Raw genomic sequence first — 115343 nt, 5'->3', positions numbered from 1 at the left:
GTTCTTCATAAAGCTCCATCTCCATGGCTGTGCGGGTTTCGATCCATCCTACCGCAAGTCCTTCCGCCGAAACTACTCTGTCCCGATACTTCTGCGGAAGGGTTTTCATAAATAGATCATGATCTGTTTTGACAATTCCATCGGCAATATTAAAGTCCTTTGAAAAGTTTAGCCCTATCCTTTGTGGATCCCTGTTCGTGATCACCTCTAGCAGTGCTTTCCACTGGTCCGGCTCTGCTTCAGGATCCCACACAGAGGAAATATTCTGTCCTACATTATACCTCGCGATTGCCATACGCTCAAGAGTATCCTTTTCCCGATCCCTGTGAAAAACCAGGATCGTTCTCCTGCGGGCATTGAGCCAGGTAGCCGGGAGCATAGTCTTCATGACAGGATCTTCATTGTACTCTCTGGAAATAAGGACCCACATATCTATGTTGGTCCGGTCCATTAGTTGGGGAAGCAGAGTTTCAAATCTTTCTTTAAGGATTGTGTCTACAAGAGCTGCCTGCTCTTTTTCTGAAAGCACCTGCGCTCCGGCACGTGGTATGAATAACAGGAACACCAGCAGGTATTTGTACATAGGAAAAACATTTGTTTCGAATATAAATAATTTCTTCCTGGAAATCTGCATGTTAACACAAGCACCTCCTGAAACACCAAGCTTCTATAGCTTCTTTCCCGCTAAGAACAAATGCCCCATACAAAAACTACTTCCTTAATTTTAAGCAATTTAGATAAATATTAGGATGAAATTAGTTATGGTTTTTTATTTTAAAACTGAAAAAAGTTAATACCTGAAGTTTTGAAATTATGAGACATGCCATTTGCTATGTAAGTAATGCCGACAATAGCTTAACCACCAAAGAAATTGAGGAGCTTCTTAGGTTTTGTGAAGACAATAACATCCGGAATGATATCCAGGGGGTTCTTTTATATTCTGAAGGGAACTTTTTCCAGGTGCTGGAAGGAGAAAAAGAAAAAGTGGTAGATCTATGGAAAAGAATTCAGAAAGATCAGCGGCACTACGGCATTATTGCAATCATAGATCGGGACATCCAGAAAGGTTCTTACGATAACTACACAGCAACCATAATCCCCGAGGGGCAAAAATACGAGCCGGAATTACCGCCGGAATATATAAAGCCACTACAGGGTATGAGCTCCGATATGCAGGCAGTAATAAAAAGGATGATGCGAAACTTTATTGCAACAAGAGTTTGAATTTGAGGAGGGCGATTATTCAGAAATTAGAATAAGAGTAATGAGGAGTGTGGCAATAGCTACGATGGTCAGGCTCATCGTCAAAATACTTTCCTTAGTGGCTAAGTACTCTCTTTTAAAGTCTTCGTCTTCTTTGGCTAATTCTTTATTGGACATATTCATTTACAAATGTAATTTACCGTTACTTCTCTTAAAATACCCTTTTAGTGGTATTTTACAGGAAAACGAATGGAGGGAAAAGAACTGTTTAATGAATGATATGTTATAAGAAATAAAAAGCCCTTCCTAAAAGGGGAAAAGCTCAATTGAATTAGCTGCACATCAAAGGCGTCGTCCCGTTCATTCTATCGCCACCATATTTCTCTCATTAGTTAATTCTCCCTAGGTATCAACAAAGTATCGCTTAAGATCAATACCACGATTTGTTGTCGGTTCCTTAGCCTCTGCTATTTCTTCAGAAATCTTAAAATATTTTTCGTTCCCAGTTAATGTGATGTTCAAAATTGCTGAGCTTTAACATTGCTTCTCATTTCCTGAATATCTTCTTCCATTCTTTCCAGAATAGCAACAAAATGAGGATTGCCTTCTAATGGGGTTAGGAAGGGAGATACATATTTTATCCAGTAATATTGCCTTCCTCCTATTTCATAATGTTTCTGAAGGCTGGCTATAGCCTTTTCAGGTTGCCCTAAATACATATAGTAATCAGCCATAAATTTTAGAACTTCAGCTCCCCCTTCTTTCGTAACTGCCTCCAAAGCTCCGCTTTTCTTCATCATATCCAAATTCCCATTTAGTTCAGATAAAAGCTGCTGACTTTTTTCCGATTTACCCAATTTTCCAGTTACATAAGACCCATAAAGTAAAAAGAGATTTCTCCAGACACCGGCATCTTTAACCTCCAAAAGTTTTTGGATATTTGCCCATGCCTCTTCATATTCTCCGGCTTTTGTTTGAAACATGAAGGAACAGGTTGGCGCGCCCGGAAAGATCATTTCTGGATCCATTACTTTTTCCATTTCCTCAATTGCTTCTAAAGCTTCATCATTTTTCTTCTCCAGTGTATTGATCAAAGCCAACCGGCAATTTTCACCTCCTATCATCATAGGGTTATCTGGATCTGCTCCGTACAACTCGTTTGCTCTTTTTTTAGCTGTTTCGAACATTCCAAGATAGGCATATGCCTTTACGAGGTTTTCATAAAGGGCTTTTCGTTCTGGATTTTCTTCCAGGATGATTTCGTAATTTATAATAGCCTTATCAAATTCACCTTTGGCCAGGTGGGTATTCGCTTCTTTTATCAGATTCTCCTTCTCTTCTGTGTTTTGAGCAATTTGGGCATTAGCTCCAAAGAATTGGAGGAAAAAAATCAAAGTCAGAAAAACTTTTAAAAAATGAAATTTCATGATTTAGTCGGTTTAGGTTATACATAATCACTTAAAAATGAAAACTTTAAGCTATATAAAAAAGATAGGATGCCCAAAAATGCACGGTAAACTGAAAAAAAGTTCGACGACTTGTAAATTTGTTAAAACTGAATCGGGAATTTGTGGAGTAGCTTATTAGAATTTTGAAGAAAAAGAGCTGGTCGACTTTCTAGCCAAAATGAAGCATAATGCGAAGGTTTTAAATTGCATAAGCCATCTGTCAAGAGAAAAGCTAAAACAAAAGATAGGTTACAGCCCCTTTGTGACAGTTTAAATCTTTTTGCCGGTTTTAAAAAGCTGTAGTTCAAAAGACTATCTTTAGTGAACAGCCAAAATAATGTCTAACCAGATCCAACGCAGTCTTTTTATCCTCCTGGCAGGAAGTTTATTAATTGTCGCAGGAAGGAGCAGCATTAGCATATACAATAACTCTTCTGAAGTAGCTCAGCTTAAGAAAGACTATAGTGAGCTGAACAATATAACGCACGGCATTCTCTCAGTCAATGTTTGGCGGGATCATCTCACAAATATGGTCCTTAATCGTATAGACGACTTTGAGTTTACAGAAGCACAGGAAGACACCCTGGTTCTTCAGGTATCAAATATTCTTAGTGCCGGCCTTGACAAAGGAGAAAGCCTGATAAACAAAAAACAGAGAACCTTAAAGGCGAAGCTCAGAAAGTTTGCAGTTAAGACTCTGGTACCGGAAGAGAAGATAAGGGCACTCGTCCCTGTTTTTGCCCAGACCATTGTCGATGAAATTCAACAGCCCGAAAACAAAGCAGCTTTAAAACACGTCATTAAAAGTAAGATCCAGGAGTACAGCGATATGACCCATGCAAATTCACTGGTTGCTGTTCAAAGATTAGAGGAGTTATTTCAGCAGTATGAGGTGGAAACTTTGAAGGATTTCAATGAAAGAACATCAGAAAAGATCATAATATTAGAAGAGCAGATCTATTTCCATACCTACATCCTGCTTATTGTAATTGGAGTATTTATTGTGCTCTGGCTCCTGCTTAGAAATCAGGCCTTCCTCCACACGCCTCTCTTCATCATTTCGGTCCTGGTTTCATTGGTGGTCCTGTTCGCAGGAATCACTGCTCCCATGATCGAGATTGATGCAAGATTTCAACAGGTGAATTTCCTGTTGGTAGGAGAAGAAATCACCTTTAACGATCAGGTAATTTTTTTTCAAAGTAAAAGCATACTGGAAGTGATCGGCATACTATTTAATGCAGGAAAGGTAGATTCATTTTTTGTTGGAGCCCTCATTCTGGTTTTCAGTGTAGTCTTTCCTGTTGCAAAACTTTTATCTACGCAGATCTATCTTACCGGGAATGAAAAGACCAGAAAAAATAAAATCCTTAAGTTCTTCGCATTCAAATCGGGAAAATGGAGTATGGCCGATGTCTACGTAATAGCAATTTTCATGGCCTATATCGGCTTCCAGGGCATATTAGACAACCAGCTTTCTCACCTCAACATGGAAACAGAATCCCTGGTGAGCATCTCTACCAATAGAACCTCTTTACAACCCGGATTTATCATTTTCATAGGTTTTGTTCTGTTCAGTTTGATGTTATCAACCATCCTCAAGAAAATAACCAAGCCTGAAAAGAAGATGAGGTAATAATAAAAAATGATTCACACAAGTTTAACTTATCTTTGTAGACAACTTCCTACCCTGAGAACTTTAAAACCCTTTTCCCGTTAGGTTTAAAAAAGGTTCTATATGTTCAAAAATTTTTCAATGTCGTCCCTGGCTATTCATATCTTTAGGATAGTGCTACTTATCGCTACGCTTGTATTAGCCGTTTGGCTACAGGTGAAGTTTCAAATTTTCTTTTAGAGCCCGAAATGAAAAGGGGGGACTTATAAAATTTGCAGGTGGTCCCTTTAAACGTCTTTTTTTATCTGAAAATAGAATTTAAGAGTGGCAGAGAGAGTGTCTAAGGGAACTGTCATAAAACAAAAAAGCCCTTCCCTTAAAGGGAAAAGCTTCTCATTGGTTTACTTCTAAACCCAGGTAAATCAACGATTTACCACAAACAACACAACTAACGTTTAAGCGAAAAAAAGCTCCCGATTTGAGGGACTTTTATTTTTATAATGGAATTCTAAGGCCCAGGGTGAGTTTTGAATACGAAATTTCATAATCTACAAAGTCGCCGTTAGAGGAGTAACTGCCACTAGCTAAACCGTAACCATAACCCGCAAAGAAATATTTCATCAATTTTGCATTTAGATGCCCTCCGTAAAAAGTAACATCATCTGTTATGCTATCAACATCGTCCCGGTAATACCCGCCGTCTGTATATTCGCCAGCACCTATACCAAATTCTCCTCCTATACTAAACTGAAAAGCGTAGCTCCCTCCTAGTTCCCCCCAGTTTAAAATTCCAATATCAAGCCCGGTGACATAGGTATAACTACTGCCTGTGTCATATATTATTCCTGCTCCCCCGGGTCCATACCCAATAGTAAATCCACTATTTGCATTTTCGCCCATTTGGATCCCCAGTTCATAAGTAGGTACATTTAATACCGTTGTCACTGCTCCCTCGGCAATTGATTCATCAGATCTCATATTATAGCTAAGCGTCATGCCGGTAATTAAACCTTCCGATAATCCCTGAGCAAGACCTTCCGCAGCAATAGAAGCGGCCTCTGCATAAGCTTCATTTCGAGCATTATTTATTCGTGTCTGTTCCTCAATCTGCCTGTCAACATCATCTTTCCAGCTGCTGCTTTCAGTATCATTAGACTCCGAACCCGAGCCTGGTGCTGTATTCGCACTGTTACTTCCAGATTCACTTTCTCCATTTGTATATGAATCTGCTTCTGTTGATGAGTAAGGGGCTGTGTTACCTGATTTCTCCTTATTACCGGAATTATTTGAAGCGGACTGCCGCACGGCTTTTTCAATCTTTCTGAAAATGTCAGAATTTACCTTATCCACCTGAATATTTTTTACAAATCCGTTACTTTCCCAGGATAAGCTTTTATCTTCTTTGATAAGGTTCTTATATCTGGTCTTACTATCTTCACTAAAACCCACAGAGGTATAGTCTGAAGTAGCAGAAGACAAATAGTTCATCTGAAAATTCCCGCAATGTGGCTGACTGGAATTGAGATAAATACAAGCAGACCCACTGAGATTTAAAGTAAATTTACCTACTTGAAGAGGAAAACTGAATCCGTAAATTTTCGACTGGCCTCGCTTTCCTTCAATGACCAGGCTTTTGGCATCAAGAACCACATAACTCGCTCCAAGTTCAACAGGTTTAGACTTGACAATTACATGCCCGTATATTCCCTCACTAGTTTCAAAAGATAACCGGTGGTCTATAACTTGCGAAAATACTGATTGCGAAAAAGTAAACGCTAAAAAAATTAGCAATGAAGTATGAAAGTAATTTAGAACCATTAAATTATATTTAAGATTAATAATATGCCACTTCTAAGGTTGAGATGGATGTGGAAACTCCAACATGAAAAGGGAAATGGGTACTTTTGTGGAACATTTCCAGAACGGCAAGTTAAAATTATCTTAAAATCGAAGCAATACCCACTTCTGGGTATTTTTAGATGTTTTCAGGAGGTTCAGCCTGAAAAAAATCAGGCTTGGAAAAATATTAACGGGAGGACCACAAAACAAAAAAGCCCTTCCCTTAAAGGGAAAAGCTTCTCATTGGTTTACTTCTAAACCCAGGTAAATCAATGATTTACCACAAACAACACAACTAACGTTTAAGCGAAAAAAAGCTCCCCAATTTGAGGAGCTTCTTTGCTTCCGAAACTTCGGATGCGGTCTGGACGAGACTCGAACGAATCGACCAATTCCTTTATATATAGGCCACTCCAGAGGCCTCATTTTTATACTCACCGAATTGCTCACCTTTAAGAAGAATTTAACTCTCCTTATTCACTTCAATACAGGATGAAATAGAATGGTGGCAATTAAGATTTAAATGAACTTTCCCATTTATAAAACAGTCGCTCGTAAATTGGGCTGGCAAATATAGGAGGAGTTTTCTATTTAAGCAAATTAAATGACAAAACGGATTTTTTCTTTAATTCCAGAAGGAGATATAATCTTTAAAGCCCTCAGCTTGAAACCATTCCGACAGCTCATTAAGTTTATCAATTCCATTTGATCGGACCTGCATTAGCAACTGAGAAATGGGGGCAAGAATATTTCTTTAAAAACTTTAGTCGAGTTGAACTCTTCATTCCGTAAATATTTCCGTCGTACTCCTGATAAAAAGGAATATGCCCATTTTTGGTCCAGCCTGTGAATAAATCAACAAAAACGCCAACAGCGTTTGATGCTACTACACCATTAGCCCACACCACTTGGGGCTTACTACCTGCATCTCCGTACTTCTGAGCTTCTTCAGCGAGTACATTTTCGGATAAAAAACCCATGCAGGTCATACAGAGACAACCCGGGAGGGATAGAATTACTTGGCCAAAAAGTCGAGGGGGATCTGGTTCCACGGTACGAACGTCTATTCCAACATCTATGTAGGGAATTAGATAACGCCGACACTCAGATTCCAAATCTCTTCTTCCAATAAAGCTGTCAACCGCTCCTAAAACTACGTCACATTGCTGCAAAGCCTCTACCTTATTTTGCCAAATATCTTCTATTATTTCAACTTGAGCATTAGGATGTAATCCAAGAATTACTCGACGTGCAATTACGGTTTTATCAATGCCTTCCAGGGAATCTTTTAAATTACCAGAAACGAGCCGGTTTAGATTGGTCTTTTCAATAGTGTCGTTATCGAAAAGAACAAAATTTGTTACTCCCAGATGTGAAAGCTGTTGGACGATGTGCGAACCCCCACCTCCAAGGCCTACAATGCACACCTTAACTTTACTCATGATTAATTGGAAGTCCTGACCCAAAAAAGATTGCCGACTATATCTTTCAGGGTCATATTCCGCATTAAAATAGAAAGAGTTATTAAATGTAGTCGGGAATCCTACTCTTGTAACCTTTTCCAGAATAATATTATCCTTTTCTTTCTTAGAAAACACCAGAACATCAGCTTTATCCTCGCTCAATAGAAGTACTCCGTGTGTACTTCGAGGATTAGCATTTATCATGGCTTCAGCAATTCTAGGTAATTCATCAAGATCTGTCTGGCTAAAAATTGGCGCACCCCTTCCAATATGTTCATGAACGTGAAAGATTGAACATTTTTTGCTCAAAGCTAACTGCATTGCCTTTCGAATGGCTTCACCGTTGATTCTCGCTCCTACTGTTTCATCTGCAATGTAATCTTTGTCTGCAACAGAAAAATATTCATTTATAATAATGAGTTCTTCATTCTTTCCTGTTTCTTTACTCTGCCCCGATACAAAGCCGACTCTCTCAAGAGCAAACTCATGAGGTCTTGACAGATCTTTTTGAATTTGATGACATAAAGACTCAGCGATTCTTATCGTTACCTTTTTCATCGTATGAGCTTTAGGGTTGAAAGATGATATCTAACCATTTGAATTAAATTCATTCCACCTTGAGACCTCCAAGAATAGGAATACCAATTTTTGTCACAAACCCTCAAAACACCATTCCAGTTCTTCTGAGGGATTCCTTCGATCTTTTTAGAATAGAAAAGTCTTGTATGGTAACCATCCCTTGGTACAGGGCAAAGTAAGGCATCAATGAGTTCTGGTAAGCATCCAGAAGGAAGCTCAATTTCCGGTAAAAACAAGAAATTCACACCCCCTTCTGGAATGACCATTGTTCCAGGATAGAACCTTTGTAGCTCTCTAAGTTGATCTTCAAAGATTTTCATATCACAATTAAGATGCTCCGCCACTACGCACATGACTGATGAATTCCTCACCCCCTTTTATGACCACCTTGCCATCGTCAGCTAGAGGCTTTAATTCTCCTTGTATGACTTGTTCGAGTTGGTCAGCTAATGGGATCTTCCCTTTTTGTTTAATTTCTGTAACCGTCCGGCTACCTCGGTGGATCTTAACAGGATCATCATTAATGGTGATTTGAACAAAATTTTGACCATTGTTTTCGAGTTGTTTTTTAACTTCTTCCATAATTAATTTGTTTTTGTTATACTAATAGAAAGAAGAACCGTGACAACTTTTACTCCTTCATCCAAATCACGCTAATGGTACTGTTAGTGTCCTTTAAATAATAACATTTTTCGTAGAGCTGATCGTTCGGGTCCATTGAGTGATCTGAAAACCAATCATCAGAAAAAATGGTTTCTTCCTGAATATACTTTTTTGTCAAGTAAAAAAACTCTCCAGCCACCGAAGTCTCAGGGACTTTAGAATTGTACTTAGGAGGGAATTTATATTTAAAATCTGGTGATCTGAAATACCATTTTATAATGCCATTTTTGGCAAAGACTATAAACATTGGATAAAGATCAAGATGAAAATATCTGAAAATTGTCGCCGAAAGACTAGTCCCGAAGGACTTGGAAAGATCTTCTATAAGACGTCCTGAGAGAGGTTTACGAAAACACTTGCTTCTAAATCTCCTTTCTGGCATCAAAAGACAGGACGCGAAAAAATCAGCTTCACGTTCTGCCAAATTCTCAGAAACCAGTCTATTGAAGGAAGGGTGAGAAGGCACTTTTCCTCGTTTCAAGGCATTTCTATGCTCATCGATGTAGTAGTGACCTAATTCATGAGCGAAAGTAAATCGTGATCTGGGATTTTCCTTTGTTCCGACTCTGTTGTTATTAATAAAGATGTGAAATCGTCCTGACCTATGTTGAATTAGTCCATCAAAAGAATTACGGTAGTGGCCATATGAAAAAGAAATTTTATTAGATAGAGCAATCTTTTCTGGATCTATTTGGACTTGAGCAAGAAAGGGTTCAACTACAACCTCGGCTAAATCAGACAGTTCTTCTTTTCGATGATCACTGAGTATCTTCACCATCATTTTTATCCTCGCTTCTTTGGCGATCCTTTTCCATCTGTTTCCAAACATCTTCTGGAATATCAGAACCTTCTCGAGCCGCCTGAGCCAAATTTTCTTCTATTGTACTGTCAAAAAAATCTTCAAAAACTCCCAAGGTTCTTATTTTCCCTCTGTTCAAAATATCTATTGGGTCTTCTAAGTGGTTAGGAATAACATCTTTTATTTTCAAAACAGATTCTTCAAATTTGTCAAAATCTTTCTCCGTTTCTGGAAATACATAGCCAGAATTCTTCAAGGCTTTGAAAAAAGCTCGTTCTATATTCTTTTCTTTTTCTTGATCGTTCATCATCATTTCTTTTTCACTTCGTAGTGGAGCTTTAGAAAATCAAAAACTTTCTTTTTTGATCGGCTAATAATTTGTCGAATGTTCTCTGGGGTGGTTTCATATCTGCCCGACAATTCTTTTAGTATATCAGGAGGAAGATTTTTCGCCTGACTTTTTTCTCCCTTGTCATAGTACAACCAATAAGTCATAAAAATGTGCTGATCTCTTTCCGATAATATTTTCAGAGATTGATTAACTATATTTTCATCATACGAAGGCTCTTCAGATAATATTTCTTCCTCTTCAGTAGCAAACGGTTCTCCAATTTCATTGGGATCAATAACCACCTGCTTATTTCTTAAAAGAGCTAAGAGCTCATTCTTTGCAATTCTTACAAGCCAACCGTGAATCCTCTTTTTTATTTTACCCTCATCCTTTTCTCCCTCCACAGAAAATGAATCACAATATTTATAGACATTTATGAGGGTATTTTGGAATATCGCATCTCTTAATTCCTCTGAGTTTGGAAGTTTGGAGGTTAATTTTATCGCCATTCCAAAAATAAACCTTTTGTACCGACGATGGAATTCTTCAAAAGCTTGATTGCTGGCTTTAGGATCATCCTTTATTGATATAATTATTAATAAATCCTCGTCAGATTCATCAACTAAAGGCCAGTTCTGGGATCCTTTAATGATGTCCATAAAACAAAAGATTCTTTATATTTAAAATAAAAGACCGTGACAAAATATTCATTAATGGGTTATTAGATGCGTAATCGAAAAAACTTAATATCATTAAATTAAAAGCAAATTCACCTCCTCTTTAACAACTCCTCCAGGTACTTCACCTTCTCCTTCTCCGCCTCTACCAGACGCTCATAGAGTTCCACCATTTTATCAATAGGATTGATAGTGCAGAAGTAATTATTGTTATTGGCACTGCTGTCTTTGAAGGTATTATTGATGATATTAAACACGGCCTCTTCACTGAAGTGTCTGATACCTTCTGGAGACACCTGTAAAGCCTTTGAAATTTTCAGAAGAACTTCTTCGTCAACTTCCGGACTCTTTTCGATTTGAGATACACTCTGCTGACTAATGCCCAGCTCTGCGGCAAGAGCTTCCTGCTTCATGCCTCGCAGTTCTCTTATCCGGCTAATTTTCCGGCCAATATGGTTAGATTTTGTTGCTGTCTCCATGCTTAAAGATAAAATTTCTTCTTTTAAATAAATCGCTGTTTTCCAAAGTTGGTAAAAAACAATCCTTCTTTGGTAAAGTACCAATGTTTCTGGTTCGGTACGGTACCAACTCAATATAGCTTGTAGGGAAGTTAAAGAGTCGGAATATTAACGCCAATTTAGGAAAATTATGGAACATGCTGTTGAAAAAATCTTGGGTGACAATCCTACTGCATTAAAGGAGCTTAAAAGGAGGATAAAAGAAGTAGAAGAGGTCGAACAAGTATATCTATTGGAGGATCCTATAGAGGGAAATATTGTCACCTTTTTAGTAAAGGAAGAGCACCTGGCAAATTTAATCGAACTGTCTTCCAAGATTGGAAGAACTCTGGAAAATCTACCCCACAAACGCTTTAGAATTTATTCATTTTCTTATGCCCAGGAAGAATTAAAAAAAGGAAGTCTGTATTTCATAAAGAATTGCAGCTTAGGAGATCTAATTTACAATAGTTCAACTTCTGAGATAACCCTACGGAGACAAAAAGAAGAAATTGAACTTCTTTTGAAAAAAGCAACTTCTTCCCTGGAAAGGGAAATAGACCGCATCAATTCTTTTACAGAAGGAATTAGCTTTTACAGGAAAAGAAAAGAATGGGCAGGAGCAGCTTTCCTGATTCATCAAAAAATTGAATGGTTGTACAGATGCCTGGAAACCTTTGCTATGGGGAAACCGCTAATCTGCCATAAAATTGCAAATCACATAGCTTATGCCTGCCCATTTATCTATGGTGCCGGTCCGATTTTCAACACAGCCAGGCGAGATGATCTTCAGTTACTAGAAGTTTTGGATAGAGCATACACAGAGAGCCGGTACCATTCAGCCTATGACGTCACGAAAAGGGAAATAAAATTACTTGCTGAAAGAGCAGAAATGATGGACAACCAGGTTAGGGAAATATTCAGTTTCCGCTTTGGAAGCTGTCAAAAGCTCCTGACAAAAGAAAAAGAAAATATACAGGTGCAAGCTTCTGAAGTTGATGTGCTCCCATCAAAAAATAAAGACGAGAAAAAGGTATTTATGCTCCTAAAAGAAGCTATTGCTGAAATAGTAACTCCACTCCAGATCATTTCTTTTGGGAAAAGGAAAGGTTACCAAGAGAGGAATAGTCTAGCCGGCACTTCTGAACTATTCTCATTCACTCATTATGATCTAATGATTGTTACTAAAGAGACCATGAGCACTTATCCCAGCAAGATATCCAACCTAATTTCTCAGAAGACAGACGGGAAATTGACCACTACAATAATCCTTACCTCTTCCAAAAAAGTAGAACAAGCTCTTCAAAAAGGAAATGATTTTGTACACCGAGTTCTGAATTCAGGTACAGTTATTTATTCGGATCCCGATTCTTCATTTGAGGTTTCAGCTCCCAGAAAAGTTACAACTAAAAGGTTAGACCAAATAAGAGGAGACTTCTTTATACGAAAACATAGAGCCAATTGTTTTCTTACGGCTGCAGACATCGTTTCCGGAGATGATGATGCAACCGAGATCAGTTTACAGTACAAGGCGCTTCAGCAAATTTGTCTCGGAACTATATACGTGATGTTGGGATTGCGGCCAGACAGTCTTAAGTTGGATTATCTGTTTGACTTGTGCAGCAACTTCTCTACTATACCTGATAATTGTTTTCCTCGTTGGAGTCCGCAAGACCAAGAGCTTTTTAAGAAACTGATTAATTCCCCAAACGAGGTAAGATTCAGAACGAGTGACAGGCGCAGTCCAGTGGATGTGGATATTCTCTACTCCAGGAGTGAAGATTTCCTGAAGGCAATGGAAACTATTGCAAAAAAAAGGATTGAAGAACTCGAGGCAGAACTAAGAAAAGAAAACTATGGAAACTGAGAAAAACGAACAACAAGCACTGGTGGAAAAACTAAAGGATAGGCTGGTAATGCTACAACCTCACGACACCTACAAAGGAAAATATAAGGTCGATCTGCTTTACGTAGAAGGTTATGGTGAATTACTTTTCACTATACGTTCTCTGCTGTACCTGTGCATTAATTCTTTAGAATATGGAGATTTTAAATCTTATTCTTCAGATCGGAATCCTAAAAATAATATTCAGGATGTGCTTGAACTAATATCTCGGATGATTCCTATTGAGGAGGGAGATCTTTTGGATGAGTTGATGAAATCCTCGGAGACTATAAAGTAGAATTTAATGCAGATTATTGTTATAAAAATCTTAAATTTATTTTGCGAATCAACAGGTGTTCATTATATTTGAATGTTCATTGTCACTGAACAAATAAAAAACATGAACACCACAGACTATGTATCGTAACCAAGATCATATCTACGAAGCCACCTCCAGGTTAGAAAAACTGATTGATCTTCCTATTGAAGTAGAAAGCAATAGAAACAATTATGACGCCCTACTAACTATTAGAAATATCCAATTTATTGTGGAATCCAAAACCACAGTTAGATCCTCTAATCAAGGAATAATCCTCTCCCAATTGGAGGAAATGAAGCATAACTTCAATAGACCTATCATTCTAATAGCAGAATATATTTCAAAAAAATCAACAGAAGATTTTAAGCAGCGCGGAATTAATTATATAGATGTTGCGGGAAATGCATTTATTAGACATGAAGATTTAGCCATATTTGTGGAAGGCCAAAAACCTCCAAAAAAGGATAAAACCAACCAATCACGTGCTTTTCAAGAAACTGGAATAAAGATCCTATTTCACCTTCTAAACAAACCACAACACCTTCAAGATTCATATAGAAGAATAGCAGAACAAGCTGAAGTCTCTATCGGCTCAGTAAGTAATGTAATGAATGAATTAGAGGAGTTAAACTACCTTTTAAAAACCAACCAAAAAAGAATTCTAAAAAACAAAAATGAATTATTAGAGCGTTGGGTCATAGAATACAATGCAGTGCTCAGGCCTCGAATATTCCGAAAAAAGATGCGCTTCATCGACCCAAATCAAACGAAAAACTGGAGAAATATAGATTTAAACTTTAGCCATGGAAGAATTCTTTGGGGAGGGGAGCCCGGAGGGGCTATTCTTACCGAAAATTTAAGACCTGAAAAATATACTCTGTTTACCGACCTAGAATTATCCGTAATAGCGAATAAGGTGCGCTTAATTCCGAGTGAAAACGGCACAGTGGAAATCCTACAAAAATTCTGGAAAAATGACTCGGATAACGAAGCAGTTGCTCCGGCACTACTTATATATGCAGATCTAATAAGTAGTGGTTTTGGAAGAAATATTGAAATAGCAAAAGAAATACGCCAGAATGAGCTACAGCATATCAAGTGATAAATTTACCCATCCATTATTAAAACCTATTCTACAAGAGCTCACTGAGTATTTTCAGGAATCAGGAATTTCTTTTTTTGTTATAGGTGCTACTGCACGGGATATCTTTATGGAATTACATAATGAAAGTTCCGGACGCTTGACTCATGATTTGGATATCGCAATCACTGTAAGTAACTGGGAACAGTGGTTAAAAGTGGAGCAAGAAATTTTAAAGTTAGAAAATTTCACCAAAGATAAAGCTCAAAAACAACGTTTTTTGTATAAAGATAGATTTCAAGTGGACATTGTACCATTTGGTGAAATTATGAAGCAAAACAGCAAAATATTTTGGCCTCCCGATGAGTCTTTCGCCATGTCGGTACTAGGATTTGACGCTGCGGAAGAAACTTCCCTTAGGGTTAGCGTAGATCAAGAATTAGAAATCAGAATCGCTTCTTTAAGCGGTATTTTTCTTCTAAAAATCATTGCCTGGAACGACCGTCACAATAAAAGTAACAAGGATGCAGATGACATAGGTTTCATTTTGGAAAATTATCTTGGAATTCACGAAGAACGAGCTGCTGTACAATATTATGATGAAATCTATACAGAAGATTTTACCAGAGCAAAAGGGGGCGCTACTTTATTAGGTAAAGATGTTTTGGAAATCTTACAAGCGCATCCCCCAGAATTAGAGGCTATTAAAAAGATTTTGACCGACAATATAAAGCAACAAGAAGATAGTAAACTTATTAATCAAATATTAGAAACTCATTCATCGCTTTCTTACCAGGAAGTCTTAGAAAGTTTAGAAAATATTACCAACCAATTAAATTAAAGGAACTACACAAATGTCAACAGAAGTACAAGATAAAGAAGAATTAGTTTTAGAGGATAATGAGCTTGTGTGTATCCTTAACGGTGAAGTCAAAAAAATAAAAGCTAAAGAAAGTAATTTACAATCTGTAATCTTAATGCTTAACGAAGAGTATGGCTTTGACCTTGCAGACATGGAACGAGATTTCACAATTGTATATACCGATCCCGATACCGGTAAATCCAAGAAACAGAAGGTAGAATTAGTAGTTTTTGAGAAAGAGAAACCTCATGATCAGGATTTCATTATTCGTATCTGTGTGGTTCAGGATGATAAGGTGAAGGAGACAGACAAAAAGAAAGGTGTCAAACCTACTTTGGAAAATGCCATGGGTGCGGTAGAGAGTTGCGAATTTGGCCTTTGGGCAAATGGTTCCGGTTATCATTACCTGCAAAAGGAAGATGATGCCATGGGCTTTGACTATGAGTTTGTGGATCTCTCGGATTTTCCTGGGGAAGGAGAAACACTGGATGACCTTGACAGGGCCGACCGCTCTTCCAGTAGAAAGCCAGCAAATGATTCTTTGATAAAAGTATTCAAGCGTTCGCATGACTATATATATGGCAATGAAGGCCGGAAAAAAGATGCCTTTTGGCAGTTGCTAAATCTCATCTTCTGTAAGCTCTACGATGAGAAGCGCAGATTTATGCCTTCTGAAGATAGCTTCCGCAGAAAGTTTTGGGTAGGTGTTAAAGAGCAAAATACTGAAGAAGGTCGAAAGGCAGTAGCCAAACGGATTAAAGGTTTGTTTGAAGAACTAAAGAGTGATGAAATATTCTCAGAGGTATTCGATGGAAATGAAGCCATTGGCCTTACTGATAAGGGAATCGCTTTTATTGCCGGAGAGCTTTCTAAATACTCATTTCTAGATGCCTCTGTGGATGTTAAGGGTATGGCTTACGAAACAATTGTAAGCAATACATTAAAACAAGAAGCAGGTCAATTCTTCACCCCAAGAAATATTATAAAAGCAATGGTGGAGATGCTGAACCCAACCGAGAATGATCGCGTTCTCGATCCTGCATGTGGTTCGGGAGGCTTTTTGGTTATGGTGCTTGACCATGTAAGGAAACAAATTGCCGCTGAGCTATATCCTGACTTAGAAGGTCCACTTTTGGCTGAGAAGTTCAATTCCATGGAAGTGAACGAACGAGTAAAGGAATACGCAGAACATAGCATTTTCGGTTTTGACTTTGATCCTGACCTAAAAAAAGCAGCCAGAATGAACATGGTAATGGCTGGTGATGGTCATGCTAATATTTTCCATGTCAATTCCCTTGCCTACCCCAATTGGGAGCACCCAACTGAAATAAAAAAAATAGAAAATGCCATTGACAAGAGCATGTCAGAGATGAAAGACATAGAAAGCCGCTATGGTAAGGACGCCCGTGAAAAATTCGACATCATATTTACTAACCCGCCCTTTGGGGCAAAAGTGAAAGTGGAGCCGGAAATAGCCACTCAGTATTTTCTATCCAAGTATAGTGACGCTCCTGAAGTTTTGTTTATTGAAGCGTGCTATAACTATTTGAAACCAGGAGGAAGAGTAGCTATAGTTCTCCCTGATAGTATTTTGGGTAATCCTAATAATCTTCCAGTAAGGCAATGGATTCTGGACAAGTACAAAATTCTTGCATCCTTGGATTTGGCAGTTGAAGCCTTTTTGCCTCAGGTAGGCGTACAAGCTTCCCTTCTCTTTTTACAGCGAAAAACTGAGCTTGAAAGGCAACTAGCTCACGATGGTGATGATGATTATAAAGTGTTTATGGCACTTGCTGAACGTCTTGGGAAAGATCGAAGAGGGAATCCAGTATATCAAAGAGATGTGGATGGAGCGGAAATTCTTTTTGACACAGAAACTCAATATGTAGTACGAAAAAAGGACGGGTCACTTGAGGTAAAAACCCGCAGAGAAAAAATCAAAAAATTGGATGATGACTTGCCGGCAATTGTTCAAGCATATCTAAAATCCAAAAATGGGAAAGCAGAATGAAAAACATAACCGTCAACAAAAGCTGGCTTTCTAATTCAGATCTTCGATTAGATGCTTCATTTCATCTTAGCGATGCAGTTAAGACAAAAATTATTTTTGACTCACATTGTCCTTACGACAAAGTGTATCTTAAATCAGAAGCCTTGCAATTATATAAGGGAAACATCCATAAAAGAGTTTATGTCCCCTCCCCTGAAGCTGGCTTAACCTTTTTATCCGCATCCGATTTGTTTAAGTCAGATACTAAAACTAGAACTTACGTATCAAAAAAATATTCTCCCTATTTAAAAGAACTTGAATTACATAAAAAATGGATTCTTGTAACTAGGTCTGGAACCCTGGGTAAGGTTGTATTTACAAATAAAGAACATGAAGGTAAAATTGGAACCGATGATCTTGTAAGAATAAAGCCTGCAAACCATAAACTACAAGAAGGTTTTTTATATGCATTATTAGCATCTAAATACGGCTTTGGGCTCTTAACCCAATCCGGCTACGGTGGAGTTGTTAAACACATTGAACCTCATCATATTGAAAACATAGAGATACCAGTTTTTCCTGATAAACTCCAAGTTGAAATTAATGATCTCATAACTGATTCGGCCAATCATAGAGTCGAAGCAGCAAAATCGCTAAGAAAATCTCATTCCTTCTTTCATGATCGATTAAAGGGATCGATAGAGAATGAAAAACACGATTTAATTGATTCAAAAAGGCTGCAAAGAGAATTCCGTTTTGGTGGAAATTTTTTCTTATCACAGGGTGAGAGTTTCGAAAAGGAGATACGGCAACAGGGTCATTTTTCTCTTTCTGAATTTGTGACAAATATATTTACCAGCGGAAGGGAAAAAAGAAATTATACTACTTCGGAACGTGGAATTCCATTTTTAAGTAATGGAGATTTAGCTAGCTTCAACCCTTTCAGTTCTTGCAATTACATAGTAAAAAAGAATATTAAAAGACATTCTCTTATCAAAGAGAATATGATTCTGGCAGGTCGAGTAGGCCAAGACACTGTAGGTCAGGTTTATCTACCATATCCTTCTTTAGTTAATACAGTTGCCTCTGATAACATCATTCGAATTGTAATTGAAGACAAAAAAAATCTTCCATTCATTTTTTCCTTTCTCTCTTCAAATGTTGGATATGAGATTATAAGAAAACGAAAAACAGGTGTAGGCCAACCCTTTATAACCGAGGATATGTTATTTACTATACCTATTCCAACTTTAGAAAAGAAAGAAATTGAATCCATCAACCACCATATTTCGGAATATAAATCTCATTTAGATTCAGCTCTAAAAGGTGAGCTAAAGGCAATCGAATTAGTAGAAAACGAAATTGAATCATGGCAAAAATCATAGTACCACCATATTTTGATTCGGTTGTCAATGCCGGAGAAAAGCGTTTGTTGGATTACTTGCAGGTGAACCTGCCGGACAGTTATTATCTCGTTCCCAATGTGGAACTCGCCTCCACCAACCCCCGAAACAACCGAACCCAATATTGGGAGTATGATTTATTGGTGGTTGCCCCGCATGGAATATACAATATTGAGAATAAGGATTGGAAAGGTCGGATTGAAGGGGATGATAACTATTGGTACGTCAATGATCGTCAACGTCAAAACCCTTTAAAGACTGGAAGGCAGAAAACAGCAGTTTTAGCCTCCAAACTCCGGGAACATGAACATGCCTGGGCTAGGGGATGGATTCAAAACATGGTTACCCTATCCTATCCTAATACGTATGCCCCTTTGCTATGGCAGGAATCTGCCAAGCTTACTTTTCAGCTCAATGAGCAATTGATCAATTACCTCAAAGACCCAGAGCAGATTGGAAAATCCGAAAATGACATTGTTGATATTTATAAGGATATAGTAAAATATCTTGACGGTAGCCAGAGCAAAAAAATCCCAGATGAAAAGCGTGAAGTAGAAGGCTATGAAATTATTGAAATCCTCCAGCAGGAACCTAACTTCATTGAATATTTAGTAAAACCAAAGGGAGTTACCTCCTCTATACGGAAAAGAGTTAAAGAGTATTCGTTACAGGTAGCAGGTCTTACACAACCTCAATTGCTCAAACGTGAGGAAGCTATTAAGAACCAGTATAAAGCCCTTCACAAGATCAAAGCGAAACCCTTCATTCTGAACGTAGAGTTCAAAATTGATGAAGAAAACCATCAATTCTATGAAATATCCGACTTCTTGGATGAGAATTCCCTGCGAGCAGAAGCCCGATCCAAAACCTTCACCTTTCAGGAAAAGCTGAGCATCATTCGTAATGTGATGGCCGCCTTAAAAGAGGCTCACAAAGAAAACATCTTCCACAGGGACATTAATCCTGATAACATATATATGAGCAGTGGTTATGCCTATTTGGGAAATTTCGGCAAGTCATACTTCACGGATCATAACCAGCAAGGTTATACGGTAATGGCCACAATCAACGAATCTAATGCTACGCCTTACCACCCATTGGAATTGACTGTGGGTGATGCTTCGCGTGCCTCAGACATTTATTCCTTGGGAGTACTCATTTACTGGCTGTTTACAGGAGAAGAACCTTTCAAGACTCCTTATGATCTTGATAAAATGGGCGGAAAACTGCCGAACGATAAACTACCCACAGCCCTCAATAAAGCATTGCCTAAATGGCTGGATGAGATTTGTCATAAAACCATCCTTACGGATGACTTAAAAAGGATTGATAGGATTGAACAACTGGAAAATTTCATAGAAGAAGCGCTCAAGGAAAATGACAGTGAAATTCTCTCTAAGCAATCTACAAAAACTCCGTCTGTTCAATCTGCCGACATCCACGAACTAAAGGTTGGAGACAAAATTGGAGATTTTGTAATTCATCAGATTCTTGGCAAAGGCGGGTACTCCAGAGTTTTTAAAGTAAAACATCAGCTTCAGGGGAAATACTATGCTTTAAAACTCTTCCATGAAAGTGTAAATGCCAATTCGGTAACTGATGAATACAATGCATTGGTCGGGTTAGAGCATTACAACATTGTAAAATTTGTTTGGAACGGAGAAACACCCAACGGACAATTTTATACTTTAATGGAATTTTTGGAAGGTGAAAACCTTAGTACGTATTCAAGAACAGATGCAAAGCTGCCAATATATCGAGTGTATCAGCTAGCCAAAGATATTCTCAGTGCATTGGTTTCGATGCAAAATCAGCCTAAACCGATCCTCCATCGCGATATCAAACCTCAAAACATCATCTGGGATAATGAGAAACGCTTTGTTCTCATTGACTTCAATGTAGCCTCTTTTGTAGATGAAAATCAGGACTTTGTTGGAACTAACCCTTATTTGGCTCCTGATCTCATTGCTGATGGTTATAAAGTAAATTGGAATAAATCAGCAGACACTTTTGCTTTGGGAATTACGATGTATGAACTGATCTGCAAACAATATCCATGGACACCTAAGAAAATGCCTGTCCTTAGCATTGACCCGATTAAACCCAAAGAATTTGAACCAAGAATTTCAGATGTATTTGCTGAGTTTTTAAGCCAGGCGATAAACCCCCGCTCCGAAAAACGATTTTCCAATGCTCAGGAAATGCTAGATGCCTTACTAGCCATTGGTGAGGATGAGATACTTTCTGAATCCAAATCTGAGGAAGCTTCGTTAACAAATCAGAATCAGCTATATCATTTAGAGCTTTTCATCAGCCAGCCAGGGATTCGTGTAAAGTTATTTGATAAAATGGCTACATTCCTTGAGCTTGAAACTACAGTTTTAAAGAGTTTCGAAAAATTCAAGAACAAGCTATACACATACAAAAAAAGTCTTTCGCTTTCAGAACGCATACATATAATGCTCAAAATGGATAGCGAGAAAATTATCGAAGCTCCATTTTGGGAGGGCGGAGCCAGGAATTTCAACGATGGTAATATCCAACGAGTTTATGATGGATTAATCAATGTTTTTGAAGAGCATAAAGAGAAGCTGAGTGCCTATAAATTTGAGATAGAGGGGCTGGATTTTGTTCAATATCTAAATTCCCTGTACAGCCAATCAAAAAATGGAAATTTCGGAACCCGCGCAAGTGAAAGCTTAAATGAATTTGACCAATTAACCTATACGCCATCAAAGCTCGATAGAAGACTGTTACCGGATATACTAGATGGCAAGTACAAATTGATCATAATAACAGGTAATGCTGGTGATGGGAAAACCGCCTTTATTAAACGGATAGAGCATGACAAATCGATAAAGAATTTAAGCAGGCACGATCATAAAAACGGGGCGAAATTTGAGATTAATAATATTCAGTTTGAAAGCAATTATGACGGGTCACAAGATGAAGAGCAGCGTGCAAACAACGAAGTCCTGGAGAGCTTCTTCGAACCCTTTGGAGGACTTTCCAATTATCAGGAATCTACCGAAGGCCGGATAATTGCCATTAATGAAGGCCGGCTTGTTGAGTTCTTGAAAACTACCAATACTCATAAGCCTTTACATGATACCATTGAGTCCTACTTCTACAATGAAGGACATTTAGAACTGCCTCGGGGGTTGATGATTATAAACTTGAATTTAAGATCGGTCACTGCCCACGATAATGATGAATCCAGCCTCTTTAGAAGTCAGATAAAAGCCCTTACACAGAAGAAACTTTGGAGCAAATGTGAAGGATGTTCGCTCGCAAATAAATGTTTTATCAAATACAATGTTGATTCTTTCAATGACTCTGCCTCTGGTGAAGAAGTGATCACCCGTATGGAATGGTTATTAAGAACAGCTTGCCTCAAACGGGAGCTGCATGTTACTATGCGAGATTTGCGCTCATTCATTGCCTTTACACTTACCAGAGATCAAGAATGTTCAGATATTGAACAGTTGGTGGCGACAAATGAAAATCATCCTGAAAATTATTGGCAATATTACTACTTCAATATTACTAATCCCACCATGGCTGATTCAGGAAATCAGGATCGTTTAATCAAGCTACTACGGGAAACAGATATCGGAGAAGTTGCCATACCGGAAAAAGACAGAGATCTTTTCTTCGGCCAGCATGAAGGCAATGAGTACCTGGAATTTTCTGATAGGGAATTTAACCTCTTTGATGAGTTTAACCTCAATAAAATTTGGGTACCTGCTCATGAGCAGGAAGGAGAACTTCTTAAAAAAATAAGGGTAATCCAAAAGGTTTTTATCAGGCATCAATATTTTGAAGGTAAGTCAGAATTATTGTCTATTGAAAAAGGATATGTGCCGGTTACCACAGAAGGTGAAGAGGCCAAAGTTCCTTCTTATCTCCTACGATTGCCTTACCACTCTGTATTTAAATTTGTAAAAGTGCTTACCAATGGAGATGAAGGCGCAAATACCAAAGCCAGCATATCCAGAGCTATATCATTGAATGAAGGGTGTGACAATACGGGTATAGATAAGGATTATTTGGTATTGGCTTCAACAGACGTTCGAGATCCATACAGCAAGTCATTCAGGTTATTCGACCTCAATGATTTTGAGCTTTTTGTGAATAGAACCGATCATTTAGTAAAATATCTTGAATACGAACCGGACAGTTTAACCTTCCGCCACAGAATCGAGAAACACATTAAACTTACCATTTCACTTGACTTGTATGAAATGCTGTATTTCATACAGCAAGGTTTCAGTCCTTCCCTTAACGATCTTAGAGGTAAGTTCATTGAACTGATCATATTCAAGAACCTGCTGGAAAACCTAACCTACAAAGAAGTAGTGGTAACCAGTGACAACACAGAATTTTATAGAATCGGTAAAGACGAGCAAAGTCGCCTTTACATAGAACCTATGGAGATATAATTATGGCCATTAAACTAAACAAGGATGAAAGCCTTTTCCGTAATGAGTTGATCTTTACTGCTGATGCAAAAGCAGTGAACATCGATAATACTTTGGTAAACCTGTTCATGCTGCTCAAGCACAACGGAATAAGACCAAAACAGAGAGCAAGGGCTGGAGGCAATTCATTCATCGACTTAGAAACTTTGAAGAGAGTTTTCACTAAATTGGAAGAAGAAGGTTCGATTAGAGGGTTCAATAATAATCCGGACGCTGCGGAATTATGGATGCGTAGCAATTTAGTCAACATGGTTTACAGAGGAAATTTGGACAAAGAGAAAATATCTTCTTTAAGGCCCATCCACCTTGAAAGTTATAGGGTAAGAAATGCGGCCCAAACAAGAGACTATAATACTGCCGATCAGGTTTACTTAATGCTCAGTGCCAACCCAACAGTGCGTGAAGACCTAAAAAGCTTCCTGATGGAAGGTTGGGATCAGACCACCAGTAAAATAAATTCAAATAACCACCTAGACGTAGATAGTTTAGGTCTATTACACATTATCAAAAATGTAAAACCCGGTTTCCTTGAGAGCAGCTCAAGCTTGAACCAGATTCAACCCCTTCTCCCTGAACAGGCCGAGCTTTATTGTGATGATGTACGCAGATTATTAGTCTACAAAAGACTAATTCCAAGAAATGTCTTAATAGATTATCTCAAAACAATTACGTCATTTCATCTTTCCATTTACATCCAAAAATTAATCCATACCCTTCCCCGAATGGTTGAAGAAGGCAATGATAAAGTAAGAGCGGATTGGGATATTGTAGTAGATGCCACGGATGACTTTGAAAGTAAGATTGCGCGAATTTCAGCAGAAGATGCAGAAACATTGAGTAATACTGTCTATGATTATATCAAGGCCACCTTTCAGATCAATGCCGCCTTAAGGAGGCTGAAACTCGACAAAACCCATTCAGATAATCTTCACAAGGCACTGAAGCTATTAAACCAAAAACCACAGGATTTCGAGATATACTTCGAAACTCAATGGGATAACCTTTACGGTTCACTTGATGAGGAGGATAAAGACCTAATCAGCGACATGGTCAGGTATGAAGACACCTATTTTGATCGATACATTGAATTGATTCTGAAGGCAAGAGGTCATTATCAATTTCGCTATCACATGCAGCTTATAGATAACTTGTCTCAAAAGAATAATGAAAGAGGTTTTATGGCTCAAGGAAGAAGTAAGAAGAACCCAAGACGTTTCGTAATGGGTACAAGATTATTAGAAACACTTGTTCAGATATTGGTTCTTGAATCAGATGGTTCTCATTTTGAAACCAGAACCCTCTCCATTGAAGAGCTGATTCAAAACATCCGTGATCGCTATGGATTAATTATTAATGGTTTATCAGAAGATCGGTTTAATGATGCTGATCTCAATACACACCTTGCTTTTAAAGAAAATGTAGATGCCTTCAAACTAAAGCTTAGGCAGATTGGCTTTTACAACGACTTAAGTGATGCATATATCCTGCAGAGGATTAGACCTCGTTATGAATTAAATGTACAGTAAGATGCAGATGACAACTCAAATTAATACCTATTATCAACGAATCATTGACCTGATACTGGAATTATATCATGACGACTTGAGCAAGGCTATTCCAGGCCACTGCATGAAAATAACGGGATTAGGTCTTACAGAACTGGAATTTCTTTGGGAATTGATTCGAGAGAAATACAGCAACATCAACACCTTCATAATTAATGATAGCTCCTCGACGGAAGATCGATTTATTACTGCTACCAAGCTGATAGAACTAAGGAATAAACAAGATGCTCCTCTTTTGGTCCTAATTCCTTCAAATAGCAGAACTTCAGCAGAAGACTCTTATGGCAATGCCACCTTCAAAGAAATTTCATTAGAAGGGATTGAACAGAAGTTAAAAGAGCAATTGATTGATGATATTCCCACTGAGTATTCAACAATTCTGAAAAATGAAATCATTGGATATCTAAACCTCAATCAGATCAACACAAGGAATATGATCGATTATCTTCTCTCACTAGAAGAACAGGGTTATTCAAAAGAGTCTATTGGTGATCGACTTTATCTACTAGGTTTAATACCAGATTCAGCTTTGCTTGAAAATAATGGTAAAATTAGGTCAAGGCTGAATTTCAATTTAGAAAGCATTGATTTACTTAGTTCATTTTCTAAACCATTATATGACCGCATAGCAGAACTACCGTTAGAGCCCAATACAATTCAAAAGGAATTGGTAAATTTTATTAAGGCAGAAAACAATGCGAGAAGTGCATCTGAGATATGCTATCATATACACAAAAAATACCCCAATCTGAATTTTCAGAATTGGCAAATTCCAGATCTAGACTTTTCTCATATAAAACTCTATGCTGAAGAAATCAAATCACCCGATTTCTCAGTCGAAGAAGGTAAGCAGGTTCTAAAAGCCAAAGAGAATTCTACATCTAAGGTTAGGATCAGGTTTACGATGAATCAAAATCCTAAAGATATTCCGGGGCTCGCTCATTTTAAGATCATCTTGATGACTGTTAATGGAGGGGCTGGTGAGGAAATTCAAATCCTTCGTAAAGTTAAGAACTCTGCATCGAACCGGCCATACCGCGATATTACTGTTGATCTTAATTCAAATGTAATAGAAGAAGGCTCATATTTCTTTAAAGTTTGGGCTGAGGATGAACATGGTAACATCCTGAACAATGACGATGATTTCAAAGAGCAACGGATCCAAATTGCATGGGAGGAAGCACAGGCTAAAGACAGTACCACTTTAAAAAGTTCTTTTGACTTTAAACTTACCTGTGATACCGATGATTTTGATTATGTACTTGAAGAGAATTCTGAACGTGAAGAGAACCAACGAAAAGATAAATTAAACAACGTCTTACAAGCTTTCTTCAAATTCCGCTTTGAGAACTTGAAAACAGGCATGGAGCCTGAAATCCCAGTACCTTCTGAAACATCCAATTCTTGGATTACCGAAACAACCAAACATACCTCCACATTCCATATTAATTACTCCGATAGACACAATTATCAGATTAATTTATCCTCAAAACTGAGAATTATTGAAGATACTCTACTTAAAAATGCAAACCATTTAGGATATGTAAAGACAATACTAAAAAGTAACTCATTGGCGATAGGTTTTGAAAAATGTGACTTTATCAAAAGTGAGATTACTTCCATTGTGCCCCAAGAGATTCTTTCCCTTAGAGCAAAAATCTTTACAAGAATTCAACATTCCAATCATTCTGGAAACGGAGTTCTTGAAACAGCAGATATTTTCAATTTTGCTGATTCTATTCGCACTTATATAGAAAAGATGAGCAATTGGACGGCCCAACTTCAGAAGCAAATTTTAGAAGAAGAGACTCATGAGGACGAGAAGTCCACTATTCAGGATTTGCTGGTTGAGGTTCAAATGTTGGATTTGGTAAAGGTTAGAACCAAACTTCCTGACGGTAAACCCGCTGAGGCATTTTTACTCTCTCCTATACATCCATTGCGATTAGCCTGGTGGGTTCAATTAGTCGACGTGTTTACCGGGTGGGAAAAAAGCACACATGACTATTCCGGCTACAAAGAGGCATGGTCGAAAGGACTTTCAAATCTATTTGAAGGCCATTTGACACCTGAAAACAACCCCTTAGTATTAGTTGAGCAAGGAACATATAAAGCCTTTCATTATTCCGGCGAACTTGCCTACGGTTGGGGACTTTATCTAAATGTACTTAGTGAAGAATCAAAAAATGGAATGACATCCGTTTCCCGGCAGATGAAACATTATTTCCGGCAGCTATTCAATATCACCAAAGAAAATTATGTTGAAACCGAGATTAGCCAAAAACTTGTTGTGAGACACATCAAAAACTATCTGGTTCAGCATCCATATACAGATAAGCTATTAATAAATTTATTTAATGCTGGTGATGCAGGTGTTTTTGCTGATTCCCTGGTTGAATTGGAGAAAGAAGCTAGTTTTCAAAACATCAAATATGAAGTCAGAATATTCAAAGGTGATGACAAGATCATCGAGCATGGAGAAGCACTAAGAACTTTAATTAATCCTGAATCTAATATTTCAGAAGAAGCTGAAGCATTTTCACAGCCTTCTGCGAACAGGTTATTCCCAAAAATGAGGTTCTCTATCAATAGCATATCGGATTACCTCAAATCACCAGCACAATTCTCCGCTCATTTAAGTTTCCTGATTAGTCCATTTCCTATTACTGTTGAATTGATAAAACCGTATAAGCAAGACAGAAACTTCTACTTAAATGGTTTATTGGTGTCACCCACGATTGCTGTTAATGATTCAGCCAATGAAATCAAGTGGAATAGATATATTCAAGGAAATTCTATATTACCCGATTATTCACGATCTGGGACGATAGGAGTGAATTTATTTGATCACCTCCAAACCTTTATTGCAGGTGCTTTAGCTTCTAAATTTACTGAATCGCTACCCTCTACTCAATTACGTCTGAATGACAAAGATAAGGTTCTACTCACCCATTTACACGACTTTTCAGATTGGGTCATTACATTCGACAAAAATTTGGGTCCTCAAGTTTTTGACCAGCCATCAAAAGATGGTAAAATACCTTTTCTGTTAGATTATGTACCTGGTGAAGAAGTCACAGGAATTTCATCTTATCTGACTACTAGGCCAACGTCTGAAATTCTAGGTTTATTAGGTCCACATTTTGAAGAATTCAACATTGACATCCATAATCCACAAGATGAAAAGAAGGTCAAAATTCTACTGGAAGATTTGAGAGCTGTTTCCAGCTCCCTGGTTCTTCAGCTTAATTCTTCAAAAAATAAGGCTTTTGAAGTAATTGGCTCTGCGTTTACAAAAAGAGTCCTGGAGAAAAAAGGACTGCTAGAAGAATCTTTTCTCATCCCTATTGATCTTCATCATAATCTCTTTGAAAATTTACCTACTGAAAGTAAGAGTCGGGCGGACAATCTGCTTATCTCTATTAATCCTGATAGTAGAGAGATTCAAATCACAGTTATAGAAATCAAGTGTAGAAAAAGCCTTAGAGTGGCTGAGGCCGATGAATTAAAACTAAAAATGCGGGAGCAAATTGAAAATACAATTCTGGCATTGCGCGTGCATTTTGATCCAGAATATCATTTATCATTTGACCGTTTAGATCGAGAAATAAAAAACAAGGAATTAAAGTCTCTTTTAAACTTTTATATCGAAAGAGCATATCGATATGAATACCTGACTGAAAACGCCTATGCTAGCTACAATGCATTTTTACAGACCTTAAATGCTGGTTTCAGGATTACATTCAAGCAACTAGGGTTAATTTTCAATTTGGCTGCAGAAAAGAAACATTTCAAGGAATCGATTGACCACGACCTTACCTTTTTCACCTTTGGCGGCAATCTAATTGAGCAGATTCTGGATCCTGACTCTGATTTAAACACAAAGCGACTCGAAGATCAGGAGCTAGATAGCGAACTAAGTGAAGCGGTTGGAAGGAAATCTAAACTTAGGCCATTCATACAAAAGCTTAAATCTAAAGAACCAAAGGATCAGAAGGTTGAAATACAAATTAAAACACAAGATGATAAGTCAAATGATGAAGATGGAGGAATTGAAGTGCCAGTAGTTGATTCTCCCAATAATCCTCCGGTTAAACCATCTACTTCAATTGATAACCGGGTTGATTCTGAAGATTCTGAATCTATTTCCAAGGAAGATCATTTCATTGACACACCACCCGATTATGATATTTTGATCGGTAAAACTTCGGCAAGTGACCAATACGGTATTTTGGGTGAAAGCTTTCATGGCAAAAAGATCGCCATGGATTTAAGCGAAACCAATACGATAAGTCTTTTCGGTGTGCAGGGCGGGGGTAAAAGTTATACTATCGGTACAATATCAGAAATGGTATTGAAACAATTCAATAAGATAAATAAACTCCCGTTTCCATTGGCAGGTGTGATTTTTCATTATAGTGAAAGCATGGACTATGAACCAGAATTCACCTCCATGAAGCAGCCAAATGACAAGGAAGCAGAGCTCCTAAAACTAAAAGAGAGATACGGTGCTAATCCTGATAGAATTGAAGATGTAGTTATTCTCACCCCAAGGGACAAAATAGCGGAAAGACGTGCAGAATATCCCTCAATAGAAGTAAATCCTATAGCTTTCAATTCTAAAGAATTGAACGTTCAGGATTGGATGTTTTTACTCGGTGCTATTGGAAACGATTCCACCTACATAAAGCAATTAAAAGCCATCATGAAAGAATTACGACGGAATTTAACTCTTGATGGCATTTCTCAAAGTGTAGAAGAATCTGAATTATTATCTAATACTCAAAAAGCCTTAGCAAGACAGAAACTGAGCTTTGCCCGTGAGTATATTGATGATCAATTTCAGTTACGTGAAACTCTAAAACCTGGTAGATTGATCATTGTAGACCTTCGTGATGAATTTATTGTTCAAGACGAGGCTTTAGGTTTGTTTGTAATTATGTTAAACATTTTTTCTTCAGTAAAAACATCAAAAGGAATCCATTTCAACAAGTTCATAGTCTTTGATGAAGCTCATAAGTACATGGAAAATAAAACACTTACAGGTACAATTGTAACTGCCATAAGAGAGATGCGACATAAGGGTGTGAGTATAATGATTGCAAGTCAAAATCCTCCCAGCCTCCCGAATGAAATTATTGAGTTAAGTTCAATAGTTATAATGCATAAATTCGATGGTCCAAACTGGCTAAGACATATGCAAAAATCAATTACTTTTTTGGAAGAACTTACCGCAAGAGAGATGGGATTGTTAAATCCTGGAGAGGCATTTCTATGGGCAAGAAAAGCTACTGATAAAAGCTGTACAACTCGACCTTTAAAAATATCAACAAGACCAAGAGTAACCAAACACGGCGGCGGAACCATTCAAGCAACAGGTGAACAATGATTACTTTAACGGTATCAAATAAAGGTAAGAGGGAAAATAATCAAGATTTAATTCTTGAATATACTGCTACTGATAACTCATACTTATTTGCCGTAATAGATGGCATGGGAGGTTATAAAAATGGGGAAATTGCCGCAGAAATTATCTGTGAAAACATAAAAACTTATTTGTCAACGGTTGAAACTATTAATGCCTTTCATATTCAAAAAGCTATTAATAAATCCAGTTTGGCAATTCGACAGCAAAAAGATAATTCATCTAATGGTATGGGAGCCACAATTGGTGGCGTATTCTTACAAGGAACTGTTGTAACTTATTTTTGGATCGGAGATGTCAAGATATTTCATTTCCGCAATAATAAATTACTTTTTGAATCTACTTCTCACAGTTTGGTGAATGACTTGATTGAAAATGGAACCATGACAGATTCATTCCAGCTATCGAGGTATAAACATGTCGTTACCCGCTCCATAAAAGGTGACATAAAAAGCTCTCTTGCAGACTTTCACACTAAAGACTTTCATGACGAATCTGATTTACTCCTTGTTTGTTCAGATGGTGTATCTGATCTCTTTGAAGGTCTACAAATCGAAAATCTACTCAATCAGATCAGATCGACCAGAACTTTTAAAAGAGAAATGGAACTGAGACTAATTAGAGAAGCCAGTGATAATTTTACCTTTGGTATAATAACTTCAAATACATTTGAAGGTTTTAAATAAATAAGGCCATTCTGTAACCTTAATAGTAATAACTTTTTTACACCTCCAGGAAGGTGATGACTAATTGTAAGATGCCGTTGATTTATGAATAGTAAACTGACAGCTCCTGGTCAACATTTAAAGCTTCTCTAATTCTTTCCAAGGTGAATTCCCTGTTGTGACTAGACAGATCCTTTTGTAAGTCATCAATGGTTGTTACCAGACTATCATCTTTGGAGAACTTAAACCAAAACATATTATCTGATTTTATGTCTTTTTGGTTCTGCTTATGCAGGGCTTCAATAGCGCGAAGTTTCTGAATAAGATCCTTGAGGTCCAGATGACCCTGCAGGTAATCATTAAACAGGATGCTAATTCTGTGGCTGTATTGGTTTGGATTGATCATTATCAAAAATAAAAGTGGGATATCCAAATTTACAATCTTGACTTCAATTATAGTAGACCCAAACCTTATATTAAAAAATTTTTGTGGCCAAGCTGATTTGGATTAGATTTAGGATAAAAGCAAGTGTGCAGCAAGGTGCTGCCTCCGATCTATCATCACTTACCTGTGCAGGATCCGATGTTGTTTTTATAGCATGTGGTGCTTAAGCTTAAAATAAAACAGCATCGGGCGTATTATGGAATGTTCTGGTCCGACAGCCAACTGTCATAAGCCTTTTTCTGTTCAGGATTTTCTTGAAGATAGGTGTTAAACGACCTCGCTAGCTTCTCCTCAATTTCTTTATCTTTTAATACTATTATTTCAAAGCTGAGATATCCAACCAAACTGAAGAGAAGGATTAGAAGACTTCCGAAGATCATGCCTAAATTCTTGGGCAGTATGTAGGCCTTTTTTAGTTTAATATCAATAGCAGTTAGTCTTTCCGTGGCCAACACTTCCTTTTCCTGTTGCTTTTGAAAGAAAGACCTTAACTGTTTTTCCATTACTTCGGTAGTAATAGGAATGCTCCGGGTGTTGAGTTCCTCAGTCATTTTTTTCATCTGCAGGAGACCATTTTGGAAATCCTGCATTTCATCAGACATGAGCTCCATAATTTCATCCAGCTTCTTCATCTTGTTTTGTCTTTAAAATCCTATGCCTGTATCCAGTGCCCTTTTTATGGTTTGCTTCACCAAATCCTTTACCATTTTATTTATAAAGCCGGTACTAAGTTGAATTGTATTATTGGCTAACTGCAAAGACTTTGGTGCTTCTTTTAATTTGGTAAAGCTATTGTTCTGGCTAATTCCAAGGACAATTTTACTGCCACTCATAGACCGGTGTATCTCGCTTCCCTTTAGGTTTATGCCTTTAAATTCGAACCGGAAACCCTGCAGCTGATTCGATTTGTTGAATGATGGGATCACCGTCACCCGGTGCTCCTGCATCCTTTTTATGTACTCATCCAGTGACTTTGGTCTGACCTGCAAAACCCTTTCATGAATATTCTGAACTTCCTTGCGATGTTGTTTTAGCTCCATAAGCCTATCTTGTTGCACTTCCCTTACCCTTATGAGTCCCATCTCCCTGGCCACGTTATCTGCAGCAATTTGACTTCTTTTTCCAATAAAGTTGTCCTTGTACGTCTCTCCTGTCATACTTATGCGATTCACATAAATATGAATATGGGTGTGCTCCTTATCTCTATGAACAAAGGAAATAGCCTGGTGATTTCTAAGATGCATCTCCTTTAAAAACCGTTCGGCTATTTCTCCAAGCTCTTTTCGGGTCATATTTTTTCCGTCTTCTATGGTGGGACTCACTACAAAACTTAAGGTGTTGTTGATGCATCTGTGGTTCTGTGACTGGATGATTTTAAATTCTTCAGCAATCTCCTGCGGTGTATCTCCTGCCAGAAATTCTTTAAAAACTACTTCGGCATCTTTCTCCTGATTCCAGCCATATGCTATAGATTCTCTTGTACGAGATATGGAGTGTCCCTTCCCAATCATTTTCTAAAGTTTTTTAAGTGGGTTCTTATTTCTTCAGCCAGGTTTTTTACAGTCGCAGCTAGTTGAGGATCCCTATTTTTAAACATGCTGCTGATTCTGGAAAAGTTAGTTTTGTATTGTACCAGTAACCGGTAAACCTCCAGTTGTTCAGGAGTAATTCTTTCAACAATATTTCTTTCAAAAGCGGTGGAACGCAGGTATTCTGAAAGAGAAATTCCTGCCCTGGCCGCTCTTTTTTTGAGTAGCTTCTTCTCATAAATCGAGCAGCGAATTTGAATGAATTCTCGTTTCATTTTCTGTTTTCAGTCTTTGCAACCTCCGGGCGCAAAGCCAGATTGTCATGACAATGACACATCTTGCTTTGCTACTCAAAAAATTAGAAGTAAGTCATCAATCTGATTTTGCTTTTAGTGGTTTATATTTTCTGTCATGGGTGCTATGAACAAGCTTTTCATTCAAGTCTTTATAGCCCTCATACAACCGACTTCCATCCTTGGAATGAGGTATGACTCTTAGAACATTTTCGGTTGCTTTAATTCCGGAGGAGTCCCGGTCCAGGTATAAAGTCACAGTGGAGTATTGGCTTAGAATTTCATGGACCTCAGGTAAAAAAGACAGAGAATTCAGAATCAGTAAATCTGCATTTTCGACCTCTTCTGGTACTAAGACTGCTAAGGACAGAAGATCAAACATTCCTTCCAGAACAATTATATGGTCATAACCCTGATTGATATAAGAATAACTTTTAGGTGGTGTGGAGGTTTTGAAGTAAAGATTGCGAAGCTCCCAGCCTCCTAAATGGTTCTGCAAGCCCAGGGCAAAGAATCTTTTATCATTCGAAGTATACCAGATTTCCTTGCAGTAGATTTTTGCTATTTCAACCGGGATATTGCGAGTTTGAAGATAATTCTTAAGCATTTTATGTTCTATTGGTAAGATCTTCAGAACTTTATTTGCAGGTTCTATTACACTACTTCTGATTCTGCTATTCAGAGAAGAATTAGAAACAGGTATTCCATCTGACAAATAAGCCAGTGCTTCTGCTACGGAACAATTCAAGATGAGGCATACCAGGTCGATCACGTTTCCTCCTTTCCCGATACCGAAGTCGTACCACCTGTTTAGTCTAAAGGAAATTTTGAAAGAGGCTTCTGTTTCAGATCGCAGGGGACTCAGGAACCAGGCTTCTTTTTGTGATTTTCGAGTGGGAATGTGGCCCATCTTTATCAGTGTTTCGAAGATGCTAATGCTTCGTGCTTCCTCACAGGTCATTTTTTTTGTTTTCATCAGCATTTTTTTTACGTCAGATTGTAGCACTTTATAGAAAGAACCCTGTTGAGTCCTTTTTTGTCATCATTTTATTTTTGATGACAGTTTGATGACAAAATGATGACAGCCGGAACCCTTGTTATTACAGGTCTTATCTTACTTTGTCATCAATTCATCAAAAAAAATAGATAGTTTCAAAGTTTTTCTTTCAAAAGCAGTCTTCATTTTGATGAAACGATGACAGCAGCTGAAACCTCCCGCAAACACTAGAGTTTTCCTGTCATCGTTTTGTCATCATTTCATCATTTTTCCATCAGAAGCAGGAACTCAGGTATTTTTAAGATCCTCAAAATTCTCCAGCAGGAAATTTTTATTTATAGTGAAATAGCGTCCTTTAGCTTCTCTGAAGGTAGTAGTGCCATCTCCCCAGAGCAGGAACTTTTGATAGCGGTTTGAGTTGCTTTGGTTCTCGAGTTTCCACTCCTTCTTCAGGATATTTCGAATTTGGGTAAGATCAAAGCGGAGTCTTGATTTACTTATGGCGTTATAGGCATCCATAGGGCAAAGATCAAGAGTTTCCAGATCATGGTCCTCCATGATCATAAGAAGAATACCGGCCAACTCCCTTTCCACCCGGTTTCGGTTATTCTGCACCAGCCTTTTCAAGGCAGGAGTTTCTATTTGATCAGCCGTGAACCACATCCTTGTTTGATGTTTCGAATAGAGCTTTCTGTTTTTTAGGAAATACAGAAAAGCCGGAATTTCTTTAGCCAGCGCTTCTAAAAATCCTGTTTGCTCTTTTTTTATCACCGGTACCTGTAGAACCCAGAAGCGGGTTTCGTGGTGGTCAATTTTGATAAAGTTCTCTTCATTGTTACTACAGAGAATAAACTTGCCAAAAAATTCCACTTCCCGCTTGTCTTTCCCCTTTGCCTCAAGTTTATTGATGTTGGTGGTACTGAGATATTTAATTCTTTCCGTCAGCTCCTCTTTATTGAACAGTACTTCATCTATACAGATCAAGAGTTTGTTCGCCCAATCAGAATTGAACTGACTGGTGAAGCTGTCATTAGTAAGATAGGTGAGGTTGTTTTCAAAGATGAGTTTAAGCCATTTTAGAAAAGTACTCTTACCAGTGGAGCGTTCCCGGGACACCAGGCAGAGAATAGGAAGGATTTGAGTGGGCCTGGTAAATAATAGCTGCAGGTAATCGAGACCAAGTTCATAATGAGCTCCATAGATGTGCCTAACAAACTTAAGAGATACACCACAGTTTCCCTCTTTTATAATGTGGCTGAGCGGCGCATATGTATTATAAAAACAGTGGAAGGAGGACTTAAAATTCAGATGGTCCGGGATACAGGTGAAGCCATCATATTTCGAAATGGCTGCAAGAAAAGTCTTTCCGTGGTCCTGTCGGATTGTTTCAATATTCCATGGCACCAGGGCTTCATTTTCCACGCCGGAGATACTTGGAGCATTTACAATTTTGTAGTATTGGGTTCCGACCCGGATGTATGATTTTCTTTTCTCCACCATCTCAATTGTTTGATTCTTTTGTAGTGACAATTGCTCACTTAAATATAACTACAACCTCTTGTTTTTGAGCTATTAACACAAAAAATAAGATTTGGATACGAATCATTTAAAATGAAATTGTTTCAAATTGATCCTATTTAAAAAATGGTCAAATGACGGCAGGTAAAGCTTCTGGAAAAAAGGGCCGAATTTTTATTTTTAGAGATTTCAGGAAGAAAAAAGCAGGAAGAGTAAAAATTACGATAAAATCCAATTCTTATATTTCATCTTTTTCATGATTTACTTTTTGTATCTCGAGCGTTTTCCATTTTCCCAGATACGAATTTCTGCATCTGAACAAGTTCTTCTTTCTCTTTTCATTTACTTCCCGTAGAGCCGTCGCTGTTACCATTTTCCGTTGCTCCTTCAGGGAATTTAGAATTAGGATAGGCCGTATTGATATTTTTGGTGGAAAGAGCTGAAATTCCATTCAGGCCGGCTAACTTCTAAATTCCGTTGTTTTGCATTAGTATAAGTGGTACCAGCGATGGGGGGAGGTGAAAAATTAGGTGAAGAGGCATCTACCATTTACTGATATTAATTGAAATTCATTTAAGCGAACTCGTGGTAGCAGTGGCGACCGGAATGGAACGACTGGATTTTCCCAGAAGCGAAATGCAGGGAGTCCTGCTGCCATGTGTTCAAGATCGTTTCCGAAGCTCTTTTCCCGTAGCACAGCGGAGGGGAATGTGCTGAGGAGCATGGAAACCATTTTTAAATTTAGAAAAGGACGCTGCTGTGGCTATCTTCAATCACAGGTATAAATTATTGTTTATTTTAGCCGACTAACTAAAAATATTATCATGAAAAAACTTGTTGAAAATATCCAGACAACCTATGAAACTTTTCAGAAAGAAGCTACTGCACAACTAGAAGATGGGAATAAAAGTGCAGGAACCAGGGCAAGAAAATCTTCCTTGGAATTAGAAAAGCTGTTGAAAGAGTTCCGCAAAGTTTCCGTAGCAGAATCAAAAAAATAGAAGTTTCTATAATCAGAATGTCCCCATACCTTAGTTTCTGGGGACATTCTTTTAATTCTTCTCCTCGGAAATTTTGTCAGCAGCTAATTGTTTCTTTTGCTCTAGGATATTCATATCTTTTTCCACCTTTTCATCCAAAACTTTAGCATAGATCTGGGTTGTTTTTAAGGATCTATGCCCTAACATTTTCCCTACGCTTTCAATAGGAACGCCTTTAGAAAGCGTTACAGTGGTTGCAAAAGTGTGGTTGGCTAAATGAGTTAGAAGAAACAGGTCCAGATCATCTTTCACCGCAGAGTCAATACTTACAAGTTACTGAAGCCACGAGATCTTATTTAATCTAACATTATTGATAAAGGTTTCCCGGTGGCACCATTAGGGAACTGTATACCTAACAAAGCGGATATTGTTGGAGCAATATCTACAATTTCAGACCGTTGGGTGGTTTGGCCGTGCCTAATCCCTGTGCCATAGAAAATTAAAGGCACATGGGTATCATAGTTGTACCCGCTTCCGTGAGTAGAACCGGTACGGAAGGAGGAGCCTATAACCCCAGGATCAAGAACAAATATTACATCACCACTTCTCTTGTGATGAAAACCCTGCTGAATGGCAGAGGCCAGGCCATTGGTAAACTGCGTTTGCTCCAGCTGCGTACGGGTGAAGACCTTATTGATCATATCCTGGTTCAACAGGAAATCCGCAATTCTTTGCTCCACGTGCTCCAGGGTTAAACCTGCACTTCTTATGGCCTCGTGGTTCAGGTAAATCGGTCCAAAGACCATTTCAATAAGGTCTTCCTTGTGAAACTCTTCTTTCAGGAAATCCTCCAGTTTTGTGGAAAGTATTGAAGTATCTGTATAACCGGCGGGTATTTTCAATGATTCCAGGTAGGAAGGTACATCCCCGGCTCCGTGATCTGCAGTCAGGAAGATGGTATAGTTCCCTTCCCCTACACTCTCATTAAGGGACCTCAGCAATCTGGCGATATTCCGGTCAAGTCGCAGATAGGTATCCTGAACTTCCTTGGAATTCACTCCGAAAATATGTCCCACTTTGTCGGTGCTGGAGAAACTGAGGCTGAGTACATCCGTGAAATCGTCCTTGCCTAGCTCTTCAGCTTCAATTGCTGCCAGAGCGAAATCGAGGGTCAGATCATTTCCAAACGGTGTATTGATAATGAGGTCGAAGCCTTTATTTTCCTTCCTCATCCCCCTTAAATCATAAGGGAAAGTAGCAGTGGATTTACCTTTAAATCCCCCTTCGAAGTTGTTCAGGTCATCGCCACTTTCCGTATAGGTGGAAATTTCATAAACGGTATTCCAGGTCTTTAAATAGGATCCCGCTTGATTGGAATAATTGAAATCCCGCACCCACTGTGGAAGCTCCTTGAGATAATAGGAACTGCTGATCCATTTTCCTACATCTCCTCCTTCAAACCAAAAGGCGGCATTCGCAGTATGGCCCGCGGGTAAGATAGCACCCCTGTCTTTAAGGGAAATGCCAATAGTCTTTCCCCGGAATTGTGTGTGAAGACGATTCTCGTCCGCAAAGGTAGTGACCTTCATCCGGTGAGGCGACATTTCTCCAGCAGAGGACATGGTACCTATAGACGAAACCGAGGGATCACCAGCACAGTATATAATTTCACCTCCTACTTTATCGTACCAGATGTTATCGATGATTCCGTGGTTTGCAGGTCCGGTACCAGTAAATATAGAGGCGTGTCCTGGGCCTGTCACCGTTGGCGCATAATTAAAATGGTTGTTTCGGAAGTTAAAGCCCTTATTGACCAGCTCTTTGAAACCGTCTTCTCCAAACTTGTCCCAAAAGCGCGTCAGGTAGTCATAACGCATCTGGTCAACAACGATCCCTACCACCAGTTTGGGTTTCTCATTCGGAAGGATCTGAGCCTGTAGTGGAATGGTAAAGCAGAACCAGAAGAGGAATCCTATAAATTGTCTCATGAGTATAATAGTTGTTTGTTTTAGAAAATAAAGCCGAAGGAAAACGAAAAATATTCAGGGGGATCCAACAGGATCAATTCCTCTCAGAAAATATTCCGGCCCACAGCTCCGTTCCAACCACCTCCCCCGGAAGGATTTTTAACCACTCACCTCTTGCAATAGCGCCCTCAGGATCGTCGGTCCCGGCCGAGGTCCAAGGCTCCAGGGCCACGGTGTAACAGTCACCCCACCATGGGAAATCCTGAGTGGAGTACCGCTCCTGCCACTGCCATAAACATTTGAAAAGATCTCCCTGCCACTTCAGCTCAAAGCCAAGGTGAAGTTCCCGGTTGAAGATCCGATAATAGGCTTCTTTTGGATACCCCTTTAAATAGCAGAGTTCGCTGTAAGCCTTCGCATGCGCATCGGGAATTTTACTACCATCCACAGCCTGTCCTTCCAGATCCTCTCCCTGCGGCCAGGAAAATTCCTTCCCCGGGGCAAAGCGTCGCGGATGGGGCATCCCGGGATCTGCCGTAAAGGTTTGGGCATTGGTCTCGATCTCTGCTCCCTCCTTCAAAAAAGGCAAACCAAAAGCAATGTGGTGTCCCCACATAATGTCAAGGGCAGTCCCTCCGAGATTGCTCAGGTTTTCCGAGATGATCAGGGTGGGTTCTTCCTTTTTTAGGCTAAAGATCTTCTCAAGTCGAAGGGGCATCCGCAACAGATTTATACTGACCTTTAACTGTACCTCTTCGGGGGTATCTTTAAGGATCGAATACTTCCAGGGTACCAGGGCTACTTCCCCATGCTGTCCCAGGACACTGCCCCGGTAATTGAAGGCCGGGCTGTTAGGCAGGGCTTCTTGCCAGCCACCATAGTAGTATTCTTCAAACTGTCCACGGGGATTCGGCAGCTGACTTTTTTCCAGCTGAGGGTTTCGTATACCTTTGGGCAGCCTGAGCAAAGGATCGAGATCCGCAGGCTTATACCTGAATTGAAAGATATCACTCCCGCGATCGACCAGGATGCCGATTCGGAGAAAGCGGTTCTCGAGGAAGACGACCTTCATTCCTTTATAGGTCCAGTCGTCATTGATACTGCAGGCGTTTTCCTTGGTGGTGTCCATTGTTCTCTATTAAATTATTCCTCGCGCCTGCTTCCGGCAATTTCGATTCCCAATCCTCCGTCAATCCTGATGGCTTGTCCGGTCATAAAAGCTGCTTTCCCACTGGCTACAAAGGCGATCAGCTCCGCAACCTCCTCTGGTTGGCCCACCCTCTTTAGCAGGTGCATCTCTTCACATTCTTCAAATACTTTTTGAGGATCGGGAGATTCGGAAAGGGCATTGCGTAGCAGCGGGGTATCTATGGTACCGGGACAGATGGCCACAGAACGGATCTGCGGGCTGTAATCCACAGCTATGCTTCTTGTGAGTCCGAGCAATGCGGTCTTAGCGGTAGTATACGCAGCAACGCTTTTTTGGGTAATAAAGGCCTGTACACTGGAAACATTGACGATTACTCCTTTTCCGTTTCTTTGCATGGAAGGAATGACTTCTTTGGCACAAAGGAAATAACTTTTGAGGTTGATGTTCATCAATCGGTCCCAGGCTTCCTCTGAAGTCTCCGTAATGCTGCCATAAAGCTGAATTCCAGCGTTGTTGACCAGCAGGTCGATCTCTCCGAAATGATGGATCGCCTCGGCTATTGCATTGCTAACTTCCTCAGCCTTTGAAACATCGCAGCGCAGGTACCGGGAGCTGCTCAGCTCCTGCTCCAAAGTCTTTCCGGCGGCCTGATCAATGTCGAGGAAACTGACAGCAAACCCTTCCCGGCAAAGGATCCTGCAGCAGGCGGCTCCCACCCCCTTGGCCCCTCCGGTAACTACGGCATGTTTTTTCCTTTCCATGTTATTGTTTTTGATATTTCACAAACTTCTGTTCCTGCTGTCCGAGCCCCTCTATACTCAGCCTGACCACATTCCCCGGTTTGAGATACTGGGGAGGTTTCATTCCCAGTCCCACTCCAGGAGGAGTACCGGTGGTGATGATGTCGCCGGCTTCCAGTTTCATAAACTGGGAAATGTAATGCACCAGGAAGGCGGGTTTGAAGATCATGGTTCCTGAATTCCCGTTCTGCATCTGCACCCCGTCCACCCATAGCTGCATCTTCAGGTCATTGAGATCAGCAATTTCTTCCGGGGTGACCATCCAGGGTCCCGCGGGACTGAAGTCGGGGCAGGATTTTCCTTTTACCCATTGTCCTCCGCGTTCTATCTGGAATTCCCTTTCGGAAATATCGTTCATGATAAAGTATCCTCCAATGGCCTCCGCGGCCTCGGCTTCGCTTTCGAGGTAGAGTACGTCCCTTTTCAGGACAAAAGCCAGCTCGACTTCCCAGTCGGTCTTGCTGCTCCCCCTGGGAATGGAAACCTCGTCATAAGGACCGCTGAGGGTATTTGTCGCCTTCATAAAAAGAATGGGTTCCTTGGGTGGTTCCATTCCGGACTCGGCGGCGTGGTCAGAAAAGTTGAGGCCGATACAAAGGATAATGTTTGGTCGTGCCACACAACTGCCCCATCGCTCATGGTCCGAAACCTGCGGAAGCTTATTCTTCCCGGCCTCCACTACTTCTGCAAGTTTTTCCAGACCCTTCCCAAGGAAGAATTCCCGGTTCCAGTCCTCGAAGTAAGCAGAGCAGTCGTAGCGAATCCCATCCAGGAGAACACCCGGCTTTTCTTTGCCCCGACTTCCAAATCTTATAAGTTTCATATCAGTAGTTTTTATATTCTAAATTGAAAATAACTTATTAACTAATCTCATGTATTCAGTCCAATAAATCCCCCGTCGATAGGATAAATACTGCCCGTAATAAATGCCGCTTCATCACTGCACAGGTACAACACCAGTTTCGCGATCTCTTCCGGCCTGGCCATCCGGCCAATAGGCTGGGTTTTGGCAAGTTTATCGAACATCTCCTGTTCCCTTCCCGGGTAGTTTTTCGCAAGAAAATCATCCACAAAGGGGGTGTGCACCCTGCCTGGGGCGATGCCGTTACAGCGAATATTATCATTGACATAGTCTCGCGCCACCGAGAGGGTCATGGTGGAAACGGCCCCCTTGCTCATCGAATAGGCAAAACGGTCCGGTAATCCTACGATAGCAGCCACCGAGCTCATATTGATGATACTGCCTCCGCCGGTGGATTTCATATAGGGCAATGCCACGTGCAGACAGTTATAAACGCCTTTTACGTTAATGCGGAAGATGCGGTCAAAATCTTCCTCCGAAGTCGTCTCAGCCACGCCGATATGCGAAACCCCCGCATTGTTGATCAGGATATCCAGTCGTCTTTCCTTTTCAAAGATCTCCGCAAACACCTGTTTAACATTAGCCTGATCTGCGACATCGCAGCTCAGGAAATCGGCTTTATACCCCCTGTCTTTAATTCCTTCCACAACAGCCCAGCCATTTTCCTCCTGCAGATCGAGCACGTATACACCCGCTCCCCTTTCCGAAAGGCTCTCAGCAATGGCCTTTCCTATTCCACTTCCACCACCGGTGACAAGGGCTACTTTATTATCTAAGTTGAACATGATCTTCTTATTTAGTTAAACAAAATACACACCGGAGTACCGCAATCAAATTTCGGCCCCTGCGCTCCTGTCGGCAGCCCGGTTTGGGCATCGAGGCGGAAAGGTACTATGGTGCTGGAATTCTGGTTGGCCGACAACAACCATTGTCCCGAAGGATCTATATTGAAATCCCGGGGTTCTTCCCCTTCAATGGAAAAGGTCGAATGAAGTACCGGCCGGCCTTCCCCCTCCAGGGAAAAAGCCGTCAGGCTGTGGTGATTCCTGTTGGAAACATATAGGGCTCTTCCGGATGGATGCAGCCGAATCGCTGCGCCTGCTGGCTGTCCGGTAAAATTCTCCGGCAGGGTGGACATCTGTGAGATCAACTCCAGATCTCCGGTTTCGCTGTCAGACTGATAGGTCAGTAGGCCGGCATCGAGTTCGCAGAAGACATATACTAGGGGAAACTGTGGGTGGCAGACCAGATGCCTGGGACCACTGCCGGAAGGGACGGAAATTCCTTTTATTAACTTTAGATTTCCGCTGTAACGCAGATCGTGCAACCAGACCTTGTCACTGCCGAGGTCACAGGTGTAAAGCCAGCGACCGTTCGGGGAAACCACCGCCTGATGAATATGCGCTGCCTCCTGGCGTTCCGCATTGGGGCCACTGCCCTGGTATACCAGAACTTCCGGGTCGAGGGTAAGGGAGGCTCCATTAAAAATATGCTGGCTCAGAACTCCATTGGCATAGGAGGAAACGAAGATTCGTTTCCCTTCCTTATCACAAGCAACGTGGCAGCTGGAAGTGCCAAAGGTCGTCTGGGCAGCAATGGGTATCAGCGAGGCATCCTCTTCAATGGAAAAGACGTGGACTTCCCCGAAGTTCTCGAAATTATCGCCTGCAGCAAACAGCTGCCCTTTCCCGTCCATTGACAAATATGTTGAATTCAGCGGCTTTTTGCATACATGTTCTTGCCGTATCTCCCCGGTTTCAAGATGCAGCGAGCAACTGAGCAGCCCCTTGCCTTTAGCTTCGGGAACATAGGGTCCTGACTGTTGATAAGTGCCGACGAAAAAGATCTGTTCTGTTTTCATAGTTTTCAGTGCTTATTTTTCATTCTCTATCTGCTGCATAAGGGCCTTGAGATACCCCATGGCGAAGGCCATTCCCGCATGCCAGGGTGCCTCACAGCTCATCTGCGGGGCGTGGTCGGGGATCAGTACTCCTTGGAAGTTGTATTTTTTAAGAAGGCGAAGAATCCGCGCCATATCGATCTCCCCATCGTCGACGAAAGTCTCCTTGTAGTACGGCACCTTGTCCCTGATATTGCGGCAGTGCAGGTACCCGATCTTATGATTCTTCGCAAAGTATTCCACCGCCTCATAAAGATTCCCCTCTGCCATTTCCCCCAGGGTCCCGATACAGAGCTCCATCACATGGTTGGGACTGGGCTCCATGTCCATCAGCTGCTTATAATGGTCAGGGTGGTATCCCAGCCTCGGTTGCTGCCTCACTTTCTCCAGTGGTGGATCATCCGGATGAATGGCGAGGACTACCCCAGCCTCCTCTGCCACAGGCAATACCTCCGCGAGAAAAGTCCTGTAACGGCGCAGAAGTTCCTCGTGACTGATGCTCTCAAGAAAGCCCTTTGGGGCGTTTCGATCATAGATCATGTTCCAGGCCATTCCAAGGGGAATGGGGGCTTCTATGGCCTCGGAAATGCCGTCCATCCCCACCGCTTCGGCCCCTCCGCGCGCAAAAGCATCTTTGATCCTTCCAGAGACTCCCGCGAGGGCAAAATTGTAACCCAAGATCGGGATCCCCGCCTCCCCCATATTCCGGATCAGCTGCTGCACCTTTGCAATTTGCTCGTCTCGCTTTGGACCGTCGAGCAGGACGTCGTGCCAAAAGGCGGGACTGATATTCTCCAGCGCCTCTAGGGTGAGCCCGTGTTTTGCCATATCCTCTTTAAGCCCCCGGAGCTTCTTAACGGACCACACCTCTTCTTCCCTGGCATAGCCCCAGCCGCGTTCCACGGTTCCTACAGGCTGGTCTTTGCCACCATCAGAATCTCCCTGATAAAAGTAATCAGTGAGGTGGGCAATTATATGAGTAGCGCCCGCTTGTCGCGCGAATGCGTAATTACTGTCGTTGAGCATATGCTGGTAAAGTCCGAATCCGAGATGCATAAGTTGTTTTAAGTTAGAAGGTTTTAAGGTTTATTGGTTATCTGATCGGGATGACGGGGAATTCCTGACGAGGAAGCTGTAATCGCCGGCTCCGAGACTATAGAGCACGCGGTTCTCTTCCTCAAGGAGGTAGGTGATGCCCTCTGCTTTTTCTGCCATTACACCGTTTTCCATTACCTGCTCACGACCATCAGCCGGCACATATACGGTGGCAGTGGTGTTGGCAGGGATGCTGATGTTCCAGTGAAAATCCCCGTTAAGGAGCTCCCATTCGCTTTTTATCATTCCGAAAGGGGAATTATGTGAGGCTTTCACGAACTTCAGATCCCCGGCCAGAGTTGGTTTCATAATAATTCTTTTGAAAGCGGGTGCTTCCGGATCGGGGGCTATTCCTGCCAGGTCCTCGTAATACCAGATCAACAGATCTCCAAGCAGCATCACGTGATTCCAGGAGTTCATAAAGGGATCGGCGGTGTCGCTGTTCCACAATTCCCAGACAGTCGTGGCACCTTGTTCCACCATGTAACCCCAGCTGGGGTAAGTGGTGTTGGTCGCGAGTTTATAAGCAATGTCAGGACGGCCGTGGTCGGTGAAGATCCTCATGATCGCCTGTACCCCGATAAGGCCCACGCTTATGTGCCCATTGAAATCCTCCATGGTCACCTGCACAAGGTTGTCGAAGACCTGCTGCCTGAATTCCTCCGGCACCAGGCCGAAATGCAGGGCCAGCACATTGGTGGTCGCGGTGTTGTTCCTGTAAGCTTTGGCTTCAGCATCGAAAAATCTGTCGTGGAAGGCCTGGCCTACCTGTTGTTTGAGGGTCGAAAATTCCTGAGCTTCTACGGGTTTGCCCAAATGCTCTGCGAAGCCTTCCATGATCCCGAGCAGATGGTAATAATAAGAAGTAGCCAGTACCCCGGGAGAGGTTTTCCGTGAGACATCCTCAGTATGGATCAGCCCCGGTGCCTCAGGCGGCACTCCCCAGTCGCCGTAGTTGTCCTTTTCGATAATGAAATCCTTCATATACTGCTCCCGCATATAACTCATCCATTTCTTCATGGAATGGTAGTGGAGGTGGATTCCCCGATCTTCGCCGAACTGATCGTGAAGCATATCGGCGATGATGATATAGGCAGCGGGCCAGGTGACATTGTCGGTGTGTACTTTCCAATAGGTAGGCGCAACATCGGGAAGACTCCCACTGTCAAACTGGCTATCCTCAATGTCCTGCAGCCATTTGGTGTAGAAGTTGGCGTTGTCAAAGAGATAACTCTCTCCCCTGGAACCGGTAGCCCGGTCCCCCAGCCATGCCTGGCGCTCGTCACGTTGAGGACAGTCCGTGGGAATGCTTCGGTAGTTGCCCCTGATCCCCCAGCGGGCGTTCTGATAGATCTGGTTGATCATCTCATTCGAGGTGGTAAACTGACCAGTGAGTCGTAAGGCATCGTGCACTACTCTGCCGGTGAAATTTTCAAGTTTGGGTTCTCCGGGGTAGCCCACTACCTCCACGTATTGGAAACCGTGATAGGTGAATCGGGGCTCCCATACTTCCTCCTCCTCCCCCTTGAGAATATAAATATCGTTAACCCTGGCGGTACGTATCGGATCGAGGTAAAGACTGCCATCCGGATTGAGGCGTTCAGCAAAACGCATAGATACCGTATCGCCTTTTTTGCCCTCTACCCTGAGATTCACCCAGCCCACCATATTTTGGCCCATATCTAATATGAAAGTATCCTGTTTTACTTCGGAAATGGAGACAGGCTCCACCTCCCCCGTCACTTCGATAGGCGGGATCATCTGGGCACTGAGAATTCCGGCTCCCGGGGCTACCTTTTCTGCCTGCAACCAGGCAGCATCCTTAAAACCGGTGGCGTTCCAGCCGGGCATCTCCTTATTGGCATCATATTCTTCCCCATCAAAAGCATTGTTGGCTAGAATGGGACCATCGGCAGTAATTTTCCAGCTGGTATCGGAAACAATGGTCTCCCTGCTCCCATCCGTATATTCCACCTCGAGCTGGGCGATCATTTTGGGAAAGCCGTAATGTGTCAATTTGGAAGAATCGTAGTAGAGTTCAATTTCGTCGATCCTCACTCCTACATACCTCCCATTCCCGAGGATCACTCCCAGGGCATTCCTGCCCTGAGTAAGATCTTCCGTAACGTCAAAGCTCATGTAATAGGCCCGTTTCGGATATTCAGCCAGGGCGGGGGCCAGTACGGCCTCACTGATCTTTTTTCCGTTGATGTAGAGTTCAAATAAGCCCAGCCCTGCAATATGGGCGGTTGCAGTCCTGATCTGCTTCTGAAGCTCAATCTCTTTCCGCAGGTAGCGCGCTGACATCCGGGTAAAGGTAGTATCGAGTTTGTCTGCTCCCATTTCTAGATCCAGTCCTATCCACTCTCCTTTCCAGTCAGAGGGATCCAGGAGACCCATGGACCATTGTGCCGGTTCGCTCCAGTCGGATTCTTCCCCCTGCCTATCCCAGAGCTTCACTTTCCAGAAGACAGCGTCTCCAGATCCCAGGGTTTTACCTTCATAGGGGATGTAGAGGCTCTCGTCGGAGACTATTCTGCCCGAATCCCAAAGGTCTCCCTGATCCTTTTCGAGCAGTTCTCCGGAGCTGGCGACGAGGATGCGGTAAGCCGATTGCGAGACCCCTCGTTCCTCAGAAGTGGAGATCCAGCTTAGGCGTGGTACTTTTACGTCAATTCCTATGGGATTATCCAGGTTTTCCGTAGTCAGTCGGGAAGGTTGCAGCCCCTTTTTTATCTCCCGGACAGGTGGAGCACAAGAAACCAGCAGGAAAGAAAGAAGGAACAGGAGCTGTTTCAGTGTATTGGAAAGAGAAGTGGATCGGGTCATCAGGGTCAGTCTTTACAGGTAAAAAATTTAACAGACCAGCTTTAGGAAAAGATCCCGACGGGGTCTTTTCTCATAAAACCTTTAGCGCCTGATGTCTATTTCATAAGTGAAACTATCGGCGCGGTAATATCCGATGTTGTATTCTATTGGCCGGTCACCCGGATCGCATACCAGTCGCTTCCTTAACAATAGGGGGCTTCCGATCTCAACCTTAAGATATTTAGCCAGATCTTTATTAGCCAGAATTGCATTGATCCTTTCTTTGGAGACTGTGGGAACCGTTGCATAGTCCTGCTCCAGAATATCGTAAAGATGTCTGGAAAAATCCTCATTTCCCGTAAGGCCAATTCTAGGATGGAAGTAGGAAATAAAGCGAACAAATGGACCATCGTCAAGCCCTCTTAATCGTTCTAGTTTAAGGATTTCTTTATGTTCCTCAATTTGAAGATGAGTTGCCACAGTTTTGGAAGCCTTTTCCCAGGAAACTTTGATCTCATAATTAACAAATTCAACCCCCTGGCTGTACATTTCTTCACTAAAACTGGCCCAATTATTAAGTTTAGTACTCACAGTCTCTCGTACTGCCCTTGTTCCCACGCCTTTTTTTCGGATGAGAAGGTTTTCATTTTCTAACTTATTAGTCGCTTGCCGCACTGTATTTCTGGATATTCCCAGCATTTTGGCAAGGTCGACCTCCTTGGGTAGTAATTTCCCCTCCTGATATGCCGGGTCTTTAATGACTTCCCTTAACAATTGTTCTACTTGGTAGTGTAGCGGCAGGCTACTGTTGTGGTCAAGTTTGAACTCAATAGGTTTTCGATTTTTGTGGGTAGATGTGCTCATAAGGGGCGTGTAAAAAAGTCAAAAATACGATTAATGTAAAAAGTCCGGCCTTCTCTCTTTCTTGTTGATATTCCTAAACTCACAAATCAATTAAAAACGAGGTCCATCGTTAAAAGTACTATCCTGAGTTTGAAGTCTCCATTTATCTGTTCGGAATGGAGCCAGCGGCAACCCTACTTCATTATACAGGTCCAGGAGACCAGGATTGTCACTCCATCCATAACGCACAGCTACAGGATCTTTTACATCCGACGACCATACCACTACTTCATTGCCTTCCAGCCTTGCCTGAGCCCAATAAAAATTCTGATCCGATCCGGCTATCTGGAAGCCCCTGATGTAACCATATTTATTCGTATTGACCAGTCCTTCTCCCACATTGTCAAAACGGAGTCGTGCTTTATCGTCCTCAATAACTATGCTTTTAAAAAAAGGACTATGGGCCAGTTTCTTTTGTCCATAGACCATACTCAGGGCCAGCTGGCCTAATCGTTTGCCGACATCCTCTTTATTCTTGGGATGAATATCCCCGGCCTCTCCCAGGTCGATGGCTACGGCCATTCCCACTTTCGGTAACTCCAATGCACGGGTCTGAGATTCACGAAGCTCCGCCCAAAGGGATTCCTGTGGAAGCTCGGGCTCCTGACGATAATTGGCCAACTGGACGAACAGGAAAGGAAAGATTCCCTGTCCGAACTGTTGTCTCCAATCCTCGATCATCGCCGGAAAAAGTGTTCCATATTCCTGGGCTCGCTGCTCATTAGATTCTCCCTGATACCAGATCACCCCGGTAATACCAAGGGCAGTAAGTGGAGCTATGGTTCCATTGTAAAGCGCACCCGGAGAGGAAAAAGGAGTAGTATTAGGAAGTACAGGACTGACAAATTTCTCAGGAGCCACAGAGGTTCCCTTTCGGTACTCCCAGTCTCCCCAGGTCATAGGATTACCCCAGAAAGCATTGGTTGTAAATCCACCGATACCCCCGGCATCGAAAACCCGTACCACCAGTAAATTATCCTTAGGCTTCAGGCTAGTGGCCGCAACCTTATAATTGCGATGATTGTGTTTTCCAAAGGTGGCTCCGATCTTTTGACCATTCACCCAGGTGATATCATGATCATCTATTTGTAGCAGTCTGATATCCAGTGAATCTCCTTTAAAATCTTCAGGAAGGTCGAAACTTTTTCTAAACCAGACTGCACCGTCAAAATCCTTGAGATCGGCTAAGGCTTCCCAAGTGTTTCCTGCTGCCTGCAGCGTCTTCCAATCCTCAGGATCTTCCTGATTGTTTTCATACCATTTGTTCTCCATTCCGATTCCACTGTAATACAGGGATTCGGACCAAACAGTTTTCCCCTCCTTGAAGCGCCTTTGTAGTTCATTAAAACTGGCATCAGGAACCGCTGGAAACTGAGGGAATTCAGCTAAAGCCTCATTGCTCATCCAGGTTTCTACAGAAGTTGCTCCTAAATTGGCAGAAATTACTCCGATCGGCACCCCGGTTTCCTGATGTACCCGTTTCGCAAAGTGATATCCCACTGCAGAAAAATTGTTGATGCTTTCGGGGCTAAGGGTTTGCCAACCATTGTTGGTCACCTCGGTCTGCGGCTGATAATCCATAGTGGGATGAACCTTTAACAAACGAATGTCTGCTTTCTTGATCCATAGGCTATCCTTTTCCACGAAACCGGTGCCACTTACCGGCCATTCCATATTAGACTGTCCAGAAGCTATCCACACATCTCCTATTAGAACGTCGGTCAGCTCTAGCTGGTTTTCCTTGGTACTTACTAGGATATTATGAGGTCCCGGTCCAGCGAGTGCCGGAAGCCTTACTCCCCACTTACCATCAGCTCCCGCAGTTGTAGTACTGGAATTTGATCCAATTTTCACCTGTACCTGTTCTCCAATTGTTGCATAACCCCAGATCCAAATAGGTTTATTCCGCTGGAGCACCATATGATCCTGGAAAAGCTCACCTAATTCTAGAAGATCCTGCTGCTGGGCGTGGACGGATAAGGAAGGCAGGCTAAACATCATATACAGGATCAGTAGCCAACTCCTGGAGTATTCTCGTGAAAAAAAGTGCTTACTCATAGCTTTAAATTTAGACTGCTTTATTACGATAAGGAAACCGGATGCCCTTGCCGGTAACTTATTTTTTAACAAAGGCTTTTAAAGTTGCACATCGCTTTCCTGTAGACTCCCCATACGGTCTAATGGTATAGGACCCTACTGTTGCAGGAATTATAAATGTTTCCGCATAATGAACAACAAAAGGCGCAAAGGCCGAGGAAGGGCTCTCTACAATAGCTTCTCTACCCTCCACCAGGTTGATCACATTGACCCCACCTTGAGTATCATGTGGTACTGTACCGGTAAACCAGTGTCTGCGGGTTTCGATAAAAACCGTAGGGTAAAGACCGGTCCTTTCTTCCACCCATCCGTCTCCCTGGTCCACCTGTTCTATTTTATTAATCAGCTCCTTTTGAGCAAATTCTGTTCTTCTGCTCCAGTCAATCACCTTTTCGCCGTGGTCAATGTTGATCGGACGCGGTAGATTGTCCAGTCCCAATCTTCCCCAATCCCAGAGTTTGAAGGTAAAGATATAGGGAGTGGCGCTAATCTCAAGGACCACGCTGTCCTCACCTGAACAGTGTACGGTACCATTGGGGATCAGAATGTGATCGTGTTTTTTAATAGGGTATTTCCCCACATGTTTATCCGCATCAAATTCGGTCCCTTGCTCCTGAGCTTCTTTCAGCTCCCTAATCATTTGTTCAGGTTCCACATCGTCTACCAGCCCAAGGTATACTACCGCATGGTCCTTTGCTTCCATCATATAGTAGCTCTCGTCCTGGGTATAGGTCATTCCGAACTGTTCCCTGATATAGTCTTTGCTCGGATGCACCTGAAGGCTTAAATTACCTCCGGCCATGGTGTCTAGAAAATCAAATCGGATCGGAAATTCCGAACCAAATTTTTTATAAACGTGATCTCCCAATAAAGCAGGAGCTTCTCTCAGCACCAAATTGATGGCTGGGGTTTCAAAGGTTTGGTTTCCAAAGGCCAGTAACAAACTGTTCTCTTCTGGAACACAGTCAAAGCTCCATGCATAATTAACCTCAGAACGATCCAGATCCATAACCTCTTTCATCCACTGCCCTCCCCAGGGTCCTGGATCAAAGAAAGGCACTACCCGAAACGGTTGCTTGTTCACCTGCTCCAGTGCCTGTGTTAAGACCTCTCCAGAAATTCCCTTGGGTTGCTGTTTTTTATTGGCATCGATAAATAAATCGACTTGGTCGAAAATAGCCATTTTATGGCGATCCAGCACCCGCCAATCTACGAAGTAAGACTGCTTATAGCGCCGTGCAACATCGATGTTGTAATTAGACACCCCCATATTCCCCAATTCATTGCTTCGCATGCGTTGTTGGATCTCCCAGCGAGCCATGTCAATATAAACCAAGACATCAGCGTCGGCACACAAACTGGCTCCGGGACCATAGATCACTTTTACAGGACTCGAATCCTTTTCGACCTGGGCCTTGAGCTCTCTGAGTTTTGAAGGATTAAAAAAATCTTTCATTTCAAGGTCCGTCATGTATCCGAAAATTCGATCATCTGTCACAAATGGAAATACCATTTCGGATATGCTGTTTTCGTCCTTAAAAAAAGAGTTAGACTCATAGCTGCTGTGAGCTCCAAGGTATTCCTTTATGGCTGCTTTTACCTCTGAATCATCTACCCCCTGATAGGTGTCAATAACCACGGTTGCACTAGATGGTCCGGAAATCGCCTTGAGTTTTTCAGTAATTTGTTTAAATATATTCTCCCAACCCACACGAATTTCATCTTCGCTCTCGCTGATCTTTATCTTTGGGGTTTTATCGTAATTCGATTTCATTTTAATTTTCTTTTTTCCTTGGCCATAGGGCCGAATTTTTTATATACGCTATACTTGATCAAAAACCAATACAAATGGGATTTCCTTCAATTGTTTTTTCGATATTCCTTATCTATTTTGGTGGGACTGCCCTTGGTACAGGAACAGTCCTGAAGTGCAACTTTTTAAAAGCCGTTTCATTTTTCCTTGGGTTTTATTGAAAATCATTTTAGTTAGATAAAGTATGTTCCATCTGGAATAAGTGACACATTCCCTGAAGACCCGCATATTTGGTCTGAACTGCGGCGGCTATTTCGACGCCTGTTTCAGGTAACCAGGAGCGCTCCCTAATTCGTTTTTGAATAAAAGGTATGATCTCTGCTTTACTCTCCATGATACCCCCTCCGAGGATCAGCTTATCCGGATCGTAAGCGTGCAATAGATTGACAATTGCCGCCGACCAGGCTTCCAGGCTTTTTAATTTTAGTGCTTCTGCTGTGGCATCTCCCTGAGCAGCTGCCATAAAAACTTTTTTAAAGCTTAGGGCTTTGGATTTGGACAGGCTGCTATGCTCATAGCCCGGGATCTTTTCCAAATTCTTTTGAAGCGCCCAGGTGGATCCCGCAGTTTCCACACAGCCTTTATTACCGCAATTACATTGGTCTCCTTCAAAATCAATTGACATATGCCCTCCGAGATTTCCTGCGAGATAATTACGACCTCGAAGCAGTTGTCCGTCAAGGAGCACCGCCGATCCCATACCTGTCCCTAAAGTCACCATCAACAAATTGTCATATCCTTTTCCTGCACCATGCTGCCATTCCCCTACCAAAGCTGCTCTGGCGTCATTTTCTAGAAGCAAGGGTACCTGCCAGTGTTTTTCAGCCCATCCGCTGATGTCTGCTTTGTGAGCATCGGGATACTTTACATATTTGGACAGGATCTGTTTGTTCTTAAAATCTATTATTCCAGGGAATGCAATGCCGATTCCCTTTAAGGCACAGTCCAACCCCAGCAGTTGATTGATATCCGCTACCAGCTCCTCCAGCCTGTGCTCCATGCTCATTTCAGCTTTTGCATCCAGAATGGTTGCCTGCTCTATTTCTCCCTGTTGATCCAGTAGGGCCATTTTAATACGGGTTCCCCCCATATCGACCCCTAAAAATACTTCCTTCAAATTTTTATTCTTTTTACTGGACCTGCAGCTCAGGTCCATTAAGTTTTCAGCCTTTTATCATAATACCTGTACAGCTATCTTTCCTGCGATTTAACTTCCATTTCAGCCAACTTTTGGGGGGATTTCCAGCTTTTTTCAATTTCCTCCAGGCTTCTCTGCTTGGTCTCAGGAATATAGAACCAGGTAAAGATGAGCAGGAAGATCGCGTTACCCATGAATATAAAAAACGTGGTTGCACCTCCTAGATTTTCCAGTGCGATAGGTGTGAGTTGGGTGATTAAAATAACACCCAACCATAGAATAAGCGTACAAAATGACATGGCTACACCCCTGGTCTTCGTTGGGAATATTTCTGAAATAAGCACCCAGGGAATGGGTCCTAAAGAAGTCGCAAAACTCGCAATGAATCCCAGAATAAACAGTAACAACCAGGGACCTGCGAAGATTTCATATTGAAAACAGAGTCCGGTACCCAAAAGGCAAAGGATCATTCCTGTCACGCCACCGAGAAGCAGTTTCCTTCTTCCTGCCTTGTCGATGAGCCAAATGGCGACAAACGTAAAAACAGTGTTGATGACCCCGATTAGAATAGTCTGAAAAAAGGCAGACTCCACACCCATTCCTATACTTTTGAAGATCTCAGGAGCAAAATAAATGATCGCATTGATCCCGGTGATCTGAGAAAAAAGTGCAAGCACCACACCTACAATTAGGGCCATTCTGTATTTTTTTCCGAATAGCTCCTTAAAAGTACCTCGCTCTTCCTTTAAAGTCGACTTTATTTCATTTTCAATTGCCGAAGCCTGAGGACCGTTGATCCGGTATAGTACATCTCTCGCCTTCTCATCCTGACCTTTAGCCAGAAGCCACCTGGGGCTTTCTGGGACCAAAAACAACAGAATAAAAAATATTCCGGCAGGGATAATCTCAGAACCCAACATCCATCTCCACCCGTACTCCACATTCCATTGAGTATCCCCAGAGAGAGAAATCATATAATTTACTATATAAATTACGTTTATTCCTAAAACGATAGCCAATTGATAAACACTGACCAGCGTTCCCCTGATTTTTGCAGGAGCTGATTCTGAAATATATAGTGGGGATAACATTGAGGCCGCACCCACACCTACACCTCCGATAAACCTTGCAAAAATGAAAATGCTAAGATCATTAGCCAAAGCTGACCATACGGCAGAGATGGAAAACAGAAGAGCTGTGACCAATAATATCTTTTTTCGACCCCATCTGTCACTGGCGTAACCGGCAACCATTGCTCCCAGAACGCAGCCCCAGATCGCGCTACTGGCCGCCCAACCAACCATGGCGGGGCTTAGGTCAAACTTTTCCTGTAAAAACCCGATGGCACCGGCAATTACTGCAGTATCATAACCGAAAAGCAAACCTCCAAGGGCGGCTACAACGGTTAATTTGATGATATATTTCTTAGAGAGCTGTGCTGTAGACATGGTCCAGTTTTTAGACTACTTATTAAATTGAATTCTTACGAAACGGGGTCGGTATAGATTCGGTTTGTTCTCAATGATGTCAAAGAATTTAAAACTATTGACATTATAGCTCACCAATAATTCTCCGGGTTTTGAAATGGCGGGATGTGCCTTGGCATTGTAAGTAAAGAGATCCGGATCATTGACCTCCTGAGAGGTGTTCCAGATTTCCTGCTTTTCACCAAAAGGACCGACCGGCGAGTCGGCCAGTTGCATGTAGATATTGGGATTGATCCCGCCTCCCTGATAGATCAAGGCGTATTGGCCGTTCTCCAGTTTTGACACACTGAGCTCGTTGGAAACCTGTTCAGCAAGAACCTCCATGAGGTTGTGATCCTTGGTCCAGGTATCAGGAGCTTTGAATTCCCAGGTACTAAAATCCTCAATGGTCGCAGCACTGGTTCTGGCCACAACTAATTCCTTATTTGGCCCTCGTACTCCATAAATATAAATCTGGTCTCCTTCGGTGTAGATCCCTACCCCATACGAAATAGGAGGCCCGGATAATTCTTTACGGGAATGAGGAATGTCCAGCTTTCTAGTAGGCTCCAATGGCAGTTGATTTTTGTTTTCAAAAACCAGCAGGTCATTTCCGACCTCTTTAAAAGGAAATGGACTTCCGTCGTGGGTATCCCTGATCTGGTAGGCAAAAATGTAAAGATTATCGTTGCTAGGATTTACAAAACCATCTCCCAGCCAGTAGTATTCGTCACCCTCGGTATCAGGAGTAAACATAGTTATTTTTTTTCCTGAGGCATCCTCCGATAAAAAGAATTCAGTGGTGGAAGGATCCTGTCCTTTTTTGTACAGGCCTACAGAATTGTGAACCATCAGGTAACCCGGTTCCAGATTACCCTCGCGGATCTCTCCGAACATTGTGTCACTGAAAAGAAACAAAATGCTGTCCGAAGCTGTTGTAATGTCGTTTCCAGAATAGGGAATGGCAAATATGCCATCTCCTCCGAACCAACCTGAGTCTCTTTTGAAAACAGCGCTCCATTCAGGTGCCGGTGCTACAGAAAATTCAAGTGCTGTATCCGGTTCCGCAGGAACTTCTTCCTTTTTTTCCTTTCCCGAGTTACAGGACAACAGGAAAGCAGAAAAAAGTATAAAACAGCTAAAGGTTTTGCTATAGGGTTTATGCATGATTTTTGGATTTTTATACCTGGAGTACCAATTGCTCCAGGTTTAATTTAAAATAAACAGCAGGTCTGCTTTTATGCTGCTTGTGCCCTGACCTGCTGTTATTATTGATATACTGTTTGAACTTAATCTCTGGGTTCCGGCTCAAAGGTGTAAAGGAAGGTTTCTATTCCCAAACCAAAGACAGTGAGATCAACTTCAAGTGCGAGTTGAAGCTTATCTACGCTCAGGGTCACCAGGCGATACCGTTCCTCCTGAATAATATCCGGAGTGAAGACATTGAACTTTTCCATGACAAAGAATTCCCCATCCTCCGTAATATACCAATTGGCATAAGGAGTTAATCCATCGAATCCGCAAGCTCCAGTTCCTGTAATGGCACCATAGTCAATGCTCATGGTTCCATCAGCATTAAACAAAAAGGAGTTGTCTTTTTCGCAGTCATTGATCACCTCAGCATTGCCTTCATTAACGTGTTTGATAGAGGTCCACACCCATCGCTTAGTCACCAGATTATCCATAGGGGATAAAGTAACCACTGTGGTCAGGTCGCTGGTCTGCATCTCCCCAGACCCCGTTACTGCAGTAAAAGTGAACCCTACGAGTTCGTCGACATCCGCAACAGTAGGCTCATAGGTGAACTGGTAGTCAAAACTGGTCCCTGAAGCCGGAACTTCCAGGGTGCCGCCATTGCCAAAGCTTTCATCGGCTTCGAGATTTACCGTCTTGTGGATCATCAGGCTTTCAAGGTCCTGAGCAGATTCCACGTGTACAGAGACTGTAAGGGTCTCATCTGACTGAAGCACCGTTCGGTACTGACCTTTACCTGGACTTTTCTGGGCATCAAGTTCCACAAGAAAGTCTCCCTGGTCGAAATAATCTTCTGGTCCTTGTGCATCATCCGCTTCACAGCTTAGCACCAGTGGCAGACAAAGCATCAGACCGATCTTAAATATTTTAAATTTTTTCATTGCTTCCATTATTAAATTATTTCCTGAATTAGTAACCGTCGTTCTGTGGCAGACTCGGGTTGACATCTCGTTCCCGTTGTGGTATTGGGAACAGGTAATGTGTACTTGATACCTGAACGCCTTTGGCTTCCATCACCGCTTCTTCCAATCTGCCCAGACGGACCAGATCGAACCAGCGCTTGCCTTCAGCAACAAATTCTCTACCTCTTTCTGCTACGAGAAGGTCGATGAAATCTTCCATATTAGAAGCTTCCAGCTCTCCCAGTCCAGCCCGTTCCCGTACAATATTCAGGTACTCATTGGCTTCTTCAAAATTCCCTAGCCTGGCCTGAGCTTCGGCATAGATCAATAATACATCTGAATATCTGAGCACCGGAAAATCCTGGAAGGAATCCCCTGCGGTTGGCTCAGCAACCCTATCCCAGTACTTATCGATCCATACGCGATCCAAGTTCACTGTGCTTCCGTCATTGGCTTGAAATTGAGTTAAGAAAGTAGCTTCTCTTCGCTCGTCTTCTTCTGAAAAGGTTTCATATATATCATTGGTAGCATACTGCCAACCCTGGGCATTCGTAATACCAGCTTCAGAACTCAATGCAGAAGGCAATAGCCTTACGTTGAACTGTCCCACTTCCCAGAAAGAAATGGCACCGCCTCCGTTTCCAAAACCTACTGAGAAAATAGCTTCTTGACCCCCTCTGTTAGTGATCCGGAAATTATCAGAAAATTCTTCCCATAAATCGTAAGGGTGATCAGTTATTACCTCCATGGCTTCATCTGAGGCCAGTTGATATTCTCCTATCGTCAAATACACTTTGGCCAACAAAGCTGTGGCAGCTCCACTGGTAGCTCTACCTTGTTGAATTTCTCCATCTTTTGGCAGGTCTTTGGCGTCAGTTAAATCCTGAACGATCTGTCCATAAATTTCTTCCACGGAAGAGACTTCAGGATTGAGCGGCGTTTCTTCCGAAACCAGAAGAGGCACCTCTCCAAACATTCGGACAAGATTAAAATAAAGCAACCCACGTAAAAATTTTGCTTCGTTTATTAGTCTTTCTCTCAATTCCGGATCCATGTCAATGGAAGGAATTCGATCGATGGCGATATTGGCTAAGTAGATCGCTTTATAATGCATCTGCCAGATTTCCAATACGGCAGCATTCTCAGCATTGTGACTGAAATTCGCGAGTTGGTCGAACTGAGGTGTCCCCAGCTGATTGGAAAGCATCTCGTCAGAAGCTAGACCCATGGTAACCCAGAAAGTGCTGTGATAGACCCCTGCTGTGTTCCCAGCATTATAGGAGCCTAGATAGCCGTAAATGGAATTCACGGCAGCAATGGCATCCTGCTGGGTAGTATAGTAATTGCTGGTGGCAACCTGATTTTTAGGATCCTCTTCCAGAAAGTCACTACAGGAAGTAAGGCTCCCAAGAAGAAAGATCACTAAAATGATCTTCAAAGATTTCGATTGTAAACTTTTCATATCTTCTTTTTTAATTTTTAAAATCCTAAGTTTATTCCTATAGTGTAAGTCTTGGCGAGAGGATAGGTTCCACTGTCGATACCTACAATATTGGTTGATCCCGCATAAGCATTACTTTCAGGATCATACCCACTATAATCTGTTATGGTGAACAAATTGGTTGCTCCCCCGTAAATGCGTAGTCTGTTAACTCCTATTCGAGCTATAGCTTCTGCCGGCAGTTCATAACCAAGAGTAATGTTCTTCAACCTCAAATAAGAAGCGTCTTCGACAAATCTGGATGAAAATACAGAATTGAATACATCACCAGCATTGGCACGCGGATATAAGTTACTTGGATTTTCCGGAGTCCATCTGTTCAGTCCGGCTTCAGCCAATACATTTTGCTGTCCGTTCAGATTCATCAGGTTTACATTGTTCAGGTTAACCATTTCATTGCCCTGAGAGCCTTGGAAGAAAATATTTAGATTAAAGTTCTTATAGGAAAAATCATTGCTAAAGCCCCAGGTAAAGTCAGCCTCTGCTGTACCAAGCACTGTTCTGTCAAATTCATCCACAAATCCGTCAGGTATTCCTGTAGGACCACTTATATCTTTGTATCTACGGTCTCCCGCCTGGGGAGTTTCTCCCCTTAGCTTTGGTCCAGATGAAGCCTCTGCATCGGACTGAAAAATTCCGTCAAAGACATACCCTTCAAAGGTACCAATAGGATACCCTTCTCTAAGGATACTTCCTCCAACAAGGAGATTAATATCTTCATCCCTTGACAAATTTGTGATCTCATTACGGTTTATTGAAATATTACCCGATGTATTCCAACTAAAATCTCCAGTAAATACGTCTGCACTTAGTTCCAAACCAAATCCGCGGTTATTCACATTACCTACATTTAGAAGGGTGGTTTGGAAACCGCTTGTATATGGAATTGGGGTTCCTAGTAATAGGTCGGATGTTCTCTTGTCATAAAAATCCGCTGTGGCTGAAAATCTACCGTCCCAGAAGGTAGCATCTATTCCTATGTTTGCTTGTCGTGTTGTTTCCCATTTAAGGTCTCGGTTAGGATATCCTGTGGGTTCTTGTCCAAAAAACACAGTTCCTTCAGGACCATAGTTGAACACACCTTCACCAAAGGGTGCAATTAATGCCAAGGAATTATAAGGTCCAATAGATTGGTTACCTGTTACACCGTAACTTAAACGTAGTTTCAACTGGTCGAATATGTCCTGGTCTTGCATAAAAGGTTCATTGGACATCCTCCAGGCAAATGCCCCGGATGGAAAGAAACCAAATTTGTTTCCTTCGGCAAATTTCGAAGAACCATCTGCACGCCCCGATACTGTAAAAATATATCGGTCCATCAATGCATAGTTAATCCTTCCTAAATAGGACAATAATGACCATTCAGATTCACTGTTGGCGGGATTCTGGGGATTTTCAGCAGCTCCTAGATTATGGTATCCGGTACGACCATCAGGAAATCCGAAAGCGAGGGCAAAAAGAGACTCGTTCTTAAATTCCTGCATGGTAAAACCAGCAAGAACCGTCAATCGATCGGTATCATTAAAAGAATAATTGTAAGTAAGAGTATTTTCATTAAGCCAGGTCAGCGCCTGTAAATCACTGATAGTAGCTTCTCCCATACTACTCTCCGACTGTTTAAGGAAATTAGGACCAAACGTACTAGCTTTTGAGGTGACAGCATCAATTCCAAAGCTAGATCTGAATTTTAGATCTGTAATCAACTCATATTCTGCAAAAACATTACCTAAGAGTCTTGAAGTATTAGTTACTGCTTCATATTCAAGAGCTTCTGCAACAGGATTAGCAATTCCTTCTTTTCTGTCATGCTCATATGTATAACCACCAGGAATATTTGGATTATAAACTGGAAGAATTGGATTCATCTGTAAGGCATTAGAAATAACTCCTTGGTTCAAACTTCCCGCTCCGGTCAATACACCATTAGAGTTAATTTTTGCATACGATAGATTTGTACCGATATTAAGACGATCACTAAGGTCCCTGTCGAGATTAACTCTGAATGAGTACCTCTCAAAATCAGAACCAATGACGATTCCATCTTGTGTGAAATATCCTCCTGAGATAGAGTAATTTGTCTTTTCATCACCTCCTGAGAACGAAAGCTGATAATCGGCTATGGGTGCTATACGGAATAATTCCTCTTGCCAATCAGTCCCTTCTCCTAAAGTGGTCGGATTAACATAAACAGGATTTCTTCCAAAATTTATCTGTGCATCATTCACCAGATCTGCATATTGAGTAGCATTCAACAGCTCCAATTCATTACTTACTTGCTGTACTCCATAGTAGGCATTAAAATTGACCGTTCCTGCACCTGATCTACCCTTTTTAGTTGTAATAAGGATAACTCCATTTGCTCCTCGGGAACCATAAATAGCAGTTGCCGACGCATCTTTTAAGATTTCAATTGATTCAATATCATTTGGATTGATCGTAGCCAAAGGTCCAACTCTTGGACCACGAGCTCCCAGGGCAGTTTCGTTTCCATTGCTGTTCACCAGCATACCATCAATAACATATAGAGGTTCACTGCTTGCATTCACAGAACTCGTTCCACGAATTCTAATATTGGTCTCCCCACCGGGCATACCCGTCGCTTGGGTTACTTCTACTCCAGATGCTCTTCCCTGCAATGCTTGTTCAAAAGTAGTAGCAGCAACCCCCTCCAATTCTTCTGAACTGACTGAGGAAATGGCACCGGTTAGGTCTGATCTTCTTTGTCCACCATATCCAATAAGAACCACCTCAGAAAGTTCTCCCGCATCGGGAACAAGTTGAATATTAATTTCTCTTTGATTTCCTACGATTACCTCCTGCGGTTCATATCCGACATAGGAAAAAACCAGTACAGAATTCTCATCAGGAACATTGATTTCATAGTTTCCGTCAAAATCAGTCATAGTACCTTCTGAAGTGCCCTTAAGAAGAACATTTACTCCCAGAAGGATCTCCCCATTAGTAGAAGTAACGGTCCCCGTTATGGGAATTTCTTGTTGTACTGCCGTCAGAGTGACTGGCGTAAATGCTTTGACACTTAAGCTAAAGCAGAACAGGAACACCGGAAACAGCCAAGCTTTGTGGTAACGAAGGACATCCATATTAAAAATTTTAGTTGTTAATAATTATTTGGTTATTCATTTATATTCAGATAGAAAAACGGCTCCTGGACCTAACTTTTGCCACCCAGGAGATTAACGTTGATTACTTTATTCCCCAGGACTTATTTGGTTCAGGCCCCAGATATATTTCCAATGTTCCTCCCTTGGCAAAGGTTTCATGAGGAAACCAGAATTTTTTATGATCCTTGCCATTAAGTTTAGCGCTCTGGATGTACATATTCTCCTTTGAATTGTTATATGTTTTAATTATAAAAGTCTTTCCCGGATAATACTTAGGATCCAGTTCAATGATCACTTCGTCAAAGATCGGGCTGGTGATATCATATACCGGCTGTGCATCCACGTTGCCTTTCAGGCTGAACAACCCGATAGCCATCAGCGTACTGACACCTCCCATTTGACCCTGGTCCTCATCATGGCCTCCATACCCCAATTCGGGGGTAGTACCACCGTATGCCTGTTCTTTCACCCTGCGCACCCAATATTGCGTCAACCAGGGTTTTCCAGCGTAATTAAAAACGTGTGCATTGGAACATCCAGGTTGATTAGCATAACTCAGGTAGCCTTCGCTATATCCAAATACAAAATCGTCATCCTTAGCCATTTCGAAAGCGTGATTTAGCTTGTCACACAAGGCTTCCTCACTGCCGATGAGCTCTGCCAGTTCGTCTATTGCATGTGATATCGACCAGGTAGCCTGCCAGGCATTTGCCTCCACCCATCCGGCACCTGAAAGCGGATCTGAATGAAGGAAATCTCCAGACCTGTCCCTGGGAAAGACTAGGTCGTGCTCCTTATTAAAAAGTTTTGTCCAGCCCATAGAACGCTTACCAAAAAATGCGGCATCTTCATCTCTGCCTGTCTTTTCCGCCCATTGTGCTAGTGCGTAATCCTGAAATGCTGCCTCTAATGTAATCCCGGCGTTGCCCGGCCAATAACCATTTTCAGTGTAGAAATTAATATCCTCCGCATCCCCCAACATACCCCCCGGTAAAAGATTTTGCTTTACCTTATTATATGCAAGATCCTCATCAATCTTGGTAAGTAAACCTTTTTGATAGGTTGCTGAAATTAAATTAGTAGCTGGAGAACTGGTCATGATATAGGAATATCCTCCACCTGAAGGTCCTCTGGGAAGTAGGTAACCATTCTCAGCAAACTGCACCATGGAAGACGACATTTCATCCATAACTTCCGGCCAAGCCAGACCCCATAAGATATTTAAATTCCACTGAGATAACCACCAGGCATCAGAATTGTACATATTGAATTTGACCTCACCATTCTCGTCCTTTGGTAGCGTTTTTATCTTGAACTCAGCATCGGTGAAATTTCCATCCCTTACTCCGGTGGTTCTATCGGGATAATCTCCTGAAATGTCGTTGATCTTATGTCTTCCCAAAAGCACGTGCCAAAGGTCAGTATACAGTTTAACTTTTTGATCATACGTACCTCCTTTTACTTTGATCTTACCGAGCCAGTCATTCCATACGGTACGGGACTCCTCCTTTACCTGCTCAAAATCCCAATGCGGAAGTTCCTGCTCCATATTGTTGCGGGCATTTTCAATACTGGTATAAGAAACAGCGATTTTCATCTTAAGTTCTTCACCTGCCTTCACATCAAAAAGGTTCGAGACTCCTGCGCTGTCTCCCACGATCTCATTAACATCCTGGAAGAGTTGCTCATCCTCCCATGCATCCATCTGCTTGAAAGGCTTATCAAATGTGGCTACGAAGAAAATCTTTACGTCCTTAGGTCCTCCCCAAAAACGATCAACTGTACTAAAGGATCCCTCTATTTCAGTAGGGCTCACCTTGTTGACCTTGGCATTGGTCATAGTGTTATTATTGACCACTCCCCCCAGGTTCGTAATGATTTGGGCTTCCATGTCTTCTGTGAAATTATATTTGTAGAAGCTAACTCTGTCGGTGGTGGTGTTTTCTACCCATATATTATGGTCCCGAAGGAATACTCTGTGAAATCCAGGGGCAACGATCTCATCCTCATGACTGAAACGAGATTTCCAGCTCTCATGGCCTCCTGTGGGATCTATGCTGCTTGGTGCCGGCATGACCTCAAGACCGCCGATCATCCAGCTATGAATCTGGTGAAAACCTAAAATATATTCCGAGTTATAATTGTATCCTCCCCCATATTGATTCTTGTTGCGAGTCATTGGAGCAGCTGAGGCCATTCCAAAGGGCCGGGAGCCAGTAATAAAGAAGATATAGCGGCCCCTGCTGGATTCAATATAGGGATCAACCCAGGCAATAGGATCATCCGTATGCTGCGGAGCCGCTAAAACTTCTATTTCAGAAAGTCCGACATCTTTTCCTTCGGCATCTGTCACTTGTACTTTAACCCACTCAATCGTTTTCGTGTCAAATTTTATTTCATGACCATTTCCGTTCCCTGGAATTCTCCTCATATTTAGTACCGACCCATCACTGAAGCTCAGTTTCAAACTGGCTACATCCTCCTTTTCTGTAGGGCGATCATATACAATGATCCTATTTACTTTCTGAGGTGTCTCCCAGTTCATTTGAATCCAGGGAAGTTCAATATATCCCCAGCTGGTTCGGACTCCCTCGCACACCCATTCTCCTAATCCATCCACTCCTATTATACCGTCTGCCACAAGATCAGCAGCGGTATTATTATTAAGAATACTTGATGCCGTTATTTTTGCATCTTTAGCAAGATTAAAATCCTGAGCGGATAGCGAAAACGTTATAGGGATAAAAGCTAAAAGAAGTAATTTTTTAATACTGAGATACATATGATTTCTAATTGTTGGTATGTCCAAACATATGAACATTTAATTATAAATCCTAATTTTTTATTAAAACAGTATGATCTAGTTTTATAAAAATTATTCAGTGATGATAAAATACCCTATTCGTTTTGAACCTATATTAAAAGAAAAAATTTGGGGAGGAAATAAATTGACAGAAATCCTGAAAAAGAAATCAGACGAAAGTAGTCTTGGAGAAAGTTGGGAAATTTCTGGTGTCAAAAATGATATTTCTGTTGCCGCTAATGGACCACTGAAAGGAAAAACCTTAAAAACTATTATAGAGCTGTACAAGGAGCAGTTTTTAGGAAAGAATAATTATGAAAGATTCGGCCCGGAATTCCCCCTTTTGATTAAGTTCATTGATGCAAACACGGCGTTATCTGTACAACTGCATCCTCATGACAGCATCGCCCGAAAACGTCACAATTCCTTTGGAAAAACTGAAATGTGGTATATCCTGCAGGCCGATGAAGGTGCAGAAATCAATGTAGGTTTCAAAAAGTCCATTTCTAAAGCAGAATATCTTGACCACCTCAATTCTGGAAAGCTTATCGATTTGTTAAACTTCGAAAAAGTGCAAAAGGGTGACTCCTTTTTCATCAACACAGGGAAGGTTCATGCAATTGGAGCCGGGGTTCTTTTGGCCGAAATTCAGCAAACTTCAGACATCACTTACCGAATTTATGATTGGGACCGATTGGATTCAGAAGGAAAAACAAGAGAACTTCATACAGATCTTGCTTTAGATGCGATTGATTTTGATGAAAAGAATGATTTCAAAAGAGAATTTTCTAAAGCAGAGAATCTTTCAAGCAATATTGTCAGCTGCGAATATTTCATTACTAATTTTCTTCCTGTCAGGGGAAAACTTTTAAAAGATTATTCAGAATTGGATTCCTTTGTTATATACATGTGCGTAAGTGGTAAGGCGAATTTTACAGTGGCAGGCAATTCAGAGGAATTAGTAATGGGCCAAACAATTTTAATTCCTGCAGAAATTAATGAAGTGCAGATAAACTCAGAAGCGGTAGAATTGCTTGAGATTTTTATACAATAAAATTTTGTGTTAATTGGAAAATTGCAATGTGCTGTAGACAACAGTGAATTTTTTATTTATTCAGTCCGTTAGGTAATTCCTTTACTACTAATGATGCTTTTATAGCAGAATTCTTTACTTCGAGAAGTTGCATATCTCGCTCAACTTTTTCATCTAAAACTTTAGCATAAATTTGAGTAGTTTTTAAAGATCTGTGCCCGAGCATTTTTCCTACGGACTCTATTGGCACACCTTTAGAAAGCGTTACAGTGGTTGCAAAGGTATGGCGAGCTAAATGAGTAGTTAAATTCTTTTTTATTCCGCAGAGGTCAGCTATCTCTTTTAAGTATGCATTTGATTTTTGATTTGTCAACACCGGCAAAACCACCTTTCCAGTTTTCACATGGGGATGTTCCGCATACTTGTCCAGAATAGCTTTCGGAATATCTAGTAGAGGAATACTACTCAATGATTTTGTTTTTTGCCTTTTGGTTTTAATCCATTTTTGGCCCCTAATGTTAATCACTATATCATCTGAAGAAAGCTTTTTTACGTCTGCAAAGGCCAAGCCGGTATAACAGCAAAAAAGAAATATATCCCTTACCAGTTCTAAACGAGGAATATCAAATTCTTTATCAGCCATGTTCTGGAGCTCGGAATCAGTTAGATATTCCCGGTCGGAGGTTTTCCAACTCCCTTTCCAGTGAAAGAATGGATCTTTATCTATCCACTGATTTGCATAGGCGATGCGAATGATCTTCTTAAAGTTAACAATGTACTTTTGAGCAGTATTATGAGCACAATCTTTCTCTGATCTTAAAAAGTGGTCAAATCCGGTTATAAATTTATGATCCACATCTTCCACGGGAATATCTCTTCTTTTTCCTCTGAAGGCCAAATAATCTTCAATGTGTTTTTTGCAAGCATTGTATCGCTGCAGTGTGCCCTTTGTGAATCCTTTTCCGATCAATTTTTCCATCTGATCGTTATGGTCCTGGAAAATCACCAGCAGCATATATTGTTTTTCCTTTTTGCCTGAATAAATATCTTTAATAATTGCAGCAGAAATTGGCCTATTCTCTCTCAAGAGACGATCATGAATATCATATAAGGCTGCTCGGATAGAATCAATAAATCTGGAAATAGATTGTGATTCCGCAGAGTTGCCTTTTGTCTTTCCACTTTTACTGTTCCAGTTTTTTAAATGAACTTTTCGGCCCGTACTGAACTCAACCCGATGACCATCATAGGTAATCCTGGCGTACAACACGGCGTAATCACTAGTTGAAGATCTCCCTTTTTTAGGAAAGAATAGGATGCTTAGTAACTTTGACATAGGTGCGTCTTTTAAAATGCTCACCTGAAAGGTACTAAAATAGGGGCTTAAAAAATGTTAAAAGAACCTTGCAAAGCCTTTGTTAACAATACTTTACAAATAATTCGGTGCGTCTTTTTTAAGAGCAAAAAGACGCACCGAATTGAGCACCAATTAATTGCATTTATTTGCCATTAAATGAAATGATTTAAAAAGAAAAAACCTCTAAATCATTGATTTAGAGGTTTTTAGGGTGCTTTTGGATTTCTCCTAGCGGTCTGGACGAGACTCGAACTCGCGACCCCCTGCGTGACAGGCAGGTATTCTAACCAACTGAACTACCAGACCAATATTTTAAGAACTTCTCAATTCGGCTTTACAACAGGTGCATTGCTGAATTGCGAGGGCAAATATACAGCACATTTTAAATTCCACAAACCTTTTTTAAAATTATTTGGAAGTATTTTTCATATACTACACAAACTTCTGACGCTCAACTAAATATGTGGATAGAATTTTATTAAAGCTCTCATTGATATCGGCCTGCACGTACTTTATTCCATACTGCGCACACTTTAGTTTTAACCGGCTAAAGTAATCATCAACTTCCTGCTTGTAACTAATCCTCACATTATCAGCGTAAAGATCGATCTTTTCTCCTGTTTCTACATCTGTAAACCGCCGCGGCTCTTCTCCAAAGTCAAAGCTTAACTCTTTCCTTTTATCCAGGACATGGAATAACACCAGCTCATGTTTGTTATATTTCAAATGTCTCAGCGCTTCAAAAAGTTTTTCTTCTTCCACCTCATCCTGGAACATGTCTGAAAAAAAGAAAATAAGGGACCGCCTCTTTATCTTTTCAGCAATCAGGTGAAGATACGTATAGGTGGCAGTTTCTTCCTTTTGCTTTGGCTGCTCAAGGATTTGCTCCAATTCGTGCAGCAGCATTTGGCGGTGGCGCTCACTTCCTTTTTCGGGAGCATAATATTCATACTTATCACTGTAAATACTCAATCCTACTGCATCCCTTTGTTTCTTGAGGATCTGCATCAAACAGGCTGAAGCTAGCACCGAGAAGCCTATCTTGTTCAAATTTTTGAGATCCTGATCCCGCCTTTTGGGGTAATGCATGGATGGGGAATTGTCCAGGATCAAATGGCAACGCAGGTTTGTCTCCTCCTCATAACGCTTTGTATAGAGCTTATCTGTCTTTGCATAGAGCTTCCAGTCTATGTGCCGGGTGCTCTCTCCCTGGTTATATACTTTATGCTCGGCAAACTCTGCCGAAAAGCCGTGAAACGGACTCTTGTGCAAACCCGAGATAAAGCCCTCCACCACCTGTCTTGCCAACAGGTCAAGATTTAGAAATCCTCCAGTTTTATGTATCTCTTGCTCTAGCTGCATTTAGTAATGTTTGTATGACAAGTTACAGAATTATGGGCATAAAAAAATCCGGAGAATTACCTCCGGATCTTTATTATCTATCTGCACAAAAAACTATAACAGTTGATCAAGTGCCTCGGCATAAGTGTTCTTGGGAGCAACTCCTACCTGTCTTCCTACTACTTCTCCATTCTGGAAGATCAAAACAGTAGGAATGTTACGTACCCCATATTTTGCGGCGTATTCTTGATTAGCATCCACATCTAGTTTGCCAACCACTGCCTTTCCTTCATATTCCTTGCTAATATCATCAATGATAGGTCCTACCATTCTACATGGTCCACACCACGCTGCCCAAAAGTCAACCATAACAGGTTTATCACTTTTCAATACTTTTTCTTCAAAAGTCGCATCAGTTATCTCTAAAGCCATATTCTTTTTTTTAGTTCATTTTTATGTAATACACGAAATTAGTCAAAATAATGGGAACTCCTTACAAGCTCCATATCACATTTGGCTATTTGCATATCACCACCACCTATAAAAAACAAGACATGCAACTCTTTAATGTAGGAAATTTCTTTCTTTTTCCAAAGCTTTACTGTCACTCATCGACCCTATTTGCGACTTCAGCGTTTTGTTAACGAAAAGCCAAAATAGCTCGGGTTATATGCTTAACTTTATTAGCGTAAGTAATTCAAAATCACTAAAGTTTCAAACAATTTTACCCCTAAAAAAATTACGATGACAGCACTAGCTCAACTCTGGAAAGATCAAACTTCAGGTTTCTCATTAGTACAAAAGGCTGTGATAGGAATTATCCTCTCTTTTATTCTTTTTACAGCAGTTTTTGCTTTATTCCTGGTTTACATGGAACTCACAAAGTAGCCTGAAGCACAAGATGACATATTCGGTTCTTTAGCCGGATATTTAAAGACCCCTCAAAAATAGCATTTTTGAGGGGTCTTTATTTTTTTAATTCAGCTTGTAAAGTACCTGCTGTTCCTCAAGGGCATTGAGCAACTCCTGTGATATCCTCACTTTTTGCTTCCTGCTGGGCATATGAAGCTTTATTCTGTCCTTCATTTCATACACCACGAAATTTAATTTATTGTCGCCCTTATGGCTGCTGAAAATGTCCTGAAGCACATTTATCTTTTCCTCCTGAAGTTCATCAATATTTAGCTGGATGGTAAGTTTCTTAGCATAGGCTTCCATTACATCATGTAATAGCTGAATGTTGTTGAACTGCAACCGCGGATCTCCTTTTTTACCTGTCTCCCTGTTTGGATAACCTTCTCTGACAAAAACCTTGGCATGAATAAAAGAATTTGGAACTAAGAAGTGCCTGTATTTAAGATACTCTTCCTTAAACATTCTAAATTCATAAGAATCTGAGTAATCCTCCACAATAAAGCTTGCCCAGCCTTGTCCCTGTTTGTTCACCCTGTGCTGTACGTCACTAATCACACCTCCAAACGTGAGCTCTTTATTCACGACTTCCTCCAGGTTCTGGAAATCGGCGAGGATCGCATTACAGAAACACTTCAATTCAGTTTTAAAATCATCAAGGGGGTGGCCGGATATATAGATCCCTACAACCTCACGTTCCCGCTTCAATTTCTCCATCGTCCCCCACTCCTCGCAGGGTGGCACAACCGGCTCTGGTATCTGCACTTCACTGGCATCCCCAAAAAGACTCACCTGCGCCGAATTCTCATTCTCCTGGAATTTGGCTGCGTATTTCACCACCTTCTCCAAAAAGGTAATTCCATCACCTTCATCATGGAAATACTGGGCACGGTGTGTTTCCCCAAAACTGTCGAAACCACCTGCTAAAGCGAGGTTTTCAAACGCTTTTTTATTGGCAGCCCTAAGGTCTATCCTTTTAGCCATGTCAAAAATGGACCTGTAAGGACCTTTCTCTTTTCTGTTCTCGACAATAGTCGCCACAGCTCCTGCTCCAACTCCTTTTATCGCACCCATTCCAAAGCGAACAGCATTCTCCTTGTTAACAGAGAATTTATAATAAGATTCGTTGACATCCGGACCAAGTACATTGAGCTTCATGCGCTTACATTCTTCCATAAAGAAGGTAACCTGCTTGATGTCATTCATATTGTTGGAAAGTACCGCGGCCATGTATTCGGCAGGATAATGCGCTTTTAAATAGGCCGTTTGATAAGCTATCCAGGCATAACAGGTGGAGTGCGATTTGTTGAAAGCATAAGAAGCGAAAGCTTCCCAGTCTTTCCAGATCTTTTCCAGAACGTCTCTTGGGTGCCCGTTTGCTTCCCCACCATCCAGGAATTTAGGTTTTAATTCTTCAAGTAGCGAGAAGATCTTTTTACCCATAGCCTTCCGCAATACATCGGCTTCACCTTTTGTAAAGCTGGCAAGTTTCTGGGAAAGGAGCATCACCTGCTCCTGGTATACTGTAATTCCGTAGGTCTCTTTAAGATACTCCTCCATTGCCGGCAGGTCATACACGATCTCCTCATCCCCGTGTTTACGTGCAATAAAGCTCGGGATGTATTCCATTGGTCCCGGCCTGTAAAGAGCATTCATGGCAATAAGGTCATCAAACACAGTAGGCTTCAGATCCTTCATATGCTTTTGCATCCCCGGCGATTCATACTGGAAGATCCCTACTGTCTCTCCTCTCTGGAAAAGCTCATATGTCTTTTCATCGTCGAGCGGAAAATTATCTGGATCGAGGTCGATATCATGTCGCCCCTTAACGATCTTAACGGTATCTTTTATTAAGGTAAGAGTCTTAAGACCCAAAAAATCCATTTTCAGAAGTCCGGCACTTTCTACAACGGAGTTGTCGAACTGGGTCACATAAAGATCGGAGTCCTTGGCTACCGCCACCGGAACAAAATTGGTGATATCGCTTGGAGTAATGATCACCCCACAGGCATGTATACCTGTATTTCTTACCGAACCCTCAAGGATGCGTGCCTGGTTCACAGTTTGTGCCTCCAGGTCATCTCCTTCAGAAATATTCAGCAGTTCATTGATCTTATCTACTTCCTCACTTCTAAAGCTGCTCCTAATGGTTTTATCATCCATTCCGAAGATCTTTGCCAGCTTGGTGTTTGGAATCAGCTTTGCGATCCTGTCGGCTTCATTCAAAGGGAGATCCAGTACCCTGGCAGTATCTCTAATAGAAGACTTTGCTGCCATGGTGCCATAGGTGATGATCTGTGCCACCTGGTTAGCTCCATATTTATTGATCACGTAGTCCATTACCCGGCTACGACCTTCATCATCAAAGTCGATATCAATATCGGGCATGCTCACCCTGTCCGGATTCAGGAATCTCTCAAAAAGCAGATCGTACTTGATTGGGTCTATATTCGTGATCCCAAGGCAATAGGCAACCGCACTTCCCGCCGCCGATCCTCTTCCGGGGCCGACTGAAACGTCCATATTTCGCGCTTCCCTTATGAAATCCTCCACAATGAGGAAATATCCGGGATATCCAGTATTCTCAATAACCGAAAGTTCGAAATCAAGACGCTCCTTAATAGCAGAAGTGATCTCGCCATAGCGTTTTTCGGCACCTACGTAGGTAATGTGTTTCAGGTATGCATTTTCTCCTCTTTTCCCTCCATCTTCGGCATCTTCTGGAACTATGAATTCCTCAGGAATGGTAAATGCTGGCAGCAGTACATCACGTGCTAATTCATAAGGCTCGACTTTATCTACTACTTCCTGAACATTCGAAATAGCTTCGGGCAGATCTTTGAACAGCGCCTTCATTTCATCTCCGCTCTTGAAGTAATATTCATTATTCGGCAGGCCATACCTGTAGCCACGACCCCGCCCAATAGGTGTCGCCTGCTTCTCCCCGTCCTTTACACATAATAGAATATCATGCGCATTCGCATCTTCCTGCTCACAGTAATAGGTATTGTTGGTAGCAACCAGCTTCACCTCATGTTTTTTTGCCAGTTCGACCAGCACAGGATTTACCCTGTTCTCGTCCTCCTGATTATGGCGCATAATCTCCACGTAGAGATCATCCCCAAATTGCTCTTTCCACCACAAAAGTGCTTCTTCGGCTTGATTTTCCCCTACGTTCAATATTTTCCCCGGCACTTCCCCATACAGGTTTCCGGTAAGCACAATAATATCTTCTTTGTACTGCTGTATCACCTCCCGGTCTATCCTCGGGACATAATAAAATCCTTCGGTATACGCGATGGAAGACATTTTAGCGAGGTTATGGTAGCCTTTTTTATTTTTTGCCAGCAATACTACCTGGTAACCATTGTCTTTCCTGCTTTTATCCTTGCGGTTTTCACACACAAAGAACTCACATCCCACAATTGCTTTAAGCTCACGTGCAGTGGCAGGTTCATCATTTTCAACTGAAGCCGCATTTTTCGCCTTTACTCCCTTATTATAGGTACCCACCTCTTTCACGAAATGGAAAGCGCCCATCATGTTTGCATGATCTGTAAGGGCAACTGCAGGCATATTCTGGCTTGCAGCAGCATTCACAAGGTCCTTAATACTTATTGTTGATTGTAAAATGGAAAATTGGCTGTGGTTGTGAAGGTGAGAAAATGCAACTTCATCCAGTTTTTCCAGATTTTCCTTTATTTCTGCGGAAGAGATCCCTTTATCTTCTTTCTTCTGAAGCCTTTTCCTTATTTCTTCGGAAGCCTTTTTCAGGTTGATATGCTTCAAGCCAATAAGCCGAATTGGCTGCGGATTGGCTTCAGAAAAGTTCTCGAAATAATCAGGCTTCACATCCAGTTCTTCCGGGGTGAATACCCTCTTCCTTATAAGTTCCAGGAAACAGCGCGTAGTGGCCTCTACATCGGCAGTTGCATTGTGAGCTTCAGCAAAAGGTTCGTGAAAAAGGAATTCATGCAATTCAGTAAGAGTAGGCAGCTTGAACTTCCCTCCCCTTCCGCCGGGAATACAACATAGCTGGGCAGTAACTTCGGTACAGGTATCCAACACAGGGAGCTCCTGCAATTTATTTTCCATTTGGAGCCGGTGAAATTCTGCTCCCATGATATTCACATCGAAACCAACATTTTGGCCCACCACGAATTTCGAGCGGGAAAGGGCGATGTTGAATTTCTCCAGCACCTCCTTAAGAGTCACTCCGTCTTCCTGCGCAAGTTCTGTAGAGATCCCGTGCACCTTCTCGGCATCATAAGGAATATTGAAACCTTCGGGCTGCACCAAATAATCCTGATGCTCAACTACCCGGCCCATTTCATCGTGCAACTGCCATGCTATCTGTATACATCGTGGCCAGTTGTCACTATCTGTAAGAGGGGCGTCCCAACGCTTGGGAAGACCGGTAGTTTCTGTATCAAAAATAAGGTACATAAAATGCGATTTTTAGAGGCTTTTTAGCTGATAACTAGCATCAACCAAAAATTTTGAAGCAAAATTGAAAGGGTAAAAATAAGTATAATTTGACGTACCCGCAGGGAAAGTTTTCAGGAATTATTAACGAAAAACAAGGATCAAAAAAGTCATTTTTGGGTATAAAAAAACCCGGGATTTTTCCCGGGCTTAGATCTCCATTTTAGTATCTCCTAATCAAAAGCATCTTCCAGGTCTTTTACCTGTTTGAAGGTGCGCTCAATAGCATTTCGCTGCTTAATAAGCAGGTTTGCAGTAGAAGGAGCAAATCCATTTTCATCGATGATCTTGTTGTAATCTTCCACAGCAGTCTTTTCTCCTCTCACAGCTTCTTCAAGAATAGCCTCTTCGTTTTCTGTTGAGAAAGCACTCTTTAAATCCATCCACGCCCTGTGGGCATCCCCGGCCACACTGGTTCCCTTATCGGGGGATTCCCCGAGATTCTTGATTTCGGTCTTTAATTCATGTCCAAACTCATAGCGTTCTTTGGCTTTGGCTTCAAAGAATTCCTTTAACCTCGGATTCTTCACATCCTCGGCCGCTTTTTGAAATCCTTTTTCTGAGTCATAGTTCTTTTCCAGAAGCTCATTCAGCTTTGCAGCCAGATCTTTTGTTGTGTTCATCTCTTTTTCTTTTATGATTAGCAATTTTTTTCAGATTAAAGATAAGGCACAAGAAAGGAGCTAACCCAATGTTTAACAGGGTTTAGCACTCCTTAACTTTGTGTAAAAACAGATAATATTAAAAGACCCGGGAGCGGTGAAGATTTTTCACTAACTCTCTAATACACAATCAAAAATAATAGTATCTTTGCCCCCTCATTAATAACCGGGGTCGGGAACCCCACAAATTAATTTTTATGCCTGTAAAGATTAGATTACAAAGACACGGTAAAAAAGGAAAGCCTTTTTTCTGGATCGTTGCTGCGGATTCACGCGCAAAAAGAGATGGTAAATTTCTTGAGAAATTAGGAATTTACAATCCAACCACTAACCCTGCAACTATTGAGATTGATGTTGATAGTTCTGTAAAATGGTTACAGAATGGTGCACAGCCAACAGATACTGCAAGGGCTATCCTTTCTTACAAAGGAATTCTTCTTAAAAATCACCTTGTAGGTGGTGTAAGAAAAGGCGCTTTGACCGAAGAGCAAGCAGAGGAGAAATTCAACGCATGGGTATCGGAAAAAGAAGGTAAAGTAGAAGCTAAAAAAGAGAACTTGAGCAAAGAGCAGGAAGCTGCTAAAGCTAAGGCTCTTGAAGCTGAAAAAGAAGTCAACGCAAAACGCGAAGCTGAAGCTGCTGCCGCTGCACAACCTGAAGTTGAGGAAACTACCGAAGACCAGGAAGCTGCTGCTGCAAACGAAGTGGATGACGCAACTGCGGCTGAAGCAAACGCTGAAGAAAAACAAGACCAAAGCGGATCTTAAATTTTCATTCTAACGAGCAATGACAAAGGAAGAGTGTTTCTATCTTGGCAGGATCGTTAGTAAATTCAGTTTTAAGGGAGAGGTATTGATCAAACTCGATACCGATGAACCCGAAAGTTATTTAGAAATGGAATCAGTTTTTGTCGAGTACGACAATAATCTGGTTCCATTTTTTATTGAAAGAAGTTCACTTCAAAAAAGCAATCTGCTACGCGTAAAATTTGAAGAGGTAGATTCTGAAGAAGACGCCGAAGACCTTATGAAATGCGATCTTTACCTGCCGCTCAATCTACTGCCCGAGCTAAGTGAAGACCAATTCTACTTCCATGAGATCATAGGATTTACCGTTGAAGATGCAAATTACGGCACAGTTGGCACCCTCACCGGGATCAACGACACTACCTCACAAGCCCTTTTCGAGATTGAAAAAGAAGGCAAACAGGTGCTTATCCCCATGAACGACCAGTTCCTCGAAAAAGTGGATAAAAAGAACAAGACCATTTTTGTGAAGACGCCGGAGGGACTTATCGACCTTTATCTATAGATCGAAAGCAAATTTCTGATTAGAGTCTGGATTCTAGACTCTAGATCCTAGAATCGTTTTAATATGAACCAGCCCTTTAGATTCAAGCAGTTCAATATCCAACAAGACCGCACCGCCATGAAAGTCGGAACCGACGGAGTCCTCCTCGGTGCATGGGTTTCCCTGGAGCACCAACCATTTTCTATTTTGGACGTTGGCACCGGGACGGGACTTATTGCTTTGATGCTCGCTCAGAGAAGCAATGCAGAACTCATTGATGCCCTGGAAATCGACGAAGATGCTTATGAGCAGGCTGTGGAGAATTTTGAGAACAGCGACTGGGGCGACAGGCTGTTCTGCTATCATGCGGCCTTTGACGAGTTTGTAGAAGAGATGCAGGATGAAGGTATGGAGGAAGAGGAAAAGTATGACCTCATTATTTCGAATCCTCCCTTCTACTCAGCCGATTATTCTTCAGGAGACGCAAAGAGGGATCAGGCAAGATTCGCAGAGGCACTCCCCTTTGAGGAATTATTAGAAGGTGTTTCCCTACTCCTCTCAAAAAAGGGAAAATTCGCAGTTGTTATTCCGGCTTCTGAAGAGAAACATTTCCTAAAGATCGGAAAACATTTCGGTCTTCATCCACAACACATCACCCGGGTAAAGGGCACTCCACATTCTCCCGTAAAAAGATGTCTGCTGGAAATGTCATTTTTGGAACCTCAGTTCAGCAAAGATGAGCTGGTCATTGAGACCGCCCGCCATCAATATACTCAAGAATATATTGACCTGGTGAAGGATTTCTATTTGAAGATGTAAGAGGAGCACGCTTTTTTTCTTATAATCCCTGCACTTATTAGTATCTTAAAAGGAAAAAATGGACTTACCTGCTGAAAAATATCAACTAATTAAATGGATAATGTCCCTTAAGGATGAATCCATAGTGAAGCGAGTCAAAAAAATAAAAAGTGAGACGCTGAATTCTGAAGAGTCATATCAATTATCAGACACCGAAAGACTATTTATTAAAGCGGGTTTAAAAGATATTGAAGAGGGGAACACCCATTCTCATAAAGATGTGATGAGAGAGGTTAAACAAAAATATGGAATTTAAGTTCGAAATAGTCTGGACCAGAATGGCCAGAATTACCTATTTCGAAATTCTGGCCAACCTTGAGAAGCACTGGACAAAAAAAGAAATTGCCACTTTTCACAATCTTACCAATGAAAATCTTCTGGAAAGGTTTCACACCCATTCATTGACACCAATTCCAAAATTCAGAGGGTGATAATACATCCAAATACTACTCTTTTTTATAGAATAAATGAATCTAAAAATAAAGTCCAGCTGATCACTTTTTTCAACAACAGAATGGACCCCGAACTACTCAAGAAATTACTCGATCAGAAGATGTGATTTTTCTCCGAAACTCTTCATGAAATCCTTTGTAGATCCTGAACAGAATTAATTAAATATTTAGACTGATGACTGTCTTATGCCTTAAGTATAAGTTATTCCTCCTGGTTCTTGTTTCTTGGAGCTAAGCAATCTTTTAATCTTCTTTTCACACTTGCCCCTAACTTCTGTTTGCTTAAATTTACTCTTCCAGACAAACAAATAACACCAACAATGAAAGCAGACCAGTTTACGGCTCCAGATTATTACAATCTCGACGAATTACTTTCCGACGAACATAAAATGGTACGTGACGCTTCCCGGGAATGGGTGAAGCGAGAAGTATCTCCTATTATAGAAGAAGCAGCGCAAAAAGCTGAGTTTCCGAAGCAATTAATAAACGGTCTCGCCGAGATCGGCGCTTTTGGCCCGTACATTCCTGAAGAATATGGCGGCGCCGGATTGGATCAAATCTCCTACGGACTCATCATGCAGGAAATTGAGCGTGGTGATAGTGGTGTTCGTTCTACAGCTTCGGTACAGTCGTCCTTAGTAATGTACCCTATCTTTAAATATGGAACTGAAGAGCAGAAGAAAAAATACCTTCCGAAGCTTGCCTCAGGTGAAATGATTGGTTGTTTCGGATTGACAGAGCCGGATCACGGTTCCAATCCCGGGGGAATGACCACCAATTTCAAAGACAAAGGAGATCATTACCTCCTGAACGGAGCAAAAATGTGGATCTCTAATGCCCCTTTTGCCGACATTGCCATTGTTTGGGCAAAGAATGAAGATGGACGAATTCACGGCCTCATCGTCGAGCGTGGAATGGAAGGCTTTACCACTCCTGAAACTCACAACAAATGGTCTCTGCGCGCTAGTGCAACAGGCGAACTGGTCTTTAACGATGTAAAAGTACCTAAGGAAAACCTGATGCCCGAAAAGAGCGGATTAGGAGCTCCTCTTGGTTGCCTTGATTCAGCCCGATACGGGATTGCATGGGGGGCAATTGGTGCAGCGATGGATTGCTATGACACTGCACTGCGGTATGCAAAGGAACGGGAGCAATTTGGGAAACCAATTGCAAGTTTTCAATTGCAACAAAAGAAATTAGCCGAAATGATCACCGAAATAACCAAGGCTCAACTATTGGCCTGGAGATTAGGAGTGATGAGGAATGAAGGTACTGCGACCTCTGCACAGATCTCAATGGCAAAAAGGAACAACGTAGCCATGGCAATAAACATAGCCCGGGAAGCGAGACAAATATTGGGAGGCATGGGAATAACCGGCGAATACAGCATTATGCGTCATTCCATGAATCTGGAAAGCGTGATCACCTACGAAGGGACTCACGATATTCACCTGTTGATCACAGGATTGGATATTACCGGGATCCCGGCTTTTCAGTAGTGAAATTAAATATCTAAATCAAAACAAGGGCAGCGTTTACAGCGTTTGCCCTTTTTATATTTTTCACAGCAAACAGTCTTAAGCTCTGCAGGTTTCTTAGAAATGACCCCATCCAGCTTTAGATAGTCTTTCGACTTATTCGAATAAAAGACGATTACATTGAGGATCATGCTGCTTGATTTTTTACTTGACCTTCAAAAAAGGCAAAAACCGAACCCTTTTTTAAAGCTAGTCGGCGTTGTAGGGAGCGATCTTTACTTCCAGTCCTTCCAGTTCTTTCTCCATAGGAATCTGGCAGCTTAACCGGCTGTTATCCTGCACAAAAAAGGCCTGGTCCAGCATATCTTCCTCCTCATAACCCTTTTCGGGCATAAGGTGTTCCTTATTGAGGATATAACATTGGCAGGAGGCACACATGGCCATACCGCCGCAGATACCAATAGTTCCTTCAGGAGCCAGTTCGTGAGAACGGATCACCTCCATGAGGTTCATATTCATATCTGTAGGCGCATCTACAAGGTGTGCTTCTCCTTCCCGGTCAATTATGGTGATCTTGATATCTGACATATCGAAACAGAAAGACCTCACAGATTTCAACCTGTGAGGCGTGGTTTTCAATTAATACTTTTTACTACTTCTCTTTTCGCTTCCTTCTTACTGCCGTCAAATCCATTCACACCGCTTACGGTAGTATATTTCATGACGTATCTTTTATCGGGAAAGATGCGTTGGTAAGCACTTTGACACATGATGGCCGCTTCGTGGAAACCACAAAGTATCAACTTGAGTTTACCGGGATAGGTATTTACGTCTCCAATAGCATAAATTCCCGGTACATTGGTTTGGTAATCATAGCTGTTATCCACCTTGATCGCATTCTTCTCTATCTCCAGTCCCCAGTTTGCTATGGGTCCAAGTTTAGGAGAAAGTCCGAAGAGCGGAATGAAGAAATCTGTCTCCTTGATCTCTTCTTCTGAAGCCTCTCCTTTATGACGTATCACTACTGATTCTAGTGCTCCTTCACCTTTAAGGCCTACTACTTCAGCTTCTGTGATGAGATTTATTTTTCCGATTTTTGAAAGTTCGGAGACCTTCTCTACAGAATCCAGGGCGCCCCGAAATTCATTTCTCCTGTGGACCAATGAAACTTCCGAAGCAACTTCAGAAAGATAAATAGCCCAGTCAAGAGCAGAATCTCCGCCCCCGGCGATCACAACGCGCTTGTCGCGGTAATCTTCAGGCTCCTTGATCATATAAGCCACTCCTTTATTCTCGTACCTGGAGATATTGGGAATAGGCGGTTTACGCGGTTCAAAACTACCAAGTCCGCCGGCGATAACTACCACCGGTGCGTGATGTTGCGTTCCTTCGCTTGTAGTCACTATAAAAGAACCGTCATCCAGCTTATCTATGGTCTCGGCTCTTTCCCCCAGGGTAAACCCCGGTTCGAACGGCCGAATTTGCTCCATGAGATTGTCGACCAGGTCGCCTGCAAGAATTTCGGGAAAGGCAGGGATATCATAGATGGGTTTCTTAGGATATATTTCTGAACACTGGCCTCCCGGCTGTGGCAGCGCATCTATAAGGTGACATTTTAATTTTAATAATCCTGCTTCAAATACGGCAAAAAGGCCCGTGGGCCCAGCGCCGATAATCAACATATCTGTTTTAATCATTACGTATCATTTTGTAAAGTGCCAAAAATGCTACTTTTCGATGTTGAGCACTTTTTCAATTTGAGGCACATATCTTTTAATGGTCATTTCAACACCCGATTTTAAGGTCATGGTGTTAACGCTACAACCTACGCAGGCTCCCTGCAACTGAACCTTTACCAGCCTATCGTCATCTTCAATGCTAATAAGAGAGATATCTCCCCCATCATTTCTTAAGAAAGGCCTTATTTCTTCAAGAGCTCTCTCTACGTTCAATCTAACTTCTTCGCTTGTCATGACTATTTATTAACTGCACTACAGCCAGCCATAGTGGTGATTTTAATTGCCTCGGTTGGAGGTAAACTGCTGTTGCGGTTTACGGTCTCCTGAACTACATTCTGCGTAAGGACTTCAAAAGCCTTAGAAAGCGGAGTGTTTTCCTGCAATGCTGCCGGATGCCCAATATCTCCCGCTTCCCTGATACTCTGTACCAGCGGAATTTGTCCTAAAAATGGCACCTGTAGATCTTCGGCCAGCATTTTGGCGCCTTCCCTTCCAAAAATGTAATATTTATTATCGGGTAATTCTTCCGGAGTAAAATATGCCATGTTCTCTATGATCCCCAGTACAGGCACATTGATACTCTCCTGCTGGAACATTGCCACTCCTTTGCGGGCATCGGCAAGAGCTACATTTTGAGGTGTACTAACAACCACAGCTCCTGTCAATGGCAGGGACTGCATTATTGAAAGGTGAATATCCCCGGTTCCGGGAGGAAGATCTACCAAAAGGAAATCAAGTTCTCCCCAGGCAGCATCAAAGATCATTTGATTTAAGGCCTTTGCAGCCATTGGTCCTCTCCAGATCACGGCCTGGTTTGGCTGTGTAAAGAAACCAATGGATAGCAGTTTCACGCCGTGATTTTCAATAGGTTTCATTTTGGATTTTCCGTCTACATTGACAGAAAGAGGCTTTTCTGCCTGTACATCAAACATCATTGGCATGGAAGGGCCATAGATATCTGAATCCAAAAGACCTACTTTAAATCCCATTTTTGCGAGGCTAACAGCAAGATTGGCCGTCACAGTAGACTTCCCTACCCCACCTTTTCCAGAGGCTACGGCTACGATATTCTTAATGCCCGGAATTGCTTTTCCTTTGATCTCGGTTTTCTCGGGTGCCTGGACCTTAATGTTCACCTTCACTTTTATTTTTTGATGAACGTGCTCATGTATCGCCTTCATCACGTCGACCTCTGCGCGTTTTTTAATATGTAGCGCAGGAGTGGTGAGCAAAAGATCGACCACCACCTCGTCTCCAAAGGTCATGATGTTCTGAACTGCACCGCTCTCTACCATGTTCTTACCCTCTCCTGAAACCGAAATGGTCTCAAGAGCATTTAATATATCTTTTCTGTTGAATTTCATGCGGTTATCATCGATAATTTTGAACCTTATGTAGATTCATTCTAAACGCAAATATAAAGCGAAAACCTAAGATAACGAAGTTATTACCCAATTTTGATGATTGATAAAAACAATGCCGAAATAAGCTAGAGTTCTTTATTTGGATCCCAGAATATTTCCTGGAAATGCACCACCTTGTCGTCCTTTACCTCAACTCCTTCGGCTTCGAGCATTTGCTCCATGACCCGAGTACCGGGAAAATGGTGTTTTCCGGTTAGCAAGCCATTCCTGTTGACCACTCTCTGTGCCGGAATATCTTCCATTTTGGAAGCATTATTCATCGCCCACCCCACCATTCTCGAACTCCCGGCTGCACCGAGAAAACGTGCTATAGCTCCGTAACTTGTAACCCTTCCCGGCGGTATCTGCCTCACCACCTCATACACCCGTAAAAAGAATGAATTTTCAGCCATTACTGGGAAAAGATCCTTATGAAGGTGATGACGACCAGGATCAACATCAGGGCAGCCATGAAGTAGTTGGAATATTTCGCGAAATAGGTGCCATCTGCCTCAATTTTTGCGAAGAAAAGCGCGTAAAGGTAAAGTGTGGTAAAAGTGCCAAGGGAAGCCGCGAGTACGAAAGCTGTATTGTTCAGGAGGTGGTATTCTATATCGCCATGTACATTTAGTGCAGCAGCAAGGGCGACAAAGAAAGGAATGGGAAAAATGTTCAACGCTCCTATCATCATACCTTTTAGAATACTTCTAAACCCTGAAGTGGGCGTGACTTCCACCTCTTTTCTCTTGCGCTGCGCCATTAGCAGAAAATAGAACATCATGATCAAAAAGATCACCAGTCCGGCCCGCAGGAGCACATTATTGATATAGGTGTTGTCAAAGATATACCTGGCAAGCATGATCGCAATAGCTGCCTGCAGCAGGACAATAAAAGAGGCCCCAAAGGCCATATAGATCCCGTTCTTTTTACCTCTTTTTACGCAGGTCTTGGCCACGCTCATGTTCACAAGCCCCGGAGGAACTACGCCCAGTAAAGCCGCAAAATAGGTAATAAGGAAAATTTTGGTTTCCTCCAAAGGCGATTATTTTATCCTAAACTGTACGTAAGTTATAGGTTTTCCCTGTTCAAGATACTGTTTTTCGTAAAAAGTCTGTATACCTGTCACTTCTTTTGGGGAGTACTCATTTTTGTACACATTATGGTTTGCCTGTATAACTTCGTGACCTTCCCCATGCAGGAGCCCCAGAGTATAGCCGTGCATGAACTCACTGTCGGTTTTAAGGTTCACAACTCCCGCCGGCTTCAGGATCTTTTTATATTTCTGAAGGAATTCGGAATTGGTCATGCGGTGTTTCGTGCGCTTATACTTGATCTGAGGATCGGGAAAGGTGATCCAGATCTCATCCACCTCATTTTCTGAAAACAAAAGATCAATGAGTTCTATCTGACTCCTCAAAAATGCGACATTTTCGAGCCCTTCTTCCAAAGCGGTTTTGGCTCCCCTCCAAAAACGAGCACCTTTTATATCTATCCCAATAAAGTTCTTTTCGGGATAAGCTTGAGCAAGACCAACGCTGTATTCTCCTTTTCCGCAGCCCAGCTCTAAAACAAGGGGTTTATCATTTTTAAAAAAATCACTACTCCATTTCCCTCTGTATCTAAAACTCCCTTCCAGGACTTCTTCCCTTTGAGGCTGAATCACATTTGAAAAAGACTCATTCTCTCTAAACCTCTTTAACTTATTCTTACTTCCCACCTGAAAATTAATATTTTGGTAAAAATAAATAAAATACCGCACAGCCCTTTCTATTATATTTGTTTTATGCAAAGTAGAAGGATACTGGTTGCCCCAATCAACTGGGGGTTAGGACATGCCACGCGCTGCATTCCGCTTATCAAAAAGCTGGAAGAAAAAGACTTTACTCCCATAATAGCTTCAGATGGAGCAGCACTTCAACTTTTAAAAAAGGAATTTCCACATCTAAAAGCTTTTGAGCTTCCGGCTTATAATATTACCTATACCAGCCGGGGGAGTTTACTCAAGTGGAAGTTCCTCATGGACAGTCCTCATATCCTGAAGAACATCAAAAAAGAAAAGAAAGCCACAAAGCTGCTGGTCGAAAAACTGAATCTCCACGGAATCATTTCCGATAGCCGGTTTGGGGTGAGATATAAGCACCTTCCCAACGTCTTTATCACTCATCAACTCAATGTGCTCTCCGGGAACACCACTTTCCTAAGTAGCAGGATACACCAGCAGTACATTGGGAAGTATGACCAATGTTGGATACCTGATGCTCCTAAAAAACCAAACCTCAGTGGTTTTCTGGGACACCTAAAGAAGGCTCAGGACAATGTTCACTATCTGGGAATTTTGAGTCGCTTTGAAAAAAAGGATCTGCAGATCAAATATGATTATATGGTTCTACTTTCCGGCCCTGAACCCCAACGGAGTCTCCTGGAAAAGATCCTTCTTTCTCATCTCAAGGGCTCAACCAAAAAGATCCTGTTCGTTAGAGGAGTAATTGACGACGATAGCATTCAGAACTTTGCCCCAAATATGGAAGTAAAAAACTACCTTTTTGGAAAGGAACTGGAGCAGGCTCTAAATAGCAGTAAAATTGTCATTGCACGATCCGGTTATACTACTCTGATGGATCTCGCTAAACTCGGAAAAAAAGCTTTTTTTATTCCCACTCCGGGCCAGTTTGAGCAGGAATATCTCGCAGAAAGGATGATGAAATTAGGGTTTGCACCTTACTGTGAACAAAAAAATTTCAATTTGAAAAATCTGGAAACGGCAGAGAATTTTTCCGGATTAAGAGACCCGGGTTTCATTTGTGACTACTCCCGACTTTTTAGCCTTTTTCAGAGTAAATGAGAACTCACTACCAACCCCAAAAGTACTTTCAACGAAAATTTTCTCTTTGTGTGCTTCGAGTAAATGCTTTACTATAGCCAACCCAAGACCTGACCCCCCTTCTTTTCGTGATCCACTTTTGTCGACCCTGTAGAACCTTTCGAACAGCCTCGGAATATGCTGTTTTTGAATACCTTCTCCATTGTCACTTACCCTTATAATGATCTTCCTTTTCGAGTGTTCTTCAATAGATACCTCTGTCGTACCATCATTCTTCCCGTACTTAATGGAATTTACAAGAAGGTTGGTCACTACCTGCTGAATTCTTTCCTTATCGGCTTTTACCCAGACTGGAGCATATGAGGTTTCAAAGAGCAGGCTTATATTCTTTTTAGCTGCTTTCATCTCCAGCAGGTCAAAAACATTCTGGATCAACTCAACAATATCAAAAACTTCCGGTTTAAGCCGTAAATCCCCGGTTTCTAATTTGGTGATCATATCCAGGTCCTGCACTATATACACCAGTCTCTCTACTCCTTTTGCAGCACGGGTGAGATACTGTTTTCGCACTGCCTTATCCTTCATGGCCCCATCCAGGAGGGTCTCAATATAACCCTGCACGGTAAAAAGAGGGGTTTTTAATTCATGGGAAATATTCCCCATGAATTCCTTGCGATAAGAATCCCGCACCTTAAGAGCTTCAATTTCCAGCTTCTTGCCTTCAGCAAATTTTTGCACTTCCTGGGATAAGGTTGCCATGTCTGTTGTGACCTGCTCGGGATTAAGTGGAGTAGCACTCAACATACTTACATTCTCATAGATCTTCTTTATCTTTTTGTAGATGAAGAACTCCACCCTGTATTGAATGATCAAAAAAGCAAAAACAAAACAGCAAAGGGCATAGATCAACAGCGCCCACTCAGAATAAGCATCATGAATTACCAGAAACACAGTTGAAACTGCGGTAAGAAAGAGACTGATATAGATTGAGGTCTTTATCGCAAACTTATATGAGCGTCTAAAAGTTTTTGCCATTATTCTACAAACTTATAGCCCACCCCTTTTATTGTTTGAATCCTTTCGTCTCCTATTTTTTCTCTTAATTTTCTAATGTGAACATCGATTGTACGACCTCCCACCACAACTTCATTCCCCCAAACCCTTTCAAGGATCTCATCCCGCTGAAAAACCCTGCCAGGTTGGGATGCCAGAAGATATAATAGCTCAAATTCCTTTCGGGGCAAGGAGATGGATTCGCCTCCTCTGGTAACTTTGTACTCCTCCCGATTTATCTCGAGATCACCTGCAGTAATAACTTCAGACCTTCTACTGCTATCGTCATTAAGACGCCTTAGTAGAGCCTTTACTTTACTAATAAGTACCTTCGGCTTTATAGGTTTGGTAATATAATCGTCTGCACCTGCATCAAATCCTGCCATCTGAGAGTAATCTTCACCTCTGGCAGTCAAAAACGTAATAAGAGTATTCGCCAGATCGGGATCTTTTCGCATTTGGATACAGGTTTCTATCCCGTCCATCTCGGGCATCATGACATCCAGGATAATTAGTTGCGGGTTGTGCTTTTTGGCAGCTTTTATGGCTTCAAGACCATTTTCGGCGGTGGCCACCTTATAACCTTCGGCTGTTAGGTTGTATCTAATGATCTCAATAATATCCGGTTCATCATCGACTAATAGTATGCAGATGTCATTTTTTTTCATGCTACGATAGCTATTTCAGTAAATTTAGTGTAAAAATATAGATTATAATGAAGTACCAATCGCTCTACACTTTTAGTAACCTTAAGCTAACATTAAGATTACATGGTCGTAATGCAATGGAAAAGAAAAAGATTTGAATGGTCCATTTACTAAAGGTGCCGCTAGAAGAAAAAAACATTTCTGAAAAAATAAAAAAAGGTTGCCTGGCCAAGGCAACCCTTCATACATCTAAATCGACAAAAACTAAGATAATATGAATCTGTCTCAATGCACATTAAGAGGTTCAAAAATGATGTTTTTAAATGTCTTTGATGTAAAGCTAAGTTTACCAAATTTTTAAATTGGCATCAATGCTGATCCGCCGGTTCAAAAAGTCACTTCTTAAGAAAAGGATGTATTATTTTAAAATTCCACCGCTTTTTTCATTTAAAAGATCACAACTCGGATTTTAATTTATTCCAAAACAACTACAGTCATACAAAAGCTTCTGTCATTTCTTCCAGCGACAATTTAGAAGGCCCTCTTCCCGCATAGCTAAAGCAGTTTCTGGATAGTTCTACATTAGTCGACCATCCCTCCCTCTTAATATTAGGATAACCTAGTAGTGATAGTTGTTTAATCTCCAGTTAACCCTGCATTTACATTCCACCTCTTTCTTTGCGCCAGACAATAACCGATAATATGAAGCGATTATTTATTCTATTAATCGCAGTACTAATGACAAATGATGTACTGCACGCCCAAAGCGATACCGCAGGTTCTATTGTGGGTCGTTTGTCCGATTCAGAAATGAATGGCGAACCCTTGCCTTTCGCAAATGTTCTTATTCAAGGCACATCAAAAGGTGCTACTACAGACATGGAAGGCCTTTACTCGATTTCAAATCTTAAACCAGGTATTTATACGGTGGTTTTTAGCTTCGTAGGCTATGAGCCAAGAGAAATTTCAAATGTTGAGGTGATTGCCGGCAAAATCACTGAAATCAATGCTGAACTAGGCGCAAGCGCAGCCAGTCTTGATGAGGTGGTAATATCCACTGTATCCAGAAAAGACTCTGAAGTAGCCCTGCTTCTGGAACAAAAAAGAGCTATTGAAATAAAGGGAAGTATCGGGGCGATAGAATTAGCTAAGCTGGGAGTTTCTGATGCTGCTAAAGCTACCACCCGTATTTCTGGTGTGACCAGCAGTGAAGCATCGGGTGATATCTTTGTTCGGGGCCTGGGAGACCGGTATCTATACACTACCCTTAACGGTCTTCCTATTCCATCAGACGATGTTGAAAGAAAGAACATTGATCTCGGGCTTTTTTCTACAGGAATTATTCAGAGTGTAGCCATAAATAAAACATACTCTTCCAATATTTCGGCAGACCAGGCTTCAGGAAATATAGATATTTCAACAAGGGAATTAGTTGGAGCCAATGAACTGAGTTTTGGAGCAGGTGCGGGAATTAATACAAATGTAGCTCAGAAGGGAGTGTTGGACAATTTTAAGGTCTCTCCTAATATGCAAAATGTTGATTTTGGCTTTTACACCGGAGGGAAGGCTTCAGAATACAAATTGATATACCAGGACTGGAATCCGGCCACCGTAGATTTACCAATAAATTACAAGTACAACTTTACCGCGGGAAAAAGATTTGGTGATAAACTTGAAGTATTGATAACCGGATCTCAGGACGTAGATCATCAGTATACCCAAGGTGTTTTTCGTGAATTCCGCGCCAATTTCGTTACAGATACAATTACAGATGCTTCAGTTTATTCCAAAACCATAAATACTACCGGTTTGGCAACTGTTGCTTATAAATTTGACAAAGGCAACAATCTTAGGGCAAATAGTCTTTTTATTAATAAACTTTCAGACAATGTTTATGAGGGTGGAAGGAATCAGGAGGGTTTTATTTTTGAAGAAACAGATCCCAGTGAAGGCCTCTCTCAGTTCGTAAGGGACCAAAATACAAGGCAAACACGTATTTGGGTAAATCAACTTTTGGGTGAACACAGGCTTGGTGACAAAAACACCCTCGACTGGGCGGCCGGGTTGAATCTGGTGAATGCCGATGAGCCTAATCGTATAAGAAACGAAGTCAATTTTAATGATGATGTGGTTTACCTGGGAGACACAGGTGGGTACCAGCAGAGAAAGAGTTATCAGGAGATCGATGACTATGAATTCAACGGTAGAATTGAGGATCAAATGGAGATTTTTTCAGCCAAAGAAAAGAAGCTTGAAATTAACTTTGGAGGTACATACAGGTACAAAGAAAGAGATTTCATATCCCGTTTCCTCGGATTAGAAGAATTTTCAAACCGCTCCCTGACTCCATCTTCAATAGACAATATTACTGAAGTCTTTACTGAAGAAAACCTTAACAATGGCTCCCTCGAAATCAATAACACACTTCAGCCAGACAGGTACAAGGGAAATTTAGAATCGGCTGCAGGATTTGCAAGTGTGAATTTTGCCTTGAACAACTTGAACATTAATGCCGGAGTACGCTACCAAATGGATGAACTGGACTTGGTGTACAATGTGGGAAATATCCCCGGAAGAACAGGTACATCAAACTTGTCCAATGATAATTTTTATCCTGCTGTCAATCTACGCTATGCCTTAAACAACAGGTCAAACTTAAGATTAGCTGCCAGCAAGACCCTCACCTTACCCGAATTTAAAGAAGTAGCTCCGTTTGAGTATGTTTCCCAAACAGGACAAGTCACAAGAGGTAACCCAGATCTATTGGCATCTACCAATTTCAATCTTGACATTAAATATGAATTCTTCCCGACTTCCGGAGAGCTTTTATCACTCACCGGTTTCTACAAAATGATCGAAGATCCAATCAACAAAGTACAGGACAGAGGTTCTGCAGGTGTTTTCTCTTACTTCAATGCAGGCGAACAGGCCGAGATATATGGCCTGGAACTGGAAACCAGATTAGAAATAATGAGAATGGAAGAAGACGCTGCTTTCGATTTCAACCTTGGATTTAATGCTTCCCGAATGTGGCATTCACAGGACCTGAAGGAATTAAGAAATGAGAACGGACAATTATTACGAACCTTCAGATATAAAGGTTTAACAGAAACCGGTCTGCAAGGTGCATCGGACTGGATCTTTAATGGTTCTTTAAATTTTGTAGTAGGAACAGACTACCCCTTTATGGCCAGTCTTATAGCAAATTATGCATCTGATAAGATCTATGCTCTTGGTGCTCCTGAAAGACAATCGGACAGTGAAAATTTTTACAATGATGCCATTATTGAAAAAGGTTTTGTAACCCTTGATGCAGTGCTAAGCAAAGATTTGGGAGACAATTGGGGAATCAAATTCACAGGAAAAAATCTTTTAAACCCAGTTGTTGAAAGAGTGCAGGATGTAAGGCCTTCTACCACAGGTATAGAAACTACAGAGACTGTTAGGTCCTATACCGGGGGAGCCGTTTTATCACTGGGAATCAACTATAGCTTTTAATCCTAGAACCACCTTTAAAACTTAATTAATTAAAACAGACACAATGAAAAAAATGACCAAAAACTTTGCTGTTCTTTTCTTACTATTCAGCGGCTTGATATTTACAGGTTGTAGTGAGAATGATGATCCAATAATTGATAATCCGCAAGTTGAGAACAATGAACTTAATGGAGAATTGGACGGAAATATGACTCTTAATCCATCTGTAGAATACAAACTTACAGGATCTTTTGAGGTACTGGCCGGTGGCAAGTTAACAATACCCGCAGGAACTAAAATTGTAGCTGATGAGGGTACAGATGTTTATATTGCTGTTCACCAGGATGCCGACATAATTATTACCGGCACTCAGAGCAATCCGGTTGTAATGACATCAGCTAATGGACGGTCCGGCGACTGGGGTGGCCTAGTTATCCTTGGAAATGGTGTCACTACAGAAGGGGTTGATGTAACTGCGGAAGTAGGCGGATTTAAATATGGTGGAACAGACAACGCAGATAATTCAGGAAGCATTGAATATCTTGTTATTGAAGGTGCAGGTGCCCAGATCAATGCCGACTCTCAATACAACGGGTTAAGCCTTTATGCAGTGGGAAGCGGTACTACCATTCGTAATATTGCCATCCTTAACGGCGCCGATGACGGAGTAGAATTTTTTGGAGGAGCTGTATCTGCAACCGAATTGTATCTTGAGAACAATGAAGATGACTCTGTTGACTGGACAGAAGGTTGGAGTGGCACCATCACCAATGTCTATGTACTCCACACCATCGAAGAATTCTCCACAGCGATCGAAGCCGACGGAGTAAATAATGATCCGAAAATAATAAACTTTACTGCTGTTTCCACAACAGGAGGAACTGCGTTACAGTTTAAAAAAGAATCGGGAGCGACTTTTAACGGTCTTTCCTTAAGCGGTTATGATACTTCTGTAGAAATGAGAGATAATGGACCTGTAGCCAATGTTGTTATTGAAAATAACGTAGCTAATCCTGAAACAAATTACACCGTTCCTGCAACAGTTTCTGCAAATTCCTTCACCTGGATCAATAACAGAGGTAGCGTAGCTTCCAACATTCTTCAGGGAACAGTTGAAGGAACAGTGACTTTAGACCCTGCTGTTACTTACAATCTTACCTCGTCTTATATAGTTCAGGATGGAGGGAAACTTGTTATTCCGGCCGGAACGAAGATCGTTGCCAGAGACGGTGGTACAGATGTCTACATCGCTGTTCTTAAAGGTGGAATGATCGACATCCAGGGAACTGAAACAGATCCTGTAGTGATCTCTTCTGCTGAAGGGAATCCCGGAGACTGGGGTGGACTCACTATTGTTGGAGATGCCACTACTACAGAAGGTGTTGATGCAGTAGCTGAAGTTGGCGGATTTGTTTATGGAGGTAATAACGACGCAGATAATTCCGGAAGCATCAAATATCTTGTGATTTCAGGAACCGGAGCTCAAATCAATTCTGAATCCCAGTACAACGGAATTTCCTTTTACGCTGTTGGGTCTGGCACTACTGTAGAAAATGTTGCTGTACTTAGCGGAGCTGATGACGGAGTGGAGTTCTTTGGGGGAACTGTTTCCGCTACAAATCTTTACCTGGAAAATCTTGAAGATGATGCTGTAGACTGGACAGAAGGTTGGAGTGGAACCGTGACCAATGTTTATGTTAACCACACAATCGAGAACTTTTCAACAGCAGTTGAAGCCGACGGTGCTAACAACAATCCAAAGTTGATCAATTTTACTGCAGTATCAACTACAGGTGGTACGGCATTACAATTTAAAAAAGAATCGGGTGCAACTATCACCAACCTATACCTTGAAGGTTATGACACTAATGTTGATATGAGAGATGGAGGTGCACTAACTAACGTACAGATAGACGGAGCCGGTGCAACAGTAGATGCTGCATATAATTTGGGTAGCAAAGTAGAAGTTTCTACCTGGACCTGGTTGGACGCAGAACTGTAATCTTAAAGGATTTGTATTAAATAGCTGATTATCAAAGATGAGGCTACCGGCAACGGTAGCCTTTTCTATTTTATTGCATGAAAATTAACTTTAACTTTTATAAAAGAAAAATTTGGTGCGGTTTTTGAATTTTTATTGTAATTTTGAAATGATACCGTATTGATAATGAAACAACTCTACTTGTACCCCCTTATGATCATTGGCCTGTTGCTCTTTGCAAATCCGGCCTCTGCGCAGGTATCCCCTTCCGAAACTTCTGTAGCTGCTAAAGAAGTTCCAATTGAGGGTCTATCAATATTTCCTAATCCTGCTTCAGGACAAAAGGTGTATATCAATACTAAAGCCGGGAAAGCTAAAAAAGTAGAGATCTATAACGTCCTTGGCAACAACGTACTTTCCGCCCAGTTAACAGGAAATGAGCTTAATATTTCTAATCTTGATCCCGGTGTCTATATTATGAGGATCCAGGAAGGCAAGAGTACTGCCACCCGCAAGCTCGTGGTGAGATAAACATCCCTCTTTTTACGATTATTTTATTCTGTACCTTTGTGCCCTTACAATAATATGCACGAGCCAAAGGATATATTTTCTATTTCCACACCCCGGGACTTTGAACAAAAGGCTCTGCAGGTCTTTAATCACCAGTATCTCAACAATAAAGTCTATAGAAAATTCTGTGAACTACTTCGTTGTGATCCGGCTAAAATAGACCGGGTGGAAAAAATCCCCTTTTTGCCAATCGAATTCTTTAAAACTCAGAAGATTTTGTCTTCTGAGGCTCCTTTCGACACTGTTTTTACTAGCAGTGGTACAACAAGTGCCCAAACGAGCAAACATTTTGTTACAGATCTGGCAATTTATGAGGAAAGTTTCCGCAGAGGCTTCACACATTTCTACGGAAATGTGGAAAATTATGCTGTATTAGCATTGCTCCCATCATATCTTGAGCGGGAAGGATCTTCCCTGATTTATATGGTGCAAGACCTGATAACAAACAGTAACAATCCTGAAAGTGGATTTTACCTCCACGATCTTGATTCTCTTGTGGAGAACTTACTGAGCCTGGAGAAAAGAGGCAAGAAAATACTTCTCATCGGAGTTTCCTTTGCGCTACTGGACCTGGCAGAAAATTTTAAATTAAACCTGAAGCACACCACAGTAATGGAAACCGGGGGCATGAAAGGCCGCCGCAAGGAAATGATACGAACAGAACTTCATGAGGTGCTTAAGAAAGGTTTGGGCGTGGATCACATTCACAGTGAATATGGAATGACAGAATTGTTATCTCAGGCATATGCTCTCAAAAATGGCATTTTTGAATGCCCTCCCTGGATGAAGATCCTAATTCGTGATCCCGAAGATGCTTTGACACTTTTACCTGAAGGGAAATCGGGCGGATTAAACGTCATTGATCTTGCCAATATCAACTCCTGTTCGTTCATTGCCACCCAGGATTTGGGGAAAAATATTGGTGCCGGAAAAACTGAAATTCTGGGCCGTTTCGACCATAGCGACATCAGGGGATGCAACCTGATGGTTTTTTAACAAAAAATATTTTTTGCTCCTGTAAGGAATTGATAATCTGCCGACTTACTTTACGGTTAGATTATGTTTTCATAATTGGTTGGTTAGTTAGATGCCCCCTTCGCCCTCTAAGGCAAGGGGGTTTCTTATTTAATCAACCCTTATAATATAGGTGTTTCTCTTTCCTTTGTTGATGATGACATATTTGTTGTTCAAAAGATCATCATTTGTGATCCTATAATCCTCAGAAACTTTCTCCTTGTTAACAGATATTGAATTTTCTTTTAAAGCTCTTCTTGCCTCGCCATTTGATTTTAGAAAGTCAGTTTTTGCTGAAAGTGCTGCGATCATATCCAGCCCGGCTTCAACCTCTTCACGAGCAACTGTCGCCTGAGGAACCCCTTCAAAGACATCTAGAAATGTTGCTTCGTTAAGATTCTTAAGGTCTTGAGCAGTACTCTTTCCGAAGAGGACTTCTGAAGCTTTCACAGCATTATCAAATTCTTCCTGCGAATGAACCATTACAGTTAATTCCTCGGCAAGCTTACGCTGCAGCTGCCTAAGGTGTGGCGCATCTCTATGTTCTCCAACCAGGCCTTCTATTTCCTCTTTTGAGAGGAAGGTAAAGATCTTGATGAATCTCTCGGCATCTTCGTCGCTTGTATTGAGCCAGTACTGGTAAAACTTGTAAGGTGAAGTACGTTCGGGATCCAACCAGATGTTGCCCGATTCCGTTTTCCCAAACTTAGTACCATCTGCTTTGGTGACCAGGGGACAGGTAAGCGCATAGCCTTTCCCATCTCCTATTCTGCGGATAAGCTCGGTTCCTGTGGTGATATTTCCCCACTGGTCACTTCCGCCCATTTGAAGGGTACAATCGAGTTCCCTGTACAAATGCAGAAAATCGTATCCCTGCACAAGTTGATAGGTAAATTCGGTAAAAGACATACCTTCGGAAGCATCTGAAGACAATCGCTTCTTTACGCTGTCTTTTGACATCATATAATTAACTGTGATGTGCTTTCCAACATCCCTGATGAATTCAAGAAAGGAGAAATTCTTCATCCAGTCATAATTGTTCACCAGGATAGCAGCATTATCTTCATCGCTCTCAAAATCCAAAAACTTCGAAAGTTGAGCCTTAAGCGCGTTCTGGTTATGTAAAAGAGTAGCTTCAGTAAGTAAATTGCGTTCATTGGATTTCCCTGAAGGATCTCCGATCATTCCGGTGGCACCTCCAACCAACGCAACAGGACGATGACCTGCCTGTTGAAAATGCTTCAGCATCATAACTCCTACCAGGTGACCTATATGCAAAGAATCGGCGGTGGGATCGATCCCAACGTAAGCAGATCGCAGACCTTCAAGCAGGTGCTCCTCTGTGCCGGGCATAACATCATGTATCATCCCTCTCCAGCTCAATTCTTCTACAAAATTCTTGTTCATGATAATTTTTTTGACGTAAAACAGCCGTAAAGATACCATTTACCTTCATTTTTCCTAAGTGCTTTTGGTTATATTTACCCCATGATATTAGTAACGGGAGGCACCGGTTTAGTGGGTTCACATTTGTTACTTGACCTTGCAAAAACAGGTAAAAAGGTCAAGGCTATTTACCGGACTGAAGAAAGTCTTAAGGGTGTCAAAAAGGTGTTTTCCTACACAAATTCTCAGGAAAAAGTACAGCGGCTTTTAAACCACATAGAATGGATAAAGGCAGATATCACCGACATTCCTTCTCTGGTCAATCCTTTTGAGGGGGTGCGACAGGTTTACCATTGTGCAGCAATGGTAAACTTTGATAACTCCCAAGATTCTCAATTGCGAAAGGTAAATATAGAAGGAACTGCAAATATCGTGAACTATTGTATAAAGCACAGAGTTGAAAAACTTGTACATGTAAGTTCAATAGCAACCTTTGACGAAAAGCCCGGTGAGAAAGAAATCACGGAATCGTCTTTCTGGAACAAGGAGCTGGATCATAATATGTATGCCATCACAAAGTATGGAGCAGAAATGGAAGTGTGGCGCGCAAGTCAGGAAGGGATTCCTGTTGTCATTGTTAACCCCGGAGTTATTCTGGGCCCCGGATTTTGGAATGACGGCAGCGGCAAGATCTTTAAAAGAGTGAATTCTGGCCTTGATTATTACTTCCCAAAAACGACCGGATTTGTTGGAGTGTGGGATGTGGTCAAAGCTATGATGGAGCTAATGAACTCCCCAGTCAAAAATGAGGAATATATCCTGGTTTCTGAAAATCTCTCATTCCGGGGAATTTTTAATCTGACTGCTCAAAACCTCAACAAACAGGCCCCTTCCAAAAGGTTAAAAAAGTGGATGATCTTTACAGGCTGGATGTGGCAGGAAATTTCCGCCCTGTTCACCCGAAAAGAAAGACATCTGGACAGCAGGTCCCAAAAAAGCCTTTATGATCACTCTTTTTATTCTTCCGAAAAATTCGAAAGGGAAATGAATTACCGATTTGAACCGATCTCAGAAGCTATTGAAAAGACAGCTGAAGCTTTTAAGAAAGATCTACAGCAATAATAGAATAACTACTGCATTGAAACAGGAGTAGGCAAACTCTTTTCCATACGTAGAGGCACCAGGGAATCCTTTCTTATTCTTTTGGGCGGAATTGAATCTCCACGTGGTTTTTCCCGCAGTGAATCCCGTTTTAATTGCTCCATTTCCCTTATGGAGTCGTATTCTTCAACCAGGGTTTCCAATCTTGCTTTTACACTGTCATAGATCCGCCTGTACTGTTTGTAGTTCTGTGCGTAGTAATCGTTACTTTGAACAAGTTGTAGACTATCGATCCCGTATTTCTCAGTAAGGTAAGGATAGGGATCAATACCTTTTTCCTCCATTTGAGCTTTATTATAACTCCTTGCCCCGTGCAACAGGGAAATTTCGGTGAGCACATCGATCATCTTTTCTTCGGGGATAAGATCATCAGGTTTAGGGGTACGGTTAATATCCTGACAGGAGATCAGCAAATAAAGTGCAGAAATAAGCATCAGGAACTTGTACATCTTAGCGATCGAATTTTAATCTTTCAGCTTTGACAAAAGGAGTAAAACTGAAATTTTTATACACCAAATTACCATTTACGAAGGTGTGGGTGACACGGGATTTAAAAGTGGTTCCTTCAAAAGGAGACCAGCCACATTTATAGAGAGTGTTCCCGGGTTGTACCGCCCAGGGTGCATTAAGATCTACCAACACGATATCTGCCTTATAACCTTCTCTAATAAATCCTCGCTTCTCGATATCAAAAAGGATAGCCGGGTTGTGACACATCTTTTCGACGATCTTTTCAAGAGAGATCTTGCCCTGGTGATGCATTTGCAGCATAGCCGGCAAAGCATGCTGTACTAAAGGTCCTCCACTCGGAGCTTTAGTGTAAACATTCTTTTTCTCCTCTTTTGTATGCGGTGCATGATCTGTAGCGATCACATCAATTTTATCTTCAATAAGTGCTTTTAACAGCGCCTCCTGATCTTTTTCTGTTTTGACGGCAGGATTCCATTTGATGAAAGTTCCCTTTTTCTGGTAATCGCTGTCATTAAACCAAAGGTGGTGGATACAAACCTCTGCAGTGATCTTTTTGTCTTTAAGAGCTTTTTTGTTGTCAAACAATTTTAACTCCTTGGCAGTAGATAAATGAAATACATGAAGCCGTGCCCCAGTCTTTTTTGCCAAAGCCACAGCTTTGGAAGAGGAAAGGTAACAAGCCTCCTCACTTCTGATCTTTGGATGTAGTTCAATTGGAATATCATCTCCATATCTTTCCACACACTCCTGAAGATTCTTTTTAATAGTAGTTTCATCTTCGCAATGAGCAGCAATAATGACCGGAGATTCTTTAAATATCTTCTCAAGGACCTTCTCATCATCCACCAGCATATTTCCTGTTGAGGAGCCTAGGAAAAGTTTAAGAGCAGGTACAGTCTTAGGGTCGATCTTTTTTATCTCCTCAAGGTTATCGTTGGTACCTCCAAACATAAAAGCGTAATTGGCATACGAAGAATCTTCTGCCATTTTATACTTCTCCTCCAGAAGATCTATAGTAGTAGTTTGAGGCTGCGTATTAGGCATTTCGATAAATGAAGTAATACCTCCTGCAACTGCCGCTCTAGATCCCGCCTCTATAGTTTCCTTATGCGTAAGACCCGGCTCCCTGAAATGTACCTGATCATCAATAATACCCGGGAAAAGGTAATTCCCCTCTGCATCAACAATGGTGAGATTAGGGGATTTAGCACTTATACTAGATGCAATTTCAGAAATTAAGCCATCCTCAATAAATACATCTCCTTCAAAAATAGCACCTTCATTAACAATCTTTGCATTCTTTATTAGTACCTTCTTCATTATATCGTCATCTTATTAAACAGGCTGTTTACCTTCATTTTTATTACACCAAAAACTGCCTCCCAAATTATTGAACCACTCATTTTAGAGGTTCCCCTTGTTCTGTCGGTAAAAATTACCGGTACTTCAACAATCTGGAATTTTGCCAGATAAGCTTTGAATTTCATTTCAATCTGAAAAGCATATCCTACGAACTTTATTTTATCCAGATGTATCCTCTCCAGCACTTCTCTCTTATAACAAACAAATCCTGCAGTGGTATCTTCAACAGGCATTGCGGTGATAAGCCTTACATATTTTGAAGCCATCCAGGATAAGAGAACTCTGCTCATGGGCCAGTTCACTACATTAACACCTGTTTTGTACCGGGAGCCTATTGCCACATCTGCCCCTCCACGTTTACAGGCATTGTAAAGGCGAATAAGATCATTGGGATTATGGGAAAAATCGGCATCCATTTGAAAAATGTATTTATAGCCTCTTTCCAGAACCCATTCAAAGCCTTTTATATAGGCTGTCCCCAAGCCCGATTTGCCTTCCCTCTCAATTAAGAACAGTTGATCCTCAAAGATCGACTGCAAAGACTTTACTATACCTGCAGTCTTGTCGGGAGAGTTATCATCTACCACCAAAACGTGAAAATTGCGCTGGAGAGAAAATACATTTCTTATGATCCGCTCAATATTCTCTTTTTCATTATAGGTGGGTATTATAACAATCCCATCTGGCATAAAATTCTTTTGGACAAATGTAACTATTTTTAAAGTTTAGGATTGGGATTTAAGGCTTCTTTTAATCGTATATATTCTACCTTTGTAGAAAATTTATTTATTGGAAGCAATAGAAAGACATGCTGTTTCACAGGACTGGATAACCTTGTTACTCGTCCTTGCTTTTGTCTTGCTGGTGATCGCCAAATATGCTTTTAGTCAGCGCTTTGCTCACTTCAGCATGCTGTTTGCGACAGATAAATACCTGTTGCTTAAGGGTAAGGATCCTAACCTTTTCCACCCCTTTAACATTCTGCTTTTTGTGGTTAATGCTATATCTGTTGCTCTTTTTATCTATATCTTCTTTCTCACTTTCATGAAAGATGCACCCGAAAGGCCCAAGATTTTTTTCCTAAGGATCATAACGGCATATACTGCATTTGTACTTCTTAAATTTTCACTGGAAAAGATACTGGCCGATATAGTTTCGGTCTACGATAAAATGAACTACTATCTTTTTCATAAACTTAGTTATCGCAATTTCATAGCTCTTCTCCTCCTTCCGGTGAGCATGATCTTTATATATGTGTGGGAGCCAAGCCCCTTGGTGCTGTACATTGTCCTGGGACTGATTTTATTAATGAATTTGATCACGTTGTTAAGCGCCTTTGTCAAAAACCAGCAGTACATTTTGAACAATTGGTTTTATTTTATTTTGTATCTTTGCGCTCTTGAAATTGGCCCCTATTATATTTTATATAAGCTGGTTACCAACTTCCAGGGTGAATAAAAAAAATGTATATGAAAGTGAAAACAATTTTGGTTTCTCAACCAGAGCCGAAGGTTGAAAATTCTCCTTATTTTGATCTTGAAGAAAAGCAAAAAGTAAAAATTGACTTTATTCCATTTATTCATGTGGAAGGGGTTTCTTCAAAGGATGTAAGACAACAAAAAGTTGACCTTTCAAAATACACTGCCATTATCCTTACTAGCCGAAATTCGGTTGACCATTTTTTCAGAATCGCAGAAGAAATGCGATTTAAGGTGCCGGATACTTTGAAATATTTCTGCCAAAGTGAAGCCGTAGCTTATTACCTACAGAAGTATGTGGTCTACAGAAAAAGAAAGATCTATGTAGGCAAGAGGACTTTTGCTGAATTATCCCCACTGATCAAAAAGTACAAAAACGAAAAATTCCTTCTTCCATCATCAGATATGCTGAAGCCTGATGTCCCAAAGACTTTAAATAAGCTTGGTGTGGACTGGAAAAAAGCGATTTTTTACAAGACAGTGGTGAGCGACCTTTCCCATCTTAGAGAGGTATTTTATGATATTCTGGTGTTCTTTAGTCCCAGCGGGATCAAATCCTTATTTGAGAACTTTCCTGATTTTAAACAAAACGACACCAAAATTGCTGTTTTTGGAAATACTACTGTTAAAGCAGCTAAAGAACATGGATTGGTTGTCAATATTCAGGCTCCGACTCCAGAGACTCCTTCTATGACAATGGCCCTTGAAAAGTACATCAAGGAACAGAATAAAAAGGCTCAATAAAAACCTTTAAGACATAAAAAAAACCGGCGTTTGCCGGTTTTTTTTATGTCTTCTACTGAATAGAATTACAGAACTTTTGGAGCACCAGACATTATTTCCTCATTCGCCTGTTTCTCAAATTTGGCAAAATTCTGCTGGAATGAATTTGCAAGGGTCATGGCTTTCTTATCGTAAGCTTCCTTATTATTCCAGGTGTTGCGTGGATTAAGGACCTCAGAAGGCACATTTTCGCACTCTACCGGCATTTGTAGACCAAATACAGGATGTTCAGTGAATTCAACATTTTCAAGTTTTCCTTCAAGAGCCGAAGAGATCATTTCACGGGTATAACGTAATTTCATTCTGGATCCCACTCCATATGGGCCTCCCGTCCATCCGGTATTGACCAACCAGACATTCACCTTGTTCTCCTTCATCTTTGCGCTCAACATCTCAGCATATTTAGTAGGATGTAACGGCATAAAGGGTGCTCCAAAACAAGCTGAAAAACTTGGAACTGGCTCATCAACACCAGCCTCGGTACCCGCAACCTTAGCAGTATAACCGCTAATGAAGTGATATGCTGCCTGTCCCGGCGTTAGTTTACTAATAGGAGGCAGTACTCCAAAAGCATCTGCCGTAAGAAAGAAAATATTCTTTGGGTTCTTACCGGTTGAAGGCTCCTGAATATTATCTATGTGATGGATTGGATAACTAACCCTGGTGTTTTGGGTGATATCTGTATTTTCAAAATCAACATCGCCGTTCTCATCAAGTATCACATTTTCGAGTATAGCTCCGGGTTTAATGGCGCGGAAAATATCCGGCTCATTCTCCTCTGTTAAATTGATAACCTTAGCATAGCAGCCTCCTTCAAAATTGAACACCCGGTTCTCTTTTGTCCAACCGTGTTCGTCATCTCCAATTAGTTTTCTTTCAGGGTCTGCAGAAAGAGTAGTTTTTCCTGTCCCCGACAAACCAAAGAATATTGCTGTATCTCCATCTTCTCCAACGTTAGCAGAACAATGCATTGGCAATGTATTTTTATCTACCGGAAGAATAAAATTAAGAGCAGAGAAGATTCCCTTTTTGATTTCCCCTGTATACCCCGTTCCTCCAATAAGAGCAACTTTTTTGGTAAAATTGAGGATAGCAAAGTTATGTTGTCTAGTGCCGTCAACCTCAGGATCAGCCATAAAGCCGGGGGCATTGATCACCAGCCAGTCTTCTTTAAAGTTCTCCAGCTCACTCTCATCTGGCCGCAGGAACATATTATATGCAAAAAGGTTAGACCATGGATATTCGTTGACCACTCTGATATTGAGACGATAATCTTCATCTGCACAGGCGTAGCAATCTCTTGCAAATACTTCTTTACCCGAAAGATAAGCTGTAACCTTTTCATAAAGAGCATCAAATTTATCGGGATCAAAAGGAATATTTATATCCCCCCACCACACTTTATCCCTGGTGATGTCATCTTTTACAATAAAACGGTCTTTAGGAGAGCGACCGGTAAATTCTCCTGTGTTTACTGCCAAAGCTCCGTTTGAAGCTTCCACTCCCTGTCCCTTTTCAATGGTGATCTCATGAAGTTCTTTGGGAGAAAGCTGATAGTTTACTTCGGCATTATCAATACCATACTTTTCCAGCGCAATCGTTTTCGTAAGTCGTTTTTTAGCCAACATAAAAGTTTAAGTTGTGTGTTTCTTTAGGGGAACAAAAGTAGAAAACTTTGGAAAGAATCAGCAGGAGCTATTTTCTTTTATTTCTTTTTTAACTTAAAAAAGCTGATTAGTAACACTATCCATGCGAATATCATTAAACTTCCCCCCACAGGGGTAAAAGGCCCCAAAACCTTAAAATCATAGGAAGTAAGACTATTAGTCGCGAGAAGGTAGATTGAACCTGAGAAAAAGAGAACCCCAAAAAGTGTTAAGTAGAAGCAAATTCTTTTAACTTTTTCCGAAGCAACGGGTGAACTACCTAAAAATAAGAGAAATAATGCATGATACATTTGATACTTCACTCCTGTCTCAAATGTCTGAACATTTTCTAAGCTCAAATGAGGCTTGAGACCATGGGCAGCAAACGCGCCTAAAATTATTGCAGTTATTCCTAAAACTGCCCCCCAGATCAATACGTTTCTATTCATACATTATTTTTAAAGCCGCCACCAATTAAGTACATTCGTTGTCCAAACAAACAACAATCAAAGCCAAAGTTAAGCCATATGCGCAAAATTCTCATAATTGGTGCGGGTAAATCTACCTCTGTTCTCATTGAATACCTCCTCAACAAATCACAAGCTGAAAACCTGGAAATCACGGTTGGTGATCTCGATATCATAAATGCCGAAAAAATGACCGGCGGCCATCCCAGAGCAAAGGCTGTTTCGCTGGACATCTTCAAAAAAAACGAGAGAGAAAAGGCCGTTGAAGAAGCAGACATTGTCATTTCCATGTTACCAGCGCGTTTTCACATAGAAGTAGCTAAAGATTGCGTGAAGTTCGGGAAGAATATGGTCACTGCCTCCTATATAAGTGAAGAAATGCAGGAGCTGGATGAAGCTGTAAAGGAAAAAGGGCTGGTCTTCATGAATGAAATTGGTGTCGATCCCGGTATTGACCATATGAGCGCCATGCAGGTCATAGATCGTATTAGGGAAGAAGGTGGAAAAATGATACTTTTTGAATCCTTTACCGGCGGACTCGTCGCACCCGAAAGTGATACAAATTTATGGAACTATAAATTTACCTGGAATCCCAGAAATGTCGTGGTCGCGGGGCAGGGTGGGGTTGCTAAGTTCATACAGGAAGGAAAATTCAAGTACATTCCCTATAACAGGCTATTTAGAAGGACCGAATTCATTGAAGTCAAAGGATATGGCAAATTCGAGGTCTATGCTAACCGCAATTCCCTGAAGTATCAGAGCATATATGGCCTTGATAATGCCCTCACCCTATATAGGGGAACGATTCGAAGGGTAGGTTTCAGCCGTGCCTGGAACATGTTTGTACAGCTAGGAATGACCGATGACAGTTATGTCATGGAAAATTCCGAAGCAATGACATACCGCGACTTTGTTAATTCCTTCTTACCCTACTCCCCCACAGATTCTGTGGAACTTAAATTCCGTCATAATCTAAAGATAGATCAGGATGATATTATGTGGGACAAGCTACTGGAATTGGATCTATTTAATCCAGAAAAGAAGGTAGGATTAAAAAATGCTACCCCGGCACAGATCCTCCAAAAGATCCTGATGGATAAATGGACCCTTTCTCAAGAGGACAAGGACATGATCGTCATGTATCATAAGTTTGGTTATGAGCTCAATGGGGAAAAGAAACAAATAGATGCGACTATGGTCAATATTGGACAGGACCAGAGCAAGACGGCCATGGCACGCACCGTGGGGCTTCCCGTAGCCATTGCAGCACTAAAGATCCTAAACGGGACAATATCCACCCCGGGAGTTCAACTCCCCATTACTAAGGAAGTTTACGCTCCTATCTTAGAGGAATTGGCAGAAAACGGTATTGTCTTTACCGAAGAAGAAAAAGATTATATGGGTTACAATCCTTTTGGAGAAGTAGGAAGTTAGGATTTAAGCTTGTGAGATGATCCTAATTGGCTTCCGCTCAAATAGGTTATTTTTATTTGGAACAATTCTCAATAAGACGTAGATTTGTGCCCACAATGAACCTACTTTACAAGTCATATTATTTCGCTTCATACCAGTGTGATCAAAGCCGCAGCTTTTATATCGACTTTGGTCATAAACAGGTGAAATTGAGCTTTTGTCAATTGCTTTCTATCAGGCAAAAGGTACAGGCAATAGATATTTCCTCTCATTTTGACAAGGATCTCAACTATAGCGGGATCGAGATTCTTACGCTCTGCAACAGGGAACATCTTTTTGTATTTGACACCTTACAGGTCATTGATCTTAAGCAGCTCATTAAGGCCACTTTTGGAGTTTTAGAACTCAATTCCCTGGTGGCTCACTAAACCTACTGAATTTAGATTAAGTATAAATTCATCTTCTCTCCAAGAAGACTACATTCTTTTACGTAATTTTAGAAAAAGATTAAAATTATGAAAGATATAGTTAGACAGAAGATAGGAATTAATGTAGATGTTATGGATATGCTTAACGAGCAGATAGCAAAGGAAGCACATTCCTCTGCAGTATATCTTGCCATGGCTTCCTGGTGTGATCATAACGGCCTCGTGTACAGCGCCGAGTTCCTGTATAAGCAATCTACTGAAGAAAGAGAGCACATGCTCAAGATCTTTAAATTTATTAACGAGAACGGGGGTACTGCTTATTCTCCGGAAGTAAGCAATGTCAACCACGAATATAATTCCCTACAGGAGATCTTTGAAACTGCACTCGATCAGGAGATCCAGATTTCAAAATCCATAAATAATATTGTAGCCAAATGCCGAAAGGTGCAGGATTTCGGTTCAGAAAACTTTTTGCAATGGTTTGTTCAGGAGCAAATGGAGGAGGAAAACCAGTTCCGAAGAATACTTGAAATGTTCGACCTTATGGGCACAGACGGAATAGCCCTGAAGCTCATTGACGAACGCATAAAACACGGAGATTAAAACTAAAAAAGGACGCCGCCGGCGTCCTTTTTTATTATCTGTAACTGCTATATTAATCTCTTCCAAGATAAATACTGAGGAAGTAAAGTAAGGTGGCAAGCGAACCAATGGCAGCTACCACGTAGGTACGTGCAGCCCACTTAAGGGAATCCTCGGCAGCCTTGTGCTCCTGTGCATTCAGCATATTTCCGGTCTCCAGCCAAACCAAAGCTCTTTTACTTGCGTCATATTCTACTGGTAAGGTTATAAAGCTAAAAAGCGTACCCATAGCGTAAAGAATAATACCGCCCAACAATACTGTTTGACCCACTCCTACAGATACCATAGTCATTAAGATCAATCCACCAAATATCGCCCACTGTGAAAATTGCGAGGCCACCTGTACAACCGGCACCAGTTTACTTCTCATTTGTAACCAGCTATATGCGCTCGCGTGTTGAATAGCGTGTCCACATTCATGGGCCGCAACAGCAGCCGCAGCCGCATTTCGTTGCGTATAAACGGCTTCACTAAGGTTAACAGTCTTTTTTGCGGGATTATAGTGATCTGTCAATTGTCCCGGGGTGGAGATTACTTTTACATCTGTGATCCCGTTATCTCTAAGCATCTTTTCCGCGATCTCCCGGCCACTCATGCCGTTTTGGAGATGCACCTTTGAGTAATGCTTGAATTTGCTCTTCAATTTATTACTAACGTAAAGACTCACTACAAAAATGAGCCCGGCGATGATATAATATCCTATCATAGTTTTAAAGTTGTTTTGTTGAAACTTCACTAACAAAAATTCGGCCAATTTAAATTCTTCTGAAGAACCTGAACTTTTGTCGTATTCCGCTGCTGCTGCCGGCTTACAAAGGGGCCTAGCCTACAATATTTACAATTTTTCCCGGCACCACAATTACTTTTTTAGGCTGTCGCCCTTCCAGTTGCTGCTGAGTCCTCTCATGATCCAATACCGTCTTCTCAATTTCTTCTTTGCTCATATCCAGAGGCAGTTCCAGAGTAAAACGCATCTTTCCATTAAACGATATGGGGTACTGTTTTGTGCTTTCTACGAGGTACTTTTCTTCATAGACAGGATATGTTGCAGTTGTAACAGAGGTGTCATGACCCAGTTTCTGCCAAAGCTCTTCGGCTATATGCGGTGCATAAGGCGCAATTAGTACAGCAAGTGGTTCCAGGACCTCTCTAAAATGGCATTTTTGAGAGGATAGTTCATTGACACATATCATGAAAGTACTCACCGAAGTATTAAAGCTGAAACTCTCAATATCCTCTGTCACTTTCTTGATGGTCTTATGAAGTGTCTTTAAAGAATCTGCTGAAGCTTTTTCGTCACTAACGGCAAAATTGTTCTCCTGGTCGTGGTAAAGGTTCCAGAGTTTTTTCAGGAAGTTGTGTACTCCTGTGATCCCTGCTGTATTCCATGGTTTAGCCTGTTCCAGCGGACCGAGAAACATTTCATACATCCTCAAAGTGTCGGACCCATAATCCTCACAAATATCATCGGGATTTACCACATTATATTTGGATTTTGACATTTTCTCGACTTCGCGGCCAACAATGTACTTACCATCTTCGGTAATGAATTCGGCATCTGCAAATTCCGGTCGCCACTTTTTAAAACCTTCAATATCCAGTTCATCTGATGCATTTACAAGTGAGACATCTGCATGTATTGGCTGCACATTATGAGCTTCAGATAAATTTTTAGAAACAAATTTATTCTCTCCTTCCAACCTGTAAACAAAAGCACTCGTTCCCAGGATCATTCCCTGGTTGATCAACTTCTTGAAAGGTTCTTCTACAGTTAAAAAGCCTCTGTCCTTTAAAAACTTGGTCCAGAACCTGGAGTAAAGCAGGTGCCCTGTGGCATGTTCGCTTCCTCCAATATATAGGTCCACATTATCCCAGTATTGTTGTGCTTCTTTAGATACAAAGCGCTCCTCGTTGTGGGGATCCATATACCTGAACAAATACCAGGAACTTCCCGCCCAGCCCGGCATAGTATTAAGCTCCAGTGGGAAAACCGTCTTGTGATCGATCTTTGAATTTTCTACCACCTCATTATTTTCTGTATCCCAAGCCCAGGTGGTTGCATTTCCTAATGGCGGTTCGCCGGTTTCTGTTGGCAAATATTTCTCTACTTCCGGAAGCCGCAGCGGCAAATGTCTCTCTTCGATCATCTGCGGAAGACCCTCCACATAATAAACCGGGAAAGGTTCTCCCCAATATCTTTGGCGGCTAAAGACGGCGTCTCTAAGTCTGTAATTTGTTTTTCCCTTGCCCTGTCTGATTTTTTCCAGTTCTAAAATGGCTTTTTGAAGGGCTGCTTTATATTCGAGTCCGTCGAGGAAATCTGAATTTGCGATCACCGTTCCCTCCTTTCCGGAATAGGCTTCTTCAGAAATATCCACATCTTTGAAGATGTTCCTTATCGGCAGGTCAAAATGTTTAGCAAAGTCATAATCCCTTTGATCTCCGCAAGGTACTGCCATCACAGCTCCCGTACCATATCCTGCCAATACATAATCCCCGATCCAAATCGGCACCGGTTCTTTTGTAAAAGGATGTTCTGCATAAGCTCCGGTAAAGACGCCGCTTATACTTTTAACATCGGCCATTCGATCCCTTTCACTTCTTTTTGCGGTAGCTTCTATATACGCATCGACCTCTTCTCTATGCTCCGTAGTCGTGATCTTTTCAACAAGTTCATGCTCGGGTGCCAGGGTCATGAAAGTAACTCCGTAGATCGTGTCAGGTCTGGTGGTGAATACCGGAATTTTGTAATACTCATCCTCTCCCCCGCCCTCTCCAGAGGAGAGGGAGTCTATTGTAGATGCAATTTTATTAATTACTCCTTTTAAGTCATTCAGAACCTCCTTGTTGGAAAATCTTAAAATTTTGTAGCCGAGCTTTTCTCTTAACAGCAATTCTCTTTCCTCGTCCTTTTCCTTCTGAAAATCGTGAATATTACCATCAACTTCAACGATCAATTTTTTTGTAAGGCAAACGAAATCTACTATAAATTTATCTATAGGATGCTGTCGCCTAAATTTATAATCAAGCTTTTTTGTTTTTAGTGCGCTCCATAGCTCTGCCTCAGCTTGAGTAGGATTTGAACGCATTTCCTTTGCTCTCCTCAACAGCTCTCCAGAAATTTCTCTATTTCCTGTTAAGTAGCCTTTCTCCCTTCCCTCTGGGAAGGGTTGGGGATGGGATGACTTCAAAACCTTGAACTCAACAAGTGCTCCCACCGACTTTCCTATCCAATTCCGCTGACTCTCCTTTAAACTTTCGGTCCAGTCAATATCATTTAATCCCTGAAGCAGTCGCTCGGCATAAGCCGAAATACGCATGCTCCACTGGGTCATTTTCTTCCGGATTACCGGGTATCCTCCCCGTTCAGAAACCCCATTGACGATCTCGTCATTTGCGAGAACAGTTCCCAGTTGTGGACACCAGTTCACTTCAGTTTCAGCTAAATAAGTTAACCTGTATTTCAGAAGTTGTTTTTGCTTTTCTTCCGAAGAAAAGCTGTTCCATTCTGAAACTGTAAATGGCTCTACATCGTCATCACAGGCAGCATTTACGCTGCTATTTCCTTCCGCAGCAAAGATCTCCTCCAGTTCGCTTACAGGCCTTGCTTTTTCAGCATCATGATCATACCAGGAATCGTACAGCTGAATGAAGATCCACTGCGTCCACCTGTAATAATCGGGGTCACTGGTGCGAACTTCCCTGCTCCAGTCAAAAGAAAAACCTATCTGGTCCAGCTGCTCCCGGTACCGGTTGATATTGGCTTCTGTGGTGATTGCAGGGTGCTGACCGGTCTGAATTGCATACTGTTCTGCCGGAAGACCAAAGCTATCGTACCCCTGTGGATGCAGTACATTAAAGCCTTTATGCCTTTTAAAGCGGGCATATATATCACTCGCGATGTAGCCCAGGGGGTGGCCTACATGCAATCCTGCCCCCGATGGATAAGGGAACATGTCGAGCACGTAATATTTTGGTTTATTGGAATTATTCTTAGCTTGGAAAGTCTGGTTTTTAGCCCAGTACTCCTGCCACTTTTTTTCAATTTGATTGAAGTTGTACCTCATTTTAATGATTCAGCGTCACGTTATTACAGCTCCCCGAAGCCTTCGGAGAAGGGCAAAAATACGGTTAATGTACGAAAGTGAAAAGTTTGGTCGTTTTAAAGAAAGGGATTGATTTACTTTCTTATTTTTACACAAATTTACGCAGCCGCCCATGAGCTCATCTTTTGAAAAGTATCAAAAAAGACGTCTTATTTCCTCTTATTTTTCGGTCGTTATCAGTATCGCTCTGGTCTTGTTCTTGCTGGGGCTTCTTGGTCTTTTGGTGCTCAACACCAAAAAGATAGCCGATCACTTTAAAGAACAGATCGCCCTCACAATCTACCTGAAGGATACAGCCAAGGAGGTAGAGATCACACAACTGAACAAAACCCTTGCTCTAGCCGAATATACCAAATCCACCACCTATGTGACGAAAGAGGAAGCTGCCGAGGCTCACAGCAAAGAGATCGGGGAGGATTTTATGGAATTTTTAGGCTATAACCCGCTACAGAATTCAATTGACGTATACTTTAAAGCCGATTATATAAGCTCGGGCGAGGTTGATGAGATCGCCGAAGAGCTAACGGCTAAAAGTTTTGTAGATGAAGTGGTCTATGACAAGCCACTTATATCCCTGCTCAACGAGAATGTCACGAAGATCAGTTTTTGGATCCTTGCCATAAGCGCCATCTTTACCTTTATTGCTGTTCTGCTTATCAACAGTTCAATAAGACTTTCTGTCTATTCCAAAAGATTTATTATCAAAACCATGCAAATGGTGGGGGCTACAAAAAGGTTTATCCGGAAACCATTTATCTGGAAGAGCGTTAAATTAGGAATGTTTGGAGCTGTACTGGCACTTATAGGAATGGGTATTGTGCTTTATTACATGAACAGGAGCTTCCCTGAACTTGAACTGCTGAATGATGTCTCCCTATTGGCTGCACTTTTCATTGGAGTCTTCCTTATGGGCATAGTTATTACATGGTTAAGCACCTTTTTTGCAACTCAGCGTTTTCTAAACCTGAAGACTGACGAGCTGTACTACTAGGCTCTTTAGCCACAGATGCACAGGATAATCCTTTAAAAGGAAGAAGTCTGAGCAAAATATTACACTTTATAGTCACTAATTTACCCCGAAGAAAAAGAAACATCGGTGCATCCGTGGCTCTTAATTTTGATGGAACAGTCTTATTAGAAAGACCATTAAAAATGCTATTTTTGACACCTTAGATAATTTGTGCATTCGTGGCCAAAAGCAGACACTTCGAGACATGGGTAGAAAACATAAAGACATGAACAAGAATAAAAAGCCTTTACACCAACAAGATCTCAACTTTGTCTTTGAAAAGAAGAATTTCATGGTGATGGGCATTGGTCTTGCTGTAATTGCTTTAGGGTTCATTTTAATGGCCGGTGGCGGTAGTGATGATCCTAATGTATTTAATCCCGAGATCTACAGTCCCAGGAGAATTAGACTTGCACCTGCACTGGTGCTCCTGGGCTTTGCCATTGAAGTATATGCTATCCTGCTTAACCCCCGAAAATAATTAATGGAAGTTATTGATGCTATTTTCCTTGGAATCATCCAGGGACTTACTGAGTTCTTACCTGTTTCCTCCAGTGGACACCTCGAAATTGGTAAAGCCATGTTGGGAGATCAAAGTATTCCTGAAGAATCTTTAATGGTGACTGTGGTGCTTCATTTTGCCACCGCATTGAGTACAATCGTGGTTTTTAGAAAAGATGTAGCCGAAATTTTTCGCGGCTTATTTTCGTTTCAATGGAATGAAGAAACCCGCTTCTCACTTAAGATCATACTTTCCATGATCCCTGCAGTATTTGTAGGGCTTATGTTCGAAGAAGAACTGGAAGCCCTTTTTGGTGGCAATCTCACTTTTGTAGGTTTTATGTTGATCATAACTTCCCTGCTGCTTTGGCTGGCCGATAAAGCTAAACATACAGGAAAACCTGTAAGTTATAAAGACAGTATAGTCATTGGAATAGCACAGGCCATTGCGATCCTGCCGGGAATTTCTCGTAGTGGAGCAACCATTTCAACCTCTGTACTTTTAGGGAATGATAAAGGAAGAGCTGCCCGCTTCTCTTTTTTAATGGTAGTTCCGTTGATCCTTGGTAAAATTGCTAAAGACCTTTTAAGTGGAGATCTTACCAGCACCACTATTGAACCCATGCCTCTTCTCGCCGGATTTATAGCTGCATTCATTGCAGGTTTCGCGGCTTGCACCTGGATGATATCTTTAGTGCGAAAGAGCAAACTTTCCTATTTCGCTATCTATTGCTTTGTAGTGGGAGTTATAGCAATTATTTATGAATATTATTTTGCTGCCTAAATAATGACTGAAGAAGAATTTAAAACCGGCCAGATCCTGTTATTCGACAAACCGCTGGAATGGACTTCATTTCAGTTGGTGAATAAGGTGAGATGGCTCATCAAAAGGAACTTCAGGATTAAAAAAATTAAAGTAGGCCATGCAGGAACCTTAGATCCGTTAGCTTCAGGTTTACTTATCCTTTGTACCGGGAAAGCCACTAAAAATATTGAAGAGCTGCAGGGGCAGGAAAAAGAGTATACCGGCAGCTTCACGCTTGGCGCAACCACTCCTTCTTACGACATGGAAACTGAAGTGGTTGAAACTTTTCCTACGGAACACCTGACTTCAGAAAAAATAGAAGAAGCCACAAAAGCTTTTTTAGGAGATATTCAGCAGCAGCCACCTGTTTTTTCAGCCTTGAAGAAAGACGGCAAAAGACTGTACGAATACGCCCGAAGTGGAGAAGAAGTAGAGATCCCCACCCGTAAGGTAAATATTTCAGAATTTGAGATCACTAAAATAGATCTTCCAGAAGTTCATTTTAGAGTAGTGTGCAGCAAAGGAACCTATATTCGCAGCCTTGCGCACGACTTTGGCAAGGAACTTAAAAGCGGAGCCTATCTCTCATCCCTGCGCCGCACCCGAATTGGGAATTACAAAGTTGAAAATGCCTTAACAGTGGATTCTTTTGTAAATGAGTATCTTTCCCCTGAGGAAGACACTTAACAAATGGATTTTTTTGATCGACATAAGGCATTAATCATCACCACCCTTATCTTTTCGATATTGATCCTTCTTATGTACAATATCACGATCTCAAATGAATCAAAAAAGATTAGAGAAACGCTTATTGAGCTAAATGATATAAGGCCCAGACCTCTTCCGGAAGAACAACCCGAACCCGAAGAGCAGGAGCCAGAGGAACCTCAACCTCCCCGTCCAACTGTACAAACCCATCAGGCCTTCAATCAAAACAGGGAAGAAAGTCAGAGAAATCTTGAATCCAGGTTGGATGAGATCTTTCAAAAAAATGCCGCACAACAGGAAGCAGCCGAAGAAGAAGCTACACAGCCTTCACGTGGAGACATTGCACTAAATCCAAACCGGCGAGAAGAAAAGAAGAAGGCGTCGCAGGGAAATAACAGCAGCGAGAAAACCTCTGTCGAAGAAGACAGCCTTAGGAACAGTTCGATTTCTTTTTCCCTAAGAGGACGTACGGCTGTCTTCATTCCAAATCCCATCTACACCTGCGACACCTCGGGAAAAGTAGTTGTGAATATCACTGTCAATGCTAACGGGGATGTGGTGAGAACCTCCGTGAATAAAGCAGCTTCCACAACCTCCAATGAATGTCTAATAGATCAGGCGTTAGAATATGCTGAAGAGGCAAAATTCTCCCGACTTACAGGCCGGGATTCACAACCGGGAACCATAACATATAATTTTCAGAATTAATGGAAGAGAAGATCCGTTGCGGTTGGTGCGTCGGTGATCCGTTGTACGAGGCCTATCACGACCTGGAATGGGGCGTGCCGTTAAAAGATGATGACGCCATCTTTGAATTCCTTATCCTGGAAACTTTTCAGGCGGGCTTGAGCTGGATCACTATACTCCGGAAAAGGGAAAATTTTAGAAAGGCTTTTGACAATTTCGAATACAGGAAGATCGCAGATTATTCTGATAACAAAATTGAAACATTGATGCAGGACAGCGGGATCGTGAGAAACCGCCTAAAGATCAAAGCGACTGTCTCCAATGCACAGGCTTTCATGAAGCTGCAGGAAGAATTTGGCTCTTTTTCGAAATATATTTGGGGTTTTGTAAATAACTGCCCGGTTCAAAATAACTGGAAGGATCTTAAACAAGTACCTGCCACTACTTCCATAAGCGACGCCTTGAGCAAAGATCTTAAGAAGCGGGGATTTAAATTTGTAGGCTCCACGGTTATCTATGCACACATGCAAGCCACTGGAATGGTCAATGATCACATCACCAGCTGCTTTAGACATTCGGAAGTAGAACAAATGAGCAAAGCGGAATAGATATGTTCCAAAAATGGCATTTTTCGACCCTCTTCTTGCTGGCATTTCTTACAGGTATTTCAGCCAATGCCCAAACGCCGAAGTCATATCTCTGGGAAACAGAATTGGATTTGGAATTGCCATCCAAAGGCAAGTGGGGATTTACTTTTGGCGCCGGAAGCCGCTATCTTATTGCAGCAGAGGTGGCAGGGGAAACAGTGAAAGAAAATATTCAACAACATCTTGAACTAAACCACTTTACCACCTATAACAACAGTGAAAACCTGGCAATAAGCTTGGGGTTGCGCTACCGGTTGAGGGAAGTCTTTGAGGAGACATTGCAGGATGAGATAAGGATCATAGAGCAATTTGAATATACCCACCAAAGCACATTTTTGACACCTGAGCACAGAATTCGTTTTGAACAAAGATTTCGGGAAGCAACGATCTTTAGGTTGAGGTATCAATTTGAAATTTCACAGCCCTTAAATTCTCATTTTTCACTTGGCCTGTCCACCGAATTCCTGTACAGCATGGCTAAGAATTACAGGCCCGAGATTGAGCAGCGATTCGGCCTGGAGTTAGAAAACAGTTCGGTGAGGAACCTGGAATTAAGCCTGGGCTTAGAATTTCGAAGGGATGATCTTACCGGCTTTCCCGGTACCGAGTTTTTCCTGATAACAGGAGCAGTTCTCCAATTGTAATTATTGAAGATATTCCAAGAAAGTGCTACGCGGTATCTCTGCGGCACCAAGCGTGGCAAGGTGTGGAGTAAAGATCTGGCAATCCACCAGTACCAGCCCTTCCTTCTGCAGTGCCTGCACCAAATGTATTAATGCATATTTGGAGGCATTGCTCGCTTTGGAAAACATGCTCTCCCCGCAAAAGATCTTTTTCTCCCGGAGGTAGATCCCATAAAGTCCGCCAACCAGCTCCCCTTCTTTCCAAGCCTCTACAGAAGTGGCAATTTGTTGTTCGTGAAGGGAAAGATAAGCCTGCTTCATCTCAGCCGTGATCCAGGTTCCCTCCTGTCCCGGTCTTTCCATATTTGCACAATTCTCCATTACTTCCGAAAATGCTTTGTTGAAACTAACCTCAAAAGCCTGCTTTTTTAGAAGTTGTTTCATGCTTTTTGAAACCTTCAGGTTTTCCGGAAATAACACCATTCTTGGATCAGGACTCCACCATAGAATGGGGTGTTCATTGTCATACCAGGGAAATATTCCACGGGAATAGGCATCTACGAGACGTTTAGGAGAAAGATCACCTCCAAAAGCCAGCAAACCTTCTTCTGTGGCTTCTTCAACTGGTGGAAATTCATCTTGTGGTCCCAGATATTTCACGAGATATTGATTTTAAGCGGTAAAAATTAAATAAAAAGCCCCAATTCTCCAGAATCGGGGCTTTTGTCAGAATTTATGATCTCCTTAAAAAGGCAAATCATCATAATCTTCATCGTTGAGATTGTTAGCAGGCTCAAATTGATCTGCCGGAGGCACGGGAGCCCCGCCTTGCTGACTTTGCGCTGCAAGATTTTCAATTCTCCATCCCTGGATGGAATTGAAGTATTTGGTCTCTCCCTGCGGATTCACCCATTCGCGTCCGCGCAGGTTCACGCCAATTTTTACAGGTTGTCCTACAGCATAGTTATTCAAAAGATCACATTTATCCTGCACAAATTCAACAAGTATATGTTGTGGATATTGTTCCTCTGTTGTTACCACTACTTCTCTCTTTCTAAACCCATTGCTCCCGAAGGTTTGGGTATCACCAATCATTTTGATTTTTCCTTGTACTTCCATATCACACGTTTTTTGCTAATAATATTTTCCAGGCCGTCGCCGGATCGTTTTTTTCTAAATATTCTTTTGCCTTTAAATGAACCTGCTCCTCACTTCCTTCCTTTATCAATGCCGTAAGCCGGGAATTTCCATTCAACAACTCCTTTATTTCTTCAGTTGCGGGCAGTTTTTCTACATTCCCAAGTTTGCCAAGATCGTTCCCGGAAAGGTACTTGCTGTTGCGAACCTCTTCAGCTATCTCATCAACTCCAATTCCCAGGGTCTGCAATGGCTTCGGAACTTCAAACATCCCAAGCGTGGCGCGGGTATACCAGTTGCCACCCATCCTCGCTACCAAGTCGATTTTGTGCTGGTCAATATAACCTTTTTCATCTAAAATATCTTCCCGAATATGCATTTTTAGCACCTCACAAATGACAAGATTTCCGGCACCGCCTTCACTTCCGGTTTCGACAATTTCATTAATCCTGCACTCGAATTGTACGGGGGATTCTTTAACTCTGAATGGCTTAACTATTTCAGATTCCATCATTGTTAGCCCCGCCTTTAGAAATTCGTTTACACCTTCAGCATACTCTGTACTGGAAAGCGAAACCTGCTGCACAAGATCATAGTTCACCACGTTAATCACCACCTCTCCCGTAGCTTTGGAGTTGTTGTAGGTATGCTTCACCGTGTTGTCCCTACCCCGACGCGCAGGAGAAAAAATAAGGATTGGCGGATTCGCCCCAAAAACATTAAAAAAACTGAAAGGCGACAAATTGGGTCTGCCCTCTTCATCTATAGTGCTGGCAAAGGCAATTGGGCGTGGACCTACAGCTCCTAGCAGGTACTGGTGAAGTTTTGGAACAGGAATTTCTTTGGGATCTATGCTTAGCATGCTCAAGATTTTGGCAAAGGTAACGAAACAGCCCAAGAGATGAAAAACCACCTGCACAATATTAATTTGCTTAAAACGCTTATATTTAATCGCAATTAAAGCCCTGCCTTCATGAGGTTTTCAGACAAACGAAACTTTCGCCGCTGGTTCATCATAATTACTTCCCTCATCATTGTTAGCCTCATTGTTTGGAATGCTGTTGCTTTTTTTCAGCGTATCAAGGAAGAAGAGCGTATCAAAATGAATATCTGGACATCGGCACAGGTATATCTCGACCAGGTGGATACAGACACAGGTCTGGACCTTTACCTGGAGATC

101 protein-coding genes and 1 tRNA gene (2 of these 102 only partly in view) are annotated in these 115343 nt (G+C 41.5%); 40 read left to right on the top strand and 62 right to left on the bottom strand.

The genetic code is table 11. The features are described from left to right. Positions 1-583, bottom strand: the start of a protein-coding gene (locus ACXYMT_RS04240) for a M24 family metallopeptidase (protein WP_459057846.1). 734 nt of this gene lie to the left of the window's left edge; only the first 583 of its 1317 coding nucleotides appear in the window; it begins with the start codon at positions 581-583; the stop codon falls past the left edge of the window. Between the two features lie 230 nt (positions 584-813). Here ACXYMT_RS04240 and ACXYMT_RS04235 point away from each other — a divergent pair, with 230 nt between their 5' ends. Further along, a complete protein-coding gene (locus ACXYMT_RS04235) occupies positions 814-1224 on the top strand; it encodes a BLUF domain-containing protein (protein WP_459057845.1) in 411 nt (136 codons plus the stop codon). Positions 1225-1239: 15 nt separating this feature from the next. Here the strand turns inward: ACXYMT_RS04235 and ACXYMT_RS04230 are convergent, their stop codons facing one another. Then, positions 1240-1386 (bottom strand): hypothetical protein, encoded by a 147-nt coding sequence (locus tag ACXYMT_RS04230; protein WP_459057844.1) that lies wholly within the window; start codon positions 1384-1386, stop codon positions 1240-1242. Positions 1387-1721: 335 nt separating this feature from the next. Continuing rightward, entirely contained in the window at positions 1722-2630 is a 909-nt protein-coding gene (locus ACXYMT_RS04225; protein ID WP_459057843.1) for a tetratricopeptide repeat protein, read from the bottom strand. Positions 2631-2988: 358 nt separating this feature from the next. Here ACXYMT_RS04225 and ACXYMT_RS04220 point away from each other — a divergent pair, with 358 nt between their 5' ends. Continuing rightward, a complete protein-coding gene (locus ACXYMT_RS04220; RefSeq protein ID WP_459057842.1) occupies positions 2989-4284 on the top strand; it encodes a paraquat-inducible protein A in 1296 nt (431 codons plus the stop codon). A gap of 474 nt (positions 4285-4758) precedes the next feature. On the opposite strand, the gene ACXYMT_RS04215 is transcribed toward ACXYMT_RS04220, so the two are convergent. The 8 genes from ACXYMT_RS04215 to ACXYMT_RS04180 form a co-directional block, all read right to left on the bottom strand. Next, entirely contained in the window at positions 4759-6081 is a 1323-nt protein-coding gene (locus ACXYMT_RS04215) for a hypothetical protein (RefSeq protein ID WP_459057841.1), read from the bottom strand. Positions 6082-6797: 716 nt separating this feature from the next. Then, entirely contained in the window at positions 6798-8123 is a 1326-nt protein-coding gene (locus ACXYMT_RS04210; RefSeq protein WP_459057840.1) for a HesA/MoeB/ThiF family protein, read from the bottom strand. Beyond that, positions 8120-8464: a hypothetical protein gene (locus tag ACXYMT_RS04205; protein WP_459057839.1), complete on the bottom strand. Its 345-nt coding sequence runs from the start codon at positions 8462-8464 to the stop codon at positions 8120-8122. Before ACXYMT_RS04205 ends, ACXYMT_RS04210 begins: the two co-directional genes overlap by 4 nt. A 7-nt stretch (positions 8465-8471) precedes the next feature. After that, positions 8472-8726 (bottom strand): hypothetical protein, encoded by a 255-nt coding sequence (locus ACXYMT_RS04200; protein WP_459057838.1) that lies wholly within the window; start codon positions 8724-8726, stop codon positions 8472-8474. A gap of 49 nt (positions 8727-8775) precedes the next feature. Then, the gene (locus ACXYMT_RS04195; protein ID WP_459057837.1) at positions 8776-9588 is read right to left on the bottom strand and encodes an ImmA/IrrE family metallo-endopeptidase; all 813 of its coding nucleotides are present in this window, start codon (positions 9586-9588) and stop codon (positions 8776-8778) included. Beyond that, positions 9566-9919 carry a hypothetical protein gene (locus ACXYMT_RS04190; RefSeq protein ID WP_459057836.1) on the bottom strand — a complete coding sequence of 118 codons (354 nt, stop codon included), beginning with the start codon at positions 9917-9919 and terminating at the stop codon, positions 9566-9568. The genes ACXYMT_RS04195 and ACXYMT_RS04190 overlap by 23 nt, the downstream gene beginning before the upstream one ends. After that, positions 9916-10596 (bottom strand): sigma-70 family RNA polymerase sigma factor, encoded by a 681-nt coding sequence (locus ACXYMT_RS04185; protein ID WP_459057835.1) that lies wholly within the window; start codon positions 10594-10596, stop codon positions 9916-9918. The genes ACXYMT_RS04190 and ACXYMT_RS04185 overlap by 4 nt, the downstream gene beginning before the upstream one ends. Positions 10597-10706: 110 nt before the next feature. Beyond that, complete coding sequence (locus tag ACXYMT_RS04180) at positions 10707-11093, bottom strand: helix-turn-helix domain-containing protein (protein WP_459057834.1); 387 nt, start codon at positions 11091-11093, stop codon at positions 10707-10709. A 169-nt stretch (positions 11094-11262) separates the two neighbouring features. On the opposite strand from ACXYMT_RS04180, the gene ACXYMT_RS04175 reads away from it, so the two are divergent. The 10 genes from ACXYMT_RS04175 (at position 11263) to ACXYMT_RS04130 (ending at position 30808) form a co-directional block, all read left to right on the top strand. Continuing rightward, the gene (locus tag ACXYMT_RS04175; RefSeq protein WP_459057833.1) at positions 11263-12978 is read left to right on the top strand and encodes a hypothetical protein; all 1716 of its coding nucleotides are present in this window, start codon (positions 11263-11265) and stop codon (positions 12976-12978) included. After that, positions 12968-13294 (top strand): hypothetical protein, encoded by a 327-nt coding sequence (locus ACXYMT_RS04170; protein ID WP_459057832.1) that lies wholly within the window; start codon positions 12968-12970, stop codon positions 13292-13294. Before ACXYMT_RS04175 ends, ACXYMT_RS04170 begins: the two co-directional genes overlap by 11 nt. 118 nt (positions 13295-13412) lie before the next feature. Then, entirely contained in the window at positions 13413-14417 is a 1005-nt protein-coding gene (locus ACXYMT_RS04165; protein WP_459057831.1) for a type IV toxin-antitoxin system AbiEi family antitoxin, read from the top strand. Then, entirely contained in the window at positions 14395-15237 is an 843-nt protein-coding gene (locus ACXYMT_RS04160) for a nucleotidyl transferase AbiEii/AbiGii toxin family protein (protein WP_459057830.1), read from the top strand. Before ACXYMT_RS04165 ends, ACXYMT_RS04160 begins: the two co-directional genes overlap by 23 nt. Positions 15238-15250: 13 nt before the next feature. Further along, positions 15251-17269 carry a methylation-associated defense system DNA methyltransferase MAD2 gene (mads2, locus tag ACXYMT_RS04155; RefSeq protein ID WP_459057829.1) on the top strand — a complete coding sequence of 673 codons (2019 nt, stop codon included), beginning with the start codon at positions 15251-15253 and terminating at the stop codon, positions 17267-17269. Then, positions 17266-18633, top strand: a complete 1368-nt coding sequence (mads5, locus tag ACXYMT_RS04150) for a methylation-associated defense system restriction endonuclease subunit S MAD5 (protein WP_459057828.1) — start codon at positions 17266-17268, stop codon at positions 18631-18633. The genes mads2 and mads5 overlap by 4 nt, the downstream gene beginning before the upstream one ends. Beyond that, positions 18618-23093, top strand: a complete 4476-nt coding sequence (gene mads6, locus ACXYMT_RS04145; RefSeq protein WP_459057827.1) for a methylation-associated defense system protein kinase MAD6 — start codon at positions 18618-18620, stop codon at positions 23091-23093. Before mads5 ends, mads6 begins: the two co-directional genes overlap by 16 nt. Positions 23094-23095: 2 nt before the next feature. After that, positions 23096-24658, top strand: a complete 1563-nt coding sequence (gene mads7 / locus ACXYMT_RS04140; RefSeq protein ID WP_459057826.1) for a methylation-associated defense system protein MAD7 — start codon at positions 23096-23098, stop codon at positions 24656-24658. Between the two features lies 1 nt (position 24659). Further along, positions 24660-30086 carry a methylation-associated defense system ATP-binding protein MAD8 gene (mads8, locus tag ACXYMT_RS04135; protein WP_459057825.1) on the top strand — a complete coding sequence of 1809 codons (5427 nt, stop codon included), beginning with the start codon at positions 24660-24662 and terminating at the stop codon, positions 30084-30086. Next, a complete protein-coding gene (locus tag ACXYMT_RS04130) occupies positions 30083-30808 on the top strand; it encodes a PP2C family protein-serine/threonine phosphatase (protein ID WP_459057824.1) in 726 nt (241 codons plus the stop codon). Before mads8 ends, ACXYMT_RS04130 begins: the two co-directional genes overlap by 4 nt. Positions 30809-30890: 82 nt before the next feature. On the opposite strand, the gene ACXYMT_RS04125 is transcribed toward ACXYMT_RS04130, so the two are convergent. The 6 genes from ACXYMT_RS04125 to ACXYMT_RS04100 form a co-directional block, all read right to left on the bottom strand. Then, positions 30891-31193: a hypothetical protein gene (locus tag ACXYMT_RS04125; protein ID WP_459057823.1), complete on the bottom strand. Its 303-nt coding sequence runs from the start codon at positions 31191-31193 to the stop codon at positions 30891-30893. Between the two features lie 233 nt (positions 31194-31426). After that, complete coding sequence (locus ACXYMT_RS04120; RefSeq protein ID WP_459057822.1) at positions 31427-31864, bottom strand: DUF6730 family protein; 438 nt, start codon at positions 31862-31864, stop codon at positions 31427-31429. Positions 31865-31876: 12 nt separating this feature from the next. Beyond that, on the bottom strand, positions 31877-32743 hold the full coding sequence (locus ACXYMT_RS04115; protein WP_459057821.1) for a relaxase/mobilization nuclease domain-containing protein: 867 nt from the start codon (positions 32741-32743) through the stop codon (positions 31877-31879). After that, positions 32740-33036 carry a mobilization protein MbpA gene (mbpA, locus tag ACXYMT_RS04110; RefSeq protein ID WP_459057820.1) on the bottom strand — a complete coding sequence of 99 codons (297 nt, stop codon included), beginning with the start codon at positions 33034-33036 and terminating at the stop codon, positions 32740-32742. Before mbpA ends, ACXYMT_RS04115 begins: the two co-directional genes overlap by 4 nt. 97 nt (positions 33037-33133) lie before the next feature. Further along, a complete protein-coding gene (locus ACXYMT_RS04105; RefSeq protein WP_459057819.1) occupies positions 33134-34030 on the bottom strand; it encodes a toprim domain-containing protein in 897 nt (298 codons plus the stop codon). Positions 34031-34339: 309 nt separating this feature from the next. After that, positions 34340-35551, bottom strand: coding sequence for a primase-helicase family protein (locus tag ACXYMT_RS04100; RefSeq protein WP_459057818.1), 1212 nt, complete (start codon positions 35549-35551; stop codon positions 34340-34342). A gap of 842 nt (positions 35552-36393) precedes the next feature. On the opposite strand from ACXYMT_RS04100, the gene ACXYMT_RS04095 reads away from it, so the two are divergent. After that, positions 36394-36570, top strand: a complete 177-nt coding sequence (locus ACXYMT_RS04095; RefSeq protein ID WP_324719888.1) for a histone H1 — start codon at positions 36394-36396, stop codon at positions 36568-36570. Between the two features lie 51 nt (positions 36571-36621). Here the strand turns inward: ACXYMT_RS04095 and ACXYMT_RS04090 are convergent, their stop codons facing one another. From ACXYMT_RS04090 to ACXYMT_RS04000, 19 genes are all read right to left on the bottom strand, one after another. Next, positions 36622-36861 carry a tyrosine-type recombinase/integrase gene (locus tag ACXYMT_RS04090; protein WP_459057817.1) on the bottom strand — a complete coding sequence of 80 codons (240 nt, stop codon included), beginning with the start codon at positions 36859-36861 and terminating at the stop codon, positions 36622-36624. Positions 36862-36905: 44 nt separating this feature from the next. Further along, complete coding sequence (gene pafA, locus ACXYMT_RS04085) at positions 36906-38537, bottom strand: alkaline phosphatase PafA (RefSeq protein WP_459057816.1); 1632 nt, start codon at positions 38535-38537, stop codon at positions 36906-36908. 73 nt (positions 38538-38610) lie between these two features. Continuing rightward, positions 38611-39645, bottom strand: a complete 1035-nt coding sequence (locus ACXYMT_RS04080) for a DUF4432 family protein (protein ID WP_459057815.1) — start codon at positions 39643-39645, stop codon at positions 38611-38613. A 14-nt stretch (positions 39646-39659) separates the two neighbouring features. Then, positions 39660-40427 carry an SDR family oxidoreductase gene (locus ACXYMT_RS04075; protein ID WP_459057814.1) on the bottom strand — a complete coding sequence of 256 codons (768 nt, stop codon included), beginning with the start codon at positions 40425-40427 and terminating at the stop codon, positions 39660-39662. Position 40428: 1 nt separating this feature from the next. Beyond that, on the bottom strand, positions 40429-41289 hold the full coding sequence (locus ACXYMT_RS04070) for a fumarylacetoacetate hydrolase family protein (RefSeq protein ID WP_459057813.1): 861 nt from the start codon (positions 41287-41289) through the stop codon (positions 40429-40431). 47 nt (positions 41290-41336) lie between these two features. Beyond that, positions 41337-42113 carry an SDR family NAD(P)-dependent oxidoreductase gene (locus ACXYMT_RS04065; protein WP_459057812.1) on the bottom strand — a complete coding sequence of 259 codons (777 nt, stop codon included), beginning with the start codon at positions 42111-42113 and terminating at the stop codon, positions 41337-41339. 11 nt (positions 42114-42124) lie between these two features. Then, positions 42125-43189, bottom strand: coding sequence for a lactonase family protein (locus ACXYMT_RS04060; protein ID WP_459057811.1), 1065 nt, complete (start codon positions 43187-43189; stop codon positions 42125-42127). Between the two features lie 12 nt (positions 43190-43201). Continuing rightward, complete coding sequence (locus ACXYMT_RS04055) at positions 43202-44284, bottom strand: mannonate dehydratase (RefSeq protein ID WP_459057810.1); 1083 nt, start codon at positions 44282-44284, stop codon at positions 43202-43204. Positions 44285-44314: 30 nt separating this feature from the next. Further along, the gene (locus ACXYMT_RS04050; RefSeq protein WP_459057809.1) at positions 44315-47152 is read right to left on the bottom strand and encodes a glycoside hydrolase family 78 protein; all 2838 of its coding nucleotides are present in this window, start codon (positions 47150-47152) and stop codon (positions 44315-44317) included. Between the two features lie 81 nt (positions 47153-47233). Then, on the bottom strand, positions 47234-47995 hold the full coding sequence (locus ACXYMT_RS04045) for a GntR family transcriptional regulator (protein WP_459057808.1): 762 nt from the start codon (positions 47993-47995) through the stop codon (positions 47234-47236). Positions 47996-48085: 90 nt separating this feature from the next. Continuing rightward, positions 48086-50092 (bottom strand): sialate O-acetylesterase, encoded by a 2007-nt coding sequence (locus tag ACXYMT_RS04040; RefSeq protein WP_459057807.1) that lies wholly within the window; start codon positions 50090-50092, stop codon positions 48086-48088. A gap of 58 nt (positions 50093-50150) precedes the next feature. After that, on the bottom strand, positions 50151-51905 hold the full coding sequence (locus tag ACXYMT_RS04035; RefSeq protein WP_459057806.1) for a class I mannose-6-phosphate isomerase: 1755 nt from the start codon (positions 51903-51905) through the stop codon (positions 50151-50153). Between the two features lie 208 nt (positions 51906-52113). Next, positions 52114-53061, bottom strand: a complete 948-nt coding sequence (locus ACXYMT_RS04030) for an ROK family protein (protein WP_459057805.1) — start codon at positions 53059-53061, stop codon at positions 52114-52116. A 74-nt stretch (positions 53062-53135) separates the two neighbouring features. Next, on the bottom strand, positions 53136-54530 hold the full coding sequence (locus tag ACXYMT_RS04025) for a sugar porter family MFS transporter (protein ID WP_459057804.1): 1395 nt from the start codon (positions 54528-54530) through the stop codon (positions 53136-53138). A gap of 15 nt (positions 54531-54545) precedes the next feature. Continuing rightward, a complete protein-coding gene (locus ACXYMT_RS04020; protein WP_459057803.1) occupies positions 54546-55715 on the bottom strand; it encodes a hypothetical protein in 1170 nt (389 codons plus the stop codon). A gap of 122 nt (positions 55716-55837) precedes the next feature. Continuing rightward, positions 55838-56683: a hypothetical protein gene (locus tag ACXYMT_RS04015; protein WP_459057802.1), complete on the bottom strand. Its 846-nt coding sequence runs from the start codon at positions 56681-56683 to the stop codon at positions 55838-55840. Between the two features lie 28 nt (positions 56684-56711). Then, positions 56712-58166 carry a RagB/SusD family nutrient uptake outer membrane protein gene (locus tag ACXYMT_RS04010; RefSeq protein WP_459057801.1) on the bottom strand — a complete coding sequence of 485 codons (1455 nt, stop codon included), beginning with the start codon at positions 58164-58166 and terminating at the stop codon, positions 56712-56714. Between the two features lie 17 nt (positions 58167-58183). Further along, positions 58184-61306 carry a SusC/RagA family TonB-linked outer membrane protein gene (locus tag ACXYMT_RS04005; RefSeq protein WP_459057800.1) on the bottom strand — a complete coding sequence of 1041 codons (3123 nt, stop codon included), beginning with the start codon at positions 61304-61306 and terminating at the stop codon, positions 58184-58186. A gap of 103 nt (positions 61307-61409) precedes the next feature. Beyond that, positions 61410-64109 (bottom strand): GH92 family glycosyl hydrolase, encoded by a 2700-nt coding sequence (locus tag ACXYMT_RS04000; RefSeq protein WP_459057799.1) that lies wholly within the window; start codon positions 64107-64109, stop codon positions 61410-61412. A 103-nt stretch (positions 64110-64212) separates the two neighbouring features. On the opposite strand from ACXYMT_RS04000, the gene ACXYMT_RS03995 reads away from it, so the two are divergent. After that, positions 64213-65184: a type I phosphomannose isomerase catalytic subunit gene (locus ACXYMT_RS03995; RefSeq protein WP_459059141.1), complete on the top strand. Its 972-nt coding sequence runs from the start codon at positions 64213-64215 to the stop codon at positions 65182-65184. Between the two features lie 52 nt (positions 65185-65236). On the opposite strand, the gene ACXYMT_RS03990 is transcribed toward ACXYMT_RS03995, so the two are convergent. From ACXYMT_RS03990 to trxA, 4 genes are all read right to left on the bottom strand, one after another. Beyond that, on the bottom strand, positions 65237-66499 hold the full coding sequence (locus ACXYMT_RS03990) for a site-specific integrase (RefSeq protein WP_459057798.1): 1263 nt from the start codon (positions 66497-66499) through the stop codon (positions 65237-65239). Between the two features lie 253 nt (positions 66500-66752). Continuing rightward, a tRNA-Asp gene (locus tag ACXYMT_RS03985) sits at positions 66753-66826 on the bottom strand. Between the two features lie 126 nt (positions 66827-66952). Then, a complete protein-coding gene (locus ACXYMT_RS03980) occupies positions 66953-67882 on the bottom strand; it encodes a DUF58 domain-containing protein (RefSeq protein WP_459057797.1) in 930 nt (309 codons plus the stop codon). A gap of 93 nt (positions 67883-67975) precedes the next feature. Further along, a complete protein-coding gene (trxA, locus tag ACXYMT_RS03975) occupies positions 67976-68293 on the bottom strand; it encodes a thioredoxin (protein ID WP_324719885.1) in 318 nt (105 codons plus the stop codon). A gap of 312 nt (positions 68294-68605) precedes the next feature. Here trxA and ACXYMT_RS03970 point away from each other — a divergent pair, with 312 nt between their 5' ends. Further along, entirely contained in the window at positions 68606-68749 is a 144-nt protein-coding gene (locus ACXYMT_RS03970) for a hypothetical protein (RefSeq protein WP_459057796.1), read from the top strand. A gap of 87 nt (positions 68750-68836) precedes the next feature. On the opposite strand, the gene dnaE is transcribed toward ACXYMT_RS03970, so the two are convergent. Both dnaE and ACXYMT_RS03960 read right to left on the bottom strand, forming a co-directional pair. Further along, positions 68837-73219 carry a DNA polymerase III subunit alpha gene (dnaE, locus tag ACXYMT_RS03965; protein WP_459057795.1) on the bottom strand — a complete coding sequence of 1461 codons (4383 nt, stop codon included), beginning with the start codon at positions 73217-73219 and terminating at the stop codon, positions 68837-68839. Between the two features lie 212 nt (positions 73220-73431). Next, on the bottom strand, positions 73432-73881 hold the full coding sequence (locus ACXYMT_RS03960; protein WP_459057794.1) for a ferritin-like domain-containing protein: 450 nt from the start codon (positions 73879-73881) through the stop codon (positions 73432-73434). Positions 73882-74117: 236 nt separating this feature from the next. Between ACXYMT_RS03960 and ACXYMT_RS03955 the strand changes: the two genes are divergently transcribed. The 6 genes from ACXYMT_RS03955 to ACXYMT_RS03930 all read left to right on the top strand — a co-directional run bounded on the left by ACXYMT_RS03955 (position 74118) and on the right by ACXYMT_RS03930 (position 78019). Then, positions 74118-74687 (top strand): 30S ribosomal protein S16, encoded by a 570-nt coding sequence (locus ACXYMT_RS03955; protein WP_459057793.1) that lies wholly within the window; start codon positions 74118-74120, stop codon positions 74685-74687. Positions 74688-74706: 19 nt separating this feature from the next. Then, positions 74707-75231 (top strand): ribosome maturation factor RimM, encoded by a 525-nt coding sequence (gene rimM, locus ACXYMT_RS03950; RefSeq protein ID WP_459057792.1) that lies wholly within the window; start codon positions 74707-74709, stop codon positions 75229-75231. Between the two features lie 63 nt (positions 75232-75294). Further along, positions 75295-76029 (top strand): tRNA1(Val) (adenine(37)-N6)-methyltransferase, encoded by a 735-nt coding sequence (locus ACXYMT_RS03945; RefSeq protein ID WP_459057791.1) that lies wholly within the window; start codon positions 75295-75297, stop codon positions 76027-76029. A 58-nt stretch (positions 76030-76087) separates the two neighbouring features. Next, positions 76088-76324 (top strand): hypothetical protein, encoded by a 237-nt coding sequence (locus tag ACXYMT_RS03940; RefSeq protein WP_459057790.1) that lies wholly within the window; start codon positions 76088-76090, stop codon positions 76322-76324. Next, complete coding sequence (locus tag ACXYMT_RS03935; RefSeq protein WP_459057789.1) at positions 76314-76499, top strand: hypothetical protein; 186 nt, start codon at positions 76314-76316, stop codon at positions 76497-76499. Before ACXYMT_RS03940 ends, ACXYMT_RS03935 begins: the two co-directional genes overlap by 11 nt. 341 nt (positions 76500-76840) lie before the next feature. Further along, positions 76841-78019: an acyl-CoA dehydrogenase family protein gene (locus tag ACXYMT_RS03930; RefSeq protein WP_459057788.1), complete on the top strand. Its 1179-nt coding sequence runs from the start codon at positions 76841-76843 to the stop codon at positions 78017-78019. Between the two features lie 228 nt (positions 78020-78247). Here ACXYMT_RS03930 and ACXYMT_RS03925 read toward each other — a convergent pair whose 3' ends face one another. The 7 genes from ACXYMT_RS03925 to trmB form a co-directional block, all read right to left on the bottom strand. Beyond that, positions 78248-78586, bottom strand: a complete 339-nt coding sequence (locus tag ACXYMT_RS03925; RefSeq protein ID WP_459059140.1) for a 2Fe-2S iron-sulfur cluster-binding protein — start codon at positions 78584-78586, stop codon at positions 78248-78250. A 47-nt stretch (positions 78587-78633) separates the two neighbouring features. Beyond that, positions 78634-79695, bottom strand: coding sequence for an NAD(P)/FAD-dependent oxidoreductase (locus tag ACXYMT_RS03920; protein ID WP_459057787.1), 1062 nt, complete (start codon positions 79693-79695; stop codon positions 78634-78636). Positions 79696-79725: 30 nt separating this feature from the next. Beyond that, complete coding sequence (locus ACXYMT_RS03915; protein WP_228916004.1) at positions 79726-79971, bottom strand: NifU family protein; 246 nt, start codon at positions 79969-79971, stop codon at positions 79726-79728. Positions 79972-79973: 2 nt separating this feature from the next. Then, complete coding sequence (locus ACXYMT_RS03910) at positions 79974-81101, bottom strand: Mrp/NBP35 family ATP-binding protein (protein ID WP_459057786.1); 1128 nt, start codon at positions 81099-81101, stop codon at positions 79974-79976. A gap of 125 nt (positions 81102-81226) precedes the next feature. Next, the gene (locus ACXYMT_RS03905; RefSeq protein WP_459057785.1) at positions 81227-81553 is read right to left on the bottom strand and encodes an MGMT family protein; all 327 of its coding nucleotides are present in this window, start codon (positions 81551-81553) and stop codon (positions 81227-81229) included. Continuing rightward, positions 81553-82176, bottom strand: coding sequence for a LysE family translocator (locus ACXYMT_RS03900; protein ID WP_459057784.1), 624 nt, complete (start codon positions 82174-82176; stop codon positions 81553-81555). The genes ACXYMT_RS03905 and ACXYMT_RS03900 overlap by 1 nt, the downstream gene beginning before the upstream one ends. Before the next feature lie 6 nt (positions 82177-82182). Further along, positions 82183-82857, bottom strand: coding sequence for a tRNA (guanosine(46)-N7)-methyltransferase TrmB (trmB, locus tag ACXYMT_RS03895; protein WP_459057783.1), 675 nt, complete (start codon positions 82855-82857; stop codon positions 82183-82185). 66 nt (positions 82858-82923) lie between these two features. On the opposite strand from trmB, the gene ACXYMT_RS03890 reads away from it, so the two are divergent. Further along, positions 82924-83982: a glycosyltransferase gene (locus ACXYMT_RS03890; RefSeq protein WP_459057782.1), complete on the top strand. Its 1059-nt coding sequence runs from the start codon at positions 82924-82926 to the stop codon at positions 83980-83982. On the opposite strand, the gene ACXYMT_RS03885 is transcribed toward ACXYMT_RS03890, so the two are convergent. Both ACXYMT_RS03885 and ACXYMT_RS03880 read right to left on the bottom strand, forming a co-directional pair. Beyond that, the gene (locus tag ACXYMT_RS03885; RefSeq protein ID WP_459057781.1) at positions 83920-84996 is read right to left on the bottom strand and encodes a sensor histidine kinase; all 1077 of its coding nucleotides are present in this window, start codon (positions 84994-84996) and stop codon (positions 83920-83922) included. The genes ACXYMT_RS03890 and ACXYMT_RS03885 overlap by 63 nt on opposite strands. Continuing rightward, positions 84996-85682, bottom strand: a complete 687-nt coding sequence (locus ACXYMT_RS03880; protein ID WP_459057780.1) for a response regulator transcription factor — start codon at positions 85680-85682, stop codon at positions 84996-84998. Before ACXYMT_RS03880 ends, ACXYMT_RS03885 begins: the two co-directional genes overlap by 1 nt. 681 nt (positions 85683-86363) lie before the next feature. Here ACXYMT_RS03880 and ACXYMT_RS03875 point away from each other — a divergent pair. The 4 genes from ACXYMT_RS03875 to ACXYMT_RS03860 all read left to right on the top strand — a co-directional run bounded on the left by ACXYMT_RS03875 (position 86364) and on the right by ACXYMT_RS03860 (position 92685). Beyond that, complete coding sequence (locus ACXYMT_RS03875) at positions 86364-89159, top strand: TonB-dependent receptor (RefSeq protein WP_459057779.1); 2796 nt, start codon at positions 86364-86366, stop codon at positions 89157-89159. Between the two features lie 43 nt (positions 89160-89202). Further along, positions 89203-91140, top strand: a complete 1938-nt coding sequence (locus ACXYMT_RS03870; protein WP_459057778.1) for a hypothetical protein — start codon at positions 89203-89205, stop codon at positions 91138-91140. A 165-nt stretch (positions 91141-91305) separates the two neighbouring features. Continuing rightward, entirely contained in the window at positions 91306-91650 is a 345-nt protein-coding gene (locus ACXYMT_RS03865; protein WP_459057776.1) for a T9SS type A sorting domain-containing protein, read from the top strand. A 54-nt stretch (positions 91651-91704) separates the two neighbouring features. Then, positions 91705-92685 (top strand): LuxE/PaaK family acyltransferase, encoded by a 981-nt coding sequence (locus ACXYMT_RS03860; RefSeq protein WP_459057775.1) that lies wholly within the window; start codon positions 91705-91707, stop codon positions 92683-92685. A gap of 129 nt (positions 92686-92814) precedes the next feature. Here the strand turns inward: ACXYMT_RS03860 and tyrS are convergent, their stop codons facing one another. Then, complete coding sequence (gene tyrS / locus ACXYMT_RS03855; RefSeq protein WP_459057774.1) at positions 92815-94110, bottom strand: tyrosine--tRNA ligase; 1296 nt, start codon at positions 94108-94110, stop codon at positions 92815-92817. A gap of 81 nt (positions 94111-94191) precedes the next feature. Here tyrS and ACXYMT_RS03850 point away from each other — a divergent pair, with 81 nt between their 5' ends. Further along, positions 94192-95211, top strand: a complete 1020-nt coding sequence (locus tag ACXYMT_RS03850; protein ID WP_459057773.1) for an NAD-dependent epimerase/dehydratase family protein — start codon at positions 94192-94194, stop codon at positions 95209-95211. 8 nt (positions 95212-95219) lie between these two features. Here ACXYMT_RS03850 and ACXYMT_RS03845 read toward each other — a convergent pair whose 3' ends face one another. The 3 genes from ACXYMT_RS03845 to ACXYMT_RS03835 are packed head-to-tail and all read right to left on the bottom strand — an operon-like array spanning position 95220 to position 97772. Next, the gene (locus tag ACXYMT_RS03845; RefSeq protein WP_459057772.1) at positions 95220-95699 is read right to left on the bottom strand and encodes a DUF4296 domain-containing protein; all 480 of its coding nucleotides are present in this window, start codon (positions 95697-95699) and stop codon (positions 95220-95222) included. 1 nt (position 95700) lies between these two features. Further along, a complete protein-coding gene (locus tag ACXYMT_RS03840) occupies positions 95701-97041 on the bottom strand; it encodes a dihydroorotase (RefSeq protein ID WP_459057771.1) in 1341 nt (446 codons plus the stop codon). After that, a complete protein-coding gene (locus tag ACXYMT_RS03835; RefSeq protein ID WP_459057770.1) occupies positions 97041-97772 on the bottom strand; it encodes a polyprenol monophosphomannose synthase in 732 nt (243 codons plus the stop codon). Before ACXYMT_RS03835 ends, ACXYMT_RS03840 begins: the two co-directional genes overlap by 1 nt. Positions 97773-97872: 100 nt before the next feature. Between ACXYMT_RS03835 and ACXYMT_RS03830 the strand changes: the two genes are divergently transcribed. Together ACXYMT_RS03830 and ACXYMT_RS03825 are read left to right on the top strand one after the other, a co-directional pair. Beyond that, the gene (locus ACXYMT_RS03830; protein WP_459057769.1) at positions 97873-98541 is read left to right on the top strand and encodes a DUF4271 domain-containing protein; all 669 of its coding nucleotides are present in this window, start codon (positions 97873-97875) and stop codon (positions 98539-98541) included. 11 nt (positions 98542-98552) lie between these two features. Beyond that, positions 98553-99305 carry a uroporphyrinogen-III synthase gene (locus ACXYMT_RS03825; protein ID WP_459057768.1) on the top strand — a complete coding sequence of 251 codons (753 nt, stop codon included), beginning with the start codon at positions 98553-98555 and terminating at the stop codon, positions 99303-99305. 65 nt (positions 99306-99370) lie between these two features. On the opposite strand, the gene pckA is transcribed toward ACXYMT_RS03825, so the two are convergent. Beyond that, positions 99371-100972 (bottom strand): phosphoenolpyruvate carboxykinase (ATP), encoded by a 1602-nt coding sequence (gene pckA / locus ACXYMT_RS03820; RefSeq protein ID WP_459057767.1) that lies wholly within the window; start codon positions 100970-100972, stop codon positions 99371-99373. A 77-nt stretch (positions 100973-101049) separates the two neighbouring features. After that, complete coding sequence (locus ACXYMT_RS03815) at positions 101050-101439, bottom strand: DUF423 domain-containing protein (protein WP_459057766.1); 390 nt, start codon at positions 101437-101439, stop codon at positions 101050-101052. Between the two features lie 78 nt (positions 101440-101517). Here ACXYMT_RS03815 and ACXYMT_RS03810 point away from each other — a divergent pair, with 78 nt between their 5' ends. The 3 genes from ACXYMT_RS03810 (at position 101518) to ACXYMT_RS03800 (ending at position 103901) form a co-directional block, all read left to right on the top strand. Beyond that, positions 101518-102891, top strand: a complete 1374-nt coding sequence (locus ACXYMT_RS03810) for a saccharopine dehydrogenase family protein (RefSeq protein ID WP_459057765.1) — start codon at positions 101518-101520, stop codon at positions 102889-102891. Between the two features lie 95 nt (positions 102892-102986). Continuing rightward, on the top strand, positions 102987-103298 hold the full coding sequence (locus tag ACXYMT_RS03805; RefSeq protein WP_459057764.1) for a hypothetical protein: 312 nt from the start codon (positions 102987-102989) through the stop codon (positions 103296-103298). An 87-nt stretch (positions 103299-103385) separates the two neighbouring features. After that, positions 103386-103901: a ferritin gene (locus tag ACXYMT_RS03800; protein ID WP_459057762.1), complete on the top strand. Its 516-nt coding sequence runs from the start codon at positions 103386-103388 to the stop codon at positions 103899-103901. 52 nt (positions 103902-103953) lie between these two features. On the opposite strand, the gene ACXYMT_RS03795 is transcribed toward ACXYMT_RS03800, so the two are convergent. Beyond that, positions 103954-104646: a zinc metallopeptidase gene (locus ACXYMT_RS03795; protein WP_459057760.1), complete on the bottom strand. Its 693-nt coding sequence runs from the start codon at positions 104644-104646 to the stop codon at positions 103954-103956. 115 nt (positions 104647-104761) lie between these two features. After that, positions 104762-108007 carry a leucine--tRNA ligase gene (leuS, locus tag ACXYMT_RS03790; protein WP_459057759.1) on the bottom strand — a complete coding sequence of 1082 codons (3246 nt, stop codon included), beginning with the start codon at positions 108005-108007 and terminating at the stop codon, positions 104762-104764. Positions 108008-108158: 151 nt separating this feature from the next. Between leuS and ACXYMT_RS03785 the strand changes: the two genes are divergently transcribed. The 7 genes from ACXYMT_RS03785 to ACXYMT_RS03755 all read left to right on the top strand — a co-directional run bounded on the left by ACXYMT_RS03785 (position 108159) and on the right by ACXYMT_RS03755 (position 113047). After that, entirely contained in the window at positions 108159-109037 is an 879-nt protein-coding gene (locus ACXYMT_RS03785) for a cell division protein FtsX (protein WP_459057758.1), read from the top strand. A 244-nt stretch (positions 109038-109281) separates the two neighbouring features. Next, positions 109282-109536 carry a DUF3098 domain-containing protein gene (locus tag ACXYMT_RS03780; protein ID WP_459057757.1) on the top strand — a complete coding sequence of 85 codons (255 nt, stop codon included), beginning with the start codon at positions 109282-109284 and terminating at the stop codon, positions 109534-109536. Between the two features lie 3 nt (positions 109537-109539). Next, positions 109540-110340: an undecaprenyl-diphosphate phosphatase gene (locus ACXYMT_RS03775; protein ID WP_459057756.1), complete on the top strand. Its 801-nt coding sequence runs from the start codon at positions 109540-109542 to the stop codon at positions 110338-110340. Between the two features lie 3 nt (positions 110341-110343). After that, positions 110344-111048, top strand: coding sequence for a tRNA pseudouridine(55) synthase TruB (gene truB / locus ACXYMT_RS03770; protein WP_459057755.1), 705 nt, complete (start codon positions 110344-110346; stop codon positions 111046-111048). Between the two features lie 3 nt (positions 111049-111051). After that, positions 111052-111777: an energy transducer TonB family protein gene (locus ACXYMT_RS03765; RefSeq protein ID WP_459057754.1), complete on the top strand. Its 726-nt coding sequence runs from the start codon at positions 111052-111054 to the stop codon at positions 111775-111777. Next, the gene (locus ACXYMT_RS03760; RefSeq protein ID WP_459057753.1) at positions 111777-112364 is read left to right on the top strand and encodes a DNA-3-methyladenine glycosylase I; all 588 of its coding nucleotides are present in this window, start codon (positions 111777-111779) and stop codon (positions 112362-112364) included. Before ACXYMT_RS03765 ends, ACXYMT_RS03760 begins: the two co-directional genes overlap by 1 nt. 2 nt (positions 112365-112366) lie before the next feature. Then, entirely contained in the window at positions 112367-113047 is a 681-nt protein-coding gene (locus ACXYMT_RS03755) for a DUF2490 domain-containing protein (protein ID WP_459057752.1), read from the top strand. Here the strand turns inward: ACXYMT_RS03755 and aat are convergent, their stop codons facing one another. The 3 genes from aat to ACXYMT_RS03740 form a co-directional block, all read right to left on the bottom strand. After that, positions 113048-113686, bottom strand: coding sequence for a leucyl/phenylalanyl-tRNA--protein transferase (gene aat / locus ACXYMT_RS03750; protein WP_459057751.1), 639 nt, complete (start codon positions 113684-113686; stop codon positions 113048-113050). A gap of 84 nt (positions 113687-113770) precedes the next feature. Further along, positions 113771-114145 carry a DUF3127 domain-containing protein gene (locus tag ACXYMT_RS03745; RefSeq protein ID WP_459057750.1) on the bottom strand — a complete coding sequence of 125 codons (375 nt, stop codon included), beginning with the start codon at positions 114143-114145 and terminating at the stop codon, positions 113771-113773. 1 nt (position 114146) lies between these two features. Continuing rightward, entirely contained in the window at positions 114147-115025 is an 879-nt protein-coding gene (locus ACXYMT_RS03740; RefSeq protein WP_459057749.1) for a flavin reductase family protein, read from the bottom strand. A gap of 111 nt (positions 115026-115136) precedes the next feature. On the opposite strand from ACXYMT_RS03740, the gene ACXYMT_RS03735 reads away from it, so the two are divergent. After that, on the top strand, positions 115137-115343 hold the 5' portion of the coding sequence (locus tag ACXYMT_RS03735) for a sensor histidine kinase (RefSeq protein WP_459057748.1). The gene runs 954 nt beyond the window's last position; only the first 207 of its 1161 coding nucleotides appear in the window; its start codon is at positions 115137-115139; the stop codon falls past the right edge of the window.

The organism is Salinimicrobium sp. CAU 1759, assembly GCF_054482715.1.
This window is presented reverse-complemented; position numbering and strand designations above follow the sequence as displayed.

Coding starts and splice junctions, on each gene's coding strand:
- ACXYMT_RS04045 (WP_459057808.1), bottom strand. CDS start 47,995: ATGAGCACATCTACCCACAAAAATCGAAAACCTATTGAGTTCAAACTT.
- ACXYMT_RS03960 (WP_459057794.1), bottom strand. CDS start 73,881: ATGAACACAACAAAAGATCTGGCTGCAAAGCTGAATGAGCTTCTGGAA.
- ACXYMT_RS03980 (WP_459057797.1), bottom strand. CDS start 67,882: ATGCAGCTAGAGCAAGAGATACATAAAACTGGAGGATTTCTAAATCTT.
- mads6 (WP_459057827.1), top strand. CDS start 18,618: ATGGCAAAAATCATAGTACCACCATATTTTGATTCGGTTGTCAATGCC.
- ACXYMT_RS04175 (WP_459057833.1), top strand. CDS start 11,263: ATGGAACATGCTGTTGAAAAAATCTTGGGTGACAATCCTACTGCATTA.
- ACXYMT_RS04005 (WP_459057800.1), bottom strand. CDS start 61,306: ATGGATGTCCTTCGTTACCACAAAGCTTGGCTGTTTCCGGTGTTCCTG.
- ACXYMT_RS03935 (WP_459057789.1), top strand. CDS start 76,314: ATGGAATTTAAGTTCGAAATAGTCTGGACCAGAATGGCCAGAATTACC.
- ACXYMT_RS03970 (WP_459057796.1), top strand. CDS start 68,606: ATGACAGCACTAGCTCAACTCTGGAAAGATCAAACTTCAGGTTTCTCA.
- ACXYMT_RS03870 (WP_459057778.1), top strand. CDS start 89,203: ATGAAAAAAATGACCAAAAACTTTGCTGTTCTTTTCTTACTATTCAGC.
- ACXYMT_RS03955 (WP_459057793.1), top strand. CDS start 74,118: ATGCCTGTAAAGATTAGATTACAAAGACACGGTAAAAAAGGAAAGCCT.
- ACXYMT_RS04215 (WP_459057841.1), bottom strand. CDS start 6,081: ATGGTTCTAAATTACTTTCATACTTCATTGCTAATTTTTTTAGCGTTT.
- ACXYMT_RS04035 (WP_459057806.1), bottom strand. CDS start 51,905: ATGAAATCGAATTACGATAAAACCCCAAAGATAAAGATCAGCGAGAGC.
- ACXYMT_RS04080 (WP_459057815.1), bottom strand. CDS start 39,645: ATGGACACCACCAAGGAAAACGCCTGCAGTATCAATGACGACTGGACC.
- ACXYMT_RS04165 (WP_459057831.1), top strand. CDS start 13,413: ATGTATCGTAACCAAGATCATATCTACGAAGCCACCTCCAGGTTAGAA.
- ACXYMT_RS03760 (WP_459057753.1), top strand. CDS start 111,777: ATGGAAGAGAAGATCCGTTGCGGTTGGTGCGTCGGTGATCCGTTGTAC.
- ACXYMT_RS04115 (WP_459057821.1), bottom strand. CDS start 32,743: ATGATTGGGAAGGGACACTCCATATCTCGTACAAGAGAATCTATAGCA.
- ACXYMT_RS04040 (WP_459057807.1), bottom strand. CDS start 50,092: ATGAGTAAGCACTTTTTTTCACGAGAATACTCCAGGAGTTGGCTACTG.
- ACXYMT_RS03785 (WP_459057758.1), top strand. CDS start 108,159: ATGAGCTCATCTTTTGAAAAGTATCAAAAAAGACGTCTTATTTCCTCT.
- ACXYMT_RS03740 (WP_459057749.1), bottom strand. CDS start 115,025: ATGCTAAGCATAGATCCCAAAGAAATTCCTGTTCCAAAACTTCACCAG.
- ACXYMT_RS04170 (WP_459057832.1), top strand. CDS start 12,968: ATGGAAACTGAGAAAAACGAACAACAAGCACTGGTGGAAAAACTAAAG.
- ACXYMT_RS04015 (WP_459057802.1), bottom strand. CDS start 56,683: ATGAAAAAATTTAAAATATTTAAGATCGGTCTGATGCTTTGTCTGCCA.
- rimM (WP_459057792.1), top strand. CDS start 74,707: ATGACAAAGGAAGAGTGTTTCTATCTTGGCAGGATCGTTAGTAAATTC.
- ACXYMT_RS04125 (WP_459057823.1), bottom strand. CDS start 31,193: ATGATCAATCCAAACCAATACAGCCACAGAATTAGCATCCTGTTTAAT.
- ACXYMT_RS04235 (WP_459057845.1), top strand. CDS start 814: ATGAGACATGCCATTTGCTATGTAAGTAATGCCGACAATAGCTTAACC.
- ACXYMT_RS03800 (WP_459057762.1), top strand. CDS start 103,386: ATGAAAGATATAGTTAGACAGAAGATAGGAATTAATGTAGATGTTATG.
- ACXYMT_RS03880 (WP_459057780.1), bottom strand. CDS start 85,682: ATGAAAAAAAATGACATCTGCATACTATTAGTCGATGATGAACCGGAT.
- ACXYMT_RS04095 (WP_324719888.1), top strand. CDS start 36,394: ATGAAAAAACTTGTTGAAAATATCCAGACAACCTATGAAACTTTTCAG.
- ACXYMT_RS03925 (WP_459059140.1), bottom strand. CDS start 78,586: ATGTCAGATATCAAGATCACCATAATTGACCGGGAAGGAGAAGCACAC.
- mads5 (WP_459057828.1), top strand. CDS start 17,266: ATGAAAAACATAACCGTCAACAAAAGCTGGCTTTCTAATTCAGATCTT.
- ACXYMT_RS04025 (WP_459057804.1), bottom strand. CDS start 54,530: ATGTCTACAGCACAGCTCTCTAAGAAATATATCATCAAATTAACCGTT.
- ACXYMT_RS04010 (WP_459057801.1), bottom strand. CDS start 58,166: ATGAAAAGTTTACAATCGAAATCTTTGAAGATCATTTTAGTGATCTTT.
- pckA (WP_459057767.1), bottom strand. CDS start 100,972: ATGTTGGCTAAAAAACGACTTACGAAAACGATTGCGCTGGAAAAGTAT.
- mads7 (WP_459057826.1), top strand. CDS start 23,096: ATGGCCATTAAACTAAACAAGGATGAAAGCCTTTTCCGTAATGAGTTG.
- mbpA (WP_459057820.1), bottom strand. CDS start 33,036: ATGAAACGAGAATTCATTCAAATTCGCTGCTCGATTTATGAGAAGAAG.
- ACXYMT_RS04055 (WP_459057810.1), bottom strand. CDS start 44,284: ATGCATCTCGGATTCGGACTTTACCAGCATATGCTCAACGACAGTAAT.
- ACXYMT_RS03995 (WP_459059141.1), top strand. CDS start 64,213: ATGATAAAATACCCTATTCGTTTTGAACCTATATTAAAAGAAAAAATT.
- ACXYMT_RS03840 (WP_459057771.1), bottom strand. CDS start 97,041: ATGAAGAAGGTACTAATAAAGAATGCAAAGATTGTTAATGAAGGTGCT.
- trxA (WP_324719885.1), bottom strand. CDS start 68,293: ATGGCTTTAGAGATAACTGATGCGACTTTTGAAGAAAAAGTATTGAAA.
- ACXYMT_RS03905 (WP_459057785.1), bottom strand. CDS start 81,553: ATGGCTGAAAATTCATTCTTTTTACGGGTGTATGAGGTGGTGAGGCAG.
- ACXYMT_RS03780 (WP_459057757.1), top strand. CDS start 109,282: ATGAACAAGAATAAAAAGCCTTTACACCAACAAGATCTCAACTTTGTC.
- ACXYMT_RS03865 (WP_459057776.1), top strand. CDS start 91,306: ATGAAACAACTCTACTTGTACCCCCTTATGATCATTGGCCTGTTGCTC.
- tyrS (WP_459057774.1), bottom strand. CDS start 94,110: ATGAACAAGAATTTTGTAGAAGAATTGAGCTGGAGAGGGATGATACAT.
- ACXYMT_RS03765 (WP_459057754.1), top strand. CDS start 111,052: ATGGATTTTTTTGATCGACATAAGGCATTAATCATCACCACCCTTATC.
- mads2 (WP_459057829.1), top strand. CDS start 15,251: ATGTCAACAGAAGTACAAGATAAAGAAGAATTAGTTTTAGAGGATAAT.
- ACXYMT_RS04000 (WP_459057799.1), bottom strand. CDS start 64,109: ATGTATCTCAGTATTAAAAAATTACTTCTTTTAGCTTTTATCCCTATA.
- pafA (WP_459057816.1), bottom strand. CDS start 38,537: ATGAGACAATTTATAGGATTCCTCTTCTGGTTCTGCTTTACCATTCCA.
- ACXYMT_RS04210 (WP_459057840.1), bottom strand. CDS start 8,123: ATGAAAAAGGTAACGATAAGAATCGCTGAGTCTTTATGTCATCAAATT.
- ACXYMT_RS03850 (WP_459057773.1), top strand. CDS start 94,192: ATGATATTAGTAACGGGAGGCACCGGTTTAGTGGGTTCACATTTGTTA.
- ACXYMT_RS04230 (WP_459057844.1), bottom strand. CDS start 1,386: ATGAATATGTCCAATAAAGAATTAGCCAAAGAAGACGAAGACTTTAAA.
- ACXYMT_RS03825 (WP_459057768.1), top strand. CDS start 98,553: ATGAAAGTGAAAACAATTTTGGTTTCTCAACCAGAGCCGAAGGTTGAA.
- ACXYMT_RS03885 (WP_459057781.1), bottom strand. CDS start 84,996: ATGGCAAAAACTTTTAGACGCTCATATAAGTTTGCGATAAAGACCTCA.
- truB (WP_459057755.1), top strand. CDS start 110,344: ATGACTGAAGAAGAATTTAAAACCGGCCAGATCCTGTTATTCGACAAA.
- ACXYMT_RS04050 (WP_459057809.1), bottom strand. CDS start 47,152: ATGACCCGATCCACTTCTCTTTCCAATACACTGAAACAGCTCCTGTTC.
- ACXYMT_RS04070 (WP_459057813.1), bottom strand. CDS start 41,289: ATGAAACTTATAAGATTTGGAAGTCGGGGCAAAGAAAAGCCGGGTGTT.
- ACXYMT_RS03945 (WP_459057791.1), top strand. CDS start 75,295: ATGAACCAGCCCTTTAGATTCAAGCAGTTCAATATCCAACAAGACCGC.
- ACXYMT_RS03745 (WP_459057750.1), bottom strand. CDS start 114,145: ATGGAAGTACAAGGAAAAATCAAAATGATTGGTGATACCCAAACCTTC.
- ACXYMT_RS03805 (WP_459057764.1), top strand. CDS start 102,987: ATGAACCTACTTTACAAGTCATATTATTTCGCTTCATACCAGTGTGAT.
- ACXYMT_RS03755 (WP_459057752.1), top strand. CDS start 112,367: ATGTTCCAAAAATGGCATTTTTCGACCCTCTTCTTGCTGGCATTTCTT.
- ACXYMT_RS03845 (WP_459057772.1), bottom strand. CDS start 95,699: ATGTACAAGTTCCTGATGCTTATTTCTGCACTTTATTTGCTGATCTCC.
- ACXYMT_RS03795 (WP_459057760.1), bottom strand. CDS start 104,646: ATGATAGGATATTATATCATCGCCGGGCTCATTTTTGTAGTGAGTCTT.
- ACXYMT_RS03775 (WP_459057756.1), top strand. CDS start 109,540: ATGGAAGTTATTGATGCTATTTTCCTTGGAATCATCCAGGGACTTACT.
- ACXYMT_RS04190 (WP_459057836.1), bottom strand. CDS start 9,919: ATGATGATGAACGATCAAGAAAAAGAAAAGAATATAGAACGAGCTTTT.
- dnaE (WP_459057795.1), bottom strand. CDS start 73,219: ATGTACCTTATTTTTGATACAGAAACTACCGGTCTTCCCAAGCGTTGG.
- ACXYMT_RS03930 (WP_459057788.1), top strand. CDS start 76,841: ATGAAAGCAGACCAGTTTACGGCTCCAGATTATTACAATCTCGACGAA.
- ACXYMT_RS04205 (WP_459057839.1), bottom strand. CDS start 8,464: ATGAAAATCTTTGAAGATCAACTTAGAGAGCTACAAAGGTTCTATCCT.
- ACXYMT_RS04020 (WP_459057803.1), bottom strand. CDS start 55,715: ATGCATAAACCCTATAGCAAAACCTTTAGCTGTTTTATACTTTTTTCT.
- ACXYMT_RS04195 (WP_459057837.1), bottom strand. CDS start 9,588: ATGATGGTGAAGATACTCAGTGATCATCGAAAAGAAGAACTGTCTGAT.
- ACXYMT_RS04075 (WP_459057814.1), bottom strand. CDS start 40,427: ATGGAAAGGAAAAAACATGCCGTAGTTACCGGAGGGGCCAAGGGGGTG.
- ACXYMT_RS03920 (WP_459057787.1), bottom strand. CDS start 79,695: ATGATTAAAACAGATATGTTGATTATCGGCGCTGGGCCCACGGGCCTT.
- ACXYMT_RS03890 (WP_459057782.1), top strand. CDS start 82,924: ATGCAAAGTAGAAGGATACTGGTTGCCCCAATCAACTGGGGGTTAGGA.
- ACXYMT_RS04105 (WP_459057819.1), bottom strand. CDS start 34,030: ATGAAAACAAAAAAAATGACCTGTGAGGAAGCACGAAGCATTAGCATC.
- ACXYMT_RS03860 (WP_459057775.1), top strand. CDS start 91,705: ATGCACGAGCCAAAGGATATATTTTCTATTTCCACACCCCGGGACTTT.
- leuS (WP_459057759.1), bottom strand. CDS start 108,007: ATGAGGTACAACTTCAATCAAATTGAAAAAAAGTGGCAGGAGTACTGG.
- ACXYMT_RS04060 (WP_459057811.1), bottom strand. CDS start 43,189: ATGAAAACAGAACAGATCTTTTTCGTCGGCACTTATCAACAGTCAGGA.
- ACXYMT_RS04160 (WP_459057830.1), top strand. CDS start 14,395: ATGAGCTACAGCATATCAAGTGATAAATTTACCCATCCATTATTAAAA.
- ACXYMT_RS04130 (WP_459057824.1), top strand. CDS start 30,083: ATGATTACTTTAACGGTATCAAATAAAGGTAAGAGGGAAAATAATCAA.
- ACXYMT_RS04065 (WP_459057812.1), bottom strand. CDS start 42,113: ATGTTCAACTTAGATAATAAAGTAGCCCTTGTCACCGGTGGTGGAAGT.
- ACXYMT_RS03810 (WP_459057765.1), top strand. CDS start 101,518: ATGCGCAAAATTCTCATAATTGGTGCGGGTAAATCTACCTCTGTTCTC.
- ACXYMT_RS04180 (WP_459057834.1), bottom strand. CDS start 11,093: ATGGAGACAGCAACAAAATCTAACCATATTGGCCGGAAAATTAGCCGG.
- mads8 (WP_459057825.1), top strand. CDS start 24,660: ATGCAGATGACAACTCAAATTAATACCTATTATCAACGAATCATTGAC.
- ACXYMT_RS04200 (WP_459057838.1), bottom strand. CDS start 8,726: ATGGAAGAAGTTAAAAAACAACTCGAAAACAATGGTCAAAATTTTGTT.
- ACXYMT_RS03835 (WP_459057770.1), bottom strand. CDS start 97,772: ATGCCAGATGGGATTGTTATAATACCCACCTATAATGAAAAAGAGAAT.
- ACXYMT_RS03875 (WP_459057779.1), top strand. CDS start 86,364: ATGAAGCGATTATTTATTCTATTAATCGCAGTACTAATGACAAATGAT.
- ACXYMT_RS04225 (WP_459057843.1), bottom strand. CDS start 2,630: ATGAAATTTCATTTTTTAAAAGTTTTTCTGACTTTGATTTTTTTCCTC.
- ACXYMT_RS04120 (WP_459057822.1), bottom strand. CDS start 31,864: ATGAAGAAGCTGGATGAAATTATGGAGCTCATGTCTGATGAAATGCAG.
- ACXYMT_RS03915 (WP_228916004.1), bottom strand. CDS start 79,971: ATGACAAGCGAAGAAGTTAGATTGAACGTAGAGAGAGCTCTTGAAGAA.
- ACXYMT_RS04185 (WP_459057835.1), bottom strand. CDS start 10,596: ATGGACATCATTAAAGGATCCCAGAACTGGCCTTTAGTTGATGAATCT.
- ACXYMT_RS03815 (WP_459057766.1), bottom strand. CDS start 101,439: ATGAATAGAAACGTATTGATCTGGGGGGCAGTTTTAGGAATAACTGCA.
- ACXYMT_RS03910 (WP_459057786.1), bottom strand. CDS start 81,101: ATGAAATTCAACAGAAAAGATATATTAAATGCTCTTGAGACCATTTCG.
- ACXYMT_RS04100 (WP_459057818.1), bottom strand. CDS start 35,551: ATGGTGGAGAAAAGAAAATCATACATCCGGGTCGGAACCCAATACTAC.
- ACXYMT_RS03940 (WP_459057790.1), top strand. CDS start 76,088: ATGGACTTACCTGCTGAAAAATATCAACTAATTAAATGGATAATGTCC.
- ACXYMT_RS04220 (WP_459057842.1), top strand. CDS start 2,989: ATGTCTAACCAGATCCAACGCAGTCTTTTTATCCTCCTGGCAGGAAGT.
- ACXYMT_RS03990 (WP_459057798.1), bottom strand. CDS start 66,499: ATGTCAAAGTTACTAAGCATCCTATTCTTTCCTAAAAAAGGGAGATCT.